At 65.5% G+C, this 112,401-nt stretch carries 103 protein-coding genes, 3 tRNA genes, 2 rRNA genes and 5 pseudogenes (2 of these 113 running past the window's edge); 62 read left to right on the forward strand and 51 right to left on the reverse strand.

What is annotated here, in order from left to right; all coding sequences use genetic code 11:
• From AC4PTB_RS04900 to AC4PTB_RS04920, 5 genes are all read left to right on the forward strand, one after another.
• Positions 1-1,158, forward strand: a 23S ribosomal RNA gene (locus tag AC4PTB_RS04900) (it extends 1,677 nt beyond the left edge of the window).
• 144 nt (positions 1,159-1,302) lie between these two features.
• Positions 1,303-1,417 (forward strand): 5S ribosomal RNA (rrf, locus tag AC4PTB_RS04905).
• A gap of 72 nt (positions 1,418-1,489) precedes the next feature.
• Positions 1,490-1,566, forward strand: a tRNA-Met gene (locus tag AC4PTB_RS04910).
• 280 nt (positions 1,567-1,846) lie between these two features.
• On the forward strand, positions 1,847-4,609 hold the full coding sequence (locus AC4PTB_RS04915) for a DUF8426 domain-containing protein (protein WP_492191971.1): 2,763 nt from the start codon (positions 1,847-1,849) through the stop codon (positions 4,607-4,609).
• Positions 4,609-5,922, forward strand: a complete 1,314-nt coding sequence (locus AC4PTB_RS04920; protein WP_492191972.1) for an McrC family protein — start codon at positions 4,609-4,611, stop codon at positions 5,920-5,922. The genes AC4PTB_RS04915 and AC4PTB_RS04920 overlap by 1 nt, the downstream gene beginning before the upstream one ends.
• A gap of 251 nt (positions 5,923-6,173) precedes the next feature.
• On the opposite strand, the pseudogene AC4PTB_RS04925 reads toward AC4PTB_RS04920, so the two are convergent.
• The 8 genes and pseudogenes from AC4PTB_RS04925 to AC4PTB_RS04960 form a co-directional block, all read right to left on the reverse strand.
• A pseudogene (locus AC4PTB_RS04925) lies at positions 6,174-6,728 on the reverse strand (DUF2793 domain-containing protein); the annotation flags it as partial.
• Positions 6,718-8,301, reverse strand: a pseudogene (locus AC4PTB_RS04930) (baseplate megatron protein TIM-barrel domain-containing protein); the annotation flags it as partial. The pseudogenes AC4PTB_RS04930 and AC4PTB_RS04925, both read right to left, overlap by 11 nt.
• Positions 8,298-8,621, reverse strand: a pseudogene (locus AC4PTB_RS04935) (lysozyme); the annotation flags it as partial. The pseudogenes AC4PTB_RS04930 and AC4PTB_RS04935, both read right to left, overlap by 4 nt.
• A 4-nt stretch (positions 8,622-8,625) precedes the next feature.
• Positions 8,626-8,757 carry a hypothetical protein gene (locus AC4PTB_RS04940; protein ID WP_492191973.1) on the reverse strand — a complete coding sequence of 44 codons (132 nt, stop codon included), beginning with the start codon at positions 8,755-8,757 and terminating at the stop codon, positions 8,626-8,628.
• Complete coding sequence (locus AC4PTB_RS04945; RefSeq protein ID WP_492191974.1) at positions 8,750-9,100, reverse strand: hypothetical protein; 351 nt, start codon at positions 9,098-9,100, stop codon at positions 8,750-8,752. The genes AC4PTB_RS04940 and AC4PTB_RS04945 overlap by 8 nt, the downstream gene beginning before the upstream one ends.
• Positions 9,097-9,723, reverse strand: a complete 627-nt coding sequence (locus tag AC4PTB_RS04950; RefSeq protein ID WP_492191975.1) for a phage distal tail protein, Rcc01695 family — start codon at positions 9,721-9,723, stop codon at positions 9,097-9,099. The genes AC4PTB_RS04945 and AC4PTB_RS04950 overlap by 4 nt, the downstream gene beginning before the upstream one ends.
• Positions 9,723-10,748: pseudogene (locus tag AC4PTB_RS04955) on the reverse strand (phage tail tape measure C-terminal domain-containing protein); the annotation flags it as partial. The pseudogene AC4PTB_RS04955 and the gene AC4PTB_RS04950, both read right to left, overlap by 1 nt.
• Positions 10,675-11,949: a site-specific DNA-methyltransferase gene (locus AC4PTB_RS04960; RefSeq protein WP_492191976.1), complete on the reverse strand. Its 1,275-nt coding sequence runs from the start codon at positions 11,947-11,949 to the stop codon at positions 10,675-10,677. The gene AC4PTB_RS04960 and the pseudogene AC4PTB_RS04955, both read right to left, overlap by 74 nt.
• Positions 11,950-12,616: 667 nt before the next feature.
• Here AC4PTB_RS04960 and AC4PTB_RS04965 point away from each other — a divergent pair.
• The 3 genes from AC4PTB_RS04965 to AC4PTB_RS04975 all read left to right on the forward strand — a co-directional run bounded on the left by AC4PTB_RS04965 (position 12,617) and on the right by AC4PTB_RS04975 (position 17,736).
• Positions 12,617-13,453, forward strand: coding sequence for a hypothetical protein (locus AC4PTB_RS04965; protein ID WP_492191977.1), 837 nt, complete (start codon positions 12,617-12,619; stop codon positions 13,451-13,453).
• On the forward strand, positions 13,387-14,364 hold the full coding sequence (locus AC4PTB_RS04970; RefSeq protein ID WP_492192582.1) for an ATP-dependent nuclease: 978 nt from the start codon (positions 13,387-13,389) through the stop codon (positions 14,362-14,364). Before AC4PTB_RS04965 ends, AC4PTB_RS04970 begins: the two co-directional genes overlap by 67 nt.
• Positions 14,365-14,919: 555 nt before the next feature.
• Complete coding sequence (locus AC4PTB_RS04975) at positions 14,920-17,736, forward strand: TrlF family AAA-like ATPase (protein WP_492191978.1); 2,817 nt, start codon at positions 14,920-14,922, stop codon at positions 17,734-17,736.
• A gap of 248 nt (positions 17,737-17,984) precedes the next feature.
• On the opposite strand, the gene AC4PTB_RS04980 is transcribed toward AC4PTB_RS04975, so the two are convergent.
• The 7 genes from AC4PTB_RS04980 to AC4PTB_RS05010 all read right to left on the reverse strand — a co-directional run bounded on the left by AC4PTB_RS04980 (position 17,985) and on the right by AC4PTB_RS05010 (position 23,278).
• Positions 17,985-18,989: a hypothetical protein gene (locus AC4PTB_RS04980; RefSeq protein WP_492191979.1), complete on the reverse strand. Its 1,005-nt coding sequence runs from the start codon at positions 18,987-18,989 to the stop codon at positions 17,985-17,987.
• A gap of 10 nt (positions 18,990-18,999) precedes the next feature.
• Positions 19,000-20,511: an N-6 DNA methylase gene (locus AC4PTB_RS04985; protein ID WP_492191980.1), complete on the reverse strand. Its 1,512-nt coding sequence runs from the start codon at positions 20,509-20,511 to the stop codon at positions 19,000-19,002.
• A gap of 206 nt (positions 20,512-20,717) precedes the next feature.
• Positions 20,718-21,389 carry a hypothetical protein gene (locus tag AC4PTB_RS04990; RefSeq protein ID WP_492191981.1) on the reverse strand — a complete coding sequence of 224 codons (672 nt, stop codon included), beginning with the start codon at positions 21,387-21,389 and terminating at the stop codon, positions 20,718-20,720.
• The gene (locus AC4PTB_RS04995; RefSeq protein ID WP_492191982.1) at positions 21,386-22,393 is read right to left on the reverse strand and encodes a helix-turn-helix domain-containing protein; all 1,008 of its coding nucleotides are present in this window, start codon (positions 22,391-22,393) and stop codon (positions 21,386-21,388) included. Before AC4PTB_RS04995 ends, AC4PTB_RS04990 begins: the two co-directional genes overlap by 4 nt.
• Entirely contained in the window at positions 22,390-22,785 is a 396-nt protein-coding gene (locus AC4PTB_RS05000) for a VRR-NUC domain-containing protein (protein ID WP_492191983.1), read from the reverse strand. Before AC4PTB_RS05000 ends, AC4PTB_RS04995 begins: the two co-directional genes overlap by 4 nt.
• Positions 22,782-23,021 carry a hypothetical protein gene (locus tag AC4PTB_RS05005; RefSeq protein WP_492191984.1) on the reverse strand — a complete coding sequence of 80 codons (240 nt, stop codon included), beginning with the start codon at positions 23,019-23,021 and terminating at the stop codon, positions 22,782-22,784. Before AC4PTB_RS05005 ends, AC4PTB_RS05000 begins: the two co-directional genes overlap by 4 nt.
• Positions 23,021-23,278 (reverse strand): helix-turn-helix transcriptional regulator, encoded by a 258-nt coding sequence (locus tag AC4PTB_RS05010; RefSeq protein WP_444452249.1) that lies wholly within the window; start codon positions 23,276-23,278, stop codon positions 23,021-23,023. The genes AC4PTB_RS05005 and AC4PTB_RS05010 overlap by 1 nt, the downstream gene beginning before the upstream one ends.
• Before the next feature lie 573 nt (positions 23,279-23,851).
• Between AC4PTB_RS05010 and AC4PTB_RS05015 the strand changes: the two genes are divergently transcribed.
• Positions 23,852-25,117, forward strand: coding sequence for a tyrosine-type recombinase/integrase (locus tag AC4PTB_RS05015; RefSeq protein ID WP_492191985.1), 1,266 nt, complete (start codon positions 23,852-23,854; stop codon positions 25,115-25,117).
• 22 nt (positions 25,118-25,139) lie between these two features.
• Here the strand turns inward: AC4PTB_RS05015 and AC4PTB_RS05020 are convergent, their stop codons facing one another.
• The gene (locus AC4PTB_RS05020) at positions 25,140-25,739 is read right to left on the reverse strand and encodes a hypothetical protein (RefSeq protein WP_492191986.1); all 600 of its coding nucleotides are present in this window, start codon (positions 25,737-25,739) and stop codon (positions 25,140-25,142) included.
• Between the two features lie 500 nt (positions 25,740-26,239).
• On the opposite strand from AC4PTB_RS05020, the gene AC4PTB_RS05025 reads away from it, so the two are divergent.
• Complete coding sequence (locus AC4PTB_RS05025) at positions 26,240-27,529, forward strand: ComEC/Rec2 family competence protein (RefSeq protein WP_492191987.1); 1,290 nt, start codon at positions 26,240-26,242, stop codon at positions 27,527-27,529.
• Between the two features lie 30 nt (positions 27,530-27,559).
• Here the strand turns inward: AC4PTB_RS05025 and AC4PTB_RS05030 are convergent, their stop codons facing one another.
• Positions 27,560-27,787 (reverse strand): hypothetical protein, encoded by a 228-nt coding sequence (locus AC4PTB_RS05030; RefSeq protein ID WP_492191988.1) that lies wholly within the window; start codon positions 27,785-27,787, stop codon positions 27,560-27,562.
• A gap of 173 nt (positions 27,788-27,960) precedes the next feature.
• On the opposite strand from AC4PTB_RS05030, the gene AC4PTB_RS05035 reads away from it, so the two are divergent.
• The gene (locus AC4PTB_RS05035; protein WP_492191989.1) at positions 27,961-28,167 is read left to right on the forward strand and encodes a hypothetical protein; all 207 of its coding nucleotides are present in this window, start codon (positions 27,961-27,963) and stop codon (positions 28,165-28,167) included.
• A gap of 146 nt (positions 28,168-28,313) precedes the next feature.
• On the opposite strand, the gene tnpC is transcribed toward AC4PTB_RS05035, so the two are convergent.
• From tnpC to AC4PTB_RS05050, 3 genes are read right to left on the reverse strand one after another with little or no spacing between them, the layout of a single operon-like run.
• Positions 28,314-29,897 carry an IS66 family transposase gene (gene tnpC, locus AC4PTB_RS05040; protein ID WP_492191248.1) on the reverse strand — a complete coding sequence of 528 codons (1,584 nt, stop codon included), beginning with the start codon at positions 29,895-29,897 and terminating at the stop codon, positions 28,314-28,316.
• A 54-nt stretch (positions 29,898-29,951) separates the two neighbouring features.
• Positions 29,952-30,284, reverse strand: coding sequence for an IS66 family insertion sequence element accessory protein TnpB (tnpB, locus tag AC4PTB_RS05045; RefSeq protein WP_492191247.1), 333 nt, complete (start codon positions 30,282-30,284; stop codon positions 29,952-29,954).
• 17 nt (positions 30,285-30,301) lie between these two features.
• Positions 30,302-30,703, reverse strand: a complete 402-nt coding sequence (locus AC4PTB_RS05050) for a transposase (RefSeq protein WP_492191246.1) — start codon at positions 30,701-30,703, stop codon at positions 30,302-30,304.
• A 201-nt stretch (positions 30,704-30,904) separates the two neighbouring features.
• Between AC4PTB_RS05050 and AC4PTB_RS05055 the strand changes: the two genes are divergently transcribed.
• Together AC4PTB_RS05055 and AC4PTB_RS05060 are read left to right on the forward strand one after the other, a co-directional pair.
• Entirely contained in the window at positions 30,905-31,303 is a 399-nt protein-coding gene (locus AC4PTB_RS05055) for a transposase (protein ID WP_492190504.1), read from the forward strand.
• A gap of 76 nt (positions 31,304-31,379) precedes the next feature.
• A pseudogene (locus AC4PTB_RS05060) lies at positions 31,380-31,652 on the forward strand (transposase domain-containing protein); the annotation flags it as partial.
• 158 nt (positions 31,653-31,810) lie between these two features.
• Here AC4PTB_RS05060 and AC4PTB_RS05065 read toward each other — a convergent pair.
• Entirely contained in the window at positions 31,811-32,122 is a 312-nt protein-coding gene (locus tag AC4PTB_RS05065) for a type II toxin-antitoxin system RelE/ParE family toxin (RefSeq protein ID WP_492191990.1), read from the reverse strand.
• 4 nt (positions 32,123-32,126) lie between these two features.
• Positions 32,127-32,381: a ribbon-helix-helix domain-containing protein gene (locus AC4PTB_RS05070; RefSeq protein WP_444461748.1), complete on the reverse strand. Its 255-nt coding sequence runs from the start codon at positions 32,379-32,381 to the stop codon at positions 32,127-32,129.
• 171 nt (positions 32,382-32,552) lie between these two features.
• Here AC4PTB_RS05070 and AC4PTB_RS05075 point away from each other — a divergent pair, with 171 nt between their 5' ends.
• A complete protein-coding gene (locus AC4PTB_RS05075; protein WP_492192583.1) occupies positions 32,553-33,275 on the forward strand; it encodes a hypothetical protein in 723 nt (240 codons plus the stop codon).
• A gap of 53 nt (positions 33,276-33,328) precedes the next feature.
• Here AC4PTB_RS05075 and AC4PTB_RS05080 read toward each other — a convergent pair whose 3' ends face one another.
• Positions 33,329-33,745, reverse strand: a complete 417-nt coding sequence (locus tag AC4PTB_RS05080; protein ID WP_492191991.1) for a DNA cytosine methyltransferase — start codon at positions 33,743-33,745, stop codon at positions 33,329-33,331.
• 874 nt (positions 33,746-34,619) lie between these two features.
• On the opposite strand from AC4PTB_RS05080, the gene AC4PTB_RS05085 reads away from it, so the two are divergent.
• Positions 34,620-34,781, forward strand: coding sequence for a hypothetical protein (locus AC4PTB_RS05085; RefSeq protein WP_492191992.1), 162 nt, complete (start codon positions 34,620-34,622; stop codon positions 34,779-34,781).
• Here AC4PTB_RS05085 and AC4PTB_RS05090 read toward each other — a convergent pair whose 3' ends face one another.
• Positions 34,782-35,729 (reverse strand): LysR substrate-binding domain-containing protein, encoded by a 948-nt coding sequence (locus tag AC4PTB_RS05090; protein WP_492191993.1) that lies wholly within the window; start codon positions 35,727-35,729, stop codon positions 34,782-34,784. It abuts the gene before it with no gap.
• A 95-nt stretch (positions 35,730-35,824) separates the two neighbouring features.
• Here AC4PTB_RS05090 and AC4PTB_RS05095 point away from each other — a divergent pair, with 95 nt between their 5' ends.
• A complete protein-coding gene (locus AC4PTB_RS05095) occupies positions 35,825-36,787 on the forward strand; it encodes a sodium-dependent bicarbonate transport family permease (RefSeq protein WP_492191994.1) in 963 nt (320 codons plus the stop codon).
• A 228-nt stretch (positions 36,788-37,015) separates the two neighbouring features.
• Here the strand turns inward: AC4PTB_RS05095 and AC4PTB_RS05100 are convergent, their stop codons facing one another.
• Complete coding sequence (locus AC4PTB_RS05100; protein ID WP_492191995.1) at positions 37,016-37,411, reverse strand: DUF6538 domain-containing protein; 396 nt, start codon at positions 37,409-37,411, stop codon at positions 37,016-37,018.
• A gap of 92 nt (positions 37,412-37,503) precedes the next feature.
• A tRNA-Thr gene (locus AC4PTB_RS05105) sits at positions 37,504-37,578 on the reverse strand.
• Between the two features lie 122 nt (positions 37,579-37,700).
• Here AC4PTB_RS05105 and AC4PTB_RS05110 point away from each other — a divergent pair.
• From AC4PTB_RS05110 to AC4PTB_RS05140, 7 genes are all read left to right on the forward strand, one after another.
• Positions 37,701-37,865, forward strand: coding sequence for a hypothetical protein (locus tag AC4PTB_RS05110; RefSeq protein WP_492191996.1), 165 nt, complete (start codon positions 37,701-37,703; stop codon positions 37,863-37,865).
• A gap of 4 nt (positions 37,866-37,869) precedes the next feature.
• Positions 37,870-39,138, forward strand: a complete 1,269-nt coding sequence (gene murA / locus AC4PTB_RS05115; protein ID WP_492191997.1) for a UDP-N-acetylglucosamine 1-carboxyvinyltransferase — start codon at positions 37,870-37,872, stop codon at positions 39,136-39,138.
• A complete protein-coding gene (locus AC4PTB_RS05120; RefSeq protein ID WP_492191998.1) occupies positions 39,135-39,614 on the forward strand; it encodes a DUF2948 family protein in 480 nt (159 codons plus the stop codon). Before murA ends, AC4PTB_RS05120 begins: the two co-directional genes overlap by 4 nt.
• Positions 39,615-39,627: 13 nt before the next feature.
• Entirely contained in the window at positions 39,628-40,098 is a 471-nt protein-coding gene (locus tag AC4PTB_RS05125) for a GNAT family N-acetyltransferase (protein ID WP_492191999.1), read from the forward strand.
• 171 nt (positions 40,099-40,269) lie between these two features.
• Positions 40,270-41,586: a histidinol dehydrogenase gene (gene hisD / locus AC4PTB_RS05130; protein ID WP_492192584.1), complete on the forward strand. Its 1,317-nt coding sequence runs from the start codon at positions 40,270-40,272 to the stop codon at positions 41,584-41,586.
• Positions 41,583-42,062, forward strand: a complete 480-nt coding sequence (locus AC4PTB_RS05135; RefSeq protein WP_492192000.1) for a UPF0262 family protein — start codon at positions 41,583-41,585, stop codon at positions 42,060-42,062. The genes hisD and AC4PTB_RS05135 overlap by 4 nt, the downstream gene beginning before the upstream one ends.
• The gene (locus AC4PTB_RS05140) at positions 42,062-42,514 is read left to right on the forward strand and encodes an arsenate-mycothiol transferase ArsC (RefSeq protein WP_492192001.1); all 453 of its coding nucleotides are present in this window, start codon (positions 42,062-42,064) and stop codon (positions 42,512-42,514) included. The genes AC4PTB_RS05135 and AC4PTB_RS05140 overlap by 1 nt, the downstream gene beginning before the upstream one ends.
• On the opposite strand, the gene AC4PTB_RS05145 is transcribed toward AC4PTB_RS05140, so the two are convergent.
• Positions 42,499-42,891 (reverse strand): winged helix-turn-helix transcriptional regulator, encoded by a 393-nt coding sequence (locus tag AC4PTB_RS05145; protein ID WP_492192002.1) that lies wholly within the window; start codon positions 42,889-42,891, stop codon positions 42,499-42,501. The two genes, AC4PTB_RS05140 and AC4PTB_RS05145, sit on opposite strands and share 16 nt — an antisense overlap.
• Before the next feature lie 86 nt (positions 42,892-42,977).
• Here AC4PTB_RS05145 and AC4PTB_RS05150 point away from each other — a divergent pair, with 86 nt between their 5' ends.
• The 9 genes from AC4PTB_RS05150 (at position 42,978) to AC4PTB_RS05190 (ending at position 48,840) form a co-directional block, all read left to right on the forward strand.
• Complete coding sequence (locus tag AC4PTB_RS05150) at positions 42,978-43,811, forward strand: NAD(P)H-binding protein (protein ID WP_492192003.1); 834 nt, start codon at positions 42,978-42,980, stop codon at positions 43,809-43,811.
• A gap of 280 nt (positions 43,812-44,091) precedes the next feature.
• Positions 44,092-44,511 (forward strand): ketosteroid isomerase-related protein, encoded by a 420-nt coding sequence (locus tag AC4PTB_RS05155; RefSeq protein ID WP_492192004.1) that lies wholly within the window; start codon positions 44,092-44,094, stop codon positions 44,509-44,511.
• Complete coding sequence (locus AC4PTB_RS05160) at positions 44,511-45,092, forward strand: GNAT family N-acetyltransferase (RefSeq protein WP_492192005.1); 582 nt, start codon at positions 44,511-44,513, stop codon at positions 45,090-45,092. Before AC4PTB_RS05155 ends, AC4PTB_RS05160 begins: the two co-directional genes overlap by 1 nt.
• Complete coding sequence (locus tag AC4PTB_RS05165; protein WP_492192006.1) at positions 45,089-45,991, forward strand: carbon-nitrogen hydrolase family protein; 903 nt, start codon at positions 45,089-45,091, stop codon at positions 45,989-45,991. The genes AC4PTB_RS05160 and AC4PTB_RS05165 overlap by 4 nt, the downstream gene beginning before the upstream one ends.
• Before the next feature lie 82 nt (positions 45,992-46,073).
• Positions 46,074-46,292, forward strand: a complete 219-nt coding sequence (gene infA, locus AC4PTB_RS05170; RefSeq protein WP_013068259.1) for a translation initiation factor IF-1 — start codon at positions 46,074-46,076, stop codon at positions 46,290-46,292.
• Complete coding sequence (locus AC4PTB_RS05175; protein WP_492192007.1) at positions 46,289-46,864, forward strand: Maf family protein; 576 nt, start codon at positions 46,289-46,291, stop codon at positions 46,862-46,864. Before infA ends, AC4PTB_RS05175 begins: the two co-directional genes overlap by 4 nt.
• Complete coding sequence (locus AC4PTB_RS05180; protein ID WP_492192008.1) at positions 46,861-47,901, forward strand: ribonuclease E/G; 1,041 nt, start codon at positions 46,861-46,863, stop codon at positions 47,899-47,901. Before AC4PTB_RS05175 ends, AC4PTB_RS05180 begins: the two co-directional genes overlap by 4 nt.
• Positions 47,898-48,071: a DNA gyrase inhibitor YacG gene (locus tag AC4PTB_RS05185; RefSeq protein ID WP_492192009.1), complete on the forward strand. Its 174-nt coding sequence runs from the start codon at positions 47,898-47,900 to the stop codon at positions 48,069-48,071. The genes AC4PTB_RS05180 and AC4PTB_RS05185 overlap by 4 nt, the downstream gene beginning before the upstream one ends.
• Before the next feature lie 61 nt (positions 48,072-48,132).
• A complete protein-coding gene (locus AC4PTB_RS05190) occupies positions 48,133-48,840 on the forward strand; it encodes a response regulator (protein ID WP_492192010.1) in 708 nt (235 codons plus the stop codon).
• Here AC4PTB_RS05190 and AC4PTB_RS05195 read toward each other — a convergent pair.
• Positions 48,807-51,485 (reverse strand): hybrid sensor histidine kinase/response regulator, encoded by a 2,679-nt coding sequence (locus tag AC4PTB_RS05195; RefSeq protein WP_492192011.1) that lies wholly within the window; start codon positions 51,483-51,485, stop codon positions 48,807-48,809. The two genes, AC4PTB_RS05190 and AC4PTB_RS05195, sit on opposite strands and share 34 nt — an antisense overlap.
• Positions 51,482-52,897: an ABC transporter substrate-binding protein gene (locus AC4PTB_RS05200; protein ID WP_492192012.1), complete on the reverse strand. Its 1,416-nt coding sequence runs from the start codon at positions 52,895-52,897 to the stop codon at positions 51,482-51,484. Before AC4PTB_RS05200 ends, AC4PTB_RS05195 begins: the two co-directional genes overlap by 4 nt.
• Positions 52,898-52,966: 69 nt before the next feature.
• Here AC4PTB_RS05200 and ptsP point away from each other — a divergent pair, with 69 nt between their 5' ends.
• The 10 genes from ptsP (at position 52,967) to AC4PTB_RS05250 (ending at position 68,390) form a co-directional block, all read left to right on the forward strand.
• Positions 52,967-55,450: a phosphoenolpyruvate--protein phosphotransferase gene (gene ptsP / locus AC4PTB_RS05205; protein WP_492192013.1), complete on the forward strand. Its 2,484-nt coding sequence runs from the start codon at positions 52,967-52,969 to the stop codon at positions 55,448-55,450.
• Positions 55,447-56,397 carry a 1-phosphofructokinase gene (pfkB, locus tag AC4PTB_RS05210; protein ID WP_492192014.1) on the forward strand — a complete coding sequence of 317 codons (951 nt, stop codon included), beginning with the start codon at positions 55,447-55,449 and terminating at the stop codon, positions 56,395-56,397. The genes ptsP and pfkB overlap by 4 nt, the downstream gene beginning before the upstream one ends.
• A gap of 18 nt (positions 56,398-56,415) precedes the next feature.
• On the forward strand, positions 56,416-58,152 hold the full coding sequence (locus AC4PTB_RS05215; protein WP_492192015.1) for a PTS fructose-like transporter subunit IIB: 1,737 nt from the start codon (positions 56,416-56,418) through the stop codon (positions 58,150-58,152).
• Positions 58,153-58,398: 246 nt separating this feature from the next.
• Positions 58,399-61,155: a sensor domain-containing protein gene (locus tag AC4PTB_RS05220; protein ID WP_492192016.1), complete on the forward strand. Its 2,757-nt coding sequence runs from the start codon at positions 58,399-58,401 to the stop codon at positions 61,153-61,155.
• Positions 61,156-61,280: 125 nt separating this feature from the next.
• Entirely contained in the window at positions 61,281-63,224 is a 1,944-nt protein-coding gene (locus AC4PTB_RS05225) for a putative bifunctional diguanylate cyclase/phosphodiesterase (protein ID WP_492192017.1), read from the forward strand.
• 102 nt (positions 63,225-63,326) lie between these two features.
• Positions 63,327-64,535 carry a tryptophan synthase subunit beta gene (trpB, locus tag AC4PTB_RS05230; protein ID WP_492192018.1) on the forward strand — a complete coding sequence of 403 codons (1,209 nt, stop codon included), beginning with the start codon at positions 63,327-63,329 and terminating at the stop codon, positions 64,533-64,535.
• A gap of 256 nt (positions 64,536-64,791) precedes the next feature.
• Positions 64,792-65,766 carry a cysteine synthase A gene (gene cysK, locus AC4PTB_RS05235; protein ID WP_492192019.1) on the forward strand — a complete coding sequence of 325 codons (975 nt, stop codon included), beginning with the start codon at positions 64,792-64,794 and terminating at the stop codon, positions 65,764-65,766.
• 203 nt (positions 65,767-65,969) lie between these two features.
• Entirely contained in the window at positions 65,970-66,806 is an 837-nt protein-coding gene (gene cysT, locus AC4PTB_RS05240) for a sulfate ABC transporter permease subunit CysT (protein WP_492192020.1), read from the forward strand.
• Positions 66,799-67,662 (forward strand): sulfate ABC transporter permease subunit CysW, encoded by an 864-nt coding sequence (gene cysW / locus AC4PTB_RS05245; RefSeq protein ID WP_492192021.1) that lies wholly within the window; start codon positions 66,799-66,801, stop codon positions 67,660-67,662. The genes cysT and cysW overlap by 8 nt, the downstream gene beginning before the upstream one ends.
• An 8-nt stretch (positions 67,663-67,670) precedes the next feature.
• Positions 67,671-68,390 carry a sulfate/molybdate ABC transporter ATP-binding protein gene (locus AC4PTB_RS05250; RefSeq protein WP_492192585.1) on the forward strand — a complete coding sequence of 240 codons (720 nt, stop codon included), beginning with the start codon at positions 67,671-67,673 and terminating at the stop codon, positions 68,388-68,390.
• A gap of 142 nt (positions 68,391-68,532) precedes the next feature.
• Here the strand turns inward: AC4PTB_RS05250 and AC4PTB_RS05255 are convergent, their stop codons facing one another.
• The 4 genes from AC4PTB_RS05255 to AC4PTB_RS05270 form a co-directional block, all read right to left on the reverse strand.
• Positions 68,533-69,231: a hypothetical protein gene (locus tag AC4PTB_RS05255; protein WP_492192022.1), complete on the reverse strand. Its 699-nt coding sequence runs from the start codon at positions 69,229-69,231 to the stop codon at positions 68,533-68,535.
• Positions 69,232-69,293: 62 nt separating this feature from the next.
• Positions 69,294-70,682, reverse strand: coding sequence for a light-harvesting complex assembly protein PucC (gene pucC / locus AC4PTB_RS05260; protein ID WP_492192023.1), 1,389 nt, complete (start codon positions 70,680-70,682; stop codon positions 69,294-69,296).
• A gap of 96 nt (positions 70,683-70,778) precedes the next feature.
• Positions 70,779-70,961 carry a light-harvesting protein gene (locus tag AC4PTB_RS05265; RefSeq protein ID WP_492192024.1) on the reverse strand — a complete coding sequence of 61 codons (183 nt, stop codon included), beginning with the start codon at positions 70,959-70,961 and terminating at the stop codon, positions 70,779-70,781.
• Positions 70,962-70,982: 21 nt separating this feature from the next.
• On the reverse strand, positions 70,983-71,132 hold the full coding sequence (locus AC4PTB_RS05270) for a light-harvesting protein (RefSeq protein WP_097068188.1): 150 nt from the start codon (positions 71,130-71,132) through the stop codon (positions 70,983-70,985).
• Positions 71,133-71,957: 825 nt separating this feature from the next.
• Here AC4PTB_RS05270 and AC4PTB_RS05275 point away from each other — a divergent pair.
• Both AC4PTB_RS05275 and preA read left to right on the forward strand, forming a co-directional pair.
• A complete protein-coding gene (locus tag AC4PTB_RS05275; protein ID WP_492192025.1) occupies positions 71,958-73,289 on the forward strand; it encodes an NAD(P)-dependent oxidoreductase in 1,332 nt (443 codons plus the stop codon).
• Position 73,290: 1 nt separating this feature from the next.
• Entirely contained in the window at positions 73,291-74,592 is a 1,302-nt protein-coding gene (gene preA, locus AC4PTB_RS05280) for an NAD-dependent dihydropyrimidine dehydrogenase subunit PreA (protein WP_492192026.1), read from the forward strand.
• Positions 74,593-74,854: 262 nt separating this feature from the next.
• On the opposite strand, the gene AC4PTB_RS05285 is transcribed toward preA, so the two are convergent.
• Positions 74,855-75,139 (reverse strand): helix-turn-helix domain-containing protein, encoded by a 285-nt coding sequence (locus tag AC4PTB_RS05285; RefSeq protein ID WP_492192027.1) that lies wholly within the window; start codon positions 75,137-75,139, stop codon positions 74,855-74,857.
• Between the two features lie 299 nt (positions 75,140-75,438).
• On the opposite strand from AC4PTB_RS05285, the gene AC4PTB_RS05290 reads away from it, so the two are divergent.
• The 7 genes from AC4PTB_RS05290 (at position 75,439) to AC4PTB_RS05320 (ending at position 84,293) form a co-directional block, all read left to right on the forward strand.
• Positions 75,439-76,689: a Zn-dependent hydrolase gene (locus AC4PTB_RS05290; protein ID WP_492192028.1), complete on the forward strand. Its 1,251-nt coding sequence runs from the start codon at positions 75,439-75,441 to the stop codon at positions 76,687-76,689.
• Between the two features lie 78 nt (positions 76,690-76,767).
• Positions 76,768-78,219 (forward strand): dihydropyrimidinase, encoded by a 1,452-nt coding sequence (hydA, locus tag AC4PTB_RS05295; RefSeq protein ID WP_492192029.1) that lies wholly within the window; start codon positions 76,768-76,770, stop codon positions 78,217-78,219.
• Between the two features lie 6 nt (positions 78,220-78,225).
• Positions 78,226-79,017 carry an ABC transporter ATP-binding protein gene (locus AC4PTB_RS05300; RefSeq protein ID WP_492192030.1) on the forward strand — a complete coding sequence of 264 codons (792 nt, stop codon included), beginning with the start codon at positions 78,226-78,228 and terminating at the stop codon, positions 79,015-79,017.
• 93 nt (positions 79,018-79,110) lie between these two features.
• Positions 79,111-79,974, forward strand: a complete 864-nt coding sequence (locus AC4PTB_RS05305) for an ABC transporter permease (protein WP_492192031.1) — start codon at positions 79,111-79,113, stop codon at positions 79,972-79,974.
• Positions 79,971-80,819, forward strand: a complete 849-nt coding sequence (locus AC4PTB_RS05310; protein WP_492192032.1) for an ABC transporter permease — start codon at positions 79,971-79,973, stop codon at positions 80,817-80,819. The genes AC4PTB_RS05305 and AC4PTB_RS05310 overlap by 4 nt, the downstream gene beginning before the upstream one ends.
• A 47-nt stretch (positions 80,820-80,866) precedes the next feature.
• A complete protein-coding gene (locus tag AC4PTB_RS05315) occupies positions 80,867-81,847 on the forward strand; it encodes an ABC transporter substrate-binding protein (RefSeq protein WP_492192033.1) in 981 nt (326 codons plus the stop codon).
• Positions 81,848-82,238: 391 nt separating this feature from the next.
• The gene (locus AC4PTB_RS05320; protein WP_492192034.1) at positions 82,239-84,293 is read left to right on the forward strand and encodes a putative bifunctional diguanylate cyclase/phosphodiesterase; all 2,055 of its coding nucleotides are present in this window, start codon (positions 82,239-82,241) and stop codon (positions 84,291-84,293) included.
• Positions 84,294-84,480: 187 nt separating this feature from the next.
• Here the strand turns inward: AC4PTB_RS05320 and AC4PTB_RS05325 are convergent.
• The 13 genes from AC4PTB_RS05325 to AC4PTB_RS05385 all read right to left on the reverse strand — a co-directional run bounded on the left by AC4PTB_RS05325 (position 84,481) and on the right by AC4PTB_RS05385 (position 96,580).
• Positions 84,481-84,556: transfer RNA gene (locus AC4PTB_RS05325), tRNA-Ala, on the reverse strand.
• A gap of 97 nt (positions 84,557-84,653) precedes the next feature.
• The gene (trxC, locus tag AC4PTB_RS05330) at positions 84,654-85,097 is read right to left on the reverse strand and encodes a thioredoxin TrxC (protein WP_492192035.1); all 444 of its coding nucleotides are present in this window, start codon (positions 85,095-85,097) and stop codon (positions 84,654-84,656) included.
• Between the two features lie 54 nt (positions 85,098-85,151).
• Positions 85,152-85,742 (reverse strand): thymidine kinase, encoded by a 591-nt coding sequence (locus AC4PTB_RS05335; protein WP_492192036.1) that lies wholly within the window; start codon positions 85,740-85,742, stop codon positions 85,152-85,154.
• Between the two features lie 69 nt (positions 85,743-85,811).
• Positions 85,812-87,158 carry a DEAD/DEAH box helicase gene (locus AC4PTB_RS05340; RefSeq protein ID WP_492192037.1) on the reverse strand — a complete coding sequence of 449 codons (1,347 nt, stop codon included), beginning with the start codon at positions 87,156-87,158 and terminating at the stop codon, positions 85,812-85,814.
• A 247-nt stretch (positions 87,159-87,405) separates the two neighbouring features.
• The gene (gene dtd, locus AC4PTB_RS05345; RefSeq protein WP_492192038.1) at positions 87,406-87,855 is read right to left on the reverse strand and encodes a D-aminoacyl-tRNA deacylase; all 450 of its coding nucleotides are present in this window, start codon (positions 87,853-87,855) and stop codon (positions 87,406-87,408) included.
• The gene (locus tag AC4PTB_RS05350; RefSeq protein ID WP_492192039.1) at positions 87,852-88,775 is read right to left on the reverse strand and encodes a carbohydrate kinase family protein; all 924 of its coding nucleotides are present in this window, start codon (positions 88,773-88,775) and stop codon (positions 87,852-87,854) included. Before AC4PTB_RS05350 ends, dtd begins: the two co-directional genes overlap by 4 nt.
• A gap of 60 nt (positions 88,776-88,835) precedes the next feature.
• A complete protein-coding gene (locus AC4PTB_RS05355) occupies positions 88,836-89,957 on the reverse strand; it encodes a TFIIB-type zinc ribbon-containing protein (protein WP_492192040.1) in 1,122 nt (373 codons plus the stop codon).
• 3 nt (positions 89,958-89,960) lie between these two features.
• Positions 89,961-91,061, reverse strand: coding sequence for an SPFH domain-containing protein (locus tag AC4PTB_RS05360; protein WP_492192041.1), 1,101 nt, complete (start codon positions 91,059-91,061; stop codon positions 89,961-89,963).
• Between the two features lie 9 nt (positions 91,062-91,070).
• Positions 91,071-92,018 carry a DUF2927 domain-containing protein gene (locus AC4PTB_RS05365; protein ID WP_492192042.1) on the reverse strand — a complete coding sequence of 316 codons (948 nt, stop codon included), beginning with the start codon at positions 92,016-92,018 and terminating at the stop codon, positions 91,071-91,073.
• The gene (locus AC4PTB_RS05370) at positions 92,015-93,181 is read right to left on the reverse strand and encodes a toxic anion resistance protein (RefSeq protein ID WP_492192043.1); all 1,167 of its coding nucleotides are present in this window, start codon (positions 93,179-93,181) and stop codon (positions 92,015-92,017) included. The genes AC4PTB_RS05365 and AC4PTB_RS05370 overlap by 4 nt, the downstream gene beginning before the upstream one ends.
• 21 nt (positions 93,182-93,202) lie before the next feature.
• Positions 93,203-93,700 carry a hypothetical protein gene (locus tag AC4PTB_RS05375; RefSeq protein WP_492192044.1) on the reverse strand — a complete coding sequence of 166 codons (498 nt, stop codon included), beginning with the start codon at positions 93,698-93,700 and terminating at the stop codon, positions 93,203-93,205.
• Between the two features lie 199 nt (positions 93,701-93,899).
• Entirely contained in the window at positions 93,900-94,823 is a 924-nt protein-coding gene (locus AC4PTB_RS05380) for a 5-bromo-4-chloroindolyl phosphate hydrolysis family protein (protein WP_492192045.1), read from the reverse strand.
• 161 nt (positions 94,824-94,984) lie between these two features.
• Positions 94,985-96,580 carry a pseudouridine synthase gene (locus AC4PTB_RS05385; protein WP_492192046.1) on the reverse strand — a complete coding sequence of 532 codons (1,596 nt, stop codon included), beginning with the start codon at positions 96,578-96,580 and terminating at the stop codon, positions 94,985-94,987.
• Positions 96,581-96,699: 119 nt separating this feature from the next.
• On the opposite strand from AC4PTB_RS05385, the gene AC4PTB_RS05390 reads away from it, so the two are divergent.
• The 3 genes from AC4PTB_RS05390 (at position 96,700) to AC4PTB_RS05400 (ending at position 99,058) form a co-directional block, all read left to right on the forward strand.
• The gene (locus tag AC4PTB_RS05390; RefSeq protein ID WP_492192047.1) at positions 96,700-97,149 is read left to right on the forward strand and encodes a nucleoside deaminase; all 450 of its coding nucleotides are present in this window, start codon (positions 96,700-96,702) and stop codon (positions 97,147-97,149) included.
• Positions 97,150-97,602: 453 nt separating this feature from the next.
• The gene (gene nudC / locus AC4PTB_RS05395) at positions 97,603-98,535 is read left to right on the forward strand and encodes an NAD(+) diphosphatase (protein ID WP_492192048.1); all 933 of its coding nucleotides are present in this window, start codon (positions 97,603-97,605) and stop codon (positions 98,533-98,535) included.
• 64 nt (positions 98,536-98,599) lie between these two features.
• Positions 98,600-99,058, forward strand: coding sequence for an SRPBCC family protein (locus AC4PTB_RS05400; RefSeq protein ID WP_492192049.1), 459 nt, complete (start codon positions 98,600-98,602; stop codon positions 99,056-99,058).
• Between the two features lie 166 nt (positions 99,059-99,224).
• Here AC4PTB_RS05400 and AC4PTB_RS05405 read toward each other — a convergent pair whose 3' ends face one another.
• Entirely contained in the window at positions 99,225-100,064 is an 840-nt protein-coding gene (locus AC4PTB_RS05405; protein ID WP_492192050.1) for a prephenate dehydratase, read from the reverse strand.
• A 200-nt stretch (positions 100,065-100,264) separates the two neighbouring features.
• Between AC4PTB_RS05405 and AC4PTB_RS05410 the strand changes: the two genes are divergently transcribed.
• The 6 genes from AC4PTB_RS05410 (at position 100,265) to AC4PTB_RS05435 (ending at position 107,999) form a co-directional block, all read left to right on the forward strand.
• Complete coding sequence (locus tag AC4PTB_RS05410; protein WP_492192051.1) at positions 100,265-100,864, forward strand: c-type cytochrome; 600 nt, start codon at positions 100,265-100,267, stop codon at positions 100,862-100,864.
• Between the two features lie 126 nt (positions 100,865-100,990).
• Complete coding sequence (locus AC4PTB_RS05415; RefSeq protein WP_492192052.1) at positions 100,991-102,883, forward strand: extracellular solute-binding protein; 1,893 nt, start codon at positions 100,991-100,993, stop codon at positions 102,881-102,883.
• A gap of 46 nt (positions 102,884-102,929) precedes the next feature.
• Entirely contained in the window at positions 102,930-104,081 is a 1,152-nt protein-coding gene (locus AC4PTB_RS05420) for a microcin C ABC transporter permease YejB (RefSeq protein ID WP_492192053.1), read from the forward strand.
• A complete protein-coding gene (locus AC4PTB_RS05425; protein ID WP_492192054.1) occupies positions 104,081-105,187 on the forward strand; it encodes an ABC transporter permease in 1,107 nt (368 codons plus the stop codon). The genes AC4PTB_RS05420 and AC4PTB_RS05425 overlap by 1 nt, the downstream gene beginning before the upstream one ends.
• Positions 105,184-106,776 (forward strand): ABC transporter ATP-binding protein, encoded by a 1,593-nt coding sequence (locus tag AC4PTB_RS05430; RefSeq protein ID WP_492192055.1) that lies wholly within the window; start codon positions 105,184-105,186, stop codon positions 106,774-106,776. The genes AC4PTB_RS05425 and AC4PTB_RS05430 overlap by 4 nt, the downstream gene beginning before the upstream one ends.
• Positions 106,773-107,999 carry a glycosyltransferase gene (locus AC4PTB_RS05435; protein ID WP_492192056.1) on the forward strand — a complete coding sequence of 409 codons (1,227 nt, stop codon included), beginning with the start codon at positions 106,773-106,775 and terminating at the stop codon, positions 107,997-107,999. The genes AC4PTB_RS05430 and AC4PTB_RS05435 overlap by 4 nt, the downstream gene beginning before the upstream one ends.
• Positions 108,000-108,086: 87 nt before the next feature.
• Here the strand turns inward: AC4PTB_RS05435 and rsgA are convergent, their stop codons facing one another.
• Together rsgA and hemN are read right to left on the reverse strand one after the other, a co-directional pair.
• On the reverse strand, positions 108,087-109,121 hold the full coding sequence (rsgA, locus tag AC4PTB_RS05440; RefSeq protein WP_492192057.1) for a ribosome small subunit-dependent GTPase A: 1,035 nt from the start codon (positions 109,119-109,121) through the stop codon (positions 108,087-108,089).
• 252 nt (positions 109,122-109,373) lie between these two features.
• Positions 109,374-110,729, reverse strand: a complete 1,356-nt coding sequence (hemN, locus tag AC4PTB_RS05445) for an oxygen-independent coproporphyrinogen III oxidase (RefSeq protein WP_492192058.1) — start codon at positions 110,727-110,729, stop codon at positions 109,374-109,376.
• Between the two features lie 57 nt (positions 110,730-110,786).
• Here hemN and fnrL point away from each other — a divergent pair, with 57 nt between their 5' ends.
• Together fnrL and AC4PTB_RS05455 are read left to right on the forward strand one after the other, a co-directional pair.
• On the forward strand, positions 110,787-111,533 hold the full coding sequence (gene fnrL, locus AC4PTB_RS05450) for a transcriptional regulator FnrL (RefSeq protein ID WP_055212649.1): 747 nt from the start codon (positions 110,787-110,789) through the stop codon (positions 111,531-111,533).
• Entirely contained in the window at positions 111,526-111,909 is a 384-nt protein-coding gene (locus AC4PTB_RS05455; RefSeq protein WP_492192059.1) for a DUF4087 domain-containing protein, read from the forward strand. Before fnrL ends, AC4PTB_RS05455 begins: the two co-directional genes overlap by 8 nt.
• A gap of 11 nt (positions 111,910-111,920) precedes the next feature.
• On the opposite strand, the gene AC4PTB_RS05460 is transcribed toward AC4PTB_RS05455, so the two are convergent.
• Positions 111,921-112,401, reverse strand: partial view of a FadR/GntR family transcriptional regulator gene (locus AC4PTB_RS05460; protein ID WP_492192060.1) — the 3' portion only. 293 nt of this gene lie beyond the right edge of the window; only the last 481 of its 774 coding nucleotides appear in the window; the start codon falls outside the window, past its right edge; the stop codon is at positions 111,921-111,923.

Consider the following 112,401-nt stretch of genomic DNA (forward strand, 5'->3'; position numbering starts at 1 on the left):
AGGCCCCATTGATAGGCAACTATCGGTGGGGGGCACAAACTAGGGGGTGGCGACTGTTTACTTAAAACACAGGGCTCTGCGAAGCCGTAAGGCGACGTATAGGGTCTGACGCCTGCCCGGTGCTGGAAGGTTAAAAGGAGGGGTGCAAGCTCCGAATTGAAGCCCCAGTAAACGGCGGCCGTAACTATAACGGTCCTAAGGTAGCGAAATTCCTTGTCGGGTAAGTTCCGACCTGCACGAATGGCGTAACGATCTCCCCGCTGTCTCAAACGTGGACTCAGCGAAATTGAACTGTGTGTCAAGATGCACACTACCCGCGGTTAGACGGAAAGACCCCATGAACCTTTACTCCAGCTTTGCACTGGCATCAGGATTGTGATGTGCAGGATAGGTGGTAGCCTTTGAAACCGAGACGCCAGTTTCGGTGGAGGCTCCCTTGAGATACCACCCTTCGCACTCTTGATGTCTAACCGCGGCCCGTTATCCGGGTCCGGGACCCTGCATGGTGGGGAGTTTGACTGGGGCGGTCGCCTCCCAAATCGTAACGGAGGCGCGCGAAGGTAGGCTCAGACCGGTCGGAAATCGGTCGTTGAGTGCAATGGCAAAAGCCTGCCTGACTGCAAGACTGACAAGTCGAGCAGAGACGAAAGTCGGTCATAGTGATCCGGTGGTCCCAAGTGGGAGGGCCATCGCTCAACGGATAAAAGGTACTCTGGGGATAACAGGCTGATGATGCCCAAGAGTCCATATCGACGGCATCGTTTGGCACCTCGATGTCGGCTCATCTCATCCTGGGGCTGGAGCAGGTCCCAAGGGTATGGCTGTTCGCCATTTAAAGAGGTACGTGAGCTGGGTTTAGAACGTCGTGAGACAGTTCGGTCCCTATCTGCCGTGGGTGTAGGATACTTGAGAGGAGTTGCCCCTAGTACGAGAGGACCGGGGTGAACGTTCCACTGGTGGACCAGTTATCGTGCCAACGGTAGTGCTGGGTAGCTATGAACGGACAGGATAAACGCTGAAGGCATCTAAGCGTGAAGCCCCCCTCAAAACAAGGTATCCCTTGAGGGCCGTGGAAGACCACCACGTCGATAGGCCGGAGATGTAAGTGCAGCAATGCATTCAGTTGACCGGTACTAATTGCCCGATTGGCTTGATTTGATCCAGTAGCAGCAAGGCTCATGATCAAAAGCAGGTGTACACAAGGTTAGAAAAGAACGCTCCGCGCAGGCGCAATGCCGGAGGCCGCATCCGCGGCACGCGAGCTTCTCCTGATACGCGACTTGGACATGGCTTCTTCCTCGGTTTGGTGGTCATAGCGTTGGCTAAACACCCGATCCCATCCCGAACTCGGCCGTTAAGGGCCAACACGCCGATGGTACTGCGTCTCAAGACGTGGGAGAGTAGGTCACCGCCAAACCTAGTAAGAAGCCAACGTTCTCTCAAAACGATACCAAATACCCCGATCGCAAAACAAAGCCCTCGGGACTAACGCGGGGTGGAGCAGCCCGGTAGCTCGTCAGGCTCATAACCTGAAGGCCGCAGGTTCAAATCCTGCCCCCGCAACCAATACTCTCAAATATATCAGACTCTTAGGACCCGACGCAAACCGTCGGGTTTTCCACGTTCCCACCTACATCAACGCCACATCAACACCAAGCCAGAAAAACCGCACCAGAACGCATAAGCGGGCAGGCGCAGGCAATGGCGAGCAACTCGCAGTTGCGCACCTCCCCGCTTCCGGCCATCATCGGCCCGTAGTTCCAGACGGTGAATTGACGACGACGGACTTTGCCTTCGGCTTCCTGACCTTGGAACGCGACCATTCGGCGGAGCGGGCGGCTATACGATGCAACAGGACGAATTCCGGAAGTGGCTTGTCGCTCAGGGCCAGACGGAGGCAACCGCCTCGTCGAGGGCGAGCAGCGCCAAGCGCGTGGAGCAGTATCTGGGTGATCTCGACCAGTTGTTCGCGCAGGAGGATCGGGACAGCATCCTGAACCGGTTTGCCTATTCGGCCGAGGATGAACGCGCTGAACGCCCGAACCCGTCGCCAGTCCCCATCGATGGTGTCTTGCGCACGGGGCTCGCCAGCCTCCAGCAGGCATTGAAGCTGTACCATTCCTTTCTCACAGAACAGTCCAATGTGCCCGACAAGGCAGAACATCAGGCATTGGTCGACCGCCTCACCCGCAAGGAAGTCGAGGCGGCGATGCAGGAATGTGATCAGTTAGGCCTGAAGGCGTTCCTGGACCGTGGTGGCTTTGCCAGCCCGCAGGTCTGGGTCAGCGATGAAGGCAAGGAGCAGTCGTATCCCGCGAAAGCCACCGTCGCAGCAGCCTTGGGGCATCTTCCCGATGGCCGCGCCCTCGCAGCGAAGGCATTCTTCAACGGCTTCGGAGAGGCGCAATCCTTCGCCAAACTTGAGGCTCTCGGGTACCAGATTGTGCGCAAGGGGGCCAACGGCAAGGATGACGCCTTCTCTCGCGACCGGATCGAAGGCGCGATGGACGCCTTCGAAAGGTTCCGCACGTCCGGTGCCCATGCTGATGCGTTCTCAAGCTTCGGCGCGCCATCAGAGTATTGGGTGCGGTCCAGCCGCCCGCGCGAGGACAAGCGCTTTCCGACGAAGCCGATTGTCGGGTACCTTTTGGGCAAGGCCGCCAGCACATTCAACGGCGGATGGAGCCAACCGACGGACGCGGCCGCAAGACTGCATGCTGCGGGCTACGTCATCGTCGACCAGCATGACGCGCCGTTGCCGCTACCCGACCAGCACACACATCTGATGCGCGGGGCGGAACGCGCGCGTCTTGTGGCTCTCAACTACTTCATCGAGCCCGCCCGAGAGGCCGGACTTACCTCGGTAACCATCCGCGCCGGTGACCTGCACGACATGTCGGGCCTTGTGAAGAACTGGGCGAATGTCTGTCAGGCTCTGGAAGGCGATATGTTCCAGAAGCTGGCCTCGGTCCCGGCGCCCACGCGATCCGGGCCAGAGCGCAGCACCACGACCGAGTATACCTTTGTCCTGACGCAGGACGGAAAGGCGAAGAATCCGTCCATGGCGCATGCCCCACAAATCGAGACGACCAACCTGATCCTTTACGGACCTCCCGGCACCGGCAAGACCTACCAGACGGCGTGGGAGGCGGTTCGTCTCTGCTTGGGCGATGCTGTTGCTGCCGAGCTTTCCGGCGCACAGAACCGGGATCGACTGATGGCGGAATACCGGCGCTTGATGTCCGAGGGCCGGATCGAGTTCGTCACCTTTCACCAGTCAATGTCCTATGAGGAATTTGTCGAGGGGCTGAGACCCGGTGTTGACCCTGAAATGTCAGCAGATGGAACGACGGGCTTTCGACTCGAACCCGTCGCTGGATTGTTTCAGCGAATCTCGCGTCGCGCAGAAACCAGCCGCGGGCATGTCGATGACGCGGAGGCGGTCAGACTGAGCGGTCGACAGGTTTTCAAAATGTCGTTGGGAAACGTGGGACTGCCTCAGGATGCACAGCTTTTCGGGCAGGCACTGTCGGGCGGATACGCTATCTTCGGGTTTGCCGATCAGGACTGGTCCGAGGCGAAGTACTCTGATCCCGCGCAAATCCTGAAAGCTATGCAGGCGTTGGGTGGAGACTGGGCGGATGTCAAAGCGTCATCTGCCAGTGTGCGGATGACGGATACTTTCCGCAACAGAATCAGGAAGGGTGATATTCTCGTTGTCAGCAAGGGAAACCTGCTGGTGCGCGCAATTGGCGAAGTGACCGGCGACTATGAGTTCCATCCGCGTTCCGAAGGCGATTTTGGACACCGACGCGCCGTGCGTTGGCTCTGGAGCGATCCAGAGGGCATTCCGGTTTCCGAGATCTACCGCCGCCAGTTCGTTCAGTTGACGCTGTATCCGCTGGTTCAGGACGATCTTCATCTGCCTGCGCTCGAACGCTACGTGAACAGCGGGTCGGCATCGGCGAATGCTGTCGCGGATCCCTTCGTGCTGATCATCGACGAGATCAACCGGGCCAACATCTCGAAGGTGTTCGGCGAACTGATCACGCTCCTGGAACCGGACAAGCGCCTCGGGCAGTGCGACGAAATCCAGCTGACCTTGCCCTACTCGAAGAAGCGCTTCGGGGTGCCGCAGAACCTCCACATCATCGGCACCATGAACACGGCCGACCGTTCGATTGCGCTCCTGGATACCGCCCTGCGCCGTCGGTTCACGTTCAAGGAACTGATGCCGAACCCCTCAGTCCTGTCCCCGAATGTCGGCGGGATCAACCTGCAGAAGCTGCTGGCCACGATCAACGACCGCATCGAGTATATCTTCGACCGCGAACACCAGATCGGGCACGCCTATTTCACCGGCTGCAAATCGCCCGGGGACGTCGAGGGCGTCATGCGGCACAAGGTCATTCCCCTCCTGTCCGAATATTTCTACGAGGATTGGTCGAAGGTTGCCGCCGTTCTGGGCGATGGCCCGCAGGGCCCGTCCCGGTTTCTGGAGGCGCGCCGCCTGACCACGCCGCCGGGAATTGCCGCCGACGATTTCAGTGGCGAGCGACTGCGCTGGCGGGTGAAGGACCAGTTCGACTTCTCCGAGTTCGCGGCCTGATGCCCGCCTACTCCGTTCGCGAATGGGAGGCCTTGCCCCATGGCGATGGGGAAGGGTGTATTCCGCCGCATCTGGCCCAGCGCCTTGTGGCACTGGCCAAGGCATCCCCCTTCGCCGGGCGTGGCGGCGGTGGCGTTTTGGAGGATCGCCGCGATGACCTGCGGGCGCGCGGGGTGGTCGGCGTTTTGGCGGTGCCCGGCTGCACCCTCGAAATCCTGCCGAAGATCGACGTCGGTGAAAAGGAAGGCTCGGCCCAAGAGACGCGCGAAATTCGCAAGCGCCTTGTCCACATGCTCGCGGTGGCGCTCGACCTGAAGATCCAGACCGGACGCATGACCGACCTCGACTGGCAGCGCGAAACGCTGCTGGAAATCCTGATCCGTGTCTTTTGCGACAAGCTGACCGAGGCGGTTCGCCGAGGCATGCCGCGGCGCTACACCCTCCAGGACGATGACCTGCCGACCTTGCGCGGGTCGCTCGACATTCCGCGCCAATTCACCCGCCATCTTGCAAACCCGGGCCGCTTGGCGTGCCGCTATGACGAGTTGTCCGAGGATATCGCCCTCAACCGCATCATCAAGGCGACCATCGCACATCTGGCGCGCATGTCGCGCAATGCGACGAACGTGCAGCGGCTGCGGGAACTGGCCTTCGTCTATGCCGAGGTGGCGGAGGTGCAGATCCCCGCCCTGCGGTGGGACGACGTCGTCATCGACCGCACGAACAACGCCTGGCAGGAACTCTTTGGAATGGCTCAGCTGTTCCTGCGCAACCGATGCCAGACGACAAGCGCCGGGCCAGGGCAGGGATCAGCCCTGCTGTTCGAGATGAACGCGCTCTTCGAGGAGTACATCGGCCGTCTGGTGACGCGGGCGCTGGCGGGTTCCGAATTCCGCGTGACGCTGCAGGGTGGCCGCTTGTTCTGCCTGACGTCACTTGATGACGATCGAGCGGTGTTCCAGACCAAGCCCGACATTCTGATCTGGCGCGCTGGTCAGGTTGCCCATGTGATCGACACCAAGTGGAAGCGGATTTCCGACCGGATCGACGATCCGAAGCAGGGCGTGTCCCAAGCGGATGTCTATCAGATGATGGCCTATGCCCACCTCTACAAGGCACCGCGGCTGACGCTGCTCTATCCCCACCATATGGCCCTCGGCGGCGCAGAGGGGATCCGCGCGCGGTTCCGGGTGACGGATCAGAAAACGGTTTTGGAAACGGCGAGCTTCGACATCTCCAACGGCGCCGAATTGGTGGATCGCATTCTGAGCCGGGTCCTGTGCCCGCTTGATGCAATGGCGTTGCCGAGTTGACGCGCCAACCTCAGAGATCATTGTTGCCTGGTCGTCGCAAGAACTTGGTTCCTTGGAAAAGCGAGACGAGTGCACATTTGTGCCCATTTCGGCGCGCGACAGCGGCGGTGGATCTGTGCCCCGTATCCGGGCAGCGATTCCCTGCAGCTCCTTGAAACCGTGAACCTGCGAGGCGGGCCGGGTGCGCCCGGCCGGTCGAGGCGTTGGCGCTTCCCGACCGGTGCTGCCCGGCCCGTTTTGCAAGATCGTCCTCAGTAATCCGTCTCGAGATAGACCCCGGCGCAGTCGTAGGCGACGGCGGCGGCCGTGGCGCCGGTGTTCAGGAAGAGCCGCGGCGAGAGGAACTGCGTGTTCGCGGGCAGATCGGCGGTGATCTCCTGCTCGAAGACCGCGCCTGACACTTCGTCGACCATGCGCACCCAGACGGAACTTCCGTTGGGCGGTGCCGCTATGAACAAGGTCAGCACGCCGCCGGTGGCGATGGCGAAGCTCGCGCCCATGTCGGTGAGCGTCGGTGCCCCCGAGGCATCATTCGTCACCATCTGCCAGCGGGTGTGCGTCCCGCGCTGGAAACCGATGCCGATGCAGGTGATGGCGGTGGCGAGCGTCAGCGTGGTTGCGAGCGCGGCCGTCGATCCGTAAAGGCCAAAGAACCCCATGCCCGTCGCCTGCAGGGTCGTGAGTGATATCCGCGTCACGAATGTCCAGCCGCCGAGGCCCGCCGCATTGCCGCGCCAGCAGGCCCAGCCTGCGGAGCGCTGGTCGGCGACCGAGTCTGCCACTGCGGCCGAGGTCAGCCTCCAGCGTCCCCGACAGCAGATCGATCACCAGCGCGTTGCCGAGATCAAAGCGCGAGGTTGGCCCCGGAAAGAAATCGAAGGCCAGCGTGCCGAGCCGGGCGCGGGTGCCGAAGGTCGTCAGGAGGTTGAACCCGTCGGTGGATGCACTGCGAAACACCGCGATCTCGCCCGGCCAGGGGCTGGCATGAGCGGCGATCCAGGGGCGATGCGCGGCCACATCCTCGCTGATCTGCGGCAGATCCAGCATCACCACTTCCGGTGTGCCAAAGACGACGGGGCTCGCAACATTCGCGGGCCGGGGATCGCCGGGCGGCAGGTCATAGGCGGCGCGGTCCTGGCGCACCGCCTCGATGCCGCGCGCTTCGGCATCGGCGATGGAGGTGAGGCGGAATTCTACCTCGCGGCCGTCGTGTGCGAGGCGGATCACGTCGGCCGGGTCCAGCGCCAGTCGCGAGGGTGGCAGGCGGAAGGTGGCGCTTTCCCGGCCGATCCATGCTTCCATCAGTGCGCGGCGACAGCGGCGTTCGGCCTCTTCGGGCGGGATTGCCATCGGGAAGCTTTCCGAGGCGATGCGTGTGGTGTCGACGGTGATGCGCCGGGCCTCGACCTGTGCCGCGTCGTAGTCCTCGTCGGCGCGGGCGACCTGCCACTTCAGGGCTTGGGGAAGTTCGGTCTCTTGGCCGCGTGTCAGCTCGAACGCCTCGCCCTCGCGGCTCGCGACCAGATCGTCGATGACGAGCGTGGCGACCGACGCGCGGCCGCGCATGACAAAGCGGATGACTCCCTCCGTCTCGATGGCATCGAAGCCGAAGTGGCGGGCCAGCGTGGAAATCGAGGCGCGCGGGCTTTCGAGGGCCCCGATCACATAGCCCTCCACCGCGCCCCAGAGGCCGGAGACATCGATCAGGCTTTCCGCGAGCCCAGCGCGCAGGCAGAGGTGGCGTACGAGGGCGGCGAGCGAGACGGCACCGAGCCGTCCGGTGAGCCAGTGACCAAGCCGCCAGTTCGCGCCATCGGTCCAGACGCCGGTCAGTTCGGGAAAGAACGGATAGGGTCGCGCATCCCAGGTCCAGGCGGCGCATTCCGGCACATGCACCATCGGGCCGTCGAAGACGGACGACGTCGGGTTATTGGCTGGGGTTCCCCACCAGAGATAGCTCGCTTCGAGATAGGCGCGCTGAAGCGCATCGTCGCGCCAGCCGCGGGAAAAATGCGGCGTGGCGCTCTCGGACGACTTCGGGTCGAAGAAGACGTTCGGCTGGTTCGTGCCGCGGTCGATAGCGGGGCAGCCGAGTTCGGTGAACCAGATCGGCTTCGATTGCGGCACCCATGCCGTGGGCGGGCCGCTCTCGACCCCTCCCGGGCGGTTGAAATGCGCATTCGACCACCAGGCGCGGAGATCCTTGAAGCGGAAGACCCACGGCTTGTCTGCGGCTCCGTCGGTGATGGGCGTGCGCAGTTGCGCCGAACGATCCGCGGCGCTGGCATAGAACCAGTCGAAGCCTTCGCCACCTGCGATGTTCGATTGAAGATATGTGCGGTCGTGGATCGCTGGCCAGCCTTCGGCTGCGTCCAGATGTTGGGCTTGGCGATGCCACCGGTGTTGTAGTGAAACGAGACCAGCGCATCGAACTCGTGCGGGGCAAGCGGCACCTGCACCGCGCGCAAGACCGCGGCCTCGTAGGCTGCGATGTCGGTGCGGAAAAGGCGGAAGGCCTCGCGGATCGCGGCGGTGACATCCGCAGGCAGGCCGCGCGGCATCTGTGCTGGGTCGGGCGGGCCCGCCGCGGCGGTGTGGCCGATGCCGAAGGTCCAGATCTTGCGGACATCGAGATAGGGCCCGGGCACGATGCCCTCGTGCCGGGCGAGGGCCAGAAGCCCCCGGTTCGTCATGTGCATGGGATCAACCGAATGTGGAGACGAGGACGATCAGCGCCGCGACGATCACGCCGATGCGCAGGCGATGGCGGAAGGCCTGGCCCGGATCGGCGGCATCGCAGCGAAGAACGCGGGCGCGGCGAAGGAGCTCATGCATCGGCGTCGTCTCCCTTCCGGGCGCGCAGCCGGGCGAGGGCGACCTCGATGAAGGCCGGGCCGAAGACGCCGACGAGATAGGCGGCCGAACCCGCCGCACCCCCGGCCGGGATTGCCTCGGGCGGCAGGGCAAGCCAGGCGGTGATGAGCGCCATCGAGAGGCTTCCCATCCCCGCGGCGATCAGCCCGCCCAGAAGGATGTGGCGCAGCGCATCGCGCAGGCGCATCTTGGTCGTCAGCGCGTTCGTTGCGCCGCCTAGCGCCCCCCAGGCGGCGAGGATCACCGCGGTCGAGGTGAGCAGATCGCGCAGCGCGGCGCTGACAAAGCTCGTGTCATCATTCATGGCCGGATCTCCGTGAGGGGGATGGAGGGGATCGAGCCGAGGCGTTCGAGATCGAGGGTGATGTCGAGCGTGTCGGTGTCGAAGCTGACGGGGACGTCGAAGTCGAAGCCCGCGGTGAGGGCGACGCCCGCGGCGGGCGCGCTGGCGAAAGTGATGAGGCCGGTTGCGGGCGAAACCGACCAGCCGGAGGGCTGCGGCACCCCATTCAGGGCAAGGGTGACCGACCCGGCGACGGGCTTGGTGATCGCGCGCGTCCAGCTCTGCGCGCCGGAGGTATAGCGCTTCGTCAGCTGAAACTGAGTCGTACTGCCATCGCCGGTGCCGATCAGTTGATCTGTCGGGCCCGGAGTTTGTGACGGCAGGCAGGATTTGAAATCGGCCCAGTCCTTGAAGCGGAAGCCATAAAGACGGCCGTTCCGCGCCTCAAAGAAGGCCACGACCGCCGCCAGATCATCGGCACGGCGAATGCCATAGGCCACATCATAACGGCGACGCGAATTGGCCCAGCTGGCATTGCGCTCCTCGGCGCCCGAGGCAAGTTCGACGATCTGGGTGCGCCGTTCCGGGCCGCCCCGCGCCCCGCGGCTGATCGCATCGGGGAAACGGATCTCGTGAAAAGCCATCACATCCCCCTTCGTCCGAGCGAGACGGCACGGGCGATATCGGCGGCGACCTGTGTGCGGGACTGGCGGAAGCTCTCCGCATCGCGCGCCATGATCGTGACGTTGACGGTTTGTGTGGCGGCGCTGTCGGTCGCCGCCGCCTCGCGCCGAGACAGCACCCGCTCGCCGCGCTGCAGGATGGCGGGCACCTCGTCGGGGCGCAGCCCGGCCCAGCCGCCGGAATGCATTCGGGGGGCATTGGCGAAGGCCAGCGCCGGAATCATCCGGCCCTGGCCCGCGGCACCGACCGTGCCGCCCGCGTGCAGGATGTTGGCGAAGATCCCACCGGCGCCGCCCAGCGCACCGGAAAGCACATTGGCGAGGGGGCCCAGAACAAAGCGCCGCGCCGCGAGTTTGGCGAGATCGGCGATCATCGAGGTGATCAGATCGCGGAAATCGAGCTTGCCGGTCTTCACGAAGCTGCCCACGGCTTCCTCGGCCGAGGAGAAGGCGCCGACGAGCGCGTTGCCGATATCGCCGCCGATGTCGCGCGCCTTGGCGGCATAATCGGCGAGCGCATCACTCGCGGCACGCCAGAGCGGCACCGCCCGTTCCGCCCCTTCAGCGGCGGCAGTGCCTGCCGCGCGCGCCGCGCCACCGGCGCCCCGCGCTGCCTCGGCGGTCTCGTCGAGGCCGGAAGTCAGCCCGTCGGCGGCGCCGGTTGCCCCGGTCAGCGCCGTTTCCGCATCGGTGCCGGTGCGCGTCACGGCATCCTTGAGCGCCTGCCAGGAGGCAAGCGGGCGCCCGGCCGCGTCAGAAAGCATGCCCGAGGCCTCGCGATAGGCCTCGGCGCGGGAGCGGGCCTCATCGGCCATGGTGCCAAGGCCCAGATCGGGCGGTTCGATGTAACTCCGCGCGTGCGCCGCCGAGAAGGCATCGGCGGCCGCCGTGCCCGCGGCGGAAGCCGCGCCCTCAAACGGATTGCCGATGCGCCCCAATTCCACCGGATCGAGCGTGCCGATCTTCACCCCGCCTTCGCCCACCGCCCTCCTGACCCGTGAAGGACTGCCAGCGCTCGATGGCGACATCGACATAGGCGGGGTTCAGTTCGACCCCGAAGCAGACCCGCCTCGTCGTCTCGGCCGCGATCAGAGTGGTGCCGGATCCCATGAAGGGCTCATACACCGCCTGACCGGGGCTGGAGTTGTTCAGGATCGGGCGGCGCATGCATTCCACCGGCTTCTGCGTGCCGTGCACGGTCTCGGCGTCCTGATCCCGGTTGGCGATCTGCCACAGCGTCGTCTGCTTGCGGTCCCCGGCCCAGTGGCCTTTGCCCTTGGCACGCACGGCATACCAGCAAGGTTCGTGCTGCCAGTGATAGTCGCCGCGGCTGAGGACCAGCCGGTCCTTGGCCCAGATGATCTGCGACCGGATGGCGAAACCCGCGGCCGCCAGGCTATCGGCCACTGTCGCCGCATGCAGCGCCCCGTGCCACACATAGGCGACGTCGCCCGGGAACAGTGCCCAAGCTTCGCGCCAGTCGGCCCGGTCGTCGTTCAGCACCTTGCCGGTGCGTTTCGTTTTGGCCGCGCCCGCCTGGTTGCGCCAGCTTGGATCGTACTCCACGCCATAAGGCGGATCGGTGACCATCAGCAGGGGGCGGACATCCCCGAGCAGGCGCCCAACGACATCGGCGGCGGTGCTGTCGCTACAGATCAGTCGGTGTGCGCCCAGTTGCCAGAGGTCGCCCGGCACCGACACCGGCGTGACCGGCAGTTCCGGCACATCGTCCTCGCCCTCGACAGGGCCATCGCCGCCCAGCGCCTCCGGATCTCGTAATAGCGCGTCGAGGTCATCGTCGCTGATGCCAAGCAGCGTCAGGTCGAAATCCTCGGCCAGCAGCCCCGCGATCTCGTCGCGCAGCACAGCCTCATCCCATTCGCCCAGTTCCGTCAGCTTGTTGTCGGCGATCCGGTAGGCCCGGCGCTCGGCCTCGTCGAGATGGCTGAGCCGGATCACAGGCACGTCGGTCAGCCCCAGCATGGTGGCGGCCAGCACCCGGCCGTGGCCCGCGATCAGTTCGCCGTCGTCGGCCACCATGCAGGGCACGGTCCAGCCGAACTTGGCCATGCTCGCGGCGATCTTCGCCACCTGGTCGTCGCCATGCATCTTGGCATTGCGGGCATATGGGCGCAGCCGGGCAATCGGCCAGGTTTCTATCTGGCTCGGCGCAAAGACGAGGTCCATGGGGCGGGGCTCGGGATGTGGGGGAGGGGAAATGACAAGCGCCCGCGAGGGGGGGCCTCCGGGCGCAATTCTTCGATGATCAAGGGGTAGGTCAATGGGGGCAGGTCTGTCAACTGAAAAAGTAAAGCGGATTCAACAGCTTCTAACGAATTGGCTTCCAGGGGTGGCTTCCCGCCATCTGGCTTCCCCGGAGGTGGCTTCCCTGGCTTCCCGCCGGGAATCCACCCCGGCCAGATCGTGATTTCGCAAGCCGCTGATCTGACTCACAAATTCCGGCGTCAGAGCGCGAGGTGGCTTCCGCCTGGCTTCCCCGGTGAAAATGCCTCACGCTAGCGAACCGCCGCGCTGCGCCCCCCCGCATACGTCCAGGGCTGAAGAGGAACCAGAGGAGGGGGCGCGAGTAAGGCCCTTGGCCGACACAGTCGGCCCTTAACCGGCGGTCGGCCCTCCCGGCGCATGCCGCGAAGCTGCCGTGTGAGCGTTGCGCAGCGTGAGGCGCGCGCCGTCCCATCGCCACCAGTCAAGCCAATGCACCTTTCGTGACGTATGTAACTGTTGTTTCTCGTACCGTACATCACCTAAAGAGTTCGCGGAACTCCTTCCTGATATGGTCTTTTTGCTTCAAGGTCGGCCAAGAAGGTGGCTGCGGCACATGGGAATATTCGTCATGCCTATCTATCTCAACGCGATAGCACTGCAATTTTACAAGGGCATCGGCCCTGAGACGCAATTTGTCGCTCCGTTCTCCGATGTGAATTTTTTCATAGGAGCCAACAACGCTGGCAAGTCCATCGTTTTAAACTTCCTCAGCGAACGTCTTCCCTTTCGCCAAGGCGACACGGCGTCGAGATCGCTGAACTCTAGTGTAGATGAATATCGAGGGTCGACCACGGGTAATTTTATGGCGGCTGTAGGTTTGCCTGCTACCGTCGCATTGTTGCGTCTCCAAGAAAAGTTGTCAAAAATCCCTATTGGCAGCACTAACCGCTTGGAAACTGCCAAACGGATTTTACATCATCTGATCGTCAATGACCATCTGTGGCTCAAACAGACAGGAAACGCCCAGATAGGTAGTTTTCTGCACTTGCCGGATATCAAGGAGGCAGCCACTTGGGTGAATGAAACCGCTTGGTATGATTTATGGAGCGCCCTTACTGGGAGCAACGGCGGCGGTTTAATGCAATATTGGGTTCCGGAAACATTGACCCAACTCGCAAAGTCTTCGCAAGTGAGGCTTCCTGAAAGTATGTTGATACCAGCGAAGCGACAACTTGGCCCGAGAGATGAGACCTTTGATGACCTTACTGGGAAAGGGCTCATCGACCATCTCGCAGAACTGCAAAACCCTGACCACCATGAAAGAGAAAGAAAAAAACCTTCGACCAGATCAATGAATTTTTGCGTGTGGTCACGGGCAAGGCGGACGCTGAACTGGAGGTGCCAAGCGGAAGACAGCACCTTTTGGTCCACATGGATGACAAGGTGCTTCCCCTTTCCTCGCTAGGAACGGGCATTCATGAGGTGATCTTGATCGCGGCATTTTGCACGATCCACCAGAACAGAATCATGTGCATCGAGGAACCGGAGATACATCTTCACCCAGTCCTGCAGCGCAAGCTGGTCAGGTATCTCCAAGAACACACGACCAACCAATACTTCATTGCGACGCACTCTGCGGCCTTTATCGACACACCAGGAGCGTCGGTGTTTCACGTACGCAACGATGGCAGCCAAACCTACATCAAAAGCGCCGTCCTTAAATCAGATCAGCGCCGCGTAGTTGATGAACTTGGATACCGCGCATCGGACATCGTTCAGGCCAACGCTGTCGTTTGGGTGGAGGGGCCATCAGATCGCATTTACATCCGCCATTGGCTGCAGGACATGGTGCCGGAAATGATCGAGGGCATACATTACAGTATTTTGTTTTATGGAGGCGGTTTGATCAGGCACCTCAGCGCAAATGACAATGCGCTGGAAGAGTTTATCAAGCTACGGCAACTGAACCGAAATCTAGCTATTGTGATCGATAGTGATAAGAGCAGCCCGCGAGCTGCGCTTAAGCCCGCTGCCCAGCGACTTCGAGAGGAAATGAAAGACAGCGAATGTGTTGTTTGGATAACCAAAGGACGGGAAATCGAAAACTACGTAGATGCCACTGTGCTGCAGGAAGCCCTCAAAGCCTGTCATCCTACAATCTATCAGAGACCGGACAAAGTCGGCCAGTTTGATCACGCATTCTACTTTGTCAGAAAAAAAGCGAAATCGGCTGGGGCTGAGGTTTACACCAAGGGGGACAAAGTCGGTGCGGCTTTGCACGTATGTAGGCAACCCGCTGATTTAGGCATTCTCGATTTGAGGGCCCGTATCGGAGAGTTGGCCGTGATGATCCGCCGCGCGAACGGCGTTACATGAATGAACTGCCCCGCCCAGTTAAAGGGCTCAGCGCATCGCAGGCGCCTCAGAGGCGGTCAAGAACGGCAACTGTCGCAGATTTCGTTCGGGTGCGATGCCGCGAACTTGCAGTCGGCTTCCCGTCCCTTGCGCAGGCGACGGCCCGATCCGCGCGCTCGGCCCTGAGCCGCCGGTCGTCCTCAAACTATGCGGTGTGGCCACGTCCACGCAAGCTGACGATCGCCTGGCACCGCAGCAGAGTTTGGGCCACGATGGCAGCAATGCAGGACGAAGCTTTTAAGCTTCGCCCGCAACCTCGCAGTCCTCACGTGAGGGGAAGGTGGTGAGGCGTGTGGCGAAGCGGCCTGACGGCAGCGCAACGTTGCAGCCTCAGCATCTTGCGAAGGCTTCATCGTCGAGCAAAGGCGGACGGTCGCCAGGATAACCTGCCTTGATTCAAAAACGCTACGCTGGCATTTAGTGGGTGGAGCTAAGAGTGCAGGGCGATGCCTGCAATTATTTCGATTGACCTTTTATTGCGTCGCCTAGCGACGAGGCTTTCAGAGGTGGGGAAACATGGGCGAGTTTACAAACAGCGCAGACAAGGGCGCGCACTTCTACCGCTGCGATTTTCAGGTTCATAGCCCGCGGGATCGCAATTGGACAGGTCAGACGCGCGTCAGTGCCGAAGACCGGGCCGAGTATGCCGCAGCCCTGATCGCGGCGTGCCGCGAGAAAGGTCTGGACGCCATTGCCATCACCGATCACCACGACATGGCCTTCATACCGTATGTCAGAGAGGCTGCCGCGCAGGAAACGGATATAAACGGTAACCCCTTGCAGGCGCGCGATCGTATTATTGTCTTTCCCGGAATCGAGCTGACACTTGCAGTACCGTGCCAGGCAATCCTGATTCTGGATGCCGAATTCGAGGATAATCGTTTTGATGCCGTTTTGACAGCATTGACAATCACGCCTGCTCCGGCAGGAGATGCAAAGACACTCCAGACGGAACGCCTCGAGCACATCGACTCGCTTAAGTCACTAAAGTCAAAATTGGACGAACACAACTGGCTCAGGGACCGCTATATCGTCCTTCCGAATGTGACCGGCGAAGGTCAGTTTTCTTTGCTTCGAAACGGCATGGCGCCGAAATACAAGGATATGCCCTTCGTGGGTGGATATCTGGACGGCTCAAAGGACAAGCTGAAGCCGGGTATAATCAGTATTCTCGCCGGGAGAGATAAGGCTTGGGGCCATAAGCGCATCGCCTGCATCCAAACTTCCGACAACCGCCGGGAAGATCACAATGACCTCGGCAAGCACACTTCCTGGATCAAATGGGCCAGTCCAACGGCAGAAGCGCTGCGGCAGGCATGCCTTGCGCAGGAATCGCGGATTTCCGACAAGGAGCCAAGCGTTCCTTCGGTAGTCATTACGTCGATCAGTGTACAGAATAGTTCGTTTCTTGGTCCCCTAGAGCTTTCATTCAATCCCCAGTACAATGCGCTGATCGGAGGGCGCGGCACTGGAAAGTCTACAATTCTTGAATATCTGCGGTGGGCACTGTGCGACCAGCCTCCGGCTGGAAGCGGCGATGACACTCCCGACTATCAGGCGCGTCGTGCGCGACTGATCGAGGGAACGCTCAAGCCTCTTGGCGCGACCGTTGATGTTGCTTTCATCGTTAACGGCGTACCGCATCTTGTGCGAAGGGCCAGTAAAGACGGCACCGTCCAGATCAAGGTCGGCGACGATGAATTGCGGCCCTGCACCGAGAATGAGGTGCGTACACTGCTGCCTGTGCAAGCCTACAGCCAGAAGCAACTCAGCAATGTCAGTGTTCGCTTGGACGAGCTTGCAAGGTTTATCACCGCCCCCATCCGAGCTGAACTCGGGCAGCTCGAACGGCAGATGGGGGAACAGAGCGAAAAGCTGCGCAAAAGTTATTCCACGAGGCAGCGCCAGAAAAATATCGAAAGGGATATTGGCCGGCTTGCTCTTGAGATCCGTTCCTACCAGGAGCAGGCGAACAGCATTCGCGCATCGCTCGGCGGCTTATCGGACGATGACCGGAGTCTTCTGAATCTTGGCTCGCATTATGACGGCGCCGACCAAGCGGTTGAAGCTCGCAAGCAACGCATGCAAGACGTCGGCGGTCGGATCGTTCAGCTGCTCGAACTACTCAGCGGCGAAACCCGCGGCGACCTCGCGGGGCTGCCCGACGAATTTCCCGAAAAGGCACTGCTCGCAGAGCTATTTGCCGAGTATGAAGCACGGACTACCGGAATCACGGAAGCTTTGCGCGAGGCATTGTCCGGCATCAATAATATTCTGGCAGAGCGTGATGACAGCAAATGGTCGCAATGGAGCGTCCAGCTTGAGGCATACCGCCGGGCCTACTCCTCCGCAGTCGGAAAATCATCCGCGCACCGTGACCGGATGGAGCAACTGAAGGCGCTGGAAGCAAAGGTCGCTTCTCTCCAGAAAGAAGATACCCGGCTGTCGGACGAATTTATTTCTCTCCAGAAAGCCGGGGAAACCTATCAGGCCGAGCAGAAAAAGCTGCATGAGCTTAGAGCCGAGCGCGACAACCTTATCCAGGGACAATGCGAGGCCCTGACTGAGCGATCCGGCGCCGCAATCCGCGCAATTGTTCGCAGGTATTCAAATGCAGATGCTTTTTCCGATTTGCTGAGAGAACGGCTAAGCGGGTCTGGAATCCGCAAGGATCGAATCGAACTAATCGCCGAAGCCATCCTTACGGCGGACGATCCTCACCGCTCATGGCTCGGCACACTTGAAGACCTTGAGACCTTGGCGAACTTTGATCCAGAAAAGGATTCAACCGAGCACCTTCCCGAAACCCCTTTTCTCACCGGCGCGGGCGCGACTAGAGGCGATTGCGACAAGCTTGCGCGCAAATTGAGCTCAGACGATTGGCTGGCGCTTTCCCTGACCGAAATCCAGAGCGAGCCTCATTTCGAGTACCGCTCACGCGAGGGAGAATACATCAATTTTCCCAATGCCTCGTCAGGACAACAGGCAACGGCGCTCTTGCGTACGCTACTGAACCAAGCAGGGCCACCCCTTCTGATTGACCAACCGGAAGAAGATCTCGACAATCCCGTCATGCAGGAAATCGTCGAACAAATATGGGCAGCCAAAAAGCGGCGACAGCTGATCTTTGTCAGCCACAACGCCAATTTGGTCGTCAATGGGGACGCAGAGCTAGTCGCTTGGTGCGAATACCGGAAGGCTGGAGATCAGTCCGGCGGCAAGATTGCCGGAGAGGGCGCCATTGACATTCCTGATGTCCGTGAGGCCATCAAGCGCATCATGGAAGGTGGCGCTGCAGCGTTCAATCTTCGCCGAGAGAAGTATGGCTTCTGATCCGTCGGAACAAGGCAGCGGTAGGAGACACACCGTTCCCCCATATCAAGCCGCTGCACCCGCCCAATCCAAGCATTTCCGCCCGCCAGGTGGTTTCAGCTTGGTTGGCGGCTCCGGTCAGCACCAGCGTCCGCTATCCCGGGTTAGCTGCGATTGCCGTGCCGCACCGACGTCCAACCGCTTTACGCCAATGGCAATCATAATTGCGGAGATGTTCAGAGACGGTCTTCGGCGCGCGTTCGATCCGGTCACTTTTCCGCTCGCAAACGCCTCGCTTTGACGTGCATGTTCACCGGGGTGTTGCTTAGAACATGCATCACCAGCTTGCTGAGAAACGCGGCGGGGTCAAGGTTATTTGGGACGCGGTCCCCGCATATCCTGACCTTCGGCAGGTTCGCGACCGCTTCCTCGACTGATCCGCTTTCGGCTTCAGGCAGCGCGTTATCGTCGTCCACGGGGCCCGGCTCTTCGATTTTGTCTTCGGGCTCGGAGCCGTTGTCAGTCGCGGCGACATCATCTCCGTACTCGATCAGAACGACGCAGGTCGAATGGTATGCGTCGTCCTCCCTTCCGAGCTTGCCGATCTGGTCAAATAGCCACTCTGCAGTATCCGGCTCTTCCTTAAGGATTGTAGAGCGCAGGCCGAACATGAAGCCGAGCGCGGCAATCGGATGCCTGAGGCGCAGGTTCTTCGCATCACCATAGGATTCTTCGATCCTGTTCGGCGCATTTTTTCCAAACGAAGAATCCATGCGCTTGGTCGAGATGAGCAGCTCTGGACCCGTCGCCCAATCCGTCATGATGACGTCGACTTGCTTGAGGTAGTTCTTTCCCAGGATGGATGCGCTGGCCGATGTGACGCCTGGGATCGCTCCGTTCTTCGCAATGCGTGCTTCAAGACTGGCTCGCTCACTTTTCGGAAGCGCTTCGAGAAGTTTCACCACCGACAGCGGCAGGATGCGCGGATGCTCCGGCCGTGGCCAGACCTGATCCGCGACGAAACCGGCTCGGCGAAGCTCATAACTAAGCCAGACATCGAGTGCGAGGGCGGGTATCCCGGACTGCGTGGTCGCGCTCAGGTGCAAAGGGACACCGAGCAGTTTCGTCAGGACGTCGTAATCTGGAGAGAAGATGAGCTGGCCATCTTCGCACCTATTCCATGGATTGCTATGTTCGCCCTCCGGTGCCGCAGCGGCGACGATATAGTCGAAGAGGGGCCACGCTTCAGCTTTCAGTGACTTGCTTGTCGCCATGATGAAGTTCTCAGCTCAGAGGTCGGCGCGGATCGGAGCCGTAGTGACGCCAGACCTGCAATTCGGTGACGGTTTCCTGCGCAAGGTCCGCATCGAGCTCCGCCAAGGCCGCTTCGTCCGGTATCGCGATGCGGGCGGCTTCTCGCGGCTCCAGCTTCAGCATTCCTCCGCCAAGGGGGTGTCCCTCGATTTCACAGGAGAGCTGGAAGAGGGGTGTCGCGCGCGCGGCGCTAATTGCCGCCATATCCTGCTGATCCCTAAGGGTCACGCAGTGCAACGTGTTTGGGCAAGTCGCGCGGGCATCGTTGCGTACGAGGCCTACCGATCTGCCCGACATGTAGCTTAGAAAATAGTGTGGCACCTTTACGTCCGGCACCACGTACCAAGGCTCGCGCGTGCGGCACTTGTAAGCCGTCCGGGCCTCTTGGCCCGCTGGACTGTCAAGGTAGCGAAGCACCTCAATAGGAAGGTCCTGACCTCGGTGCAGGCGCAAGAGATGAATAGGCGCATCAGCCCGAACAAGTCGGTTGAGAGTGGATCGGTTCAACACCTCTGCGGGCAGCATGCGGCCATTGCGGATTGCCGGTTGCAGCAGTGCAAGCGGAATGCGCCATTGCTCCACTTCCGAGGGACGCAGGTGGAAGAAATCGTTCGCACCGCTGACATAGCCGATTCCCACGGATCCTAGATCGCCAAGTCGGCGTGTGCCGGGGTGTTCCGTCAACTCAGTGTAGAGTTTGCGCGCTGCGGCCGAGAAGAGAAATGGGCGCAGTCGGAGGTTCCATTTCGTCCGCCACTCGACCAATGGCACTTGCACCGTCGCCGCGGGGGGGGCATTAGACGCGGCAAACCGCGGCATAACAGTCATTGCTATACGCTCGGTTCGTCCGCCTGCACCTTCCGCATACAGGAGCCAGCAGTCCTCCGATAGGTCGGGGAACAGCTTTTCGCGAACGGCGACCACCTGTACGTGGGCAAAACGCGTGCAGAGCCATTCGATCAACGGCGCGGCATAAGGAGCATGTCCGATTTCCGCCGGGACCACGAAGGCCATCCGTCCCCCCGGTTTCACCAGGCTGCCCGCGGCCACGAGGAATGGGGCCCAAGACGAGGTTAACCCACTGAAGCGCGCGCCAAGACGGACGCACAGATCAAGGGCTGCGCTGCGCGCGTCTCCTTTGAAATTCTGATACCGGATGAAGGGCGGGTTGCCAGCCGCGCATTCGAACCGAGCTTCGGTATGTGCGGCCCAGCGAAAAAAATCGCCTTCGTGCACGAGTGCGCCGGGTGCGTTTACCTTGGCAACGGCTGCAGAGTGCCGATCTTGCTCGACGCCGACAGCATTCACATGTCCCATCAGGAAGCGCCCATCTCCGCAGGATGGGTCGAGCATGCTGTCTGTTTCGTCTTTCACAGCCCAAGAAACAAGTGATCGCACCACTGCGTTCGGCGTGTAGAACGCGCCGTTGGCCTTGGCGTCGTGGGGGACGTAGACGGAGGGGTCGACGGAGGCAGAAGTCATTTGAGCACATTGTCAGGCAGGTGTCGAAATTGAAACTAGAACATATAGGGAACAAATCCTAGGGCAAAGCGGAAGATCCGGCTCGGAGGAGAATTGGTAACGGCACGGTTGGTCCTGAGTGGTGGAGATGCAGAGCCTATGTGCTTGACCGCGTCAACCAATTGCCGCGGATGCAAAGCGGCAATTGTGGCAGATAGTCATCCGCCTCAGCATCGATTTCCCCCCTTCTTCCAAGGCTGCGCCATCGGCATCACCGCCGTCACTTCTATCTCCCGCAGCATCCTGCCAACGATCAACCCCTCGCGCACCCAGCCCAGCGCCTGCCGCCAGTCCTCATAAGCCTGCCGCGCCGAAGCGATCTGCTGCGGGTGGGGCGAGAAGGTGACGGGGCAGGCCAGAACCTCGACAGTGCGCCATTTGCCGCGGGTCAGGATACGCTCAATGCCCACCACGATGGTCGTCGCCCGCTCGCCATGTTGGTTGCGCTTGACCTCAACCGGCACGCAACGCGGCACTGCGCCGGGCATCCAGTCGGGGGTCAACCCCGCGCGGGCCAGTTCGGCGACGCGGATTGCCATGCGCTTGCCGCCGAGCGTGTCGGGGATACCGGCGACGGTGGCGGCGATCACTTCGGCGTCCTCGTGGGTGTAGCCGCCGATCTTGTGCTGGCCGCCGTCGATCTTGCAGCCCAGAGCGGCGCGTTGAAGGAGGACGTATTCGAGGCCGCAGCCAAAGCCCTCCTCGGTGACGTCCTTGGGCAGGGGGAGCTCCAACTGGGCCTTCTCGATCCTGAATGCCCATTCCAGGGCGGGCTGCACGCCCAGCGCGCGTTTCGCGCGTTTGCCGCCTGTGTGGCCGACCGGTCGATGCAGGCTCATCGCACTCCTCGCTCGCGCAGGCGCTCGGCCGTGACGAGGCCCCTCGCCAGCATGGCGTCGCGCATGGTGTTGCTGATCGCGCTGATTGGAAGATAGCGGTCGGAGTTGATCAGATCGGCGTAGAAGGCGGCCGGGTCGGTGATCGGGGGCGCGGGCGGGGCAGGGGGCCGCTTGGGCTTGCCCCGCTGCCGACCAACATTCTCGGCCTTGCGCTGGGCGGCGCGCTGCATGGCGCGGTCGAGCGCCTTTGGGCCATCGGGCGGTTCGGGGTGTTCCTGGCGGGAGGCTTCGGCCGTGGCGATGATCTCGGCCTCGGTCAGCCCGAGCTCGTCGCGCCAGCGCTGGAAGTGCAGCCGCGGCGGCCAGCCTTGCCACCAGCCGGGCAGGGCGGCGCAGTCGAGGCCCAGCGCGTCGAGCAGTGCCCCGAAAACCTCATCGGAAATCGCCGCGCGCGCTTGCGCGCCCTCCTCCTCCTTTACTGGTTCTCTTAAAGGTTCTCTTACAGGGTTAGTGTCCGAATTTCGGACACGGCTTTCGGCATTTTCCGGACACGGGTTCCCCGGAAAATCGGACACGGTTTCCGCATCGATCCCGTGTCCGAAATCCGGACACGGCAGGGCATCGGCCGAGTCCTCCATGGCCGAAGCGTCTGTACCGTCGGGGCTTTCTGTGCCCGCGTTTTCACCGTGTCCGATTTCCGGACACGGCACCACAGCCGCAGGTGTGAAGCCCGGCTCGAACCCCAGAATGTAGCGGGTCGGCAGCTGGCGCTTGGTCACTGGATCCAGCCGCGGCACGCGCCGCAGCAGACCCACGGCTTCGAGCTGGCCAAGGTGATCGTTCAGCGTCGACCGGCTGATCTCGCAGTCATGCGCCAGCCGGTCCTGCGAGGGAAAGCAGCCGTAATCGGGGTTGAACCGGTCGCAAAGGTGCCAGAGCACGATCTTCGTCGTCGGCTTCAACCCGCGCTGCTTGATGGCCCAGTTGGTGGCCTCGTGGCTCATGGCGCGGGCCTCCGCTGGGTGGGGGCGATGCGCGTGGTGAAGCCGTGATCGGCCAGCGCGCCCAGCGCGTCGTCGAGACTGCGCACCAGCGCCCAGCCGAAACCCTGCGCCTGCACGGCGTCGCGGAACGCCTCCTGTTCCGGCCGCAGCCGACCCTTCGGTGCCTTCAGTTCGAGGAACAGGATGCGGCCGCCGGAAAGGACCATCAGATCGGCGAACCCGGTATGGACGCCCATACCGACGAGGATCGCCTGGCGCTTCGCACCGCGCGGCCCGGCCTCGGTCACCTCGTTGGCGCAGTGGTGGATGATGGCCGAGCGGGGCAGGGCGATGCGCAGCGCCTGCACGACGGCACGCTGCAGATCGGCCTCGGGGGTGCCTCGGCGTTTCATTGCGCGACCCTCCCCTGATCTTCGCGCTGGGCGCGGGTGATGGGGCGCCGCGCGTCGATCACCAGCTGGAGGCGCCGGGCGTCGGCCCGCTCGGCGGCGCTCTCGCCATGGGTGGCGAGGACATTGCAGGCGAGACAAAGCAACTGGTCGCTGTGATGCGCGGCATCGGCGATGACGGCACGCGCCTCGGCTACGCGATCGGCAGGCCAGGCGGCGTTGCGGGGGAGGGTGGTCATCACCGGCGCCCCCCGCTGCGACGGCGGCGCGGGGCAGCCTGTTCCTGCTCCTCCAGCCATTCCTCGACGGCGGCGCGGCGGTAATAGACCTTGCGCCCGGCGCGGACACAGGGCGGCCCCGTGCGCATCGCCTCCCAGCGGCGCAGGGTATCGACCGAAAGGCCGAGTTCCAGCGCGAGGTCGAGACGGCTGATCCAGCCGACCAGCAGCGTGCGGGGCTTTTCCTTCGGGTCTGGCATTGATCCGAGGTGCGACATCGGGCTCTCCCATTTCTGGCTCCCGGGGTGGGGGCCGGTTGCGAGAACCATCAGGGCAGAGCCGGAAGGGTGGCGCATAGGCGCTGAGCGGCGTTGAAACTGCCGCACGCGTGCCACCCCTTGTTTTATTGGCGGAAACGGGATTTTGCCGAAGAAGCGGCGGAGACCGGCGTAGAGACGCGCAAGGGGCCGAACGGTGTCGAAACGGCATCCGGCTGCGAACAGTCGGATTTACAGGTGATTTACCGGCATTGACGGGCAAAGAGGGGGCGGCACCCGGCATGAGCCCCTTGCCACCCTCTGATTTCCTTTGGGATTTACAGAATTGCGGCGGTGGGAATAGGCGTTGTTTCAGGTCGCCTCGGTCATTCCCGTGGAAATCGGGAGCATCAAGCGCCGGAGGTTATCCGCGCTGGGCGGAGAAGCGATGCGGAAACGCCAATAAAACAAGGGGTGGCACGCATCTGGCGATCTCTACGCCGGTCAGCGCCTATGCGCCGCCCCAGCCCGCATGCTTGGCTTGCAATTCAGGCGAAACCACGCCTCATGTCGGTGGCAATCAGGACGAGACGCATGCCGCAACGCATCAAGCTCACGGAAAAAGTCCTTCGAGAAGCCGAGCCCACGCCCGGCCGCGATTACCAGATCTTCGACACCGACCTGCGCGGTTTCGCCGTCTGCATCTACCGTGGTGGGGGGCGGGCCTTCACCATCGACTACCGCCATGCCGGGCGGCAACGGCGTATGACCTTTGGCCGCTGGCCGGAATGGTCGGTGGCCGCCGCCCGGGAGCGGGCCAAGGAACTACGACGTGAAATCGACGCCGGGGGCGATCCCTTGGGCCAGCGCGCGGCAAAGCGCGAAGCCCCGCGCGTGGCCGATCTGATCGAACGCTACTGCGCCGAGCATCTGCCGAAACTCTCGGCCCACAATGCGGCGGATCAGCGGTCGTCGCTGACGAAGTTGGTGGCACGGGTCTGGGCGCGCAAGCTTGTAACCGAAATCACGCCGAGCGACGTCGACAAGCTGCTGGCGCAAATTGCCGAAGGTCGTGCGCGCCCGCACAAGGAAAAGCCCAACAACCGGGCGCGCAAGTTGCAGGGCGCCAAACCCACCCCGGTGCGCGCCAACCGGGTCGGGGAGATGCTGCGCAAGATGTTCGCGCTGGCGGTCCAGTGGGGCTGGTGCGAGGACAATCCTGCCCAGCGCTTCTACCGCCGCACCGAAACCCCGCGCGAACGTTTTCTGTCGAAGGAAGAAATCGCGAGCCTCGCGGCTGCACTGGACGCCGCCGAGGATCGGCGCGCGGCTGACATCATCCGGATGTGCATGCTGACGGGCGCGCGGCTGGGGGAGGTGCGTCAGGCCCGGTTTGAACAGTTCAACCTCGAACACCTGAGCTGGTCTAAGCCCCCCACCATGACGAAACAGCGCCGCGCCCACCGCGTGCCGATTTCGGACGAGACCGCTGCGATCGTGCGCCAGCGGCTGCTTCTGGTGCCGAAGGGCTCGCCGTGGCTGTTCCCGGGCGACACGCCGGGCCAGCCCGTACAGGAGGTGCGCCGGTTCTGGGCGCGGGTGCAGAAGCAATGCGGGCTGCAGGACGTCCGGATACATGACCTGCGACACACCTTCGCCTCGCTCCTGGTCAGCGGCGGCGCCTCGCTCGAAATGATCGGCAAGCTCTTGGGCCACAGCCAGATGCAGACGACCTTGCGGTATGCCCACCTGATGGACTCGCCGCTGCGCGCCGGGGTCGATGCCGTGGCCAGCGCCTTCCGGCCGAAGCCTCGGCTGGTTCATGATGCCGAAGATCAGGCCGAGTGGAAATCGGCCTGACACCTCCCCGCGCGCAACGGGTTCAGGCCTCCTCCCGCCGCAGGGCCCGCCAGATCGGCGTGACCTTTCGACGAATGCTGCGCTCATCGGGCATCTTCTTGCCGTCCGACCGATCCGCGAACCAGTCCTGCATCTCGGCGACCAACTCGGCTTGCGTGGCGGGCAGGCCGCGATCATGGATGCGCACGATCAGGGCGATCGTCATGCCCTCCCAGTCGTAATTGGTCGAGGCGCCGGCAGTTGTTGCGACGCGCCGCACCATGTCGTTTTCTTCCTCGAAGGCGTGCACCTCCTCGGCGAGGATCATCATGTCGGCGATCGCGACCGGGATGCCACCGGCGGGATCAGTGATCAGCAGCCAATCGCTCTTTTCGAGGGGCAGAATGCGCCGGACAATGCCCTCTGTCGGCCCGGTCCCGCAGCGGCGAAACAGGGGGAGCAGGTCCATGGGCGACAGCGCGACCTTGCCCGCGATGATGTCCTGACCGCAGCGCACCGGGAAGATGCCTGTAAGAATCCGGAACCGGCCTGCGTCTGCCCAGCCTGCAATGTCCGCGATGTTGCAGCCCCAGCGGGCTGAAACTTCGTGCAGGGTAAAATAGACACGCGGCGGCAAGGCCATGATGCACCATCCTCGATCAGATCAAGGGAGGGGATCAGCTCCAAACCGTCTGGCAACCTTCGTTCTGGGCGAGAGGGTCACCAATACGGCGGACTCAAGCCGATCGTTCCCCTGCTGGGTGGTGTGTCATGAATGCCGTATCGATGGTTTCTTTTGCTTTTGGCTGAGGGCTGCTCACCTCGGACAGGAAAGCTGCATGGACTTCCGATTCGGCGCAAGAGGGGGGCGAGAAGGAAACTGTGGGCAAGTGAACGGCTATCTTCGGAGCAAGGGCTTCGTGCTTCTGCGGGTAAAGTGAAGTGCCGTGGTCGACAGGATGTGTGATCCAGAAATCTCGCTCTCCACCCGCGAGACTGAAGCCACTATGCTTTGTACGAGTTCTGTCGTACAGATTTGTGGAGTCGAACTGTCCTAAAAGTTCGAGAAGACGCAACAGGATATCTAAGAGCGTGCGTTGGTCGATTTGAACTTGGGCTCTTAGGGGATATTGGTGGCCACCTATGCTCTTTACTAAGCCCGTCGAGGCTACTGAAGGTCGAAAATTCGTTGGGCGCATTGAAAGCGTTGATAGGCATTTTGGTGGGTATTTGAGCCGCTACACCTTCATTATTGACGCTGTGGATGCGGGTTTGGATTTCGATAGCCTTGATAAGGATACTTTTCCGTGGAAAAGAAATTCATTGTCTCTAGTTCGCATCATGACAACTGCCAGGAAGTTTGCTGAGGTCGCAAATAGACCAGATTCTGCTGAGAATCCCGACGATCTCGTTGGTCAGTGGATTGCTCTCTACGTTGGCCCCAGACGGCGAGCAAGTGGCCCTTTGGCTCAGGTATGCCCCCTCGGCGAGCGTGGATACGATAGTATTGTGAATTATAGCGTTGAAGACATCGAGTTGTTCGAGGTGGACCCTGAGCTACCACGCTCGCTGGGGGCGGCGGGTAATAGGGGAAAGCAGTTGGCGGCCTCATTGTTTAAAGCGGGACAAAAATACAGTTCCCCCACTTCAGCGCATCAACTGAGCAGCTTACAGCACTCTCTTCGAAGAATTCAGCCTCAGCGTATTCGTGTAATGGACGTCGGTCACGCGAATTTCGTTTCCATAATCGATGATGGTAAGTCAACTGCCATTCATTTCGACGTGGGCTGGCCAATCTCTTACAATATGCACACAGCACCCTCCGTCCTTCCAGTACCAGATAAGGCGGGGATAGTTATTCTTTCGCACTGGGACTGGGACCACCTTCACGGCTATCACGTTTGGCCCATGCTAAAGAATTGCCTGTGGGTAACGCCCGTTCAGGATCTTGGGCCTGGAGCATTGTTTGTCGCAAGGCAATTAGCTGCGAGTGGAAAACTGATAAGTATTGGCCCCTTTTCTAGTTGGCCGAAACGTTTCTCCAGTGGTCACAATTTGGTTATAACTTATGGGGATCCGCGCCATTGCGTTAAGAAGTCAGAAATACGGAATAACTCAGGATTGGTGCTCACTGCGACGTTGTCTAATGGAAAGGTTGCCCTGCTTCCAGGCGATGCAGACTATAAAGGAGTGAAGTGGAATAACCCTACGAACCCTGATCTGCTGGTCATTCCACATCATGGCGCCGCAGTGCAGGGCGCCGTTCAGCAGCCCCGTGTTGTTGGTTCGCCGGCGGTGCTTTCTTTGGGCGCAGGCAACGTCTATCGTCATCCTTGCGCGACAAATCTTGCTCAGCATAGGGCTGCCGGGTGGGTTCTATCGAGCACCTGTGCTAGTTCGATACACCCGCGTGGCGACCGCTTCCTTGTCTAGCTTGCTGGAGGACCTCAAAATTTATTATCTTTAAGCTATTGTTTTCGTAAAATTATACAATTTTGTTAATGAGGCGATGCGGCCATTTTGGCTAAGTCGCTGCGGGTAAGAGAGCGTCGGTGGAGAATTGCTGAACGTAACGACATTTCCGGCCTTCGGGCCTGCATCGGCCGTTAAGGCGATTGGCGGGAACGGCTGCAAGATATGGTCGCCGAACACCTGATGCCCGCGTTGGAGGAGTTCGAGATCGATCTGCACGGCTTGGCCGATCCCTTGGGTGAGCGATGGTCAGGCGTGGTTCGAGGATGCGGGTTCGAGGACTTCCTGGACCAGCGCTACGAAGACAGCGACATCGTCGAGCTATATCTGAAACTGCGCGGCTGGAAGGAAACGGCGCTGAACCGGGCTAATATCGCGCTGCGGTGCGGGATGTGCCGGTCAGCCTCTGTAAGGTCACTGATGTGCCGCTCGGCACTTCGATGGTGCTGCGCAACCTGCTGTTGGATGGGTGCATGGTTTACATCAACGCCACATCAACCTGCGACTGCGGGCTTCTTGCCAGTTTTGTTTCTGAACCCGTGCGAACGCTGATGTTTGCGAAGGTCAAAATCGCGCCAGAACAAATGTTTGCCTCGTAAGTGGATGGTTTCGCAGATTATTCAGTTTGCTCTACCATTGGCTCATAACCTGAAGGCCGCAGGTTCAAATGTAAGCGATGGTTTTCCCCATTGAGATTGCGGCTTTTGAAGCCGTTCGGGTCGCCTGACAGGGCTTCGTTTGCGGCTTAAGCTGCAGTTTTGATTGCAGCCTTGGGGAAGTTCCACGGGAGCAGCGCGTCGATCTGGGAGTTCGGATGCCCGGCGGCAATCGCTTCGAGCGTGGATTTCAGCCAAGCATAAGGCTCTACACCGTTCAGCTTGCAGGTGCCGATGACCGAGGCGAAGCGCGCCCAGGACTGTCCGCCCTCGTCATGGCCGGCAAAGAGGGCGTTCTTGCGGCCAAGGGTCAGCGGCCGGATGCGGTTCTCGATGAGGTTCGAGTCCATCTCGATCCTGCCGTCTCCGGCGAAGAGGATGAGGCCGGGCCAGTGTTCGAGGACATAGGCAGCGGCCATCCCGAGGTTCGATTTTGCCGGGAGCCGGGCCGCCTGTTGCAACAACCAGGGGTGCATCGCCGTCAGCAGCGGCACCGAGCGTTCCTGCCGGGTCGCCAGGCGGGCCTCAGGGCTCTGGCCACGGACTTCCTTTTCGAGGACATAGAGTTCGGCGATCCGGTTCAGGGCCTCGTCGACGAAAGAGGATCCTGCGGCGGGGCGCGCGTCGATCAGCTTGCGCCTTGCGTGTGCCCAGCAGAAGGCGAGTTGCACCCGGCCCCCTTCAGCCCGTCGGCCATCGGCGAGGCGGTTGTACCCCGTGTATCCATCGACCTGCAGCACACCCTCGAAGCCCTTCAGCATCGTCTCGGCGTGAATGCCGGCCCGGCCGGGGGCATAGGTGAACACGACCCCCGGCGGGTCGGCGCCGCCCCATGGCCGATCGTCCCGCAACATCGCCCAGATAAAGCCTTTCTTCGTCTTGCCCGTGCTGGGCGCCAGAACCGGCATCGTGGTCTCGTCGGCAAAGAGCTTGCCCGAGCGTTTCAACTCCGCGGCCATCCTGTCGACGATCGGGGCGATGTGGAAACTGACCTTGCCCATCCAGTCGGCCAGGGTCGAACGGTCGATCTCGATCCCCTGCCGGGCCATGATCTGGCTTTGGCGGTATAGGGGCAGGTGATCGGCGAATTTGGCCACCGCCACATGCGCCAGGAGTGCCTCGGTGGCCAGACCACCTTCGATCAGGGCGGGGGCTGGCGGCGCCTGACGGATCCCGGCGCGCCCCTTCGGGCAGGCGTAGCGGGGGCGAATGGTGATGATCAGCCGGAATTGCGCGGGCGTCACGTCGAGCCGTTCCGACCGGTCTTCTCCGATCCGCACCATCTGCCCGCAGCCGCAAGGGCAGCTCAGATCCTTCGGCTCAAGCACCCGTTCTTCGCGCGGCAGATCCTTCGCCAGAGACCGCGGGCCACGCGGTGTCCGCGCCGGGCGTTCCCCGGTCCGGGTCGAGACGGCCGTGTCGTGCTCTTCTGTCGCCGTAGCCAGCGCCACTTCGATATCCTCGAATGCCAGTTCCATCTGCTCGGGATGCAGCTTCTCGGAACGCGGCCCGAAACGGGCGCGCTGAAGCTCCCGCACCAGATGTTCAAGCCGCGCGTTGCGGCTCTTCAATTCGGCATTCTCCAGCGCAAGCGCCTGAACCTGCGCCTCGAGCGCCGCGCGCAAGGCGGGCGGCAACTGGGCCAGAAGATCGGGGTCGAGCGCGGTGGACATGGACCGATTTTACCCGAGGAACCGCCCCGAACCCAGCAAAACAAGGGGATTGATTCAACACGCCGCAGTCGGCGGGGCAATGCGCTGCGCCATCATCCGGCGCCAATCCAGACCTTCGAAGAGCGCCTCGAACTGCGCCCGCGAGAGCCGCATCGCCCCGTCCTGCACCTTCGGCCAGACGAAGCTGCCGCTCTCCAGCCGCTTGTAGATCAGCACCAGGCCGCTGCCATCCCACACAAGGATCTTCAACCGGTCACCGCGCTTCGATCGGAACACCACCGTCAAACCGGAATGCGGATCGAGCTTCAGCTCGTTCTGGACCTTCGCCGCCAACCCGTCATGGCCACAGCGAAAGTCCACAGGCCGTGTCGCGATCACGATCGGCATCCTTTGGCCGGGGATGATCATCCGCGCCGCGCCCCAAGTGCCCCGGCGATCTCGGCCAGCTGTGCGGCCGACACCGTGGCAGGCAGGCGGATCGTCACTTCGCCGAACGCGATCTCGATCCGATCATCCCGGATCGCCTGAGGGGCCGCCGACCCGCCATCCAGCATCAGCGGCACGAAGGCGCCGACATCCGGAACGCCGGACACGTCCGGTGGCAGACCGAAACGCCCCTCGCGCGCCATCCGCCGCCAAGTGGTCAGTTGCGACGGAAGCAGGCGATACTTCCGCGCCACGTCACCGACCCGGGCGCCGGGAACGTAGCTCTCCATGACAATCCGCAGCTTCTCCTCGTCAGGCCACGTCCGCCGCCCCATCGTCTCGTCCAGGACCCGAAACGATCCCATGAACCCTTCGCCCATCTCTTGCCTCCGCACGCAGTCGCGCGAAGGATCAACCGCAAACGCTCAGGCGGAAAGCTTCGACCTCAATGGGGAAAACCATCGCTTACGTTCAAATCCTGCCCCCGCAACCATAATGTAAGCGCTGTTCTGCCCCCACCTTCCTGCTGAATCCGTAAGCTGCGATGCGGCCCTGTGGGTATATTTGCACGGGAGGTTTCAATGGGAGTCCATCAGGAGCGCCATATGGAGGCCGTTGGGTTTGTGGAGCTTTTGGCGGCTCCGACGGCCAAGCGGCGGTGGTCGGATGAGGCGAAGGGTCGGATCGTGGCGGAGACGCTTGTTGCGGGTGTCTCGGTAAACGAAGTGGCTCACCGCCATTCGCTGAAGGCGAACCACCTTTCGGCGTGGCGGACGCTGGCGCGGAATGGCAAGCTGGTGGTGCCCGAGATTGCGGGGGCAAAGTTCGCAGCGCCCGTGGCGTCGCCGATGGCAATCGCGACACCGGAAGCGACGGTGTCGATTGATCTGATCATTGGCCCTGTGACGGTGCGACTGGATGCTTCCACGCCTGCGGCACGGGTCGCGGAACTGGTGACGGCTCTGCAGGCCCGCCCGTGATCTTCCCGTCGAACCGGGTGCGTATCATGGTGGCCACGAAGCCCATCGACTTCCGCAAGGGTCACGACAGTCTGGCCGCTTCCTCACCGATGGCCGCGTCGAGATCGACAACAACACCGTCGAACGCACCATCCGCCCCATCGCCTTGAACCGCAAAAACGCCCTCTTCGCAGGACACGACGCCGGAGCAGAAAACTGGGCCGTCATCGCCTCGCTCATCGAGACCTGTAAAATGAATGGCGTCGATCCCCACGCATGGCTGTCAGCCACGCTCACAGCCATCGTCAAAGGCCACAAGCAGAGCCAGATCGACGATCTGCTTCCATGGAATTACCCCGTCACGGTGTGATCAGGACACCGCTTACACCATAATCTTGAAATAAATCAGAACGTTAGAGCTCGACGCAAAAAGTCGGGTTTTTGCTTTTGGAATTCTTGTCAACACCAGGTCAACGTTTACCGAGCCCCCCCATCAAGGGGAGGCATGATCGTGGCCGGAGCCATCCCTCACTTCGGAAGATCATCCCGAAACCGGTCAATCTGGTGCATGCGCTCGTGCAGGATGGTCACGATGCCGACGTCCCCGTTCGACAGTCGCCGCCAGTACACGAAATGATGCGCGTGCCGGAAGTAGAAGCCTTCGACCCCGAACTCGGCCGGGATGGGGCGTGACGCGACGCCATGGCTGACGATCTGGTCGAACGCCGCGAAGAGCTCGGTGATGTAGCGATCCGCCTGTTCGGCGCCCCAGCGGTCGCGCGTGTACCGGTAGATCTCGTCAAGCCGCAGCGATGCAGCCTCCTGGACGCGGACAGCCATGACGTCAGCCCCGGTTCCGGGCGATCACCTCGGCAGCGGTCAACGGGCGATAGCTTTCGTCAGGCGCTGCGAAGGCGCGCGTCAGCTCAGCCTTCAGGCGATCAAATGCCTCCCGCTCCACCCGTTCCTTGTCGCGCCGGATCAGGTCGCGGACGTATTCGCTGATGTTCTCGTAGGCCCCGTTCTCGCCCACGTTCGACGCCACGAACTCGCTCAGTGCGCCGCTGATGCGGACCGTCATCGTCGTGGTCTGGGACATGGGGACCTCCGTCTACTGTCTTCAAGATACGCAAAAATGAACGCGCGTGCAAGATTGGCTTCGCGTCGCGCGCAGCGTGAGGTCGAGTTGCACGCGGCCGCAGACAGCTTCCTCGCTTTCGGCGCCGTCTCGCATCTGGCCTCTGCTCCATGGCTGTGGCAGCATCGCCCCATGATCGAATTCCGCCCGCTGCCCGATGACCATCCCGACCTGGCGCATTCCCCCTTGCTGCGCGCGGCGTTGCTGACCTTGCGGTACGCGCAAGATCACGGCGCCATCGGTCTGACGAAATCGAATGCCTTCAAGCGGGTCTTTGTGCATTGGGCGGCCGAGGCCTTCAACTGGCCCGGAAAAAGCGCAGAAGAGATGTTCCGCTACAACAAGGTGATCAACGAATTCGAGTTCCCGCCGCTCGAAGTGCTGCACGTCCTGCTGACAAGCCTGCGCCTCGGTCGGCATTACAAGGGCGAATTCCGTGTGACCAAACGGGGCGCAGAGTTGGCGCAGGCCCCGGGGCAGCTCTTCGCCGCGCTGATCCCCCACTACCTCTTCGAGATCGACCATGCCTCCTACGCGCGTTTCGACGAGCGCCCTTTCGGCACATGGGACGTCTGGATGAATGTCATCAGTGTCGAGGCGAACCTTGGCACCACCGAGCGCAAGCTCTTTGCCGCCTTCTATGGCGAGGAGCAGGATTGGGACACGCCCGGTTGGCGCGACATGGCCGCCTTCTCCTCTTGCGTGCTGCGTCCGCTCGAATGGGCGGGTCTTCTGATGCAACCGCGTGATGTGCCCTACGGCAATACCGCCCGCGAGGTCTTCAAGACGCCGCTCTGGCGCGCCGCTCTGAAACTCGACACCGATCGGATGTTGCAGCCGGTTCTGGTGCAGTGACTTTTGCTTCGCCACGAGTGCAGGGGCCGCCGGTCGGACCTGCAAGACGGGCCTCAGTAATCGGTTTCCAGATAGACCCCGGCGCAGTCATAGGCGACGGCGGCGGCCGAGACGCCGGTGTTCAGGAATAGCCGCGGCGAGAGGAATTGCGTGTTCGCGGGCAGGTCGGCGGTGATCTCCTGCTCGAAGACCGCGCCTGACACGTCGTCGACCCGGGCGACGTCGGGCCAGAGGTGGCGGGGATCGTCGGCGCCGCCGCGCTTTCCGGCCGCGCTAAAGGGCTGGCAGGGATATCCGGCGAGGACGGCATCGAATGCGCCCCGGAAGGGGCGGGCGTCGAAGCTGCGCAGGTCGGTCCAGATCGGGGCCGGGGCGAAGTATCCCGCGCGCTGGGCAGCGATGAGGACGGCGCGCGGCCAGTCCTCCCATTCGACGAAGGCGCGGGTGTGATAGCCGGGTTCGGCGAGCATGAGGCCCAGATCAAGGCCTCCGCCGCCTGCGCAGAGGGACAATCCGTGCCGGGGACGTGACACCATGCCATTCACCGCACTCCTCGCTCACGCAGGCGCTCGGGCGTTACCAGGCCGCGGGCCAGCATGGCGTCGCGCATGGTGTTGCTGATCGCGCTGATCGGCAGATAGCGGGGCGAGCTTGCGGCAAACAGCGAGAGAGACCGCGCACATGAAATGAGATTTCGGCATGTTCTGGCCTTCCGGATTCGACGGCCGGGGTCCGACCGCCAATTGCGCAACCGGCTTTCGACAGATGCCCCGCTTGCGCATCGACGGGTTCCAAATAAATCCTGTCTAATTCAATCGTCTTTTTGAGGGCCGAACAGAACGATCCTTCCTTGCAGCGGCCCGGTGGGACGAGTTTCGTTCTACACCGCTCTCGGATTGCGGCGGCGTGAGGTGAAATCGGGGCCTGGCGGCAAGCTTCGTCATCAGGTTGGGGCTGCATGAGCGAACGCGATTCCGACTGGGACGAGAGCTCCAGCAGAGGGTCGCTTCCGCGCATGCTGCGAAGAGGTGCGAAAACAATCCTTCCCTTTCCACTGTCGGCAAGAAAACAAATCCCGCGCCGCGCCGGGCAACTTTGAAACAACGCGCTTCGCAATCTCGGCTATCAATAATCAATCAAATCCATCGAGCTTGTAACGAATTCCGAGGCAATGCCAGCACCGCAACGCGAGCGCGAAAAACAACGTCGTGTCGTCGTGTCAAAGCGTTGCGCACTGACTTGCGCACCCTCGTTGCGCGTCAGGATTCTGCAGATACCCGCCCCCCCCAAGGGCGACACTCCAAGAAGCGCCCGAACGGGGCACGAAAACAGGACCACACCGACATGACCACCGACAGCCTTCATCCCGAAACTCTGGCCCTGCATGGCGGCAGCTGGCGCGTCGATCCGGCAACCGGCTCGGTCGCCGTGCCGATCTACCAAAACACCTCGTTCCAGTTTCAGGATAGCGGCTGGGCGCCGGCGTCAGAACCGGCCTTGCCGTGATCACAGTCCCTTGCGGGCCGGGATCAGATCTGTCCCCGAAACCCCCAGCCCCAATCCCAGCGCCGCAACCGCAGCGCGCAGGGCGGTCTGAACCAGATCCGCTCCGACCTCCTCGCCCCCGATCGGCTGGATCAGCGCGATGTCGCGGCTCGCCCCCTCGACCTGCAAGAGCCGCAGCGCGACATCGCGGCGCAGCGCCGCCTGCTCGCGGGCGTAAAGCTCGGGCAGAACCGCGATCCCCGCCCCCGAAGCCGCCATCAGGCGCAGGGAATCAAGGCTGGTGCCCTCGTAATCATCCGACACGATCCCGTCGCAGCCAGAGGCCAGCGCATGCACGATCCGCGACAACCGATGCCCGCGATCCAGGGTCAGGAACACCCGCCGCTGCAGAGCCTCGCGCCGCACCGGCGCCTCTGAGGCCGCCAGCGGATCGTCGCGCGCCACCGCGATCCAGAGCCGCTCGCCGAACAGATGCACCTGGCGGGTGTTCGGGTGGTCCTCGGGCGTCGAGACGATCAGATCGAAGCGCCCCGCGCGCAGCCCCTGTTCCAGCAGCTGGGTGTTTTCCTCGCGCACCGCCACGCGCAGCCCGGGCTGGGCGCGGTGAATCGAGGCGATCGCCCCCGGCAGCAGATAAGGCCCGATCGAGGGCAGCACCCCCAGTCGCAGCCGCCCGCCGAAGGGCAGGCCATGGGTCACGCTGGCGCGCAGATCCTCGACTTCGCGCAGGATCTTCTGGGCGCGGCGGATCACCTCGGCGCCCGCGGCGGTGGGCCGCACCCCGGCGCGATCGCGCAGAAAGAGCCGGGTGCCCAGATCGGCCTCGACCTCGGCGATCTGCGCCGAGAGGCTTGGCTGGCTGACATTCAGCGCCGCCGCCGCAAGGCCGAAGCGGCCAAGGCGGGCAACGGCGACGATATATTCCAGCTGACGCAGGGTGGGGCGCATTGCATAGCCTCTGACTATGAAACCAGTAGAAACTAAGTATTTGGCTAATGCAAGCTCCGCATGCATCGCTGCGCGGACATGCAAAGGAGCCTGACATGACCGCCCCACTCGACCTTCTGGCGCAGAATCTGCTTGTGCCGACGATCCTGTTCTTCGCGCTTGGCCTGATCGCGGCCTTTGCGCGCTCTGACCTGTCGATCCCTGAGGGGGCGGCGAAGTTCATGTCGATCTATCTGCTGCTGGCGATCGGCTTCAAGGGCGGGGTGAGCCTGGCAGCGCATGGCATCAGCGCCGATCTGTTCGTGACGCTGCTGGCGGGGGTGGCGCTGTCGCTGGTGCTGCCGGTTCTGGCCTATGCGCTGCTGCGGGCGATGACCCGGCTTGACCGGCTGAATGCGGCGGCGGTTGCGGGACATTACGGCTCGATCTCGATCGTGACCTTCGTCACCGCGACCAGCCTGCTGGACAGCGCCGGGATCGCGCATGACGGCTACATGGTCGCGGTCGCCGCCGCTATGGAGGCCCCGGCCATCGTCTCGGCGCTGTGGCTGGCGCATCGTGGCGGCGGCGTGGCGGCAAAGCCGATCCGGCTTGGGCGCGAGGTGCTGGCCAATGGCTCGATCGTGCTTCTGGTCGGCGCCTTCGGCATCGGCGCGCTGACCGGCGACCGGGGGATGGCGATGATCGCGCCCTTCATCGTGACGCCCTTCACCGGCATCCTGTGCCTGTTCCTGCTCGACATGGGGGTGACGGCGGGGCGCAGCCTGATCGGCGCGCGGCATTTCCTGACGCCCGGATTGCTGGCGGCAGGGGTGCTGATCCCGCTCGCCGGGGCCGCTTTGGCGCTGGGGACCGGCACGCTGATCGGGCTTTCGGGCGGCAGCCTGTTCCTGCTTGTGGTGCTGGCGGCCTCGGCTTCCTATATCGCGGTGCCGGCGGCGATGCGGATGGCGCTGCCCGAGGCGGAGCCGGGGATCTCGCTGACGATGGCGCTGGGGGTGACCTTTCCCTTCAACCTGACCTTCGGCATGCCGCTTTATCTGTGGCTGACGCTCTGAGGCGGAGCGTTGCCCGCCAGTTGCGCCAGAAAGGCGGTGGCGATCCCAAGAGCGTGTCAGCGGTCAGACCCTGCCGACGCTCCATCGTCCCGCCACCACCGATGCCCCATTTGGGCAGCTGAAATGGCACCAGCGCCTTGAATTTGAGGGTTTGCTTTAAGATCAAGGGGATGGGATGGTGCTGCAAGAGAGGATTGAATCCGGCAATTTTCCTCGTTAAATATTGATTTATAAGGATAATTTGTCGCCTTTGTCAAGCGCGGTGTAGAACCTCGGTAGGGGCGCGACTGGGGCGGCAGCACGGTCCAGAAGCTTGAGCGTTTCGACCCAGACGCCCGGCTCGCCCGGCTCCAGTTCCAGCGCCGCCATGTGGTCGCGATAAAGCACCCCCGAGAGCGCGACGATCTGCTGATGCGGCAGCGGCTCCGGGCGCTTGCGCAGCCGGTCCCAGATCAGGGCCTGTTTGCGCACCGCATCGATGTTGCGGGCCTTGGTCTCGGTCGGGTCTTTTGTGCCGAGCGACCAGCTGACCTCCTTGCGGCCGAAGACCGCCACCAGATCGGCGGGCGTTTTCTGACGGAAATAATAGATGCCGGATTTCGGATTCTTCTGCGGGCGGGCCATCTGCAAGACCATGGTGTGGAACCCCGGTGTAGAACCGAAGTCAAACTAAGCCCTTGATAGCAGCCATCTTCTTGACATTTAGGCAGAAAAAATGGTGCTGCAAGAGAGGATTGAACTCTCGACCTCTCCCTTACCAAGGGAGTGCTCTACCACTGAGCTACTGCAGCATCCGGCGCTTTCACGCTGGTCGCTTCCGACCGTGGCGCGGATTTAGACGACTCGGGCGGGGTGCGCAAGCCAAATATTCACCCTCTCTCGACACATTTCTTCGGCCTCGCTAAAAGGGCCCATGACAAAAGACACCCCCAGCCGGAAAAACGCCCCTGAAACCACGCGCGAAGAGCGTCTGGCCGCTGCCCTGCGCGCCAATCTGACGCGGCGCAAGGCCCAGGCACGGGCGCGTTCCGCCGAGGACACCAACAACGAGACGGCCGAAACCGGCCCGGAGGACTAATCGAGTGGACAGTATCCTTGTGCGCGGCAACGGGCCGCTTTCCGGGCAGATCCCGATTGCGGGGGCCAAGAACGCCTGTCTGGCGCTGATGCCTGCGACGCTTCTGTCCGAGGAACCGCTGACGCTGACCAATGCGCCGCGGCTTTCCGACATCCGCACGATGACCCAGCTTCTGGCCAGCCTCGGCGCCGAGGTCACCGCGCTGCAAGACGGCAAGGTGCTCGCCACCTCCTGCCACGGCGAGATCAACCCGGTCGCCGATTATGACATCGTGCGCAAGATGCGGGCCTCGAATCTGGTGCTGGGCCCGCTGCTGGCGCGGCTGGGCCATGCGGTCGTCTCGCTGCCCGGCGGCTGCGCCATCGGCGCGCGGCCGATGGACATTCACATCGACGCGCTGACCGCGCTTGGCGCCGAGATCGAGCTGAAGGAAGGCTATCTGCACGCCCAGGCGCGCAGTGGGCTGAAGGGCGCGGTGCATGAGATGCGCTTTGCCTCCGTCGGCGCGACCGAAAATTTCCTGATGGCGGCGGTGCTGGCCAAGGGCAGCTCGGTGTTGAAAAACGCCGCGCGCGAGCCTGAAATCGTCGATCTTGCCCGATGCCTGCGGGCGATGGGGGCGCAGATCGCGGGCGAGGGCACGTCGGAAATCACCATTCAGGGCGTCGACCGGCTGCACGGGGCGACTCATCCCGTCGTCACCGACCGGATCGAGCTGGGCACTTACATGCTTGCCCCGGCGATCTGCGGCGGCGAGGTGGAGTGCCTCGGCGGCCGGATCGCGCTGGTCGAAAGCTTCTGCGAGAAACTCGATGCCGCGGGGATCTCGGTCGAGGAAACCGCGCGCGGCCTCAAGGTGAAACGCAAGAACTGCCGCATCCGCGCCGTCGATGTGGTGACCGAGCCTTTCCCCGGTTTCCCGACCGACCTGCAGGCGCAGATGATGGCTTTGCTCTGCACGGCCGAGGGGACTTCGGTGCTGGAAGAGCGGATTTTCGAGAATCGCTTCATGCATGCGCCCGAACTGGCGCGGATGGGCGCAAGGATCGAGGTGCATGGCGGCGTGGCAAAGGTGCATGGCGTCGCGCGTCTGAAAGGGGCGCGGGTCATGGCAACGGATTTGCGGGCCTCAGTGTCGCTGATTCTGGCCGGTCTGGCGGCCGAGGGCGAAACGGTGGTCAGCCGGGTCTACCACCTTGATCGCGGCTACGAACGGGTGGAAGAAAAACTGCGCGCGGTCGGGGCGCAGATCGAACGGGTGAAAGGCGAATGAGCCGGGATGCACGGTTTGACGACGGGGCCGAAGGGCCGCTGAGCCTGCGCGCCGAAAGCGCGGCGGATCTGGGTGTGATCGCGGCGCTGGTGCAGGATGCCGTGCTGCCGGCAAGCGAAATCCGCTACGAGCCGAAGGCGCGGCGGCTTTCGATGCTGCTCAACCGCTTCCGCTGGGAGGACAAGTCCGCGGCCGAGGCCGAGCGCCGCCCCTACGAGCGGGTGCAGGCGCTGCTGGTGATCTCGGATGTGATCCAGGTCGCCTCGCAGGGGTTTGACCGCAAGGATGCCGATCTGGTGCTCTCGCTGCTCGACATCGGCTTCGAGCCGGGGGCCGAGGGGGCAGGGCGCGTGGTGCTCACCCTTGCGGGGGATGGGGCGATTGCCGCCGGGGTCGAATGCCTGGCCGTTGATCTGCGCGATGTGACGCGGCCTTACCGGGCCGTTTCGGGCCAGGCGCCGCGCCACCCGGACTAGGCGGGCCGGGGGGATGATCCGTCCTGCAAGATCCGGGGAACTGCCCGTCCTCTCGGCGCTGATCGCGGCCTCGATCACCGCTCTGTGCCGGGCCGATCACCATGACGACCCGGAGCGCATCCGCCCCTGGGTCGCCTCGCACAGCCCGGTGGCGCTTGCTGCGATCCTGCGCGACCCCGAGCAGCGGCTGTTCGTCGCGGAACCGGACGGCATCGTCGCCGTGGGCGGGATCGATTGGCGCCACCAGCCCGACGGGCAGGGCCGGATCCGGCTGCTCTTTGCCGCCCCCGGGGCGCAGGGCAAGGGCTGTGGCCGCGCCCTTCTGGCGGCGCTGGAAGAGGAATTGCGCGCGCTGGGCCGCGTCGAGGCGCGGCTGACCGCCAGCAACACGGCGCTTGGCTTCTACCGCCGCCAGGGCTGGCAGACGGACGACCGCGGCGGCGGCTGGCTGCTGGGCCATCCGCTGCACAAGCGCCTGATCTGAAACGCCGCGCCCGGCCCGCAGGCAGAGGCGTATTTGGACCAAGAAAAAACCACATGCTTTTTCTTGGTCCAAATACGCCCTTTCGCGACGGATGCCGCAGGGCGCGGCCGCGCGCGAAGCTTGCCCCGCGTCCCGCTTCGCTCTATCCCCTTGGTCCAGAAGGAGCCCATGATGCCGCATTTCCTGACCACCGATGCCGATGATTTCGAGACCCGTTTCACCGCCCTGCTGGGGATGAAGCGCGAGGACAGCCCCGATGTCGATGCGACGGTGGCCGCGATCATTGCCGAGGTGCGCGACCGCGGCGATGCGGCGGTGATCGATTACACGTCGAAATTCGACCGGCTCGATCTGACGCCCGAGACGCTGGCCTTCACCAAGGCCGAGATCGCGGCGGAAGTGGCCAAGGTGCCCGCGGCCGAGCGCGCGGCGCTCGAACTCGCGGCGGAGCGCATCCGCGCCTATCACGCCCGGCAGATGCCGGTGAGGGAGGAACGCTGGACCGAAGCCACTGGGGCGGAGCTGGGCTGGCGCTGGTCGCCGGTCTCGGCGGCGGGGCTTTACGTGCCGGGGGGGCTTGCCTCCTATCCGTCCTCGGTGCTGATGAATGCGATCCCGGCCAAGGTGGCGGGGGTGGAGCGGCTCGTGGTCGTCTGTCCGACGCCCGGGGGCGCGGTCAATCCGCTGGTGCTGCTCGCCGCCGAGATCGCCGGGGTGGACACGGTCTACCGCATCGGCGGCGCGCAGGCGGTGGCGGCCTTGGCTTACGGCACGGCGACGATTGCGCCCGTGGACAAGATCACCGGGCCGGGCAACGCTTTCGTGGCCGCGGCGAAGCGGCGCGTCTTTGGCCGGGTCGGCATCGACATGATTGCCGGGCCCTCGGAAATTCTGGTGATCGCGGATGCGACGGCCAATCCCGACTGGGTGGCGCTCGATCTGCTGAGCCAGGCCGAACACGACCAGTCGGCGCAGGCGCTGATCCTGACCCCCGATGCCGGGTTCGCGAAGGCCGTGACGGCGGCGGTGGAAAAGCGGCTGGAGACGCTGGAGCGGCGCGCGATCGCAGGCGCCAGCTGGCGCGATTTCGGCGCGGTCATTGTCACCCGCGATCTGGCCGAGGCCGCGATGCTTTCGAACCGCGTTGCGCCGGAACACCTTGAGCTTTGCGTCGCCGACCCCGAGGCGCTCGCAGGTCAGATCACCCATGCGGGCGCGATCTTCCTGGGCCAATGGACGCCCGAGGCGATCGGTGATTATGTCGGCGGGCCGAACCACGTTCTGCCCACGGCGCGCTCGGCGCGGTTTTCCTCGGGCCTTTCGGTGATGGATTTCCTCAAGCGCACGACGCTGGCGAAAATGACGCCCGAGGCCCTGCGCGCCATCGGCCCCGCCGCCGAGACGCTGGCGATCTCGGAAAGCCTGCAGGCGCATGGGCTTTCGGTCCGCGCGCGTCTGGATGCATTGAACGAAAAGGCGACAGAATGAGCCGCATCACCCGCCTTGAGATCGACGATTCGGGCCTGCCCGCGCCGACGCCCGAAATCGAACAGGAACGCCGCGTCGCGGTCTTTGATCTGCTCGAGGACAACAGCTGGGTGATCCCCGGCAGGGACGGCGGCGCAGCGCCCGAGGGGCCGTTTGCGCTGACGCTCTCGGTGCGTGACGGGCGGCTGGTCTTCGATACCTGCCTTGAAAGCGGCGCCAAGGTGGCGGAATTCCACCTGAGTTTCGGCCCGTTCCGCCAGGTGGTGAAGGATTATTTCCAGATCTGCGAAAGCTATTTCGAGGCGGTGAAGAAACTTCCGCCCAGCCAGATCGAGGCGGTCGACATGGCCCGGCGCGGCATCCACAACGAGGGCGCTCGGGTGTTGCAGGAGCGCCTTTCGGGCAAGGCCGAGATCGACATCGACACCGCCCGGCGGCTCTTCACCCTTGTTTGCGTGCTGACCCCGGTGAGTTGATGGGCAAGCTTCCCAACGCCGTCCTGTTCTGCTGCGACCATAACGCGACGCGCTCGCCGATGGCCGAGGGGATGATGAAGCAGTTCTACGGCCGCGAGGTCTATGTGCAGTCGGTGGGGGTCAAGGCCGATCTGGACACTGATGGGTTCGCGATTGCCGTCTGTGCCGAAATCGGCGTGAACCTGGAGCGGCATCAGGCCAGAAGTTTCCATGAACTCAAGGAGATGGGCGACGATCTGGGGGCTTTTGATCTGGTCATCGCGCTCTCGCCCGCCTCTTACCATCAGGCGCTTGATCTGACGCGGTTTTACCACATCGAGGTCGCGCACTGGGCGATCATGGACCCGACCGGCCTTGGCGAGGGCCGCGAGGCGCGGCTGCATTACTACCGCCAGACCCGCGACCAGATCCGCGATCATATCCTCGCCCGCTTCGGTCAGCCCAAGGCCTGAGCCGTCTCCGCCCGCTGCGCCAGCAGATCGGGCAGATGCGTCTCGATCCAGTCGGTCAGCGCAAAGACCCGTGTGGCGATTTCCCAGCCCGCAGGCGTCAGGCGGTAATCGACGCGCGGCGGCACCTCGCCGTGATCGTGCCGCGCCACCAGCCCGTCGGCCTCCAGCACCTGCAGCGTCTGCGCCAGCATCCGTTCGGAAATCCCGCCGATCTTGCGGCGCAGCTGCGCGAATCGTAGCGTCTCGCGGCCAAGGGCGATCATCACAAGGCCCCCCCAGCGCGAGGTGACATGCTGCAGGATCTGCCGCGACGGGCAGTCGGCGGCCAGAACATCGCCACGCGGCAGCTCTGCAAGGACGGCGGGGGGGCTGTGCATGTTTTTCGGATACTTACATTCATGTTGGTACTTACGTTTTGATAGCACCTGTGGCCAGATCGGGCAAGTCAATGAAAGGAATGCCCATGACCATCGCCGTCTCTGCCGCCACCGGCCAACTTGGAACCCTTGTGCTTGCCGCGCTGAAAGCCCGCGGTGCAGCCCCCATCGCCCTTGCCCGCACGCCCGCGCGCATCGCGGGGTTCGAGGCCCGGGCCTTCGACTATACCGCCCCCGATGCGGCGGCGCTGGCCGGGGTTTCGGTGCTGGTGCTGATTTCCAGCAATGATTTCAACGACCGCGCCGGGCAGCACAGAAGCGCGATCGCGGCGGCCAAGGCCGCGGGGGTGGGGCGGATCGTCTATACCTCGGTGCTCAAGGGCGCGGCCTCGCCGATGACGCTGCTCGCCGCCGATCACATCGCGACCGAGGCCGCGCTGAAGGCCTCGGGCGTGGCGTATACGATCCTGCGCAACGGCTGGTATACGGAAAACCTGACCGGCAACCTTGGCGCGGCGCTGGACCACGGGGCGCTGATCGGGGCGGCGGGCGAGGGCAGATATGCCGCCGCGCCGCGCGCCGATTATGCCGAGGCCGCGGCTGTGGTGGCGCTGGAGCCGGGCCACGAGGGGCAGGTCTACGAGCTGGCCGGGGACAGCGCCTTCACCATGGCCGAGCTTGCGGCCGAGGTGTCCAGGCAAGCGGGCAAGCCGGTGGCCTATGTGAATATGACGCAGGCGGATTATGCCAGGGCGCTCGAAGGCTTCAGCCTGCCTGCCGCCTTTGCCGCGACGCTGGCGCAATCCGATGCGGCGGTGGGCACGGCGGCGGCGCTTTACGACGACAGCCGCACGCTGTCGCGGCTGATCGGGCGCCCGACGGTGCCGATGGCGGAAACCGTGCGGGCGGCGCTGGCATGAGCTGACCCGCGTTTCGGGCGGAGAAGGAAAGGCACCGCCTTTCCCCGCCCGCCGCGATCCCGGCGCAGCACGACCGTTTCCGCAAGCGCACCAGAGGCCGGCGCCCGCCGGGACGGGGCGGGCGCTGGCCGGGACGCTTTGGCGCCCCGGCGGTCGCGGGGCCGATGGTGCGCGTGACCTCGGCGATGGCCTCGGTCAGGGGCATGCCGCTTTTGCCCCATGCCCTGCCGGTTCCAAGGTTTGACCAAACCGGCAGCCCATGCCACAGATTGGGGATCAGATGGAGGACCCGATGCCCCGCGCCGCCGCCCTTGCCGTGATTTCCGCCTATTACGATGCTTTCAACCGCGGCGACACCTCGGCGATGGAGGCGCTTCTGACCGAGGATGTCGAGCATCACGTCAACGAGGGCGAGATCCGCCGCGGCATCGAAAAGTTCCGCGATTTCAACGCCCATATGTCCCGCTGCTACCGCGAGACGCTGACCGGCATCGTGGTGATGGCGAATGATGCGGGCAGCCGCGCGGCGGCGGAATTCACCGTGCACGGCAGCTACATCGCCACCGACGACGGCCTGCCCGAGGCGCGCGGCCAGACCTATGTCCTGCCCGCGGGCGCCTTTTTCACCCTGCGCGGCAACCGCATCCAGCGCGTCACCACCTGTTACAACCTTGCCGACTGGATCCGTCAGGTCAGCTGATGGAGGTGCGGGTTTTGACCGGCCCTGCGCTCGATGCGGCGCTGGACGATGTGGCGGCGCTGCGCATCGCCGTCTTCCGCGACTGGCCCTATCTTTATGACGGATCGCTTGAGTACGAACGCCGCTATCTCGACAGCTACCGGACCTCTCCGGGCGCCGTCGTCGTCGGCGCCTTTGACGGGCCGCGGCTTGTCGGCGCCGCCACCGGCACGCCGCTGGAAGATCATGCGGAGGATTTCGCCGCCGCCTTCGCCCCGACCGGCCTGCCGCTCGCGACGGTCTTTTACTGCGCCGAGTCGGTGCTTCTGCCCGGCTATCGCGGGCAGGGCCTTGGTCACGCCTTTTTCGACGCGCGCGAGGCCCATGCACGGGCGCTGGGCCGCCGCTTCAGCGCCTTTTGCGCGGTGATCCGCCCCAAGGATCATCCCCTGAAACCAGAGACTTACCGCCCGCTTGACGGATTCTGGGCCAAGCGCGGCTATGCGCCGCTGCCCGGTGTGATCGCGCATTTCCGCTGGACGGATGTCGGCGCCGCGGGCGAGACTGAAAAGCCGCTGCAATTCTGGGGGAGGCCGCTGTGAGACATGTCACCATCGCCGCCGCGGCCTATCCGCTTGACTGGGCGGAGGACTGGGCTGGCTATGAGGCGAAGACCCGCGCCTGGGTGCAGATGGCGGCCTTGAAGAAAGCCGATCTGCTGGTCTTTCCCGAATATGCGGCGATGGAGTTGGCGAGCCTTGGCGGGGCCGAGGTCGCCGCCGATCTGCGCCGCGCCGTGGCCGAGGTGCTGCACCACCGCGCCGCGATGGAGCGTCATTTCGAGGGCCTTGCGATCGAATTCGGCCTTTACATCCTGGCCCCCTCGGGTCCGGCGCAGGACGGCTATGATCTGCGCAACCGCGCCGTGTTGTTTGGCCCCGCCGGGCGGATCGGCCATCAGGACAAGGCGATCATGACCCGCTTCGAGCGCGAGGACTGGACCATCGGCCCGGGGCGGGGACTCACGCTGTTCGACACCGGCATCGGCAAGATCGGCATCGTGATCTGCTATGACAGCGAATTTCCCCTGTTGGCGCGGGCCTTGTGCGAAGCGGGGGCGGAGATCCTGCTGGTTCCCAGCTGCACCGATGCGGCACCAGGCTACAACCGGGTGCGGATCGGCGCCCAGGCGCGGGCCTTGGAAAACCAGTGCGTGACGGTGCAGGCGCCGGTCGTGGGGCTTTCGCCCTGGTGCCCCGCGGTCGATGAAAATCACGGCGCCGCAGCGATCTACGGCCCGCCCGATGCGGGCTGGCCCGACGATGGCGTGCTGGCGATGGGCGGCTATGACGAACCCGGCTGGGTCGTCGCCACGGTTGATCTGGACCGGGTCACGCACAGCCGCCGCGACGGGTCGGTGCTGCTCTTTCAGCACTGGTCAGAGCAACCCATGCAGGCGGTGCAAGTGCGAACTGTGGCTGAATTCCCCCGCAAATCTTGACATTGCCCTTGAATTCTGCCTTTAGCGGGCGCAAAGAAAGCGCGCCCGCCGCATCCTTGCGGGTATCCCCAATGGAGTGACCATGGCCAAGGAAGAAATGCTCGAATTCCCCGGCGTCGTGAAGGAACTCCTGCCGAATGCGACGTTCAAGGTCGAGCTGGAAAACGGCCATGAGATCATCGCGCATATGGCAGGCAAGATGCGGAAAAACCGCATCCGCGTTCTGGCAGGCGACCGGGTGCAGGTGGAAATGAACACCTATGACCTGTCCAAGGGTCGCATCAACTACCGCTTCAAGTGAAGCTTGTCCTCGGATCGGCCAGCCCGCGGCGACGCGAGCTTCTGGGTCAGCTGGGTCTGACCCCGGCCGAGGTGCGTATCCCCGACATCGACGAGACCCCGGAGCGCGGCGAGGATGCCCGTGCCTATGTCGCGCGCATGGCGCGCGAAAAGGCGGCGGTGCTGGAGTGTGCCGCCGATGAGGTGATCCTGACCGCCGATACCACCGTCACCTGCGGGCGCCGGATTCTGGGCAAGCCCGCCGATGAAAAGGAAGCGGCCGAATTCCTGTGGCTGCTGTCGGGCCGTCGCCATCATGTGCTGACCGCCGTGGCCGTGCGCACCAGTGCCGGTCTGCGTGAGCGGCTGGTGGATACGGTGGTGAAATTCCGCCCGCTGTCGAACACTGAGGTGAACGGCTACCTGGCCTCCGGTGAATGGCGGGGCAAGGCGGGCGGCTATGCGATTCAGGGCCTTGCCGGGGCCTTCGTGCCGTGGATTCAAGGCTCGTTCACCGGCGTCGTCGGCCTGCCGCTTGCCGAAACCGCCGTGCTGTTGCGCGCGGCGGGCGTTGCCGTGGGAGAGGGCGCATGAAGGGTCGTGTCGTGGTTCTGGGCGCGGTCGGCGGGCTTGAGGCCGCCGCGCTGATGGTCGATGGCCAGCTGGAAGACCTGCTTGTCGATGTCTCGGAGGCGATGGCGCTGGCGCCCGGCGCGATCTGCCGCGCGAAGATCGAGCGGCCGATGAAAGGGCAGGGCGGTCTGTTCGTCATGCTGCCGGGGGGCGAAAAGGGCTTCCTCAAGGACGCCAAGGGGCTGTCGCCGGGGCAATCGGTGCTGGTGCAGGTCTCGGGCGGGGCGGAACCGGGCAAGGCGATCCCGGTCACGCTGCGGCTTCTGTTCAAGGGCCGCTATGGCATCGTCACCCCGGGCGCGCCGGGGCTGAATGTCTCGCGCCGCATCCGCGACGAGGACATGCGCGAAGGTCTGCAGGCGCTCGCGGCCGTGGTGATGGAGGGCTCGGAGATGGGCCTCATTCTGCGCTCGGCCTGCGAGGGCGCCGAAGAGGGCGAGATCGTCGAGGATCTGGCGGGTCTGCGCGATCTGGCCGAGGCGGTGCTGGCCGATGTGGACGGCGCCCCCGAATTGCTGGTCGATGCGCCTTCCCCGCACGAGGAAGCTTGGCGCGAATGGGCCGATCCCGCCCCCGACGAGGTGGTGGAGGGCTTCGAGGAACACGGCGTTCTGGAGGCGATCGACGCGGTTCTGACCCCGCGCGTGGCGCTGCCGGGCGGCGGTCACCTGATGATCGAGCCGACGCGCGCGCTGGTGGCGGTTGATGTGAACACCGGCGCCGATACCTCGCCCGCCGCTGCACTGAAGGCGAATATCGCCGCCGCCCGCGATCTGCCGCGGCAGCTGCGGCTGCGCGGCCTGGGCGGTCAGGTGGTGGTCGATTTCGCGCCGATGCCGAAGAAAGACCGGCTGGTGCTGGAACAGCAGCTGCGCGCGGCTTTCAAGACCGAGGCGGCGGAGACCAGCCTTGCGGGCTGGACGCCGCTGGGGCTTTATGAACTGGTGCGCAAGCGCGACCGGGTGGCGCTGGCCGCGCTGCTGGCGGGGCGGACATGAGCTGCCCGATCTGCGGCAAGGACACGGCGGCGAAATACCGTCCGTTCTGCTCGAAACGCTGCGCCGATATCGATCTGGCGCGCTGGCTGAACGGCAGCTACGTCATCCCCGGCGATCTGGCCGAGGAAACCGACAGCCCGGCCGAAGACCCCGCAGGCCCGCAATCCTGACCGCCTTCAGGCTGGCGGGCGGGACGATCCCCTTTTATGCTGGGGTCGGGGGAGCTGCGGCATGGTGAGGATTCTGATCGTCGATGACGACCCGGATGTGCGCGAGCTGGTGCGCTACGAGCTGGAAACGCGCGACTGGGAGGTGACCGAGGCGGCGACGGCGGCCGAGGTTGCGCCCGCTCTGGCGGCGGCGCCCGATCTGATCCTGCTCGACCTGTGCCTGCCCGATCAGGACGGGCTGGCCCTGGCGGCGCGGCTGCGGGCGACCTCCGCGATCCCGATCATCATGCTGACCGGGCTTGGTGGCGATGTGGACCGGATCGTCGGCCTTGAGATGGGCGCCGATGATTATGTTGTCAAACCCTTCAACCCGCGCGAATTGGTGGCGCGGATCAAGGCGGTGCTGCGCCGCACCGGGGCGGCCGCGATGCCGGTCGAATGGGCCGGGCATGACCGGCGCAGCTTCGCGGGCTGGGTGATCGACCTGACGGCGCGCAGCCTGGAAACCCCCGCGGGGCAGGCGGTGGCGCTGACCAATGCCGAATTCCTGCTGCTGGAGGCCTTCGTGCGGGCGCCGCGCTGCGTGCTCAGCCGCGATCAGCTCTTGGAACGCACCCGGGCGGATGGCGGCGAGGTGTTCGACCGCACCATCGACGTGCTGATCTTGCGGCTGCGGCGCAAGATCGAGCCCAATCCGCGCGCGCCGCAGCTGATCCGCACCGAGCGCGGCATGGGCTATGTGCTTGATGCCGAGGTGCGGCGGCTCTGATCCGCCAGCATGGCGCGGATCGCGGCGGCCAGAACCTCTTCGGGGACGGGTTTGCGCAACAGGTTCGGCAGATCCGCCCCCGCCTTGCCCGGCGCGCCCGAGGTGAACAGCACCGGCAGATCCGGGCGCAGCGCCCGCGCCTTCTCGGCCAGCGCCCGGCCATCCAGACCGGGCATCGCCAGATCGGTGTAAAGCAGGTCGATTTCGGGAATTTCGCGCAGCATCTCCAGCGCGCTCGACCCGTCGGGCGCGGTGACGACGGCATGGCCCAGACGGCGCAACTGATCTGCGGTGATCTCCAGCAGGTCGGCATCGTCATCGACGGCCAGAATGCAGGCCTCGGCGCTGTCCAGCCCTTCGGGGCGCGCGGGGGCCTCGGGCGGGGCGCTCTCGGGCAGGCGCAGGCGGACGCGGGTGCCTTGGCCCGGGGCGCTCTCGATCGTCACCGTGCCGCCCGATTGCCGCACGAAACCATAGACCATCGACAGCCCCAGCCCGCTGCCTTTGCCCACGGGTTTCGTGGTGAAGAAGGGCTCGAAAACCTGCTCCAGAAGTTCGGGCGGGATGCCCGCGCCGGTGTCGGAAACGGCCAGCTCGACAAAGCCATCCGCGGCGCGCCGCGTGGTGACGGTGATCTCGCCCGCCCCCTCCATCGCGTCGCGGGCGTTCACCGCCAGGTTCATCAGCGCGTTTTCCAGCTGCCCCGGATCGACCCGCACCCGCGGCAGATCCGCGGCGAGATCCGGCGTGATCCGCACCCCCGACCCAAGGCTGGACTGCAACAGGTCCAGCATGCCGCGCACCAGACCGTTCAGATCGACATTCTCGGGCGCCAGGCGCTGGCGGCGCGAAAAGGTCAACAGCCGGTTGATCAGCCCGGCGGCGCGGCTGGCGGCGGCAAGGCCGCGCTCGGCACGCGCCTTCAGCGCCGGGCTCGCGGACAATTCGCGCGCGAGGATGTTCAGATTGCCGATGATCACCGCCAGGATGTTGTTGAAATCATGCGCGATCCCTCCGGTCAGCTGGCCCACCGTCTCCAGCTTTTGCGCATGCAGCAGCTGGCTTTGCGTCGCCTGTTGCTCGGTCACATCCATATGGATCGTCGTAAAACCGCCCATCGGGATCGGGTTCGAGCGCATCTCCAGCACCCGCCCCGAGGGAAAGCGCATCTCCACCCGCTGCGGTCCGGCCAGCCGGCGCGGCACCAGATCCTCCAGCGCGACCGGCGTGCCATCGGGCAGGTTGGCCTGCACCCCGCGCGCCGTCAGGATCCGGTTGATCCCGGTGATCGTGGGGTCGGTGGCAAGTTCTTCGGCGCTGACCTCATGCAGCGCCAGATATTGCGGATTGCAGGTCACCAGCCGCCGGTCGCCATCGTAGACGGAAAAGCCGTCCTTCATCGTCTCGAAGGTCGCCAGAAGCAGGCTGGAGCGTTCCGCCAGCGCGCGGTCCAGCTTTTCCACCTGCGCCGAGTTTTCGCGAAAGACGGCAAAAGCGCGGGCGAGATCGCCGATCTCGTCGGAGCGATCCGCCCCGGGCACGGTGGCGTCGCGCTCGCCCGCGGCCAGCCGCACCATCGCCGCCGTCACCCCGCGCAGATTGCGGGACAGCGGCCGGATCACCAGACCATAGGACAGCCCCCCGGCGATCAGGATGACGGCCAGACCGATCGCGGTGAATTGCGCCGAGCGTTCCAGAATCATCCGGCCCAGCTGTTCGGTCACCTCGGCGGTGCTGGTGCTTGCGGCGATCACCCGGGCATCGACCGCGGCCTTCAGATCCGCCGCCCGCGCCGCCGCGCCGCGCAGATCGGCCTCGGCCCGGCTGCGGGCGGTCATGTCCTCGGCCCGCAGATAGAAGATCCCGCCCGCCCCGGCCTGATCGTGAAAGGCGGCAAGGGCGCGGTGGAACTCGGCGCGCAAGCCCGCGGGCAGGGCCGCCCCGGTGGCATCGAGCTGCGCCAGCGTGCGCCGATAGGCGGCGAGGCCCCGTTGCAGCGCCTGCGGGTCGCGGGCGTCGCCCGCCAGCAGCAGCTCCGATATCGCCCGGTCGGTCAGCCGCTCGGCCGCCAGCAGCGGCGCCTGCGACTGCACGGCGGTGCGGTAGGCCTCGGGATCGGGCAGGATCTGCCCGCCCGCAATCGCTTCGACCGCAAGGATCGAGGGGCCCAGCAACTGGCGCAGATAATCCTGTTCCGCCAGCATCTTCGCCCGTTCTGCCGCGCGCAGCCGGGCAACGCCGCGCAGCCGGTCGAGATCGGTCGAAAGCGCGCGCAGCCGTGCCGCCAGATCGGCGGACAGGCTGGCGATCTGATCGGAATTCTGCGGTGCCGCGACCTCGCGCAGCGCCTGCGCCTGATCGGCAAAGGCGGCCAGATCGACATCGATGGCGCGTTTCGCCTCGCTCAGCGCCTCGGCGCTGCTGGCGGCCATCAGGCTGGCACCGCGGCTTTGCAGCCGGTCGCCGATCCGCGCCAGCCGCAAGGCCGCCGCCATCGCGGGCACGTCGCGGCCGGTGACGGTCTCTGCCGCCGCGGCGATCTGGTCAAACGCCCGGATCGCCGCGACGCCCGCCAGCGCCATCGCCAGGGTGGAGAGCGCGACGATCAGCAATAGCCGCCCCTGAATGCCGCGCAACAGGCTCATGGCGCCGCCCCCAGTCCCATTGCCTCGCGGTAGTGGCGGCGCTGGCTGGCCCGGCCGAGCCGGTCGGTGATCCGGTCCCAGTCCGTTGCCGCCGCCGCAAGCGCCGCTTCGGGCGTGATCTCGCCCGAAAGCACCCGGCCCAGCTGCGCATCCAGCGCCGCCATATAGGCGGCATAGCCCGGCAGACGCAGCGCCGGCGCGGCCTGCGGCGCCGACAGGCTTTCGCGCAGCAGCGCAAGATAATCCGCCGCAGCCTGCGGCCCCATCCGCTGCGCCCAGCCCGCGTCGTCCTCCAGCTGCGAGAGCCGGTAGGGGTTGAAGCCCGAGGCGCCCGACATCACGTCGCGCGCCGCCCGCGCCGGATCGGCCATGAAGGCGATGAAATCCCACGCGGTTTTCGGATCGGCGGCGCCGCGCGGCACGACCGCGATCCAGCCCCCAAAGGCGAGGAAAGGCACCGATCGCGGCGCAGCCTGGCTGTCCCAGCGTTTCGTGACCGGGTTCCAGACCTGATCGGCGCCCGGAAGCGCAAAGAACCCGACCCGGTCGCGGATTATCGAATGCGCCGGATCGGTCGCCACCGTGCCGATATCGGACCAATCCAGCGCCATCGCCGCCCGGCCCGCGGCGAAGTCGCGGCGCAGCTCATGGCTGGTCAGCGCCGTCCCGGGCGCGGTGGCCAGCGCCGCCAGATAGTCCCGCAGCGCCCGCCGCCAGGCCGGGTTGTCGATCTCGGGCGCCATCGTCTCGGGGTCGAAGAAGAAATGCCCCGGATGGTCGGGATGGGCGGTATAGGCGGCGGCATGCGACAACAGCGGCCAGAGCCGCTGGCCGTTCTCGGCCGAGGCTTCCAGCGTGCCGGGAATGCCGCGGGCCTGGAAAAAGGCGGCGATGCGGGCGTAATCCTCCCAGCTGCGCGGCGGCTCCAGCGCCCGGCCGGTCTGCGCCCGATAGGCCGCCCGCGTTGCCGGGTGCTCGAACAGGTCGCGGCGATAGGCGCCCATGTGCAGATCGCCATCCAGCGTCACCGCCAGCCACTGCCCCCGCCAGCGCATCTGCCGGTCGCGATAGGCGGGATGGATGCCCCGCACGAGCGGGCTGTGCACCAGCGCCTGCGGCACCGGCAGCAGATAGGGCGCGACATCGGGCAGCCAGTCGGCGGGCAGGATCAGCACATCGGCGGGCGGATGGCCGGTGACGAAGCCCATCATCACCGCGCCATAAAGCGCATCGAAGGGGCGGGGGCGGACATGCACCGCCACGCCGGTTTCAGCCGCGAATTGCGCCGCATGTGCGATCGCGGGCCCGGCAATCGGGCCGCCGTCGCGGGTCAGCACCTCCAGCGCCTCGGCCCGACACAGGCTCAGCGCCAGGATGACAATTGTTACAAGCCGGACCGTCACGCGCGACATACTCCGTTCATCTGCGGGGGCATTTCGTCCCGCCCGGAAGCATCGCACATCCGATGCCAAGGAGGAACCGTGATACCCCTGACCAGCGAGCTTGTGGCCATAGGCAAGACGGCCACCGACAAGGCTGATGCCATCGCGCAGGCCGTGGATCTTTTGACCGCGGCGGGCAAGATCGACCCGCGCTACGGCCAGAGCATGCTGGGCCGCGAGGCGGTTGCAAACACCTTTCTGGGCAATGGCATCGCGATACCCCATGGTCTGCCGCAGGATCGCGACCTGATCCATGACACGGCGATTGCCGTGGTGCAGCTGCCCGCGGGGGTCGAATGGGCGCCGGGCGACATCGCGCATCTGGTGGTGGCGATCGCGGCGAAATCGGATGAGCACCTGCAGGTGCTGAGCAATCTGACCGATGTTCTGGGCGATGCGGCCGAGGCCGGGCGGCTGGCAACGACGACGGATGCGGCGGAGATCGTGGCGCGGCTGACCGGCGCCGCGGCGCCCGTGGCGGCCCCGGCTGCGGCGCCCGCGGATTTTGCGCGCGGGATCGATGTCGTGGTGACGGGCGCGCATGGGCTGCATGCCCGGCCCGCGACCCGGCTTGTCGATCTGGCCAAGGGCTTTTCCGCCGAGATCCGGCTGCGCCACGGCGCCAGGGTCGCGAATGGCAAGAGCCTGATTTCGCTTCTCAATCTGGGGGCGGTGCAGGGGGCGGCCTTGCGCGTCAGCGCCGAAGGCCCGGATGCGCAAGCTGCTTTGGCGGCCATCGCCGCGGCCTTTGACGCCGGGCTTGAAGACGACGAAGACACCGGTGCGGCGGCCCCCGAAGCCGCGACGCCCGGTCGGACGGGGGCGGGGGCGTCGATGGCATCCTACGAGGGGCGCACCCTTGTCGGCATCTCCTCCTCGCCGGGCTACGCGCTTGCCCCCGTCTTCCGCTTTGCCCGCGACGAGGTGGTCTTCGACACCGATGCCGCGGATGCGACCGTCGAGACCGCGCGGCTGGAGACCGCCCTGCAGACCGCCTGGCACGAGCTCGAAGACCTCCATGACGGGATCTGGAAAAAATCCGGCCCCGCCCATGCCGCGATCTTCCGGGCGCATCAGGAGTTTTTGCACGACCCGGAACTGGTCTGCGCGGCGAAGGCGCTGATCGGGCAGGGCCGCTCGGCCGGGTTTGCCTGGCATCAGGTGTTCACCGACCGCGCCGACCGGCTGGAGGCGATGCCGGATGCGGTGCTGTCGGGCCGTGCCATCGATCTGCGCGATGCCGGGCAGCGGGTGTTGCAGCATCTGGGCCGGCGGCGGACGGGCGAGACGCATCTGCCCACCGCGCCTTGCATCCTTCTGGCCGATGACCTGACGCCCTCCGATACCGCGCGGCTCGATCCGGCACTGGTGCGGGGCCTTGCCACGGCGCAGGGCGGGCCAAGCTCGCATACCGCGATCATTGCGCGGGCGCTGGATATTCCGGCGGTGGCGGGGGTCGGACCGCGGCTGCTTGATCTGGCCAGCGGCACGCCGGTTTTGCTGGATGGCTGCGCGGGGGTGATCGTCGTCGCCCCGACCGGGGCCGACAAGGCCCGGGCCGGGACTGCGATGGCGGCGCTGAGGGCGCATCGCGAGGCCGAGGCGCGCGACCGCTACAAGCCCGCGCTGCTGCGGGATGGCGCGCGCGTCGAAGTGGTCGCGAATATCTCGGACCTGGCCGAGGCCACAGCTTCGGTCGAGGCGGGCGCCGAGGGCGTGGGGCTTTTGCGCACCGAATTCCTGTTTCTCAACCGCGAGACCCCGCCCGGCGAAGACGAACAGCTGGCGATCTATGCGGCGATGATCGAGGCGCTGAACGGGCTGCCGATGATCATTCGCACGCTGGATGTGGGCGGCGACAAGGACATCCCCTATCTGCGCATGCCCGTTGAACAAAACCCGTTTCTGGGCGAGCGCGGCATCCGCTTTTGCCTGTCGCATGAAGACCTGTTCCGCACCCAGCTGCGGGCGATCTACCGCGCCGCGGCCAGCGGGCCGGTGCGCATCATGTTCCCGATGATCGCGATGATCGAGGAGCTGGAGACCGCGCGGCGCATCGCCGAGGAGGTCCGGGCCGAGGTCGGCGCCGATCCGGTCGAGATCGGCATCATGATCGAGATCCCCTCCGCGGTGATGATGGCGCCGGAGCTGGCGAAACGGGTCGATTTCTTTTCCATCGGCACGAATGACCTGACGCAATATGCGCTCGCCATGGACCGGATGCATCCGGTGCTGGCGAAACAGGCCGACGGGCTGCATCCGGCGGTGCTGCGGCTGATCGACAGCACCCTGCGCGCGGCCGAGGCGGCGGGGATCTGGGTCGGCGCCTGTGGCGGCATCGCGGGCGATCCGATGGGGGCGGCGGTGCTCTCGGGGCTGGGGGTGCGGGAGTTGTCCGTGTCCATCCCGGCGGTGGCGGGGATCAAGGCGCAGCTGCGCCGGACGAGCCTGGCGGAAAACCGCGCTCTGGCGGCGCGCGCGCTGGCCTGCACGACGGCCGCCGAAGTGCGGGGGCTGAGATGACGCTGCGCATCGCCACGGTTTCGCTCAATTCCGCCGTCGATCAGACGGTGACCGTGCCGGGCTTCACCGCCGATGCGGTGAACCGGGTCGCCGCTTCGCGCATCGATGCGGGCGGCAAGGGGATCAATGTCGCCTCGTTCCTGGCCCATGCCGGGCACGGGGTCGCTGTGACCGGGCTTCTGGGCGCCGAGAATGCCGCGCTGTTCGCGCGTCATTTCGCGGCGACGGGGCTGGTCGATGCCTGCCAGCGCCTGCCCGGTGCGACGCGGACGAATGTGAAGATCGTCGATCCGCTGCAAAAGCAGATCACCGATCTGAACTTTCCGGGCCTCGCGGCGGGGCCTGCCGATCTTGACGCCGTGGCCGCGACCCTGACCGAACTTCTGGCGCAAGGCCTTGACTGGGTTGCCCTTTGCGGTAGCCTGCCCGCCGGGATCGGTGCCGAGGCCTATGCCGATCTGGCCCGCCTTGCCCGCAAGGGCGGCGCGCGGGTGGCGCTCGATACCTCGGGTCCGGCGCTCGGTCTGGCGCTGGCGGCGCGGCCCGACATCGTCAAGCCCAATGTCGCGGAACTGGGCGCGCATCTGGGCCGCAGCCTGACCGGGCTTGAGGCCGTCTGCACCGCCGCGCGCGATCTGGCGGCCTCGGGCGTCGGGCTGGTTGCCGTCTCGATGGGGGCGGGGGGCGCGGTGCTGGTGCGCGGCGCCGAGACGGTGCTGGCGATCCCGCCCGTGACCCGGATCGCCTCGACCGTCGGGGCGGGCGACGCGATGGTGGCGGGGCTGATCCATGCCGCCACCCTTGGTCTCGGCCTGCCCGAAACCGCTCGTCTGGCCACGGCCTTCTCGCTGGGTGCGCTGGGCGAGATCGGCCCGCAGCTGCCGCCGCTGGACAGCATCACCCGGTTGGCCCGCGCCGTCACCGTCAAAACGCTGCCGCCCGTCTGAGCCGCAGGGGAGGAACCCATGTCGAAAATCGTCGCCGTGACCGCCGGTGCCAGGGGCGTCGCCCATACCCATATGGCCGCCGAGGCGCTGAGCGCCACCGCGCAGGCGCTGGGCCATCAGATCCGCGTCGAACGCCGCGCCGCCGGGGGCGTCGAGGCGCCGCTGCAGGGGGCCGAGATCGCCGCCGCCGATGTGGTGCTGATTGCCGCCGATATCCGCGTCGAGGATGTCCGCTTCGTCACGAAACCCGTTTACCGGACCTCGACCGCCCACGCCATCACCCGGACGGCGGCGGTTCTGGCCGAGGCCCTTGCCCTGACCGGAGAGAAGACCCCGCAGATGACGACCGAAACAGACCAAAGACCGCTCAGGGTGGTGGCGATCACCGCCTGTCCGACCGGCATCGCCCATACGTTCATGGCGGCCGATGCGCTGAAAAAGACCGCCGCCGCCCGCGGCTGGGAGATCGCGGTCGAGACGCAGGGCTCGGTCGGGGCGCAAAATGCGCTCAGCCCGGCGCAGATCCAGGCCGCCGATCTGGTAGTGATCGCCGCCGATACCCATGTCGATGACAGCCGGTTCGCGGGCAAGAAGGTCTACAAGACCTCGGTCGGGACGGCGGTGAAGGGCGCGGCCAGGGTGCTGGATGCGGCGCTGGCCGAGGGCGCGGTGCCGGGCACGAACCTGGCCGACACGGTCGATGCGCTGAAGGCACAGCGGGCGGCGAACCGCTCGGGTCCCTACATGCATCTGCTGACGGGCGTGTCCTACATGCTGCCGCTGGTGGTGGCGGGCGGTCTTCTGATCGCGCTTTCGTTTGTCTTCGGGATCAAGGCTTTCGAGGTCGAGGGCACGTTGCCCGCGGCGCTGATGGCGATTGGGGGCGGCGCCGCCTTCAAGCTGATGGTGCCGGTTCTGGCGGGGTTCATCGCCTATTCGATCGCCGACCGCCCCGGCCTGACACCGGGTCTGATCGGCGGCATGCTCGCCGTGAACCTGAACGCCGGGTTCCTCGGCGGCATCGTCGCGGGCTTTCTGGCGGGCTATGTGGCGCGCTGGCTGCGCGATGCGATCCGGCTGCCGCGCGTGCTGGAAGGGCTCAAGCCGGTGCTGATCCTGCCGCTGCTGTCCACCGCGATCACCGGGCTGGTGATGGTCTATGTGGTGGGCGCGCCGGTGGCGGCGATCCTCGCCGCGATGACTGCTTTCCTGCAGGGGCTGGGCACCACCAATGCCGTCGTGCTGGGCCTGATCCTCGGTGGCATGATGGCCGTCGACATGGGCGGCCCGATCAACAAGGCCGCCTATACCTTCGCCGTCGGCCTCTTGACCTCGGGCACTTCTGCGCCGATGGCCGCGGTGATGGCGGCGGGGATGACGCCGCCGCTGGGTCTGGCGCTGGCGACGCTGGTGGCGAAGACCCGCTTCACCGCCGAAGAGCGCGAGGCGGGCGGGGCCGCCGCCGTGCTGGGCCTGTCCTTCATCACCGAAGGCGCGATCCCCTTTGCCGCGAAAGACCCGGCCCGGGTGATCCCCGCGATCATCGCCGGTTCGGCGGTCGCCGGGGCGCTGTCAATGGCGCTGGGCTGCCTGCTGGTGGCGCCGCATGGCGGGATCTTCGTGCTGGCGATCCCGCATGCGGTGACCCATCTTGGGCTTTATGCGCTCTCGATCGTGGTCGGGACACTGGTGACGACGGGCCTGCTGATCGTGCTGAAAAAGCCGATCCCGGAGGCGCAGAGCCCCCGCGCCTGATCGGGCAAGGCGGCGAAAACAGGGCCGACGCTTCGCGGAGCGTCGGCTTTGCCATGCCCGCCCGGTGCGAAAATCGTGAAAGTTTTTCAGAATTCGCCCGAAAGCCGCAAAATCGCAAGGATTGCTTCACCGCTTCGGGTGCAGGGTTCCGCTGGATGTCCGAGGCGGGCGTTCACGGCGATTGACACATCGTCCGCGTTCGTGTCCGACTTGCCAAGACCACGGAACACACGCGAAAAGTCCGCCATGCCTGCCAGACTGGTTCCTCCCCTCACTGCATTTCGGGTCGCTGCGGCCTATGCGCTGGTGGGTGTGCTTTATATCCAGACCAGCGACCGGCTGCTGGCGCTGCTGTCGCGGGATTATCAGCATTATCAATCCTATCAGACCTTCAAGGGCTGGGCCTTCATCGCGCTGACCGCGCTGGCGCTCTGGGCGCTTTTGCGCGGGGCGCTGGCGCAGCAGGAAAACGCGCTCAACGCGGTCTCGCAGGCCGAGGACCGGCTGCGCGGGGCGCTGGATGCGGCGGGGGGCTGCGACTGGGAAAGCTTCGCCGACCGCCACGGGGTCCTGTGGCTGCGCGCCTCAGGCCTGCTGGCGCGCCGGGTCGGCTGGCCCGAGGCGGAGGCGCGGCCGACAACCGAGCTGCGCGCGCTGATCCATCCCGACGACCTGGAAAGCTACGACGCCCATATGGCGCTGCACCGCGAGATTTTCGCCGGCAAGCGGGTGCCGGTGCCGCCGCATCTGCACCGGATCCGCTGTCTTGATGGCAGCTATCGCTGGATCAAGGTGGTGACCGATGTCGACAGCACCTTTCGCGACCCCGGCGGCAGGCTGTTCGGCTTTGCCCTTGATATGCACGACCAGCAGGAGGCGATCCGCGGCCTTGCCGATGTCATCGCCGGGGGGCAGGTCGGCACCTGGCGGCACGATCTGCGCACCAATGCGCTGGTGATCAACGACCGCTGGGCCGAGATCATCGGTCGCCGCCCCGAAGACCTGCCCAGCCCGATGACGATCGACGACTGGCGCGCGCTGGTCCATCCCGAGGACATGGCGCGGCTGAACACCACCCAGGCGCCGAAGTTCCGCAGTCGGGACTATTTCTGCACCGAAGAATTCCGCATGCGCCATGCCGACGGGCACTGGGTCTGGATCCTGTCGCGCGGCCGCGCCGTCGAGATGGCCGCCACCGGCGAGGCGCTGGTGCTCTCGGGGGTGCATCTCGACATCTCGCGCCGCAAGCAGCTTGAAGCCGAGCTGATCGCGAAGAACGACTTCCTGCAGCGGCTGACGGAAACCTCGGTCTCGGGCATCCTCGCCTTCGACCCTTCGGGGGTGATCGTCTTTGCGAATATGGAGGCGGAGCAGATCCTCGACACCGACGGGGCGGGGCTGGTCGGGCGCTCTCACGCGGCGCTGGGCTGGCTTCATGGCCACCACGACGGCGCCGGGGCGGGGCGGGGCTTTCCCTTCGGGCGCGTGGCGCAGGGCGGCGAGACGCTGCACGACCTGCGCCTGACCCTGCCGCGGCCGGACGGGACGGAGCGGGTGATCTCGGTCAATGCGGCGCCGATGGAAGCGCGCGGCGGGCCGGTGCAGGTGGTCTGCTCGGTCTCCGACATCACCCAGCGGCTGGCGGACGAACGGCGTCTGGCCCAGGCCGCCGAAGAGGCCAGCCATGCCGCGACGCATGACGCGCTGACCGGGTTGCCGAACCGCGAAGCCTTTCGCGCCCAGATCGGCCCGGCGCAGCTGCGCGCGCGTGCCGCGGGCGATCTGTTGCAGCAGGTCTTCCTGTCGATCGACCAGTTCCAGCAGATCAAGGACCGCTTCGGCCCGCAGCTGGGCGACCGGGTGATCTGCAAGGTCGCCGAACGGCTGGAGGCGCTGCGCGACCCCGATCAGCTGCTGGCCAGGGTCGGGGCCGAGGAATTCACCTTCCTCAGCCGCGGCCGCCGCGCCGAGGCCCCCGAGGCGGCCACCGCGGCGCTGGCGCAGGCCTTCGCGGAACCCTTCGAGATCGACGGTCAGCCGCTTTATCTCTCCGCCTCGATGGGGATGAGCCTGTTTCCGATGGATGCGCACAGCCCCGAGGAAATGTGGCTCAACGCCGATCTGGCGATGTACGAGGCCAAGGCGCTGGGCGGCAACCGCGCCGTGCCCTTCACGCCGAAGCTGCGCGACCGGCTGGCGCGGGAGGCGACGATCGGACAATCGCTGCAGCGCGCGATCCGTGACGGCGCCTTTGCGCTTTATCTGCAGCCGAAGATCAATCTGCTCGATCACGGCAGCCTGGCCGGGGCCGAGGCGCTGGTGCGCTGCACCGATCCGGCGCTGGCGGGGATCGGCCCCGACATCTTCATGCCGATCGCGGAAAAGACCGGCCTCGTGCGCGACATCGACCTTTTGATGATCGATCTGGTCGGTGCCTTTGTCGCGACGCTGCGCGGGCGCGGCCAGCAGCTGTGCATCTCGGTCAATCTCTCGCCCGAGAGCCTGCGCCGGGTCCGGTTCGGGCAGGCGGTGCTGGCGCATCTGCAGGCGGCGGGTCTTGGCCCCGAGGATGTGCTGTTCGAGATCACCGAGGGCGCGGTGGTCGATCTGAATTCGGAGGCGCGCGACAGTATCGAGGCGCTGCTGACCGCCGGGTTCGAGCTGTCGGCGGATGATTTCGGCACCGGCTATTCCTCGCTCAGCTATCTGCAGAAGCTGCAACTGAAAGAGCTGAAGATTGACCGCAGTTTCGTCTCGCGCATCGCGCTGGATGACGGGGCCTCCGATGCGATCGTGCGTGCGACCCTGGCGATGGCGGCGGCGCTGGGGCTGCGCACCGTCGCCGAGGGCATCGACACACCCGCGCAGGTGGTCTGGCTGCGCCAGCATGGCTGCGATCTGGGGCAGGGCTATCATTTCGCCAAACCCCTGCCCGCGATGGATTTTCTGGACAAATTTCTGCCGGTCGACGGGCTGCGGGCGGAAACGGCCGTCCTCGCCTGAGGGCGGCGGCCTTTCGCCCGGGGCGGGATTTTCGGATCGTCTTCAGGGGCTGGTTACCATTTGCCGCCATGATCGGGCGCGCGATTCCGATGAAAGACTGAACTTTGCCCCAGGTGTCTCTCCTGTTGAGCCGGATCCGGGCGGTGCTGACCAAGCATCCCAGCGCGGAAGACGTGGCCAGCGTCGTGCAGGGGACCTCGGTCGGGGTCGTGGTGACCGCGCTGAACGCGCTGATCTACGTGCTGGAATCGCTGCGCCATGACGACCGCAGTTTTGTCGTGGTCTGGCTGGGCGCGATCCTCGTGCTGGGCGCTGCGCTCAGCCGGATGTCGCGTCGTGCCGCCGGGCGCCAGATCCGGCGGGTCTCGGCCCGGGCGGCGCGGCGGATGATCCTGACCTCGGTGCTGTTCGCCACGCCCTGGGCGGTGCTGCCTTTGCATGTGATCGGGCTGCAGAAGACCGGCGACCCCTTGGTGGTGCTGCTCGTCAGCACTGGCATGCTGGCGGGGGGCATCTTCATGCTGCACCGCGCCTTCGTCGCCGCGCTGGCCTTTCAGTCGACGATCCTGGCCGCGGTGATCGTGTCGTTTCACCTGGGCGGCTGGCCGCAGGCCTGGCCGGTGACGCTTTACGCGCTGCTTTATGGCGGCTTTCTGGCCTATTTTTCCTATCGCACCGGCGAAACGGCCCGGCAGCGCGACGACTCTGTCGTGGCGCTTTCGCGGGCCGTCGACAGCCTGCGCCGGGCCCGCGACGAGAACTATCTTCTGGCCAATATCGACGACATCACCGGGCTTTTGAACCGCAAGGCCTTCAATGCCCGCCTGGCCGAAGCGGTGGCGCGGCAGCGCGGCAGCGGGCGGGGCTTTGCGCTGCTGCTGATGGATCTTGACCGGTTCAAGAATGTCAACGACCTGTTCGGCCATGGCGTCGGCGATGAACTGCTGGCCGAAATCGCCCGCCGCCTGCGCGCCAACCTGTCCGAGGGCGATGTGATCGCCCGGCTCGGCGGGGATGAATTCGCGGTGATCCTGGCCGAGGTGCGCGCGCCGGAGCAGATCCGCCCGATCGCCGATCGCCTGCTGACGGCTTTCGAACCGCCCGCGCTTCTGGCGGGGCGGCGGCTGCATCCGGGCGCCTCGATCGGCGCGGTGATCTGCCCCGAGGCGGGCGCCGATCCGGTCGAATTGCTGATCAAGGCCGATCTGGCGCTGAACCGGGCCAAGGAAAGCGGGCGCGGCCAATGCGTGCTGTTCAACGAACAGTTGCGCCGCCGGGTGATCGAAAGCGACCGGATCGAGGCCGGGCTGCGCGCGGCGCTGGAGGGCGGGCAGCTTTATGTGCAATATCAGCCGAAGATCGCGCTGAGCGATGGCAGCCTGCTGGGGGCGGAGGCGCTGGTGCGCTGGCGCAGGCCCGACGGCTCTGTTGTCGCCCCCGACAGTTTCCTGCCCATCGCCGCCGAGCGCGGCCTTTTGCCCAATCTGTCGCGCCGGATCGCCGAGACCGTGGCGGCCGATCTGCTGGGCTGGCGCGGCGCCGGGCTGGTGCCGGGCAAGATCGCGCTGAACATCCATCCTGACGATGTCAAATCGCCCGAATTGCTGCTGGAGACGATCGCGATGTTCGAGGCGGCGGGCATCGACGGCCGCGATCTTCTGCTCGAGATCACCGAGGGCTGCTTTGTCCGCCGCGGCACCGACATGACGATCAGCCTGCTCGATTCGCTGGCGGACCGCGGCTACGAACTGTCGCTGGACGATTTCGGCACCGGCCATGCCGCGCTTGCCGATCTGAAGAAGGTGCCGGTGGCGGAACTGAAGATCGACCGCAGTTTCATTGCCGGGCTTTGCTTTCGCCGCGCCGATCGTGCCATCGTCGCCGCGATCGCCGAAATCGCCCGCGGCATGGGCATCCGCTCGGTCGCCGAGGGGGTGGAGGACGCGGCGCAGCGCGCGATGCTGGTCGATCTGGGCGTCGATGTCGGGCAGGGCTTCCTGTGGTCGAGCCCGCTCGATGCCGCCGATTTCGCCGGTTTCCTGCGCGCCAGCGCCTGCCGCACCGGCTGAGGGCAGGAAAGCCGCGGAAATCGGCTGTGGCGCTTTCGCGTCTTGCCGAGCGGCCCGGTTCTGCGTCAAATCCCGCGCGGAAAGACCGTGGGAGGACCGAGGATGACATCCTATCTCAAGACGACGCCGGACAAGGACGGCTGGTTTGGCTCTTACGGCGGGGCGATGCTGCCGCCGCCGCTTGAGCCGCATTTCAAGGAGATCCGCGAAGCTTATGCGAAGATCTCGAAATCGGCCGAGTTCATCGCCGAGCTGCGTCAGATCCGCAAGCATTTCCAGGGCCGGCCCACGCCCGTTTCCTATCTGAAGAACCTCTCGGCGCTGTGCGGCGGCGCGCAGATCTATGCCAAGCGCGAGGATCTCAACCATACCGGCGCGCACAAGCTCAACCATTGCATGGCCGAGGGCCTGCTGGCGAAATTCATGGGCAAGACCAAGCTGATGGCCGAGACCGGGGCGGGGCAGCACGGGGTGGCGCTGGCCACGGCGGCGGCCTATTTCGGCATGGAATGCGAGATCCACATGGGCGAGATCGACATCGCCAAGGAAGCGCCGAACGTCACCCGGATGAAGCTTCTGGGCGCGACGGTGGTGCCGGTCTCCTTTGGCGGGCGCTCGCTGAAGGAGGCGGTGGACAGCTGCTTCCAGAGCTACATCGCCCAGGCCGATACGGCGCTTTTCGCCATCGGCTCGGTCGTGGGGCCGCACCCGTTCCCGCGGATGGTGCGCGACTTCCAGCATGTCATCGGCGTCGAGGCGCGCGAGCAATTCCTTGAAATGACGGGCGAATTGCCCGACATGGTGGCGGCTTGCGTCGGCGGCGGCTCGAATGCGATGGGGATCTTCTCGGGCTTCATCGACGATCCTTCGGTCGCGCTCTACGGCGTCGAGCCGCTGGGCACCTCCTCCAATCTCGGCGATCACGCGGCGACGATTTCCTTTGGCGAGGATGGCGACATTCACGGCTTCCGCACCCTGGTGCTCAAGGATGCGCAGGGCGAGCCCGCGCCGGTGCACACCGTCGCCTCGGGGCTGGATTATCCCGGCGTCGGCCCGGAGCATGCGCATCTGCACAAGATCGGCCGGGCGCAGTACACCACCGCCAATGACAAGGAGGCGCTGAAGGCCTTTTTCGCGCTGTCGCGGCACGAGGGGATCATTCCGGCGCTGGAAAGCGCGCATGCCGTGGCTTTCGCGATGCGCGAGGCGGCGGCCCATCCGGGCAAGTCGATCCTGATCAACCTGTCGGGCCGGGGCGACAAGGATATCGACTACGTCACCCAGACCTACGGTTTCGGTGGCGATCTGTAAGCGCAGCCGACGCGAATCCCTGCCCCCCACAGGGGGCCGAGTCGCGGATTTTGTTCTCTGAACGGGGGAGCGGGCCGGTTTTCGGCCCGCATTCCGGGCCTGATCCCGGCGCAGAGAGGAATTTTGTGCTTTCCCGGGCTGCGGCCAAAACACCATTCTCCCAAAGTTCGGCCGCTTTCAGAACGGCGTGTTTTCGCCCCTTTCCAACCGCCGCCGGGCATGCTCGATAAGGGCGAGACCATTCGGGGAGAAGCAGATGACGACGGTTTTCGAGGACAATTCGCGCTCGATCGGCGGCACGCCGCTGGTGAAACTGGGGCGGCTGGGGCAGGGGCTGGGCGCCACCGTTCTGGCCAAGATCGAGTCGCGCAACCCGGCGGGCTCGGTCAAGTGCCGGATCGGCGCGGCGCTGATCTGGGATGCCGAGGAACGCGGCCTGCTGGGCCCGGGCAAGGAAATCGTCGAGCCGACCTCGGGCAATACCGGCATTGCGCTGGCCTTCGTGGCGGCGGCGCGCGGCATTCCGATCACCCTCACGATGCCTGAAACGATGAGCCTGGAACGGCGCAAGCTGCTTTTGGCTTACGGTGCGAAACTGGTGCTGACCGAAGGCGCCAAGGGCATGGCGGGGGCGATCGCCAAGGCCGAGGAAATCGCCGCCTCGGACCCGAAATACGTGCTTTTGCAACAGTTCAGGAACCCGGCCAACCCGGCGATTCATGAACGCACCACCGGCCCCGAGATCGAGGCAGCCACCGGCGGCAAGATCGACATTTTCGTCGCGGGCGTCGGCACCGGCGGCACGATCACCGGCGTCAGCCGCTATTTCAAGAAAGGCTTGGGCAAACAGATCACCTCGGTCGCGGTCGAGCCCGCGGCCAGCCCGGTGCTCAGCCAGACCCGGGCGGGCGAGCCGGTGAAACCCGGTCCGCACAAGATCCAGGGCATCGGCGCCGGGTTTGTGCCCGAGGTGCTCGATCTGTCGCTGGTCGATGCGATCGAGCAGGTGACGAACGAAGAGGCGGTGGCGGTGGCGCTGCGGCTGGCGCGCGAGGAAGGCATTCTGGTCGGGATCTCCTGCGGGGCGGCCACGGCGGCGGCGCTGCGGCTGGCGGCGAAGCCCGAAAACGCGGGCAAGACCATCGTGGTGATCCTGCCCGATTCGGGGGAACGCTACCTGTCCTCGGTGCTGTTCGAGGGCGTCTTCGACGGCACCGGCGCCCCGGCCTGACGGCCCTTGCGGGGCAGATCCTTGCCACAGGCCCCGCCCCGGCGGGGCCTTTTCATCTGCCGACTCGGCGCGGCAGGGCGTGAAAAGGGTGGGGAATAAAATTCTATATTCACGACCAACAATGGCGTGATTTAACCCTTTCAATCGCGACTGGCACAGTGGATATTTCGGAAATGACGAGGCTCACGGAAAGGACCGCCAGCATGCCGCGCCCGCTGATCAATCGCTCGCCGATGCCGGGGCTGGGGCTGTCAATGGGGATCACGCTGACGATGCTGTCGCTGGTCGTGCTTTGCCCGATCGGCGCGCTTCTGGCGCAGGGCGCCAGCTACGGGCTGGACGGGATCTGGGCCACGGTGAACCGCGAAAGGGTCTGGGCGGCGCTGGAGCTGTCGTTCCGGCTTTCGTTCTTCGCGGCGCTGTTCAACCTGGTCTTCGGTGTCGCGCTGGCCTGGGTGCTGGTGCGCTATGACTTTCCCGGCCGCCGACTGATCGATGCCGCCGTCGATCTGCCCTTCGCCCTGCCCACCGCGGTTGCGGGCATCGCGCTGACCGCGCTTTACGCGCCCAACGGGGTCTTCGGCGCGCTGGCCAAGGATTTCGGGCTGAAGATCGCCTATACGCAAGCGGGGATTTTCATCGCGCTGGTCTTTGTTGGCCTGCCCTTCGTCACCCGCACCGTGCAGCCGGTGATCGAGGAAATCGACCGCGAGGTCGAGGAGGTCTCGGCAACGCTGGGCGCGACTCGTTTCACCACGCTGCGCCGGGTGATCGCGCCGATGCTGCTTCCTGCCGCGCTCACCGGCTTTGCGCTGTCGCTGGCGCGGGCGGTGGGTGAATACGGCTCGGTCATCTTCATTGCCGGGAACATCCCGCTCAAAACCGAGATCGCACCGCTTCTGATCGTGATTCAGCTGGAAGAATTCAACTATGACGGCGCCGCCGCCATCGGCATCGCCATGCTGGTGATCAGCTTCGCGATGCTGCTGTCGATCAACCTGATCCAGATCTGGAGCCGCCGGAGGATTGGCGATGTCTGACGCAGCCGAACGCAACTGGCGCTCTGCCACCGATGAAACGCCGCTGGTGCGGGGGCTTCTGATCCTGGCCGCCGTGGCCGGGATGGCGCTTCTGGTCGCGGCGCCGCTGCTGGCCGTCTTTGTCGAGGCGCTGGCGAAGGGCTGGTTTGCCGCGCTCAAAAGCCTTGGCAACCCCGATGCGCTTTCGGCGATCCGGCTGACGCTGACGATCGCCGCGCTGTCGGTGCCGCTCAATGCCGCTTTCGGCATTGCCGCGGCCTGGTTCATCACCCGCTTCGAGTTTCGCGGCAAGGCCTTCCTGATCACCCTGATCGACCTGCCGTTTTCCGTCTCCCCGGTCGTGGCGGGGCTGTGCATCGTGTTGATGTTCGGGGCGAATTCCGCGATCGGCGGCTGGCTTGTCGCGCAGGGCTACCCGATCGTCTTCGCCCTGCCGGGGATCGTTCTGGCGACGATGTTCGTCACCTTCCCCTTTGTCGCGCGCGAGCTGATCCCGGTGATGATCGAGCAGGGCTGTCAGGAAGAGGAGGCGGCGCTGACGCTGGGCGCCTCGGGCTGGCGGGTTTTCACCACGGTGACGCTGCCGAAGATCCGCTGGGCGCTGCTGTACGGCGTGCTTTTGTGCAACGCCCGCGCGATGGGGGAATTTGGCGCCGTCGCCGTGGTTTCGGGCAAGATCCGCGGCCAGACCGCGACCATGCCGATCACCATCGAGATGCTTTACAACGAATATCTCTCGGTCGCGGCGTTTTCGCTGGCGGGGCTTCTGACCGCGCTCGCGCTGGTCACGCTGCTGCTCAAGACCGTGCTGGAACTGCGCCACGCCGACGAAATCGCCGCCACCCACCGCCATTGAGGGACATGATGGATATCGACATTCAGGAAATCTCGAAGCTCTTCGGCACCACGGCGGCGCTGCATCCGGTGTCGCTTGCCGTTCCCTCAGGGGCGCTGGTGGCGCTTCTGGGCCCCTCTGGCTCGGGCAAGACGACGCTGTTGCGGATTCTGGGCGGGCTGGAATTCCCGACCTCGGGGCGGGTGCTGTTTGACGGCCATGACGCCACCAACCTGCGGGTGCAGGATCGCCGCGCGGGCTTCGTGTTTCAAAGCTATGCTTTGTTCCGGCACATGACGGTGTTTGAAAACATCGCCTATGGCCTGCGCGCCCGGCCGCGGGCGGAGCGGCCGCCGAAGCTGGAGATCGCGCGGCGGGTGGCGCGGCTTCTGGAGCTGATCCAGCTGCCCGACATCGGATCGCGCTATCCGAGCCAGCTTTCGGGCGGGCAGCGCCAGCGGGTGGCCCTCGCCCGGGCGCTGGCGATCGAGCCGCGGATGCTGCTTCTGGACGAGCCCTTCGGCGCGCTCGATGCCAAGGTCCGCAAGGAGCTGCGCCAGGGGCTGCGCGACATTCACGATGCGACCGGCCTGACCACGATTTTCGTCACCCATGATCAGGAAGAGGCGATGGCGCTGGCCGATATGGTGGTGGTGATGTCGATGGGCCGGATCGAGCAGATCGGCCGCCCGCAAGATATCCGCGCCCGCCCGGCCACCAGTTTCGTGCGCGATTTCATCACCGCGTGAGGGTCGGAGCGGCAGGCCAGACCTCGGCGGGGCAGGGGGGCAAATAAAAGGCGCCCGCCTGTTCGGACCTTCCGGGGAAGGGCGGACAGACGGGCGCAAACCCGAGGAGTGCGGGGGCGGTCAGCGCCGCCCCTCTTGGTGATCAGCGACGCTGAATGGTCGCCAGACCGAAGGTGTTCGAGAAGGGCAGGAAGTCGCCCGGGATCACGTTCGATTGACGCGGCGTGTCTTTCAGCAGCGGAGCTTTCCAGAACTTCGCCGATTGCGGCGGCGCGTCAGCCGGCAGCAGCTTGACCTTCGGCGCGGTGGTTTTCACCAGCGGCGTCGGCCAGAAGTCTTGCGACATGAACTTGGTGCCTTCGTAGACGTTCTTCTTGCGCGGGGTGTCGAGCAGAAGTTTCCAGCCAAAGCGCTCCGAGAAGGCGCCGGGCTTTTCGTCGGCCTTGCAGGGTTGCGGCAGGAAGATGTGCCGGTGGTCTTTCATGATGTTGTCAGTCATTTCAGATGCGTCCTCACAGGTGAACTCTTCGGTTGCGTTCTCGACCGCGACCACCGCTGCGCGAGCAGTGATGGCGCGCACGAGTTTCGCCGCGCCGAGCGGCTTGTAGTTGACTTTCGCCACGAGCGCGGCAGCGCCGCCGGCGACACGTTCGGCATAGCCCGCAGCCGCGCTGGGATGCACGCCGGCGGACTTGAGGGCTTCGGCCAAGGCGGCGCCCTTCTTGCCGTCGGCGACGACGACCGTCAGAGCGCGTTTCGGAATGCCTTCACTTTTCAGTTGTCTTGCGATGTCGCAAGCCGTTCTTTCATCGGCATAAAGCCGTGTGATCACCGTCGTCATGCGTCCTCCTCGGGTTCAAGGGCATTCTACAGTCACGTCCAGGTGTCCCGACCGGCCTCGGGTCATCGGCCTCCCCGCCTGATAAGCGGAACCGCAAAGGCGATGGCCACGATCAAGATCAACGCCTCGAGGGCGAACACCGTATTGTAAGGCCCCACCACACCGGACCCGAAAGTCCCCGGCAGGGCAACCAAACCGTCACGAACCACCCCCGCAAGCGCGACACCCAGGCCCGCGGCCGTCGCCTGCACAGCCCCCCAGGCGCCCAGCGCCAGCCCGATCCGATCGGCGGGCGCGGTGCGCATCGTCGCCGTCAGCGTGGCATGGCCGAACAGACCGATGCCAAGCCCGACAGCAAAGGTGCCCGCAAGGAACAGCCAGATACCGCCTTGGCTGATCAGCGAGGACAGAATGATGGCAGCAAACCCGGGAACCCCGATCAGTGCACCCAGCACCGCCAGCGGCATCGGCCTTGCCCCGTTCCCCAGCACACGGGACGCAGTGCCGAAACCGGCAAGCGTCCCCAGCGCAAAGAGCGCGGTCAGTTTCGTCGTCTCCCCGACAGTCAGGTGCAGCGCCTGACCGCCATAGGGCTCCAAAAGCACATCGGCCATACCGAAGCCGAAAGTCCCCAGCGCGATCACCGTCAGCAGGGCAAGCATCCCCGAACGGCCCATCAGCAGGCCAAAGGCCTCCTTGAAGGTCGGGTGCTCCGCGGCCTCCATCTGCCGGGCGCGTTCCCGGCTGATCGATTCCTGCTTCCACATCGCAGCCATGTTCAACACGACACTCATCAACGCCGTGCCCTGGATCACCTGGATCAGGCGCCCGGGCGTGTAATTCGCCAGCAACGCCCCGTAAACGAGCGCGCTGATCACCATGCCGAAGAGCAGCATCACATACATGAGGCCGACAACCTTCGGTTGATCTTCCTCCTCGACGAGGTCGGTGGCAAGGGCCAGACCGGCGGTCTGGACGATATGCACCCCGGCCCCCACGAGGAGGAAGGCAAGAGCTGCCGCGCTCATTCCGATCCAGCGCGGCGCATCCACGGATTCACCGAACCCCGACAGCACCAGAAGCGCGAAGGGCATGATGGCGAATCCGCCGAATTGATAAATCGTTCCCTTCCAGATCCAGGGCGCGCGACGCAGCCCGAGGGCCGACTTATGCGTGTCGGACTTGAAGCCGATCAGCGTGCGGAAGGGCGCAAACAGCATCGGCATCGCCAGCATTACCGAAACGAGCGAGGCCGGAACCGCCAGCTCGACGATCATCACCCGGTTCAGGGTGCCCGCGAGCAGGGTCAAGGTCATCCCGACGGTGATCTGAAAGAGCGACAGTCGCAGCAACCGCGAGAGCGGAACCTCTTCACTGGCCACGTCGGCGAATGGCAGGTACTTCGGAGCGTGCCGCGCCAGGTTCTTCAGAGCAAAAGCACGGTAGCCCATAGTCCAGCCGCCCGTCGGAGAGAGAAAGTGCGAGGGGCTCAGCCCCGGAGGGAATGGGCCCACCGACGGTCGCCGGTGGGCCCAAAGGTCAGCAGATTACTGAGCCGGCGCAACAGCGACGACGGTCGCCATCGGGTTGCCGTTCCAGTAGTTCGCGAACCAGGTGGTGTTGGTCAGCAGGCCGGCGTGCACGATCAGAGCGGCGACCGCAACGGCGCCGAGGATCAGCGGGATACCGGTCGAGGGTTTGACGACGGTCCAGAGTTTGGCGTTGTTCATCGTATATTCTCCTCTACCCGATTAACCGAGCCACGGCGTGGCGATGGCCGAGAGGATGTGCGCAACAAGCGCCATCGCCCCGAACACACGGGTGCCGTCGATCAGGTAGCTGTGGATTTCTTCAGCTTCTTTCAGCGTCAGGCCGCTCGGCCCAGCTTTATCGTCAGTCATTGTCCCGAATCCTCCAAAACTGGGATCATTGGGAACGTTGATGAGACTCTCTCGGTTAAGTTTGAGCCCCGTCTCAGCGCCCCCCCGCTGCCGGACCGTCTGTGATCCGACCTCGTGAGACGCACTATGGGAGCCCGAGGGGCGACGATCAAGTGTAAAGTCGGGCTGACACTGCGGCAAATTCGGCCACCCCCCGGGGGGCGCAAACCCCAGTGAAAACAGGTGTTCCGGAGGCATCTTTGGCTGATTCCGGGGGTGGGGAAAGGGCCCGCGCGGGGGCTGCGGCAGGGGGGTGCGACAGGGCGCAAGAGCCATGTGGCAAAGGGGGTTTGCGCCTTGCGGCCGCCGCGCCGCGGGCGCCTTGCAGGGGGCGCGAAACCAGCCTTCGGACGAAACTGTCATGGCAGATGTACATTAAACTGCGTTAGCCTGTCGCAGATCGGGCCGCTGCGCCCGCGTCCCGGGGGGAGACGGCCTGTCGCAGGCAACCGGAATTTTCAGGTCGAATTGTCGCGCCGATTTTTTTCGCGGCGAGGGGTTGAAACCATTCTGACGGCTTCCCACTTCGCGGGATTGACGTGATTGGCCTGCCTGCGGCTCTGATTCTGGCCGACTCTCTGGCTGATCTTGGCGAAATATTCGGCCTTCGCCGCCGTTATGCGCCGTCTTTCCGAATCTCTGACCGCAATCTGCCCCGCATCAGCCCATTCCTTGGGCAGATGCCCGGCGGCGATGCGCCAATCCCCTCCGCCAGTATTTTACCTATTGATAAAATTTCTGATCGTGGCAGCCTTTCGGGCAAGAACAAAAGCCAGGGAGGTCCAAGTGACCACAAGCCAATACCGGCCCGGGGTGCATCCCGGGCGTCTTCCGCCTGCGGACTATTGCACGGCCTTTGCCGATGTCGCGCCGCCCTTGAGCGCGCATCAGGCGCAGGTAGCCGCCGCGCGGTGCTATTTCTGCGCCGAGGCGCCCTGCACCACGGCCTGCCCCGCCGACATCGACGTGCCGCTGTTCATCCGGCAGATCCTGACCGGCACGCCCGAGGCGGCGGCAAAGACGATCCTGTCGCAGAATATCCTGGGCGGCATGTGCGCGCGGGTCTGTCCGACCGAAACCCTGTGCGAGGGCGCCTGCGTGCGCGAGGCGGCCGAGGGCAAGCCGGTCGAGATCGGCGCGCTGCAACGCTTTGCCACCGACACGCTGCAGGCCTCGGGCGCCCATCCCTTCACGCGCGCGCCGCGCACGGGGAAAGCCGTGGCCGTGGTGGGGGCGGGGCCTGCGGGTCTGGCCTGCGCGCATCGGCTGGCGATGCTGGGCCACGAGGTCACGGTTTATGACGCGCGGTTGAAACCGGGCGGGCTGAATGAATATGGCATTGCCGCCTACAAGGCGCCGGGCGGCTTTGCCGCGCGGGAAGTGGCCTGGCTGTTGCAGATCGGCGGCATCGCGGTGCTGGAGAACTGGCAGCTGGGCCGCAATGGCTCGGTGGCGGATCTGCTGGCCGATCATGACGCGGTGTTTCTGGGCATCGGGCTTGGCGGTGTGAATGCGCTGACGATCCCCGGGGCGGAATTTGCGACGCCTGCGACCGAGTTCATCGCGCAGCTGCGTCAGGCCGAGGATCTGGCCTTGGTTCCGGTGGGGCGGCGCGTCGTGGTGATTGGCGGCGGCATGACCGCCATCGATGCGGCGGTGCAGGCGAAACTGCTCGGCGCGGAAACCGCGAGCATCGTCTATCGCCGCTCGCAAGCCGAGATGCCCGCCTCGGGGCACGAACAGCAGCATGCGCAAAAGAACGGCGTGCAGATCGTGCCGAATGCGGCGCCTGTGGCGATCCGCAAGGACGATCAGGGCTATGAGGTCGAGTTTGCCCGCACCGAAACGCAGGGCGGCAAGCTGGTGCAGCTTGAGGACACTTTGCGCATCAAGGCCGATCAGATCTTCACCGCGATTGGCCAGACGCTTGGGCCGGTGCCCGAGGGGCTGACGATTTCGGGCGGCAAGATCGCGATCGACGCGCGCGGGCGCACCGGCATGGCGCATGTCTGGGCGGGGGGCGATTGCGCCTCGGGCGGCGAAGATCTGACGGTGACCGCCGTTGCGCAGGGCCGCGATGCGGCCGAGGACATCCACGCTTTTCTGATGGGGGCCTGAGATGGCGAACCTGACTTCGACATTCCTTGGCATCAAATCCCCCAATCCGTTCTGGCTCGCCTCGGCGCCGCCGACCGACAAGGAAGTGAACGTGCGCCGCGCCTTTGAGGCCGGTTGGGGCGGTGTCGTCTGGAAGACCTTGGGTCTTGACGGCCCGCCGGTGGTGAACGTCTCCGGCCCGCGCTATGGCGCGATTCACGGGCCCGATGGCACGCTTTTGGGGCTGAACAACATCGAGCTGATCACCGACCGGCCATTGGAGGTGAACCTGCGCGAGATCAAATCGGTGAAACGCGACTACCCGGACCGGGCGCTTGTCGTGTCGCTGATGGTGCCCTGCGACGAAGACAGCTGGAAAGCGATCCTGGCCCGGGTCGAGGAAACCGAGGCCGACGGGGTCGAGCTGAACTTCGGCTGTCCGCATGGCATGGCCGAACGCGGCATGGGCGCGGCGGTGGGGCAGGTGCCCGAATACGTCGAAATGGTGACGCGCTGGGTGAAGCAACATTCGCGCATGCCCTGCATCGTCAAGCTGACGCCCAATATCTCGGACATCCGCAAACCGGCGGAAGCCGCCAAACGCGGCGGCGCCGATGCAGTGAGCCTGATCAACACGATCAATTCGATCACCTCGGTCGATCTGGACCTGTTTGCGCCGGAACCCACCATCGACGGCTTTGGTACCCATGGCGGCTATTGCGGCCCGGCGGTGAAACCCATCGCGCTGAACATGGTGGCGGAAATCGCCCGCAACCCGGCCACGCGCGGCCTGCCGATTTCGGGCATCGGCGGCGTCACCACTTGGCGCGACGCGGCCGAGTTCATGGCCTTGGGCGCGCAGAATGTGCAGGTCTGCACCGCGGTGATGACCTATGGCTTCAGGATCGTCGAGGAGATGATCTCGGGCCTGTCGGACTACATGGACCGCAAGGGGCTGAGCGAGACGCGCGAGATCGTCGGCCGCGCCGTGCCGAAAGTGACCGACTGGCAGTATCTGAACCTGAACTACACCACCAAGGCCAGCATCGCGCAGGAGGATTGCATCAAATGCGGCCGCTGCCACCTCGTCTGCGAGGATACCTCGCATCAGGCGATCGCGATGGCGGCGGATCGCACGGTGACGGTGAAAGAGGAAGAGTGCGTCGCCTGCAACCTGTGTGTCGAGGTCTGCCCGACGAAGTGCATCACCATGCGCGAGCTCTCCGAGGGCGAGCCGGACCTGCGCACGGGCAAGCCGGTCGGCGCCTATCTGAACTGGACCGGGCATCCGAACAACCCGATGGCGAGCACCGGCGGGAAGTGAGGGGGGTTACCTGACCTCGGTTCGGGCGGATCAGGAAAGGCACCGCCTTTCCCCGCCCGCGCCGCCACGGTTCGTGCCAAGACCGTATCCCCAAGCGAGACAGAGGCCAGCGCCTGTGCCCTTCGGGCGAGAAGCGCCCGCCGAGGGCGGGGCGGGCGCTGGCCGAGTGCCTTTGGGCCCTCGGCGGTCATCGGATCAATGCTTCGCGTGACCTCGGCGATGGCCTCGGTCATGGATGCGTTTCAGGAAATCCTGCGCGGCCTTACGACGCCAGCGCCTGTTTCACCGCCTCGGGGGCGGTCTCGATCACCCGCAAGAGCACGGCGGCCGGGCCGCTGACCGCGCGCTGGCCCTGTTCCCATTTGCGATAGCCCGACAGGCTCATGCCCATCATCGGCGCCATCTGCGCCTGGGTCAGACCCATTTTGCGCCGCAATTCCACCGGGTTGATGCGTTCCTGCTGGATCGGTTCAAAGGCCGCGCCGCCCTCGTAAAAGGCCGCGCTGCGTTCAAGCGCCTGCCAAAGGCCGCTCTCCATCTCTTCCATGCCTGCCTCGTTCTCGACTGCTCTTGTTGCCGCCGCGGGATGTCCCTGTCAGCCGCCCCCGGGGCCTTTGGCACCTTCTGGGTGCTCAAAGGCTAGCCGCATCGGGCCCGTCGATCAAGCCGCCGCTTGGCCGCGCCCAAAATTCGGGCAATGGCTTGTGTCCCTGGCGCCCAGCCCCGCATCCGCCCCCCATTCCCCATTGACCGGGGCGGGGAAGCGTGGCCTGTTTCCTCTGACCAATCGGTCAGAAAACGAGTCGCAAGAGGGCAAAGCCCCGCAGACGACAGGGAGACAGCCAGATGCCATCACCCGGAGAAAACCTCCGTATCAATTCCGCGCGCCTGTGGGACAGCCTCATGCAGATGGCGCAGGTCGGGCCGGGGATCGCGGGGGGCAACAACCGCCAGACCGTGACCGATGCCGATGCCGAGGGCCGGGCGCTGTTCAAAAGCTGGTGCGATGCGGCGGGGCTGACGATGGGCCTTGACCGGATGGGCAACATGTTCATGCGCCGCGAGGGCACCGACGCGCAGGCGCTGCCCGTCTATATCGGCTCGCATCTGGATACTCAGCCCACCGGCGGGAAATACGATGGCGTTCTGGGGGTTCTGGGCGGGCTTGAGGTCATCCGCACGATGAACGACCGCGGCATCCGCACGAAACACCCGATCGTGGTGACGAACTGGACGAACGAGGAAGGCGCGCGGTTTGCGCCGGCCATGCTCGCCTCGGGCGTCTTTGCGGGCATTCACAGCCTGGATTACGCCTATGCGCGCAAGGATCCGGAGGGCAAGAGCTTCGGCGAAGAACTGGCGCGGATCGGCTGGGTCGGCGACGAAGAAGTGGGCGCGCGCAAGATGCATGCCTATTTCGAGCTGCATATCGAGCAGGGCCCGATCCTTGAGGCCGAGAAGAAGACGATCGGTGTGGTGACGCATTGCCAGGGGCTGTGGTGGCTCGAATTCACCCTGACCGGGAAAGAGGCGCATACCGGCTCGACGCCCATGGGGATGCGGGTCAATGCGGGCCTTGCGATGGCGCGGATCATCGAGATGGTACAGGAGGTCGCGATGGCCGCCCAGCCCGATGCGGTGGGGGGCGTGGGGCAGGTGAACTTCAGCCCCAATTCGCGCAACGTCCTGCCCGGAAAGGTGATTTTCACCGTCGACATCCGCAGCCCCGATCAGGCGAAGCTGGACGGGATGCGGGCCGAGATCGAGCGCCGCGCGGCACTGATCTGTGACGATCTGAAAGTCGGCTGCGCCATCGAGGCGGTCGGTCATTTCGACCCGGTCACCTTCACACCCGAACTGGTGGGGCGCGTCCGCGCCGCGGCCGGGAAGCTCGGCTACGCGCATCGCGACATCATTTCGGGTGCGGGGCATGACGCCTGCTGGACGGCGAAAGTCGCGCCGACGACGATGGTGATGTGCCCCTGCGTTGACGGGCTCTCGCATAACGAGGCCGAGGAGATTTCGCCCGAATGGGCGGCGGCGGGGGCGGATGTGCTTTTGCATGCGGTTCTGGAAACCGCCGTCGTCGTAGACTGACCGCGCGCCGGGGGCTCTGCCCCCGGACCCCCGAGATATTTAGGGCAAGATAAAAGCACGCGCTTGCAGGGAGTGCACATGACCACAGTCATCAGGAACGGAACCATCGTCACCGCCGATCTGACCTACAGGGCCGATGTGGCGATCGAGGGCGGGCAGATCATCGCGATCGGGCAGGGGCTGGTGGGCGAGACCGTGCTCGATGCCACCGGCTGCTATGTGATGCCGGGCGGGATCGACCCGCATACGCATCTGGAGATGCCCTTCATGGGCACCTATTCGAGCGATGATTTCGACTCTGGCACCCGTGCGGCGCTGGCGGGCGGCACGACGATGGTGATCGACTTCGCGCTGCCCAATCCGGGGCAGGGGCTGATGGATGCGCTGCAGCAATGGGACAACAAGTCCAAGCGCGCGCATTGCGACTATTCCTTCCACATGGCGGTGACCTGGTGGGGGCAGCAAGTCTTTGACGAGATGCCGAAAGTCGTTGAACGCGGCATCACCTCGTTCAAGCATTTCCTCGCCTACAAGGGCGCCTTGATGGTGAATGACGACGAGCTTTTCGCCAGTTTCAAGCGCTGCGCCGAGATCGGCGCGATCCCGATGGTACATGCGGAAAACGGCGATATTGTCGCGGAAATGTCAGCGAAACTGCTGGCCGAGGGCAATACCGGCCCCGAGGCGCATGCCTATTCCCGCCCCTCTCAGGTCGAGGGCGAGGCGACGAACCGCGCCATCATGATCGCCGACATGGCCGGCGTGCCGCTTTATGTCGTGCATACCTCTTGCGAGGAGGCGCATGAAGCGATCCGCCGCGCGCGGATGCAGGGCAAGCGGGTCTGGGGCGAGCCGCTCATTCAGCATCTGACGCTGGATGAAAGCGAATATTTCCACCCCGACTGGGACCATGCGGCGCGGCGCGTGATGTCGCCCCCGTTCCGGGCGAAGCACCATCAGGACAGCCTTTGGGCGGGCCTTGCTTCGGGGACGCTGTCTTGCGTTGCCACCGACCATTGCGCCTTTACCACGGAACAGAAGCGGTTCGGGGTCGGCAATTTCACCAAGATCCCGAACGGGACGGGGGGTCTGGAGGACCGGCTGCCGATGCTTTGGTCGGCGGGGGTGAACACGGGGCGGATCACGATGAACGAATTCGTTGCCGTGACCTCGACCAATATCGCCAAGATCATGGGCATGTATCCGAAGAAGGGCGCGGTTCTGGTGGGGGCGGACGCCGATCTGGTGGTCTGGGACCCGGAAGCGACAAAGACGATCTCTGCCAGCTACCAGCAATCTGCGATTGATTACAACGTCTTCGAGGGCAAGGAGGTGAAGGGCCTGCCGCGCTACACGCTCAGCCGCGGGATGGTTGCGGTTGCGGACGGAAAGGTGCAAAGCCGCGAGGGCCACGGGCAGTTCGTGGCGCGTGACCCGAACGGGTCGGTGAGCAAGGCGCTGAGCACCTGGAAGGACCTGACCGCCCCCCGCCCGGTGGTGCGCGCGGGCATTCCGGCCAGTGGCGTGTAAGCAAGGATGACCGAAGACGTGAAAGCCCCCGTGATATTTGCCAAGGATCTGAACCTTGTCTTTCAGACGAATGACGGTCCGGTTCAGGCGCTGAAAGACGTGAACCTGTCGATCGAGCGGGGCGATTTCGTCAGCTTCATCGGTCCCTCGGGTTGCGGAAAGACCACCTTCCTGCGCTGCATCGCGGCGCTGGAACATCCGACCAGCGGCACGCTGACGGTGAATTCGATCCCGCCCGAGGCGGCGCGCAAGGCCCGCAGCTATGGCTATGTGTTTCAGGCGGCGGGGCTTTACCCCTGGCGCACGATTGCGGGAAATGTGAAACTTCCGCTGGAAATCATGGGCTATACCAAGGCCGAACAGGACGCCCGTGTTGAAAAAGTGCTCTCGCTGGTCGATCTGCAGGGATTCGCGAAAAAGTTCCCCTGGCAGCTTTCGGGCGGGATGCAGCAGCGCGCCAGCATTGCCCGGGCGCTGGCGTTTGATGCGGATATCCTGCTGATGGACGAGCCCTTCGGCGCGCTCGATGAAATCGTGCGCGACCGGCTGAACGAGGAGCTTTTGAAGCTTTGGGCGCGGACCGGCAAGACCATCGGTTTCGTGACGCACTCGATCCCCGAGGCGGTGTATCTCTCGACGAAGATCGTGGTGATGTCGCCCCGTCCGGGGCGGATCACCGATGTGATCGAAAGCACCCTGCCGAAGGACCGGCCGCTGGATATCCGCGACAGCGCGGAATTCCTGAAGATCGCCCATCGCGTCCGCGAGGGGCTGCGCGCGGGGCATGCCTATGATTGAGCGCCGCGCATCGGGACTTCTGTCGGACGGGGGGCTGTCTGCCCCCCGCGCCCCCCGAGGATATTTGAGGCAAGATGAAGGGGGGGCGCAGGCATGAGGTCGATCCTTCCGATCCTGACGGTGCTGAGTGCCATTGTCGCGCTGTGGTATGGTGCGGCGGTGATGCTGAACAAGCAATGGACCTATGATCAGGCCGCGCGTGCCGGGATGACGGTGACCACGGCGCAGATGCTGGCCGATACGATGGCGCAGGAACGCCCCGTCCTGCCCGCGCCGCATCAGGTGGCCAAGGGGCTGTGGGACGGGTTCACCGGGCAGAAGATCACCTCGAAGAAAAGCTTGGTGCTGCATTCCTGGATCACCTTTTCGGCGACGATGCTGGGCTTTGGCCTCGGCACGGCGGCGGGGATCCTGCTCGCGGTCGGCATCGTGCATTCGCGCGCCATGGACATGAGCGTGATGCCCTGGGCGATTGCCAGCCAGACGATCCCGATCCTGGCGATTGCGCCGATGGTCATTGTCGTGCTGGCCTCGCTTGGCATCAAGGGCTTGATTCCAAAGGCGATCATTGCCGCTTACCTGTCGTTCTTCCCGGTGCTGGTGGGCATGGTCAAGGGGCTGCGGGCGCCCGATGGCATGCAGCTGGACCTGTTGCGCACCTATAATGCCAGCGGGGCGGAGACGTTCTGGAAGCTGCGGCTGCCCTCCTCGATGCCTTATCTTTTCGCCTCGCTGAAAGTGGGCGTGGCCGCGGCGCTTGTGGGCACGATCGTGGCCGAACTGCCCGCGGGCGCTTCGCAGGGCCTGGGCGCGCGGCTGCTTTCGGGCAGCTATTACGGCCAGACGATCCAGATCTGGTCGGCGCTTTTTGCCGCCGCGATCCTGGCGGCGGGGCTGGTGCTGATCGTCGGGCTGATCGAGGGACGGGTTCTCAAACGCATGGGGATGGTGCGATGAGCGCGATCGGCTGGGGAGCGATCCTGTTCTGGGCTTGCGCGATGGCGCTCAACTTCTTTCTCGCGGAGCGCTATCCGACGTCGCGCCCGGTGCGGGCGCTGGTGGCGACGCTGTTTGGTGTCACGCTGCTGGTGCTGTGGCAGGGGTTGGTGCGGGGGCTGAATGTCAGCCCCGTCATTCTGCCCGCGCCAAGCGACATTGCCGCCGCGATTGCCGCCAACTTGCCGCTGCTTTGGGGGGATTTCGTGCAGACGATCCTCAAGGGCGCGCTTTCGGGCTATCTGATCGGCTGCGGCGCGGCGGTGGTGGTGGCGATTGCGGTTGACCGCTCGCCCTTCTTGCAGCGGGGCCTGCTGCCGGTGGGCAATTTCGTCGCCGCCCTGCCCATCGTCGGCATCGCGCCGATTCTGGTGATGTGGTTCGGCTTTGACTGGCAGTCGAAGGCCGCCGTCGTCGTCGTGATGGTGTTCTTTCCGGTTCTGGTGAACATGGTCGCGGGGCTAGCCGCCACGGATGCGCTGAGCCGCGATCTGATGGCGACCTGGTCGGCCAGCTATACGCAAAGCCTGATCAAGATGCGCCTGCCCGCCGCTTTGCCCTTCCTCTTCAACGGCTTGAAGATCGCCACCACGCTGGCGCTGATCGGCGCGATCGTTGCCGAATTCTTCGGCTCGCCCACCCGCGGCATGGGGTTTCGCATCTCCACCTCGGTCGGGCAGCTTGATCTGGCGCTGGTCTGGGCCGAGATTGCGGTGGCGGCGCTGGCGGGATCTGGCCTTTACGGGCTGATCGCGATGATCGAGAAGGCGGCGACCTTCTGGCACCCGTCGCAACGGGGAAGATGAGTTCAACCAACCGGGCAGAAGTCCCGGACGCAACAGGAGAGACGATGATGAAAAAGGTGATGCTGGGGGTGGCGGCCCTTGCGCTGATGGCGGGCGCCGCCTCGGCCGAAGAGGTCAAGCTGCAGCTGAAATGGGTGACGCAGGCGCAATTCGCGGGCTACTATGTCGCTGCGGAAAAAGGCTATTTCGAGGAAGAGGGGCTGAATGTCACGATCCTGCCCGGCGGCCCCGATATCGCGCCTGAACAGGTGATCGCGGGGGGCGGCGCCGATGTCATCGTCGACTGGATGCCGCCTGCGCTGGCCGCGCGCGAAAAGGGGCTGAAGCTTGTCAACATCGCGCAGCCCTTCAAGCATTCGGGCATGATGCTGACCTGTCTGAAGGAATCGGGCGTTTCGACCACCGCCGATTTCAAGGGCAAGACGCTGGGCGTCTGGTTCTTTGGCAACGAATATCCGTTCCTGAACTGGATGTCGAAGCTGGGCATTCCGACGACGGGCGGCGCCGATGGGGTCGAGGTGCTGAAACAGGGCTTCAACGTCGATCCGCTGCTGCAAAAGCAGGCCGCCTGCATCTCGACGATGACCTACAACGAATATTGGCAGGTGATCGATGCGGGCATCAAGCCCGAGGATCTGGTGACCTTCAAATATGAGGACGAGGGCGTCGCGACGCTGGAAGACGGTCTTTACGTGATGGAGGACAAGCTCGCCGATCCCGCCTTCAAGGCGACGATGGTCAAGTTCGTCCGCGCCGCGATGAAGGGCTGGAAATATGCCGAGGCGAACCCGGATGAAGCCGCGATGATCGTTTTGGAAAACGACGAGACCGGGGCGCAGACCGAGACGCATCAGAAGCGGATGATGAGCGAGGTGGCGAAGCTGACGGCGGGCTCGAACGGGGCGCTCGATGTCGCCGATTACGAGCGCACCGTGGCGACGCTGATGGGCGGCGGCTCGGACCCGGTGATCACCAAGGCGCCCGAGGGGGCCTATACGCTCGAGATCACCAACGAAGCGCTGAAATAAGCGGCTCAAAGCGGGAAAGGGCGCCTTCGGGCGCCCTTTGTCGCTGACAGTGCCGGATTCGGGGTGTTGCGCCGCAGGGCGCCGCGCGCCGCACCGCGCGGGCGAAACACTGCGTCCCGACCCCGGCTGCGGCAAGGATATTTTAAGAAACTGCGGCAAGAGAGGGGGCAGGTGCGGGGCCGGGCAAGATCGGTCCTGTCTTGCACAATCCGGGGCTGCATCAAGGTTTTGGTGGCAACTCTGCTATAGTGAGGGGACGGGGCGGGATTTGCGCGCGCGCGCGCCCCCGCGCGGAGGACTGTCGCATGCCGCATTCTTGCATGCCGAAATTGCTTTTTGCCGATTCGGGCGCGGCAGGCGTCGGCTTCCGCTGCGGCGGGGGGGCTACGCGGTGACGGATGTTCCGCCCCTTGCGCAGGATGGATTCGGACCCGAGGCCGATTGGCTGCCCTGCGGGCTTCTGCTGACCGATCTTGACGGGCAGATCCTTGCCGCCAATGCGACGCTGCTGCGCTGGCTCGGGCAGCCCGCATCGGCGCTGATCGGACAGCGCCGCTTCCCGCAGCTGCTGGCGATGCCGGGGCAGATCTACTGGAAGACCGATCTGTGGCCGAAGCTGTGCGCGCAGGGCCATCTGGACGGGGTGACGCTGCCCCTGCCCGATGCGGCGGGGGGCGGGCTGCGCCATTGTCTGCTCAGCGCGCAGCTGTCGCGCGATGCGGGTCGCATCGGCTTTGTGCTCTTCGACGCGGCGCGGGCGCATCTGCGTGATCAGGACCAGGCGCGGGCGGGCGTGCTGGCGCAGCTGCGCATGCGCTGGCTGGCGCAGATCGAACGGATGGCCGGGGTCGGCGCCTTTGCGCTGGACCCCGAAACCGGCGAGATCGAGGCCTCGGACCGGGTGTTCGAGATGCTGGGCCTGCCCGCGGCGGCGGGGCTGACGCTGGAGCAGCTGCTGGCGCGGTTCGTGTCGGGCAAGGTGCGGGCGGCGATCCGGGACGATCTGGCGCAGCTCACGCATCTGCAGGCCACGGTCGAGCACGAGGCGGTGCTTTCGACGCCCGCGGGGGTGTTGCGCCGCGTGCAGCTGCAGGCCGAGGCGGAATGGCTGGGCGGGCAGATGACGCGCATCGCCGGGGTGCTGCACGACATCACCCGGATGCAGGAGGACCAGCAGCGGCTTTGGCAGGCGGCCAATATCGACGAGCTGACCGGCCTTGCCAATCGCCGCCTGTTCCACCGTCGACTGCAGGGGGCGCTTGGCGGCGGACCCTTCGCGCTGGTGCTGCTCGACATCGATGATTTCAACGCGGTGAACGATCTTCTGGGCGCCGATACGGCGGATGCGGCTTTGCGCGAGGTGGCGGTGCGGCTGGCGGGGCTTGTCGGCGCGGCCGGGCTGGCGGCGCGGCTGGGCGGCGACGAATTCGCCCTGCTGTTGCCCGCGGCCGATGCCGATGCGGCGGCCGAAGGGCTGGCGCAGGCGGTGCTGGCGGCGCTGGCGCAGCCGCTCGACGTGGCGGCGACGGTGCTGACCGCCTGCATCGGCATGGCCAGCTTTCCCGCCGATGCCGCCGATGCCGAGGGGCTGCTGCGGTGTGCCCGTCAGGCGCTGGCCGAGGTGAAAACGGTCCGCCCGGGGTCGGCCGCCTTCCTGCGCGGACCGCTGCGCGCCCGGTTCGAGGGGCGCCGCTCCGCCATCGCCTTCGTGCAGGAGGCCGCGCGCGAGGGCCGGATCCTGGCCTGGTATCAGCCCAAGGTGCGGCTCGACAGCCGCCGTATCGTCGGCTACGAGGCGCTGGCGCGGATCCGCGCCGCCGATGGCACGATCTGCGGCCCCGAAGTCTGGGGGGCGGCGCTGGACGATGTCGATTGCGCGCGGCTTGTCGATGGCAATGTGCTCGATGCGGTTCTGGCCGATCTGAAGCGGGATGCGGCGCGGCTGATGCGGGTGGGGGTCAATTTCTCCGAAGCCTCGTTGCGGGGCATGGATTTCGCCGAACAGATCCTGGCGCTGATCGAGGCGCGCGGGCTTTCGCCGGCGCTGATCGAGCTGGAGGTGGTCGAAACCGTGCTGCTCGGGCAGCGGTCCGAGGTGCTGGCGCGCGGCTTCGCGCGGCTGCGCGCGCAGGGGATGCGGATTGCGCTGGATGATTTCGGCACCGGCTTTGCCTCGCTCTCGCATCTGCGCGATCTGCCGATCGACCGTATCAAGCTCGACAAATCCTTCGTGATGGGGCTGGCGGGCGATCACCGCAACGCCCCGATCCTGCGGGCGATTCTGGATCTGGCGGCGGTGCTGGGCCTGGAGACCGTCGCCGAGGGGGTGGAGAGCGAAAAGGCCGCGGTCTATCTGCGCGGGCTGGGCTGCCTTGAGGGGCAGGGCTTCCGCTTCGGCCCCGCCCGCCCGCTCGAGATGCTGCCCGCCGCGGGCAGCCGACCCTAGCCGCCTCTCAGCCTCGCGCTGCCGCTGGCGGCGCTTCCGGTTCCATTGCCGCAGCTTCTCGCCGAAATCGGGCGGCCAGGACCTGAGCCGGTCGGCCCCAAACCTGGTCAGATGATGTGTCGGAAAGGCCCTAAAAACTTCAGTTAGCTGTCTGCTACTGCTTCTGTTTTCGTGGAAAGTCACGGCTTGGTGGAGCTGAGGGGGATCGAACCCCTGACCTCATCATTGCGAACGATGCGCTCTCCCAACTGAGCTACAGCCCCTCGCCGTGTGCGGGCTATTTCGCCCACGGCGCGGGGAATGTCAAGCGCCCCAAACCCCTCCCTGCACAAATTTTTTCATCTTCTCAGGCGCGTGTTCTCAGGCGCGGGCGCCCAGCTTGCCGCGGACGAAGCCGACAAGCTCGCTTGCGGGCCGGGCGCCCGCCGCGCGCGCCAGCTCGCGGCCCTTGCGAAACAGGATGAAGGCGGGGATGCCCTGGATGCGGTGGCGCTGCGCGGCCGCCGGATGGGCCTGGGTGTCAATTTTTGCCAGCCGCACCTGGCCCGCCAGCGTGGCCGCGGCGGATTGGAACTGTGGCGCCATCTGTCGGCAGGGGCCGCACCAGGGTGCCCAGAAATCGACCAGTAGCGGCAGGTCGTCACGCTCGGCCTGGGCCAGAATCGCCGGATCGATCTCGGCCACCTTGCCGGTGATCAGCGCCGCGCCGCAGATGCCGCATTTCGGCCCCGCCGCCAGCCGGTCCGACGGCAGCTTGTTCGCCTGCCCGCAGGCAAGGCAGGTCAGTCGCAGCGTGTCCGCCATTTTGGCCTCCATCATATTCCCGTTGTGGAATATATTGGGCGGCCACAGCGGAATTCAAGCCTGCGGAGCCTCGCCCATCGCCGCGCGCCAGTGGCGGCGGCACAGGGAGACATAGGTCTCGTTGCCGCCGATCTGCACCTGCGCGCCCTCGTGCAGGGGCTGGCCATCCGGCCCCATCCGCACCACCATCGTCGCCTTCTTGCCGCAATGGCAGATGGTGCGGACCTCGCGCATCTCGTCGGCCAGCGCCAGCAGCGCCGCCGAGCCCGGGAACAGCTGGCCGCGGAAATCGACGCGCAGCCCGTAGCACATCACCGGCAGCCCCAGATCGTCCACGACGCGGGCCAGCTGCCAGACCTGCGCCTCGGTCAGGAATTGTGATTCGTCGATGAAAACGCAGGCGCAGGGGCCCGAGACCAGCCGAGTCTTGCACAAATCGAACATGTCGGTTTCCGGGGTGAAGCAGGTTGCCGCGGCCGAGATGCCGATGCGGCTGCCGATCTTTCCCGGCCCGGCGCGGTCATCCAGACGCGCCGTGACCAGCAGGGTCTGCATGCCGCGTTCGATGTAGTTGTAGGAAGCCTGCAAAAGCGCGGTGCTCTTGCCGGCATTCATCGTCGAGTAATGGAAGTAAAGCTTGGCCATGCCGCCTTCTGCGTCAGCCGGGTCGGCCGCGCAAGAGGGCAGGCGGGGGCAGGGCCCCCGCGCCGGATCTCAGTGGCCGCGTTGCGCCCGGGCCGGACGCTTCGGCGCGGCCTGACCGCCCGTCGGGGCGTGGCCCTCGGCGCGGGCGCCCCGTTTCGCCGCCGGTTTCGCATCGGGCTTGCGGGCCGGTTTTGCCTCGCCCTCGCGGGCGGGTTTCGGACCCTGACCGCGGTGCGATTTCTTCGGCTGGCCGCTGCGCCCCGGCGCGGGCCGGCTGCCGCCCTCGGCATGGGGCTCGCCGCCGATGACCGGGATCTTCGCGCCCATCGCCGCCTCGATCGCGCGCAGATCGCTCATTTCAAGCGGGCCGCAGAAGGCCACGGCGCGGCCATCGCGCCCGGCCCGCGCGGTGCGGCCGATGCGGTGCACGTAATTCTCCGGCACGTTCGGCAGGTCGTAGTTGTAGACATGCGCCACCTGCGGAATATCAAGCCCGCGCGCCGCCACATCGGTTGCCACCAGCACCTGCACCTCGCTGGCGCGGAACGCCGAAAGCGCCCGTTCGCGTTGCCCCTGGCTTTTGTTGCCATGGATGGCGGTGACCGAAAAACCCCATTTTTCCAAAAGCTTGGTCAACTTGTCCGAGCCATGCTTGGTGCGGTTGAAGACCACCGCCAATTCGCCCGGATGGCGCGAGATATATTCGGCCAGAAGGGCCGCCTTCTCGCCCTGGGTGGTGAAATGCACGCCCTGATCGATCTTTTCGGCGGCCTTGCCGGGGGTGGCAACCTCGACCCGGATCGGGTCGGAGAGGTAGCTGGCCGCCAGCTCCTCCATCAGTTTCGGCATCGTCGCCGAGAACAGCAGCGTCTGCCGCTCCGCCGGAATCAGCTTGGCGATGCGGCGCAGCGCATGGATGAAGCCGATGTCGAGCATCTGGTCGGCCTCGTCGAGCACCAGATATTTCGTCTCGCTCAGCACCAGCGCGCGGCGTTCGATCAGGTCGATCAGGCGGCCCGGCGTGGCGATCAGCACGTCGCAGCCCTTCGACAGTTTTTCCGCCTGCACGTTCAGCGAGGCGCCGCCAACGACGCGCTGGATGCGCACCGGGGCGCCCTCGGCATAGGCGGCGAGGTTGTCGTGGATCTGCGTCGCAAGTTCCCGCGTCGGTGCCAGCACCAGCGCCCGCACGGTTTTCGGCGCCGGGCGTTTGCCATAGGCGAGGATGCGCGTCAGCATCGGCAGGCCGAAGGCGGCGGTCTTGCCGGTCCCGGTCTGGGCCAGGCCCAGAATGTCGCGGCCGCGCACGATCTGCGGGATGGCTTTCGCCTGGATCGGTGTCGGTTTGGTCAGGCCAAGACCGGCCAGGTTTTTCAGCAGCATCGGCGCAAGGCCGAGGTTTTCAAAGGTTTCCAAGAGGTTCGCTTTCGTGGCGCAGGAGCGCGCAAAGGGTCAGGCCCCCGGTCAGGGGCGGCGGCGGGCGGGCGGTGCAAGGCGTTGCACCCGGCCCCCCCGCGTGAATGTGAGGCCAATTGTCCCGGTCGTGCTTTCATGTCGAAAGCGGCTGCTCACGCGGCAGCGAGGGCGGGATGCCCAGCAGATGGGCGCGATGGCCCCGCATGTCAAGATGATCCGTAGAATCTTTCGTATTTCTGCCGGTCGGTCAGGCGCGGTCGGCACTGTCCATCCAGATCGTCACCGGCCCGTCATTGACCAGACTGACCGCCATGTCCGCCCCGAATTCCCCGGTCGCGACGCTCAGGCCAAGCCCGCGCAGATGGTCCGAGAACTGCTCATAAAGCCGCTTGCCCGCCTCCGGCGGGGCGGCGGTCGAAAAGCCCGGGCGGTTGCCGCGCGCGGTGTCGGCAGCGAGGGTGAACTGGCTCACCACCAGACAGGCGCCGCCGATATCGCTGACCGAGCGGTTCATCTTCCCGGCCTCGTCCTTGAAGATGCGCAGCTTTGCGATCCGGGCGGCCAGCTTCGCCGCCTCGGTTTCGGTATCGCCCTGCATGGCGCAGACAAGGATCAGCAGGCCCCGGCCAATCTCGCCGGTCACCCGTTCCCCGACGTCGACTTTTGCGCGGCTGACGCGCTGGATCAGGGCTCTCATGGCAACTCCTCTGCCCAGGGTGGATTGGCGCCCGCGCGGCTGACGGTGATGGCGGCGGCGGCAGTGCCCAGCTTCAGGCAGTCAGCGATCAGCCCCGCCCCGGCGGTGGCGAGGGCGGTTTTCGTCAGCTGGCCCGCCCGGTCAAGCGCCGCCAGCACGCCGGCGTTGAACGTGTCGCCCGCGCCGACGGTATCGGCCACCGTCACCCGCTGCGCCGGTTCGAACAGGGAAAGCCCGGCGCTGAAACCATGCGCCCCGGTGCTGCCCGCGGTGACGAAGACCAGCTTCGGCCCGCGCGCCAGAAGACCGCCCGCCAGCGCCGCGATCTCGCCCGGGCCTTCCAGCCAGCGCAGGTCTTCATCCGAGAGTTTCACGATATCGGCCCGTGCGATCATCCGGGTCAGCCGGGCGCGACAGGCGGCTTCGTCGCGGATGAAGCCGGGGCGGATGTTCGGGTCAAGCATGGTGACGCGGGTTGCGGCCTCGCGCGTCATCAGCGCTTCATAAGTGCTGCCGCAGGGCTCGGCCGGCAGCGAGATGCCGCCGAAGAAAAGCGCCCGCACCGAGGCCGGAAGGGCGGGGAAATCGGCGGGAAGGATCATCCGTCCGGCGGTATTTTCGTCGTAAAATGCGTAGCTTGCGTGACCATCCACAAGCTTCACAAAGGCCAGCGTCGTCGGCCTTTCCGAGCGGATCGAAAGCCCCGCATCGACGCCCGAGGCGGCCAGTGTGTCGATCAGCAGCTCCCCGAAAAGATCGGTCGAGATCCCCGAAAGGAACCCGGCCTGCACCCCCAGACGGCCCAGCGCGACCGCGGTGTTGAACACCGAGCCGCCCGCATGGGGCGCGAAACAGGCCTCGCCCGCCGGGTCTTGCCGCGGCAGCATGTCGATCAGCGCTTCGCCACAACTCAGGATCATCGGTCGCTTCCCGTTTGGCGCGGCATAGCGCCAGGCGGCGCGAAGGGCAATGCAACGGTCTTAGCGCGCATTGTAAAGCCAGAGGCCCAGGCCGAGGGCGATCGCCGCGAAGGCCACCGCAAAGGCGATCTTCCAGGCCGACCAGGGCCGGTCGCCGCGCACCTGTCCGGTCTGGGCGTTGACGACGAAGCGATAGGAGCGGTCGCGGTATCGGTAGGCGGCGGTCCAGATCGGCAACAGGATGTGCTTGAAAGTCTCCTGGGCGAAATCGGTGTCGATCGCGGCCACGCGCTGTTCGTCGCCGCCGATGTCGCGGCGCACATCCATGTCGATCACCCGCGCCATCTCGGTCCGGGCCTGATCGTGGCCGTCCGACAGCGCGACCGTATAGCCCTCGGCCTCGAATCCGGAAAGGTAATCAGGGTGATAGGGCGTCAGCGCCGACAGATCCCAGGGCTGCAGCGCCGCCATGTAGGCGGGCGGCAACGAGCGCGAGGCATAGATCACCACATCGTCGAAATCGCGCGCGACGCGGCCCGCGACCGGGGTCCAGTGGACCCGCCGCACCTGCTGGCTGCGGGTTTCCCAGCGGCCATTCACCTCGACCTGAACCTCTTCGGTCTCGTAATAGGCGTCGCCCCGCGCGCCGGTGTAGCGCGACCGGGTCTCGGCGTCGAAGGTCCAGAACGGCGCATAGACGCCGGTCATCTTGCGGCCCTTGCGGGCATATTGCCTCAGCCCCGAGGGCGCGAACCAGAGCCCGGACAGCCAGCTGTTCAGCGCCGCATGCGCCTGCGCCTCGGTCAGGGCGAAAGGCACCAGACCCTGCGGCTTGATCTGCCGCGTCAGCCCGGTGTCCAGCACCACCGGGGTCGCGCAAAACGGACATTGCCCCGCGTAATTGGCCCCGGATATCTCGATCAGCGCGGCACAATTCGAACAGGTCAGCGTCCGGTTGTCCTGCATCGCCCCGGCGGGCAGACGCGCCGCCAGACCGGCCGCCAGCGGCAGTTCCGCCAGCCCAGAGCGGCCCCGGCCCAGCGCGCGCGGGATCGCCTGGTCATGGCCGCAATGATCGCAGACCAGCTTCTCCTGACCCGGCGCAAAGCGCAGATCGGCGCCGCAGGCCTCGCAGGGGGTGTGATGCTCGGTTCTGTCGCGCGAGACCTTGGGCAGCGCCATGGCTTACACCCCGGGCGGTGGCGGGGGTGGGGTGGTGGCGAAAAGCGCGGCCAGATCCGGCACGTCAGCGGCGGCTTTCCAGCCCTCCTGACCCGGCGCCCAGACGAGGCTGGCGCGGGTGAACCCGCCCGCGGTGATCATCGCAGCCAGCTGCGCGCGGCCAAAGGGGCCGGTCGTCTGCCCGTTCGCCGCCAGATGCCAGACCGGTTCGACGGGCGGCGGCGGCGGAGGGGGCGGCGCAGCGGCGGCGGCAGGCGCGGCCCCCCAGGGCCCGGCGGCCATGCCCATCCCCATTCCGGCGCCCATCCCCATGCCCATCGCCGCGCCCATCGGGTTGCCCGGCTGCGCCACCGCCTGCGCGGCGTTGAATTGCATATAGCGGTTCAGATCGCCGACGATCCCCATCGAGGTGCGCTGATCCAGAACCTTCTCGACTTCCTCGGGCAAGCTGATGTTTTCGATGTAGAATTCCGGGATCGACAGGCCATAGGCCGCGACCACCGGATCGATCGCCCCCGCCACCAGCTTGCCCATGTCGGCGGTGTTCGCCGCCATGTCGAGCACCGGGATCTTCGCCCCCGCGACGACGCGGGAAAATTCCTGCACGATCACGTTGCGGATCTGGAAACTGATCTCGTCGGCGGTGAATTCGCCATCGGTGCCGACGATTTCCCGCAGGAAAACAGCAGGATCGACGATGCGCATCGCATAGGTGCCAAAGGCGCGCAGCCGCACCGGGCCGAATTCCGGGTCGCGGCAGGTCACCGGGTTCTTCGTGCCCCATTTCAGATCGGTGAAGCGGGTGGTGTTGAGGAAATAGATCTCGGATTTGAAGGGCGAGCGGAAGCCGTGATCCCAATGCTGCAGCGTCGTCAGGATCGGCATGTTGTTGGTTTCAAGCTGATAAAGCCCCGGCCCGAAGACATCGGCCAGCTGGCCTTCATGCACGAAAACCGCCGCCTGCCCCTCGCGCACGGTCAGTTTCGCACCGTATTTGATCGCATGGCCCTCGCGTTCAAAGCGCCAGACCATGGTGTCGCGCGTGTCATCGACCCAATGGATCACGTCGATGAATTCGCCGGTCAGGAAATCGAGAATGCCCATGGGGTCCCCCTAGCTGCCGCCGGTCAGTTCGGTGGCGATGTCGGTGATGATCGGGCGCGCTTCGGCCTCGGTCATGCCGGGGCGCAGGCGCGGGTCATAAAGCATCCGCAGCAACAGTTCGTCATGGCGGGTCAGCAGCGCGAATTCCTCGTCGTCGTTGAAGACCGAGGGCCGCGCATGCGGATAATCATTCGCCAATCCAAGACCTTGCGCCAGCTCCTCATGGACGCAGGAGCGGCGCAGAAGCTCTGGATGTTCGGCGCGGATCACCGCGACGGCGTGGTTGTAGGCGGGGGCGTCGCCCTTGGAAAAGGCGAAGACGACGCAGAAAGTCGAGGGCGAGAGATTGGTGATCGCGGTGACCGAGGCGGCGTCGATGCCCGGCACCATCTGCATCAGCCGCGGCCCGAGCGCGCGGCGTTCGTCCTCGTTCACCACCAGCACGTCGAAATTCGCCGCCTCATCCGCCACCGAAACCGGGTGCCCGCTGGCTCTGGCCAGCTGCCCCGCATAGGCGGTGATCATCGCCTTGTCATGGGCGCGCTGCGCCAACGGCACCGAATCGCCGAAACTGACCGACATCCGCACCGGACCCTCCCAGCGCCGCAGCCGCGAGGCGCGGGTCTGGGCGATATAGGTGCCGCCGAAGGCCGCATATTCGTCGTAAAGCGCGATATGGATGAAATTCTCGATCAGCTGATGCGTGGCAAAGGGCGCATCGCGCGGCGCGACATCGACGCGCATCAGCCCGCGGCTGCGCAGTGTCGCCTCGACCTGACGGTAATAGGTCTCGACGGCCAGGCTTTCGGCACTGCGCGGGCTGACCGAAACCGGCGCGGGCGGCGCGGGCGGGGGCCGCGGAGAGCGGTCAAGCCCGCCCTTGTCGGTCTCAAAAAGGCAGCCCGACAGCGCCGTGGTCAGCGCCAGAAGCGCCGCAAGCCTTTGACCTTTCGTCATTCCTTGCCCTGCACCGGCTTGGCCCGGGCGGAAGCCAGCGTCTCGCGCAGCGTGGCTTCCAGCGTGACCAGCTCCGCCTCGGCCTCGGCGCGGTGCCGCTTGCCCTCGTCGGCGATGCGCAAACTGTCCTCGATCGTGGCGATCAGCTCGGCATTGGCACCGCGGATCGCTGCAATGTCGAACACGCCGCGCTCCATTTCCGTGCGCACCGCCGCATTGGCCTCGCGCAGGGTTTTCGCATTCGCCGCCAGCAATTCGTTCGTCAGATCGGCCGCCTGTTTCACCGCTTTCGCCGCATCGGCCGAGCGTTGGATCGTCACCGCCTGCGCCAGCTGCGTTTCCCACAGCGGCACGGTGTTGACGAGCGTCGAATTGATCTTGGTGATCAGGCTCTTGTCGTTTTCCTGCACCAGCCGGATCGAGGGCAGCGACTGCATCGTCACCTGCCGCGTCAGCTTCAGATCATGCACGCGCCGTTCCAGATCGTCGCGCGCCGCGCGCAGATCGCGCAGCTCCTGGGCGCGCAGCATCTTGTCGGCCTCGGGGGCGGCGGCCAGCGCGGCTTCCCGGGCGGGGATGTCGGCGCGGTCGGTCTCGGCGATCTTCGCCTCGCCCGCGGCGATGTAAAGCGCCAGTTCGTCGTAGAAGTTCAAGGTCTTCTCATAAAGCCGGTCGAGCGCCTTGATATCGATCAGAAGCCGCTGTTCGTGGCCCAGAAGCGCATCGGTGATGCTGTCGATCTGGCCCTGCACCTCTTCATAGCGGGCGACGAATTTCGCAAACGGCGCGGCGCGGCCAGTCAGCCGGTCCCAGAGCGAGCGTTCGCGGCGCACATCCAGTTCCTCCTCGGAGAAACCGCGGATCGTCGTCACCAGCGCCGAAAGGCTGTCGCCCGCCGCGCCCAGATCCTTGGCGCGGACATCGGCCAGCATCTCCTGCGAGATCGCCTGCAGTTCCAGCTGCGCCCTTGTGCCGAACTGGGTGATCGAGCCGCTGTCGCGCAGGTCGATCTCGGCCATGCGGGCGCGGATCGCCTCGGCCACGGCGGGCGGCGCCTCGGCCAGCGGCGCCGGCGGCGGGGCGGGCGCGGCCAAAGGCGTCGCGGTCACGGTTTCAATCTCTGCAAGCGCCTTCGCGGCTTCGGCGCGGACGGTCTCGGTCATGTTCCCCCCCTTGGGGCGGTGTCAGGCCGGATCGACCTCGCCCCCGATCTGCACCCCGCGCGGAGCGCCCCTGGTCCGGGCACGCAGCGCAATCAGGCAATCCAGCGTCTCGCCCGTGACTTTTTCGAGCGTGTCGGCGTAGCTGCCAAGGGCATATTCCTTCGTCGTCCCGGGAAGGACAACCGAAAGTTTGCGCGTCGCCGCCTCGATCTGCGCCAGCGCGTCAAGCAGGGCGGTTTCGGCCGCGCGCCGGTCCTCGGCGGGGCGGGGGCGCAGATCCCGCAGAAGGCGCAGCTGCGCAGCGCGGCAGTCGGCGAAAACCGGCAGCAGTTCCGGCGCAAGGCGGCGCAGCTGCCGGTGTACCGCGGTCATCCGCAGCTTCACCGCCTCGGCCAGATCGTCGCCCGCGGCCAGAGGCCCGCCGGGGGCGAGCGGCGCCGGTGGCCCGGGCTTTTGGCGCCACGCCGCGGCGCGGATCGACAGCCACACCGTCGCCGCCTGCAAATGGTCCAGCAGCACGCGGGGACATCGCGCCATCAACCCGAGCGCGGCGGCAAGGGGGCGGGGCCTTGGGGCGGTCTGGACCATGGAACACCTGTGTCGCAAGGTGCCCAGACTCGCCCTCCGGTGCGGCCAATTTGTGGCCAAGCCGCGAAAACGGCGGGGAAAACAGACGGTTTGCAAGAACGGCGCGTTTTCCGGTGGGAAACGCTGCCGCTCAGCGGGGGGAGTCGGGGGCGTCTGGCGGGGCGCTGATCACGCCGTCGCGGGCCAGCCGGTCGCGCAGCACCTCGATTTCGATCCCGAGCCCCTCGCGGTCGTTGTCCAGAAGCGCCCGGGTGCGGGCGGTGAAATTCGCCTCCAGATCATCGAGCAGCGATTCGAAGGCGGCCCGGGCGGTTTCGTCGCGGCGGCTGGTCCAGAGATCGGCGCATGTCTCCGCGGCTGCGCGGGCGCCCTGCAGATAGACGGTCATGTAGCGTCGCGCCGCGGTCAGATCGGCCGGGTCGTCCTCGACGGCGCGGAAAAGGCCGCGTGCCGAACTGGCAAAGGCCTCGGTCCGGGCGGTCAGCCGGGCGTCGTCGATCCGCGCGATTGCCGCGCGCAGGGCGGTCAGCTGATTTTCGCCCTCGGCCACCACCTTGGCGACGCGGTCTTGCTGAAACGTGTCGACCCCCGCCATCCCCTTGTCCTGCATCGGATCAAGCCCGAAGGCGATCAGGCCAAGCGCCACGCCGACCGCGGCCACGACAGCCGTGCCGATCAGGCCAAGCTCCGGCGCCTGCGCCCCCGCGGCCAGCCCCGCCCCCAGCAGGACCGCCCCCAGAGCCTTGCGCGGCAGGGCCGGGCGGCGGGCGGTCTTGCGCGCCGCAAAGGCGGCTTCGGCCTTCAGCCCCTCGCGCAGCAGAAAGGCGGCAAGGCCGATTGTGGCAAAGGCGCCAAGACTGCGCACCAGAGCCACGGGGCCATCTCCGAAAGCATTGAAAAGAAAGGGGAAGGCGGCAAAGACCAGCCAGGCGGGGCGGCCCGCCAGCGGGTGGCGCGGCGCGGTCTCGGGCAGCCGGTCGGGGGCGATGCCGGGAAAGCCCCTGGCGGGCGGCATCGGTCGGGGCGAGTATTTGCCGCCGAAACGCCGGGCCATCTCAGACCGTGCCTTTCAGCGCGACCGAGAAGATCAGCGCCAGAAGCAGTCCGAAAGCGATGGTTTGCATGGTTTTGCGCGACATGGGCCCTCCGCGGGTGGTCGGTTGCGCTCAAGGTAGGCGCAACCGGGCCAGGTTTGAAGGGGCTTGCCGCGCGGGATCAGCCGCGTTTCGGGCCGGGCTTGCCGCCGAAGGGCCGTTTGTCGCCGCCCGAATGGCTCTTGAACCCTTCCGAGCGCGGCTTTCCGCCCGGTTTGCCGCCATGGCTCTTGAAGCCCGCAGATTTGAAGCCGGGCTTGCCGCCACGCGGGCCGAAGGATTTGGCCCCCTCGCCATCGCGGGGCGCATAGGGCTTGCGGTCGCCATCGTCGCGGCGGGCATAGGGCTTCTTCTCGCCATCGCGCGGGGCGTAGGGCTTGCGGTCGCCATCCTCGCGGCGGGCATAGGGCTTCTTCTCGCCATCGCGCGGAGCGTAGGGCTTGCGGTCGCCCTCTTCGCGGCGGGCATAGGGCTTCTTCTCGCCATCGCGCGGAGCGTAGGGCTTGCGGTCCCCGTCTTCGCGGCGGGCGAAGGGTTTCTTCTCGCCATCGCGCGGAGCGTAGGGCTTGCGGTCGCCATCGTCACGACGGGCGTAGGGTTTCTTCTCGCCGTCGCGGGGCGCGTAGGGCTTGCGGTCGCCATCCTCGCGGCGGGCATAGGGTTTCTTCTCGCCGTCGCGCGGACCAAAGGACTTGCGCTCGCCGTCTTCGCGACGGGCAGCGAAAGGTTTGCGCTCGCCATCTTCACGACGACCAAAGGGCTTGCGATCCCCATCCTCGCGATGCGATTTCATCCCGAAGGATTTCGGCTTGCGATCACCCTCTGCTCCGGCGAAATCGCGCTGACGGCCAAAGCCCTTGCGCGCCTCGCCCTCGCCGCCTTCGGGGCGCGGCCTGCGGGCCCCGGGCTTCGGCGCCATCCGCTCCGAGCGCGGCGGCTTGCCGTCCTCGACCCCCAGCAAAAGCCGGTCGCCCAGCTGGTCGCGCAGCATCTTGCGCTTCACCTCGACCACGTCGCCGGGCTGCATGTCATTGAGCCGGAACGGCCCGTAGCTGACCCGGATCAGCCGGTTCACCGTCATGCCCACTTCGCCCATGGCGCGGCGGATCTCGCGGTTCTTGCCCTCGCGGATGCCCACGGTCAGCCAGGCATTCGCGCCCTGCTGACGGTCCAGCGACACCTCCATCGGCTGGAAATCCTCGCCGTCGATGGTGATGCCGCGGCGCAAGGGATCAAAGGTCTCGGTCGTCGGGCGGCCGTTCACCCGCACGCGGTATTTGCGCAGCCAGCCGGTTTCCGGCAGCTCGAGCCGCCGTTTCAGCCCGCCGTCATTGGTCAAAAGCAGCAGGCCCTCGGAATTGAGGTCAAGCCGGCCGACATTCAGCACCCGCGGCATTTCCTCGGGCATCTCGTCGAAAATCGTGCGCCGGCCCTGTTCGTCCTTCTCGGTCGTCACGAGGCCGAGCGGTTTGTAATAAAGCCAAAGCCGGGTTTCCTGCGGCGCGTCGATCGGCTTGCCGTCAATCGCCACCTTGTCGGCGGGCTTCACATCCAGCGCCGGGCTGTCGACCTTCTTGCCATTCACCGTCACCCGGCCCGCGAGGATCATCTTTTCCGCATCGCGGCGCGAGGCGACGCCCGAGCGCGCAATCACCTTGGCGATGCGTTCGGCAGCAGCAGCCGGAGTCGGGGCGGGGGTTTCATTCGTATCTGTCATGACCGATCCTTCAGGGGGAGGGGGCGCGCGACCATCGCGGGCGGAGGTGCCTTCCTACACCTCTTGCGCCGGTTTGGAAAGCGGCTTGATCGGGCAGGCGTTGCGGGCGATGAAGGGCGATGCAGTTCAAAAGCCACATGCAGGCCGCGCTTGCCGAGGCCGAGGCCGCCGCGAGGCGCGGCGAAGTTCCGGTGGGGGCGGTGATCGTCGCCCCCGATGGTCGCGTCGTGGCGCGGGCGGGCAACCGCACCCGCGAGCTGAACGATCCCACAGCGCATGCGGAAATCCTTGCCATTCGCGCGGCTTGCGCGGCTTCGGGCTCCGAGCGGCTGGTGGGCCATGATCTTTATGTCACGCTCGAACCCTGTCCGATGTGTGCCGCGGCGCTGTCGGCGGCGCGGATTGCGCGGCTTTATTACGGTGCGGGCGATCCGAAATCGGGCGGCGTGGCGCAGGGGCCGCGGATCTTCGCGCATCCGCAATGCCACCATGTCCCCGAGGTCTATGACGGCATCGCCGCCGAGCCCGCGGAACGGCTGCTGAAGACCTTCTTCGCGTCCCGACGCTGAGGGTCGTCGGGGCGACATGGCCGGGAGGAGGAGGCCACGTCGCCCCAAGGCCGCCGCGCGCGGCCGAACGGGTCTGCACCTTGCGGTGCCTCGTCGCTTTTGCACCTTGCGGTGCGGTCTTGGTTTTGCACCTTGCGTTGCGGGTCCCCTGTCGGACTTTTCTTCTTTTCCTGATCCTGCCGCGGCGCGGCGCCAAGGGGAACCGGCAAGGGCATGACCGGGGCGCGACGGTGGCGCAAAATCCGGCGATGATCCGAAACGAAGCCCGTTTTCGGGGGCGGTGCCGCAAATTTCAGCGCCGCCGCAACAAGGGGGACATCGGGCACCTGAGTCACCCCCGCAAGGGGCCGGAGGCGCGGGAGTCACCCCCGCAAGGGGCCGGAGGCGCGGGGCGGGACTGGTCAAGCGACCCCGCCCATGCCACAACCGCCGCGACAGCGGCGAAATGGGGCGATGACGGCTGTGAACTTGCAGGAATTTCTGGGTTTTACCGGGCCCGAGGCGGGGCCCGCGCTTGACCGCGCGGCGAAGCTGCGCGCCGATCCCGCGGCGCAGGCGGCGCTTTGGGCCGATCCGGCGGCGCGCTGCATCGGCTTTGTCGCAGGCGATGTGCTGATGGCGCCCGAGGGCACGGCCGCCGATCCGGTCACCGGGCTTGGCCTTTGGTCGGTGCCGAGCGCGGGATACGACGCTGTGCCGCGGCTGTTTCTGGGCCTGATCGGCACGGCGCCGGTCTTCGCGCTCGATCTGCCCGAGACGGCGGCGCCCGCGGGGGCCGACCGCGCCGATCTGCGTTGGATGCTGCCGCGGCTTTGTCCGCGCGCGGCGGAACTGGCGGCGACCGCGCGCGGGCTTTTTGTCTGGCACCGGTTCCACGGCTTCTGCCCGGCCTGCGGCACCGCCACGAATATCCGCGAGGCCGGGTGGCAGCGCGCTTGCCCGGCCTGCGGCCGGGTCCACTTCCCGCGCATCGATCCGGTGGTGATCATGCGGATCACCCGCGTGGATCAGGTGCTTCTGGCACGCAGCCCGGGCTGGCCCGAGGGGCTGCATTCCTGTCCGGCGGGCTTCATGGAACCGGGAGAGACCCCGGCGGCGGCGGTCCGGCGCGAGGTCTTCGAGGAAACCGGGATCCGCGTCGGCGCGGTGCGGTTTCTGGTCGCGCAGCCCTGGCCGTTTCCGGGCTCGCTGATGCTTGGCTGCGCGGGCGAGGCGGCCGCCGGGGCGATCACCCTTGATCCGGTGGAAATCGAGGCGGCGCTCTGGGTCGGCCGGGGGCGGCTTGCGGCGATTCTGGCGGGCCAGGACCCCGCTATCCGCCCGCCGCGGCCCGGCACTGTGGCGCGCTGGATGTTGCACGATTGGCTGGCCACTCAGGCCGATTGACAGCCGCGGGGGCTTTCGGCAAGGGAATCGGGTGACCGAAGCGGTCACCTCATGGGAGGCAGGCATGAAATTCAGCAACCGCGTCGACGTGGCCCTGCCCGCCGACAGGCTTTTCGCACAGCTCACCGACATTCCCGCGCTGGAACGCGCCGCGCTGAAAAAAGGCGTGGTGATGCGCAGGCTCGATTCGCTGACCGACAAGGGCGCGGGCCTGTCCTGGGAGGTGGGGTTCCGGCTGCGCGGCAAGCCGCGGCAGATGGCTGTCGAGGTCACCCGCTACGAGGCGCCGGTGCGGATCGATTACTGCGGCCTCTCGGCGGGGTTCGAGGTGCGGCTGGTGCTGGAATTCACCGCGCTGGCGCCGCGCCGCAGCCGGATGTCGACGCTGCTCGAGATCAAGCCGCGCACGCTGGGCGGGCGGCTATTGCTGCAATCGGCGCGGCTTGGCCGGGCCAAGCTTGACCGCCGCTATGACGAACGGATCAAGAGCTTCCTGCGCGATCTGGAAAGCCGCGCCGCCTGAGCGGCGGGGCAGGGGCAAGGCAAGGCTAGGGGGGGCTGCGCGCCCCCCTCTTGGCCTGGGCCAATCCACCCCCGCGGCGTGGTTCTTCCAAAAACAAACGGCGGTTTTTTCTTGGCAAAAATACGCTGGGGGGAGTCCGAAGGACGGGGGGCAAGGCCCCCCTTCGTCATTCGTGACGGCGCGGATCGGCCGGATAGGTGCCCAGGATGTGCAGATAAGAGGTGAAATAGCGCAGCTCGTCCAGCGCGAGGCGGACGTTGTCATCCTCGGGGTGGCCCTCGATATCGGCGTAGAACTGCGTCGCGGTGAAGGAGCCGTCGAGCATGTAGCTTTCCAGCTTGGTCATGTTCACGCCATTCGTCGCAAAGCCGCCCATCGCCTTGTAAAGCGCGGCCGGAATGTTGCGCACCTCGAAGACGAAGGTGGTCATCATCCGGTCGGCGCGGCGGCGCGCGTCGGGCTCGCGGCCCATGACCAGGAAGCGGGTGGTGTTGTGGCCGTGATCCTCGATGTTGCGGGCGAGCACCTCGAGCCCGTAGATCGAGGCGGCCAGTTCCGAGGCCAGAACCCCCTCGGCCGGGGTCTGCGCGCGCGTCAGTTCCGCCGCGGCGCCCGCGCTGTCGGCGGCGGCATGACCGGCGATGCCATGCGTGCGCAGGAACCGGGCCGATTGCGGCAAAAGCACCAGATGTGCCCGCACAAGCTTGATATCGCTCAGCGTTCTGCCCGGCAGGCTCATCAGCGCGATGCGCACGCGCAGGAAATGCTCGTCCAGGATATGCAGCCCCGATTCCGGCAGCAGCCGGTGAATGTCGGCGACCCGGCCATAGGTCGAGTTTTCGACCGGCAGCATCGCCAGCTCGGCCCGGCCTTCGCGCACGGCATCGATCACCTCCTCGAAGGTGGCGCAGGGCAGCGGCGCCATCCCCGGTCGCGCCCGGTTTGCCGCCTCATGCGAATAGGCCCCCAACTCCCCCTGAAAGGCGATCACGCCATTTCCCGCCATGCCTGCATTCCCCTCACAGTCGATCCGCCCCCTTGATGTCGCAAAGACCGGGCCAAGAAAAGCGCCGATCTGCCGTCAAGCCCCTGATCCGCGCCTTTTTATCGCGCCCCAAACGCAATTTGGAGCGCGAATGAACCTTGAAATGTGATGGTCGAAGCGCGTAGATGCGCCAACCGCACATGCCAACCGCCGGGGGAGCCATGCTCGTCAAGACGCACGTCACGAAGATTGGGGTCACGCTGTTCGCCGTGGCTCTGTTCTACGGGTTCATCTACATGCTTTCCAACTCGCTCTTCGCGACGCGGCCTGCCACCGCCGTTGCGGTCGGTGCGGACGGAAGAGCCCTGCTGCCCTCGGTCGACGAGGCCGCGATGCCCGCCAAGGCGCCCGCCGCTGCCGCCCCCGCCGCCGAGACCACCGAGGCTGCCGCCCCGGCCGAGCCCGCCGCGCCGCCGCCGCCCGCCTATGTCGAGGTCGATCCGGCCCTGATCACCGGCGATGCGAAAGCCGGCGAAGAGAAGTTCAGCAAGACCTGCAAGGCCTGCCACAAGATCGATGGCAAGAACGCCGTCGGCCCGCATCTGAACGGGGTTGTCGGCCGCGCCACCGCCACCGTCGAAGGCTTCAAATATTCGACCGCGATGAAGAACCATGTCGGCAACTGGACGCCCGAGCGTCTCGACATCTATCTGGTCAGCCCGAAAGCCGAAGTCCCCGGCACCAAGATGTCCTTCATCGGTCTGCCCGAAGCTGCCGACCGCGCCAATGTCATCGCCTATCTGTATTCGCTGCCGCGCTGAGCGCCGCGCCGTCGCAGATGTCCGGGGCCGTGCCGCAAGGTGCGGCCCTTTCCTTTTGCCCTCACATCTTTGCAACTTGCCCCGGCGCCGCCTTCGCCCTTTAGTGGGACAAAAGGGGAGAGAGCGATGGCGAAAACGGCAGGTCTGGTGGCGGTGCGGGATCGGCGGGGGGAGATGCTCCGGGCGCTGGGGGGCGGGCTTCTGGCTTTATGTCTGGCCTCGGGTCTTGCCGGTCCGCTGCGCGCGGGCGACACGATCACCGCAGCGGCGATCGCCACCCTTGGCACGGTGAAATATCCGGCCGATTTCAAGCATCTGGACTATGTTAACCCGAAGGCGCCGAAGGGCGGCGAGATTTCCGAATGGACGCCCTACGGTTTTGACAACTTCAACCCCTACACGATCGAGGGCCGGGCCGCGCCCTTGTCCAGCGCGCCGCAGGAAAGCATGCTGACCGGCACCGCGGATACGGTGGGTGAGGCCTATTGCCTGCTGTGCGAAAGTTTCGAATATCCGCCCTCGCGCGATTGGGTGATCTTCACCCTGCGCCCCGGCATCACCTTTTCCGACGGCACGCCGCTGGCGATCGAAGACGTGCTGTTTTCCTATGAAACGATGCGCGACAAGGGCTTGTCGAGCTTCCGCGCCGTCGTTGCGCAGCAGATCGCCGCGGTCGAGGTGCTGGACGCGCGCCGGATCAAGTTCACCTTCAAATCCGATTATCCGAAGCGCGACATCATCCAGTCGGCGGGCAGCTTCCCGGTGTTTTCGAAGGCGCAGTTCACCCGCGACAAGATCGATCTCGCCAAGCCGGTGCCGGTGGCGCTGATCGGCTCGGGGCCCTACATGCTTGACAGTTTCAAGATGGGCCAGACCGTGGTCTGGAAGCGCAACCCCGCCTATTGGGGGGAAAAGCTGCCGATCAATCTCGGACGCGCCAATTTCGACCGCATCCGCGTCGAATATTACGGCGATTACCAATCCGCCTTCGAGGGGTTCAAGGCGGGCAGCTACACCTTCCGCAACGAGGCCAGCTCGATCATCTGGGCGACGCAATATGCGTTCCCGGCGGTGCAGGCGGGGCATGTGGTCAAGGCGCAGCTGAAGGATGGCAGCGTGGCGAACGGGCAGGGCTGGGCGATCAACCTGCGGCGCGAGAAGTTTCAGGATATCCGGGTGCGGCAGGCGCTGGGGCTGATGTTCAACTTCGACTGGTCGAACGAGACGCTGTTTTACGGGCTTTATGCGCGGATCAATTCGCCCTGGGAAAACTCGGATCTGGCGGCGACGGGCACGCCCTCGGCCGAGGAGCTGGCGCTGCTGACCCCCCTTGCCAAGGACCTGCCCGAGGGCGTTCTGACCGATCCGGCGGTGATGGCGCCGGTGTCGGGCAAGCGCCAGCTGGATCGGGGCAACATGCGCAAGGCGGCGGCGCTGCTGGATGCGGCGGGCTGGGTCGTGGGCGCGGACGGGATGCGGCGCAACGCCAAGGGCGAGCTGTTGCATGTCGAATTCATTAACGACAGCCAGACTTTTGATCGGGTGATCAATCCTTATGTTGAAAACCTGCGCGCGCTGGGGGTGGATGCGGTGCATCTGCGCGTCGATGATGCGCAGCATCAGGAACGCAAGGCGCGGCATGATTTCGACCTGATCACCGGCCATTTCGGCCAGGAGCTGTTGCCCGGCGCCGGTCTGCAGCAATATTTCGGCTCGGCCGCGACGGCGGATGCCTTCAACCTGGCGGGCATCGCCAATCCGGCCATCGATGCGCTGATCCGCAAGGTCGAGGAGGCGACCAGCCGGGAAGAGCTGATCCCCCGGGTCCATGCGCTTGACCGGGCGTTGCGGGCGCTGCAATTCTGGGTGCCGCAATGGTACAAGGACAGCCACACCGTCGCCTATTACGACATCTACGACCACCCCGAGACGCTGCCGCCCTATGCGCTGGGAGAGCTGGACTTCTGGTGGTATAACGCCGAGAAGGCTGCAAAACTGAAAGCGGCAGGGGCGCTCTAAGGCTTTTGCACGCGGAAAAGTTGCAAGACTGCAAGGCAAGGGAACGATGGGCGCCTATATCCTGCGGCGGTTGATGCTGGTTGTGCCGACGCTTTTCGGCATCATGCTGATCAATTTCGCGCTGACGCAATTCGTGCCCGGGGGGCCGATCGAAAGCATCATCGCCCGGGTGCAGGGCGAGTCCGATGCGACGCGCAACCTGACCGGCGGCGCCGATGCGGGGCAGCAACAATCGGCCGAGGACATGGGCTATCAGGGTGCAAGGGGAATTTCCCCCGACCTGCTGGCACAGCTCGAGGTGCAGATGGGCTTTTCGCGCATCACCTGCGCCGAGGGCTTCACCGGCACGCCGAACCTGAAGGACCCGGCCTGCACGCGCGAAAAGATCCCGGCATATGAACGCTTTTTCAAGATGATCGGCGATTATCTTGTCTTCGATTTCGGCGACAGTTTCTTCAAGAACAAGTCGGTGGTCGATCTGGTGATCGAGAAGCTGCCGGTCTCGATCTCGCTCGGCCTGTGGTCGACGCTGCTGGCCTATCTGATCTCGATCCCGCTTGGCATCCGCAAGGCGGTGAAGGACGGCACCAGCTTCGACACCTGGACTTCGGCGGCGATCATCGTTGCCTATGCCATTCCGACGCTTGTGTTTTCCGTTCTGCTGATGGTGCTCTTCGCGGGCGGCAGCTACTGGAAGATCTTCCCGCTGCGCGGGCTGACCTCGGATGATTTCGACACGCTTTCGCTGGGCGGCAAGGTGCTCGATTACCTCTGGCACATCTGCCTGCCCACCATCGCGATCACGCTCTCAAGCTTCGTCACGCTGACGCTTCTGACGAAGAATTCCTTCCTGGACGAGATCAACAAGCAATATGTGATGACCGCCCGCGCCAAGGGGCTGACGGAATCCCGCGTGCTTTACGGCCATGTCTTCCGCAACGCCATGCTGATCGTCATTGCGGGGTTCCCGGGTCTGTTCCTGTCGGTCCTCTTCTCCGGCTCTCTGATCATCGAGACGATGTTCTCGCTCGACGGGCTGGGCCTGCTGGGCTATCAGGCCGCGGTTGAGCGTGACTATCCCGTTGTTTTTGGATCGCTTTACGCCTTCGGGCTGATTTCGCTGGTGATCGGGATCCTCTCCGACATCACCTATACCCTTGTCGATCCGCGCATCGACTTCGAGCGGAGGGCCGGTTGATGCCCCTGTCCCCCCTTGCGCAGCGCCGGTGGCGCAACTTCCGCGCCAACCGTCGTGCCTTCTGGTCGCTGATCGTCTTTTCGACGCTGTTCCTCCTGTCGCTCTTTGCCGAACTCATTGCCAATGATCACCCGATCGTGGTGCGGTATCGGGGCGAATTTTTCTTTCCGGTCTATCAGTTCTACCCCGAAACCGCCTTTGGCGGCGATTTCCGCACCGAGGCGATCTATACCGACCCCGCCGTGCAATGCCTGATCGTCACCGGCGGGCGGCAGGAGTGCTGGGATACCCCCGAGGAGACCCGGAAAGAGGCCGAGACGAGCGGCACCGTCGGCGGCGAAGCCATTGAAAAAGGCTGGATGATCTGGCCGGTCATTCCCTATCACTACCGCACGATCAACGATGTCGGCACCGCGCCCTCGGCCCCCGACCGCGACCATTGGCTGGGCACCGACGACACGGCGCGCGATGTGGCGGCGCGGGTGATCTATGGCTTCCGCATCTCGGTCGCCTTTGCGCTGATCGTCGCCTCGGTCTCCTCGGTCCTTGGCATCGCGGCCGGGGCGGTGCAGGGCTATTTCGGCGGCAAGGTCGATCTGATCTTCCAGCGGCTCTTGGAAATCTGGTCCTCCACCCCCTCGCTTTACGTCATCATCATCCTGTTTGCGATCCTTGGCCGCTCGTTCTGGCTGCTGGTCGGCGTGACGATCCTCTTTGGCTGGCCCGCGCTGACCGGCGTTGTCCGGGCCGAGTTCCTGCGCGCGCGCAATTTCGAATATGTCCGCGCCGCCCGCGCCTTGGGGGTTTCCGATCGCGTCATCATGGTCCGCCACATCCTGCCCAATGCGATGGTCGCCACCATCACCATGCTGCCCTTTGTCATCACCGGGGCGATCTCGGGGCTGGCGACGCTCGATTATCTTGGCTACGGGCTGCCCTCCTCGGCGCCCTCGCTTGGGGAACTGGCGCTGCAGGCGAAACAGCATCTGCAGGCGCCCTGGCTCGCCTTCACCGCCTTTTTCACCTTCGCCACCATGCTCTCGCTGCTCGTCTTCGTCTTCGAGGGCCTGCGCGACGCCTTTGACCCGCGCAAGGTGTTCAAATGACTGCCGTTCTTTCCGTCGAAAATCTGCGCGTCAGCTTCCGTCAGGAGGGGCGCGAGATCCCCGCCGTCAAGGGCGTCAGCTTCACCGTGGCCAAGGGCGAGACCGTGGCGCTGGTGGGGGAATCCGGCTCGGGCAAGTCGGTCACGGCGCTGTCCACGGTGTCGCTTCTGGGGCCGAATGCGCGGGTTCAGGGTTCGGTCCGCTATCTGGGCCGCGAGATGGTGGGGGCGGAGGAACCCGCCCTGCGCGCGGTGCGCGGCAATGACATCAGCTTCATTTTCCAGGAGCCGATGACCTCGCTCAACCCCTTGCATTCGATCGAAAAACAGATCGGCGAGAGCTTGGCGCTGCATCAGGGGCTGAGCGGTGCCGCGGCGCGGGCGCGGATCATCGAGCTTCTGACCCGGGTCGGCATTTCGACCCCGGAAAGCCGTCTGGGCGATCTGCCGCATCAGCTCTCGGGCGGGCAGCGCCAGCGGGTGATGATCGCGATGGCGCTGGCGAACGGGCCGGAGCTGCTGGTGGCGGACGAGCCGACCACCGCGCTGGATGTGACGATTCAGGCGCAGATCCTCGAGCTTCTGGCGGAACTGAAGCGCGATCTGGGGATGAGCCTTCTGTTCATCAGCCATGATCTGGGGGTGGTGCGCCGCATCGCCGACCGGGTCTGCGTGATGCGCCAGGGCGAGATTGTCGAACAGGGTCCGACCGAGGAGATTTTCGCCAATCCGCAGCATGCTTACACGAAAAAGCTGCTGGCGGCGGAGCCGGTGGGCCGGGCCGAGCCGGTGCCGGAGGGCGCGGAAACCCTGCTGTCGACCGAGGCGCTGAAGGTCTGGTTTCCGATCAAGCGCGGGCTGTTGCGCCGCACCATTGGCCATGTGAAGGCGGTCAAGGACGCAAGCCTGACGGTGCGGGCGGGGGAAACCCTTGGCATCGTGGGGGAATCCGGCTCAGGCAAAACCACGCTCGCGCTCGCCCTGATGCGGCTGATCGAGAGCGAAGGCCCGATCCGCTTCGCCGGGCAGGACATTTCGCGCTGGCAGTCAAAGCAGCTGCGGCCCCTGCGCCGCGACATGCAGATCGTGTTTCAGGACCCGTTCGGCAGTCTGAGCCCCCGCATGACGATCGAGCAGATCATCGCCGAGGGGCTGAGCGTGCATGGCGTCGAACCGGGGCGCAACCGGCGCGAGATGGTGGCGGAGATCATGGCCGAGGTCGGGCTCGATCCCGCGGCGATGGCGCGCTACCCGCATGAGTTCAGCGGCGGTCAGCGCCAGCGCATCGCGATTGCCCGGGCGATGATCCTGCGGCCGCGCGTCGTCGTGCTGGACGAGCCGACCTCGGCGCTCGACATGACGGTGCAGGTGCAGATCGTCGATTTGTTGCGCGATCTGCAGCGCCGGCACGGGCTGGCTTATCTGTTCATCAGCCACGATCTGCGGGTGGTGCGGGCGATGGCCCACAAGATCATGGTGATGAAGGAAGGCGATGTGGTCGAGGCCGGTCCCGCGGCGCAGATTTTCGAAACCCCCGTGACCGGGTATACCCGCGCGCTGATCGCCGCGGCTTTGGGAAAACCTGCATGAAGATCCTGTTCGTCCATCAGAATTTTCCCGGCCAGTTTCCCCATCTTGCCCCCGCGCTGGCGGCCCGCGGCCACGAGGTTCTGGCGCTGACTGCGGAAACAAACTCCCGCCCCGCGCCGGTGAAGGTGGTGAAATACCGCAAGCCCGCCGCGGTGAAGCTGGAGCCGCGGCTGACGAAAATGTATGCCGAGGTGAGCGAGCGCGGCCTGCGCGCGGCCCTTGCGGCGCGGCAGTTGCGCACGCGCCACGATTATGTGCCCGATGTGATCTTCGGCCATCCGGGCTGGGGCGAGACGCTGTTCCTGCGCGAGGTCTGGCCCGAGGCGAAGCTGCTGATCTATGCCGAGCTGATGTATCAGACCACCGGGCTCGATACCGATTTCGACCCGGAATTCGCCAGACCCGGGCTGGAAAACCGGATGTCCACCACGGCGCGCTCGGCGCATCTGATCCAGTCGATCGTGCAGGCGGATGCCGCGCTCTCGCCCACGGAATTTCAGGCCTCGACCTTTCCGCCCGAGCTGCGCGCCAAGATCACCGTCTGCCATGACGGGGTGAACACGGCGCGTCTGACGCCCAACCCCGCGGCGCGCTATACCGTACCGGGCACCAGCCTGACGCTCTGCGCGGGCGACGAGGTGGTGACCTTCATCAACCGCTCGCTTGAACCCTATCGCGGCTATCACACCTTCATGCGCGCGCTGCCCGATGTGCTGGCGGCGCGGCCCGGGGCGCAGGTGCTGATCATCGGCGAGGAGGGGCAAAGCTATGGCGCCGCCCCGCCCGAGGGCTCGTGGAAGCAGAAATTCCTTGATGAGGTCAAGGATCGGCTGGATCTGAGCCGGGTGCATTTTCTGGGCCGGGTGCCCTATGCCGATTTCATCACGATCATGCAGATCGGCCGGGTGCATGCCTATCTGACCTATCCCTTTGTGCTCAGCTGGTCCTTGATGGAGGCGATGTCGGCGGGGGCGATGGTGGTGGGTTCGGACACGGCGCCGCTGCGCGAGGTGATCGAGGACGGGGTGAACGGGCGGCTGGTCGATTTCTTCGACATCAAGGGCTGGTCGGCGGCGCTGATCGATGCGCTGGCGCGGCCCGAGGCCTATCTGGAAATGCGCCGGGCGGCGCGGGCCTCGGTGGTGGCGAAATATGATCTGGAACGCCAGTGCCTGCCGCGGCTGATCCGCTTTGTCGAAACCGCGGGCGGCACGTTGAGCTGAGATCCGGGGGCGCCCGCCTTGGGCGGGCAAGCCCGCCGCGCGTCGGGCGCGGTGGGGGCGATGCCCCCACCGGCCCCCGAACCGGCGTCAGTCGCCGCGCAGACGGGATTTGTCGCGCAGCGCGGCCCGGGTTATCTTGCCGAAGGCACGGTCGCGGGCATGGGCCTCGGCCAGGGTCTCGGAGTTGATCCGATCCTCGCGGCGCAGCTTTTGCCAACGCGCCAGCCGCGCCGGATCGACCGTCCCCGTGGCGATCGCCGCCTGCACCGCGCAGCCCGGTTCGGTCTGATGGCGGCAATCGGCAAAGCGGCACGCCCCCGCCAGCGCGTCGAGATCGTCGAAGGTCGCGGCGATCCCCGCCCCGGCATCGCTGAGCCGCAATTCCCGCATGCCGGGCGTGTCGATCAGCCAGCCGCCCCGCGCAAGCCGGTGCAGATGCCGCCCGGTGGTGGTGTGGCGGCCCTTCGCATCGTCTTCGCGGATTGCCGCCGTCGCCTGATCCGCGCCGGTCAAGGCATTGGCAAGCGTGGTCTTTCCGACCCCCGAAGAGCCGAGCAGCGCCACCGTCTGCCCGGGTCGGCACCAGTCCGACAGCCGATCCCCCGGGGCGCGGGCGTCCAGCGGCACGACCGGCACGCGGCGGTCGATCACTGCTGCGCGGTCCTGCCAGACCACGGGATCGGGGATGGTGTCGGCCTTGGTCAGCACCAGCACCGGGGCGACCGCGGCGGCGCGGGCGAGTGCCAGATAGCGCTCGATCCGGGCCGGGTTGAAATCGGCGTTGCAGGAGGTGACGATGAAGAGCGTGTCGACATTGGCGGCGATCAGCTGCCGGTCCGCCCCGGTGCCCGCGGCGCGGCGGGCCAGCGTGCTGCGCCGCGTGAGCAGGCGCCAAAGCCGGGTCCCGTCGCACAAGCCCCAATCGCCGACGGCAATTTCGGCGGTGGAGAGCTCCGCGGGCGGGAGAAGCGAGAGCGGCCCGGTGGCGCAGAGCGCCGCGATCCGGGTGCGATGCACCGCGCTGATGCGGCAGGGGGTGAGGGTGGCAAGTTCGTCAAGCGTGAGTTGACGCAGGAAATCGGACGCCCAGCCGAGATCGGCGAGCGGGAAAGTGTCGGTCATGAAGGTGTTCCTCGCAGGACACTGAAAGACAGGCGCCAGGGCGCCGGTGACATTCAGGGGGCACGAGGCTTCGGCGGTCAGACCGCCCGGCAAACCCCGGCCCGGAGGCGCGCAAGATCCGACAAACATCCCTCCTGTGCTGGTTTCGGCCAGTCTACGCCCTTTGCGCGAAAAAGCCAGCCCGAAGCGGTCGGAAAAGAAATGGGCGCCTTGCGGCGCCCAGTCTGCCCTTCCCTTGTTATGGAAGTGCCCTCAGATCGCCGAGCTGTGCCCGGCTTTCGAGAGGTCATAGGCATCGAAGTGACGCGCGATCATCCGCGTCAGCGGGCGGCCGTGCTCGGGGATTTCCAGCCCCGCCTCGGTCACCACCACCATGTCTTCGAATTTCGCGACGCAAGAGGCAAATTCGGCATCCAGAACCGCCGGATCGGCGCCCCATTGGTCGACCAGCTCGGCCTTGTCGGCCTTGAAGTCGCACATCAGCATCTCGATCAGACGGCCGCGCATCAGGTCTTCTTTCGAGAACACAAAACCGCGGTGGGTCGAGAATTTGCCCTCGCGGATCGCCGCCGTATAGGTGCCGGTCGGGCTTTCGTTCTGCGCAAAGCCTTGCGGGAAGCGCGAGATCGACGAGGCGCCCAGCCCCACCAGAGCCTCGGCCTGATCGTCGGTGTAGCCCTGGAAGTTGCGGCGCAGCTTGCCCGCCTTGAGCGCGGTGGCCAGACCGTCATGCGGCAGCGCGAAGTGGTCGATGCCGATCACGTCATAGCCCGCCTTGGTGAAAAGCTCGCGCGAGAGGTGGAACAGCTCCAGCCGCTCGGGCGGGGTGGGCAGGTTTTCTGACGGAATGAGCGACTGACGGCGCGACATCCACGGCACATGCGCATAGCCGTAAAACGCCACCCGGTCGGGCTTCAGCGACAGCACCTTTTCGACGCTTTCGGTCATCTTCTGCGGCGTCTGATGCGGCAGCCCGTAAAGGATGTCGGCGTTCAGGCTGTTGATGCCACGGTCGCGGATCATGTCGACGACCATCTTCGTCACTTCGAAGGTCTGCTCGCGACCGATCACCGACTGGATGAAGGGGTCGAAATCCTGAATGCCGACCGAGGCCCGGTTCATCCCCGATTGCGCCAGCGCATCCATGCGTTCGTCGTCGATCTCGTTCGGGTCGATCTCGACCGAGAATTCGCCGTTCTCGCCCAGCGGCACGGCTTCGAACACGGCTTCGGCGATCTTGCGCATCGAGTCGGCCGGCAGCAGCGTCGCGGTGCCGCCGCCCCAATGCAGACGCGAGAGCTTCACCCCCGGCGCGAGGTGCGATTTCAGCATCGCCACCTCTTTGATCAGCGTCTCGGCATAGGTCTTCACCGGCGCATCGGTCTGCGTGCCCTGGGTGCGGCAGGCGCAGAACCAGCACAGCCGCCGACAGAAGGGCACGTGCATGTAAAGCGAGATCGACGCCCCCGCCGGAATCGCCTCGATCCACTCGATGAACTGCGAGGGGCCGATATCCTTGGAAAAATGGGGTGCGGTCGGGTAGCTGGTGTAGCGGGGCACCTTGGCGTCGAAGAGGCCGAGCCGGGCGAGTTGCGATTCATGTTTCATGGGCGTATTGTATCCTTCACGACGCGCACAAAGTATTGACCCAAATCAAGCAAGGCAATGTCTCACGACGACGCTCATCCGGTCTCGCTGCAGTGCGGAGATTGCCCGATCAGACACCGGGCCGTCTGCGCCAGATGCGAGAGTTCCGAACTCGATGAACTCGAGGGCGCGAAGTATTACCGGAGCTTCGAAGCGGGTCAGACGGTGATCTGGTCGGGCGACAAGATGGACTTCGTCGCCTCGGTCGTGTCGGGGATCGCGACCCTGACCCAGACCCTCGAAGATGGCCGCACGCAGATGGTGGGATTGCTCTTACCCTCTGATTTCGTTGGAAGACCTGGCCGCGACCGCGCCGCTTACAACGTCACCGCGACGACCGATATCCTGATGTGCTGCTTCCGCCGCAAGCCCTTCGAGGAGATGATGGAGCGCACGCCGCATATCGCGCAGCGGCTGTTGCAGATGACTTTGGACGAGCTGGATGCGGCGCGCGAATGGATGCTTTTGCTCGGTCGCAAGACCGCGCGCGAGAAGATCGCCTCGCTTCTGTCGATCGTCGCGCGCCGCGATGCGTCGATTCGTCACCGCAAGATGCGCGGCCGTCTGACCTTCGATCTGCCGCTGACGCGCGAGGCGATGGCGGATTATCTGGGGCTGACGCTCGAAACCGTCAGCCGGCAGATGTCGGCGCTCAAACGCGACGGGGTGATCGAGCTGGAGGGGAAGCGTCATGTCACCGTGCCCGACATGGAGCGGCTGCTGGTCGAGGCGGGCGATGACAATGACGGAGGTCTGATTGCGTAGAACCCTGGTGCTGGCGGGGCTGCTGGTGCTGAGCGCCGGGGCGGCTTGCGCCGAGGCCCGGTCGGAAACCCGCTGCGGCTGGTTCGTCAATCCGACGCCGGGGAATTTCTACCTGACCGACGCCGAGGGGGACTGGTGGTTCGCCTCGCAGGGGTCGCTTGAGGTCGGCGGCTGGGAAGAGCTTGACTGGTCAGAGGCCGAATTCGGCGATGAATGGGTCGCGACGAATGGGTCTTACGGCTATGGCTGCGCCTGTGCCGCGGGCGATTATGGCCGCGCCGCCGAGGGCGAGGTGCTGTCGATCGCCAGCCTGAAAGCGCTGCCGCTGGCGAAATGCCTGCGCGATCCGGCCCTGCCGCCGCCGCCGCGGGACTGAGCGCGCCGCGGTTACGGCGCTTTCGCGCTTTGATGATTCAACCGCAGCCGGGCCAGGGCCTCGTGGCGTTCGGCCTTGCGCAATTCGGTCAGCGCCAGTTCGACGAAATCCATATGCACCGCCACCGCCGCCCGCGCCGCAAGGCCGTCGCGCGCCTGAATCGCCGCGTTGATCGCCCGGTGCTGGTCCAGCAGCGCCTCGCGGGTGGAGCGGTTGCGGAACATGATCTGGCGGTTGTAAAACACGCCTTCGGACAACAGGTCGAACATCGCCCGCATCATGTGCAGCATGATGATGTTGTGGCTCGCCTCGACGATCGCCATGTGGAACTGTGCATCCAGCGCCGCCTCGTCGGCCGGGTTGCGCTTGCCATGCGCCGCCTCCATCCGCGTCAGGATCGCGTCGATCACCTTCAGATCGGTGTCCGAGCCCATCTTCGCGGCGCGTTCCGCCGCCATCCCCTCAAGGTCGCGCCGGAAGGCGAGATAGTCG

This window comes from Rhodobacter sp. 4.3.4, from assembly GCF_058724655.1.

Coding starts and splice junctions, on each gene's coding strand:
- AC4PTB_RS04915 (WP_492191971.1), top strand. CDS start 1,847: ATGCAACAGGACGAATTCCGGAAGTGGCTTGTCGCTCAGGGCCAGACG.
- AC4PTB_RS04920 (WP_492191972.1), top strand. CDS start 4,609: ATGCCCGCCTACTCCGTTCGCGAATGGGAGGCCTTGCCCCATGGCGAT.
- AC4PTB_RS04940 (WP_492191973.1), bottom strand. CDS start 8,757: ATGCATGAGCTCCTTCGCCGCGCCCGCGTTCTTCGCTGCGATGCCGCC.
- AC4PTB_RS04945 (WP_492191974.1), bottom strand. CDS start 9,100: ATGAATGATGACACGAGCTTTGTCAGCGCCGCGCTGCGCGATCTGCTC.
- AC4PTB_RS04950 (WP_492191975.1), bottom strand. CDS start 9,723: ATGGCTTTTCACGAGATCCGTTTCCCCGATGCGATCAGCCGCGGGGCG.
- AC4PTB_RS04960 (WP_492191976.1), bottom strand. CDS start 11,949: ATGGACCTCGTCTTTGCGCCGAGCCAGATAGAAACCTGGCCGATTGCC.
- AC4PTB_RS04965 (WP_492191977.1), top strand. CDS start 12,617: ATGCCTATCTATCTCAACGCGATAGCACTGCAATTTTACAAGGGCATC.
- AC4PTB_RS04975 (WP_492191978.1), top strand. CDS start 14,920: ATGGGCGAGTTTACAAACAGCGCAGACAAGGGCGCGCACTTCTACCGC.
- AC4PTB_RS04980 (WP_492191979.1), bottom strand. CDS start 18,989: ATGGCGACAAGCAAGTCACTGAAAGCTGAAGCGTGGCCCCTCTTCGAC.
- AC4PTB_RS04985 (WP_492191980.1), bottom strand. CDS start 20,511: ATGACTTCTGCCTCCGTCGACCCCTCCGTCTACGTCCCCCACGACGCC.
- AC4PTB_RS04990 (WP_492191981.1), bottom strand. CDS start 21,389: ATGAGCCTGCATCGACCGGTCGGCCACACAGGCGGCAAACGCGCGAAA.
- AC4PTB_RS04995 (WP_492191982.1), bottom strand. CDS start 22,393: ATGAGCCACGAGGCCACCAACTGGGCCATCAAGCAGCGCGGGTTGAAG.
- AC4PTB_RS05000 (WP_492191983.1), bottom strand. CDS start 22,785: ATGAAACGCCGAGGCACCCCCGAGGCCGATCTGCAGCGTGCCGTCGTG.
- AC4PTB_RS05005 (WP_492191984.1), bottom strand. CDS start 23,021: ATGACCACCCTCCCCCGCAACGCCGCCTGGCCTGCCGATCGCGTAGCC.
- AC4PTB_RS05010 (WP_444452249.1), bottom strand. CDS start 23,278: ATGTCGCACCTCGGATCAATGCCAGACCCGAAGGAAAAGCCCCGCACG.
- AC4PTB_RS05015 (WP_492191985.1), top strand. CDS start 23,852: ATGCCGCAACGCATCAAGCTCACGGAAAAAGTCCTTCGAGAAGCCGAG.
- AC4PTB_RS05020 (WP_492191986.1), bottom strand. CDS start 25,739: ATGGCCTTGCCGCCGCGTGTCTATTTTACCCTGCACGAAGTTTCAGCC.
- AC4PTB_RS05025 (WP_492191987.1), top strand. CDS start 26,240: ATGCTCTTTACTAAGCCCGTCGAGGCTACTGAAGGTCGAAAATTCGTT.
- tnpC (WP_492191248.1), bottom strand. CDS start 29,897: ATGTCCACCGCGCTCGACCCCGATCTTCTGGCCCAGTTGCCGCCCGCC.
- tnpB (WP_492191247.1), bottom strand. CDS start 30,284: ATGCCGATCGTGATCGCGACACGGCCTGTGGACTTTCGCTGTGGCCAT.
- AC4PTB_RS05050 (WP_492191246.1), bottom strand. CDS start 30,703: ATGGGCGAAGGGTTCATGGGATCGTTTCGGGTCCTGGACGAGACGATG.
- AC4PTB_RS05055 (WP_492190504.1), top strand. CDS start 30,905: ATGGGAGTCCATCAGGAGCGCCATATGGAGGCCGTTGGGTTTGTGGAG.
- AC4PTB_RS05065 (WP_492191990.1), bottom strand. CDS start 32,122: ATGGCTGTCCGCGTCCAGGAGGCTGCATCGCTGCGGCTTGACGAGATC.
- AC4PTB_RS05070 (WP_444461748.1), bottom strand. CDS start 32,381: ATGTCCCAGACCACGACGATGACGGTCCGCATCAGCGGCGCACTGAGC.
- AC4PTB_RS05075 (WP_492192583.1), top strand. CDS start 32,553: ATGATCGAATTCCGCCCGCTGCCCGATGACCATCCCGACCTGGCGCAT.
- AC4PTB_RS05080 (WP_492191991.1), bottom strand. CDS start 33,745: ATGCTCGCCGAACCCGGCTATCACACCCGCGCCTTCGTCGAATGGGAG.
- AC4PTB_RS05085 (WP_492191992.1), top strand. CDS start 34,620: ATGACCACCGACAGCCTTCATCCCGAAACTCTGGCCCTGCATGGCGGC.
- AC4PTB_RS05090 (WP_492191993.1), bottom strand. CDS start 35,729: ATGCGCCCCACCCTGCGTCAGCTGGAATATATCGTCGCCGTTGCCCGC.
- AC4PTB_RS05095 (WP_492191994.1), top strand. CDS start 35,825: ATGACCGCCCCACTCGACCTTCTGGCGCAGAATCTGCTTGTGCCGACG.
- AC4PTB_RS05100 (WP_492191995.1), bottom strand. CDS start 37,411: ATGGCCCGCCCGCAGAAGAATCCGAAATCCGGCATCTATTATTTCCGT.
- AC4PTB_RS05110 (WP_492191996.1), top strand. CDS start 37,701: ATGACAAAAGACACCCCCAGCCGGAAAAACGCCCCTGAAACCACGCGC.
- AC4PTB_RS05120 (WP_492191998.1), top strand. CDS start 39,135: ATGAGCCGGGATGCACGGTTTGACGACGGGGCCGAAGGGCCGCTGAGC.
- AC4PTB_RS05125 (WP_492191999.1), top strand. CDS start 39,628: ATGATCCGTCCTGCAAGATCCGGGGAACTGCCCGTCCTCTCGGCGCTG.
- hisD (WP_492192584.1), top strand. CDS start 40,270: ATGCCGCATTTCCTGACCACCGATGCCGATGATTTCGAGACCCGTTTC.
- AC4PTB_RS05135 (WP_492192000.1), top strand. CDS start 41,583: ATGAGCCGCATCACCCGCCTTGAGATCGACGATTCGGGCCTGCCCGCG.
- AC4PTB_RS05140 (WP_492192001.1), top strand. CDS start 42,062: ATGGGCAAGCTTCCCAACGCCGTCCTGTTCTGCTGCGACCATAACGCG.
- AC4PTB_RS05145 (WP_492192002.1), bottom strand. CDS start 42,891: ATGCACAGCCCCCCCGCCGTCCTTGCAGAGCTGCCGCGTGGCGATGTT.
- AC4PTB_RS05150 (WP_492192003.1), top strand. CDS start 42,978: ATGACCATCGCCGTCTCTGCCGCCACCGGCCAACTTGGAACCCTTGTG.
- AC4PTB_RS05155 (WP_492192004.1), top strand. CDS start 44,092: ATGGAGGACCCGATGCCCCGCGCCGCCGCCCTTGCCGTGATTTCCGCC.
- AC4PTB_RS05160 (WP_492192005.1), top strand. CDS start 44,511: ATGGAGGTGCGGGTTTTGACCGGCCCTGCGCTCGATGCGGCGCTGGAC.
- infA (WP_013068259.1), top strand. CDS start 46,074: ATGGCCAAGGAAGAAATGCTCGAATTCCCCGGCGTCGTGAAGGAACTC.
- AC4PTB_RS05180 (WP_492192008.1), top strand. CDS start 46,861: ATGAAGGGTCGTGTCGTGGTTCTGGGCGCGGTCGGCGGGCTTGAGGCC.
- AC4PTB_RS05185 (WP_492192009.1), top strand. CDS start 47,898: ATGAGCTGCCCGATCTGCGGCAAGGACACGGCGGCGAAATACCGTCCG.
- AC4PTB_RS05190 (WP_492192010.1), top strand. CDS start 48,133: ATGGTGAGGATTCTGATCGTCGATGACGACCCGGATGTGCGCGAGCTG.
- AC4PTB_RS05195 (WP_492192011.1), bottom strand. CDS start 51,485: ATGAGCCTGTTGCGCGGCATTCAGGGGCGGCTATTGCTGATCGTCGCG.
- AC4PTB_RS05200 (WP_492192012.1), bottom strand. CDS start 52,897: ATGTCGCGCGTGACGGTCCGGCTTGTAACAATTGTCATCCTGGCGCTG.
- pfkB (WP_492192014.1), top strand. CDS start 55,447: ATGACGCTGCGCATCGCCACGGTTTCGCTCAATTCCGCCGTCGATCAG.
- AC4PTB_RS05215 (WP_492192015.1), top strand. CDS start 56,416: ATGTCGAAAATCGTCGCCGTGACCGCCGGTGCCAGGGGCGTCGCCCAT.
- AC4PTB_RS05220 (WP_492192016.1), top strand. CDS start 58,399: ATGCCTGCCAGACTGGTTCCTCCCCTCACTGCATTTCGGGTCGCTGCG.
- trpB (WP_492192018.1), top strand. CDS start 63,327: ATGACATCCTATCTCAAGACGACGCCGGACAAGGACGGCTGGTTTGGC.
- cysK (WP_492192019.1), top strand. CDS start 64,792: ATGACGACGGTTTTCGAGGACAATTCGCGCTCGATCGGCGGCACGCCG.
- cysT (WP_492192020.1), top strand. CDS start 65,970: ATGCCGCGCCCGCTGATCAATCGCTCGCCGATGCCGGGGCTGGGGCTG.
- cysW (WP_492192021.1), top strand. CDS start 66,799: ATGTCTGACGCAGCCGAACGCAACTGGCGCTCTGCCACCGATGAAACG.
- AC4PTB_RS05250 (WP_492192585.1), top strand. CDS start 67,671: ATGGATATCGACATTCAGGAAATCTCGAAGCTCTTCGGCACCACGGCG.
- AC4PTB_RS05255 (WP_492192022.1), bottom strand. CDS start 69,231: ATGACGACGGTGATCACACGGCTTTATGCCGATGAAAGAACGGCTTGC.
- pucC (WP_492192023.1), bottom strand. CDS start 70,682: ATGGGCTACCGTGCTTTTGCTCTGAAGAACCTGGCGCGGCACGCTCCG.
- AC4PTB_RS05265 (WP_492192024.1), bottom strand. CDS start 70,961: ATGAACAACGCCAAACTCTGGACCGTCGTCAAACCCTCGACCGGTATC.
- AC4PTB_RS05270 (WP_097068188.1), bottom strand. CDS start 71,132: ATGACTGACGATAAAGCTGGGCCGAGCGGCCTGACGCTGAAAGAAGCT.
- preA (WP_492192026.1), top strand. CDS start 73,291: ATGGCGAACCTGACTTCGACATTCCTTGGCATCAAATCCCCCAATCCG.
- AC4PTB_RS05285 (WP_492192027.1), bottom strand. CDS start 75,139: ATGGAAGAGATGGAGAGCGGCCTTTGGCAGGCGCTTGAACGCAGCGCG.
- AC4PTB_RS05290 (WP_492192028.1), top strand. CDS start 75,439: ATGCCATCACCCGGAGAAAACCTCCGTATCAATTCCGCGCGCCTGTGG.
- hydA (WP_492192029.1), top strand. CDS start 76,768: ATGACCACAGTCATCAGGAACGGAACCATCGTCACCGCCGATCTGACC.
- AC4PTB_RS05300 (WP_492192030.1), top strand. CDS start 78,226: ATGACCGAAGACGTGAAAGCCCCCGTGATATTTGCCAAGGATCTGAAC.
- AC4PTB_RS05305 (WP_492192031.1), top strand. CDS start 79,111: ATGAGGTCGATCCTTCCGATCCTGACGGTGCTGAGTGCCATTGTCGCG.
- AC4PTB_RS05310 (WP_492192032.1), top strand. CDS start 79,971: ATGAGCGCGATCGGCTGGGGAGCGATCCTGTTCTGGGCTTGCGCGATG.
- AC4PTB_RS05315 (WP_492192033.1), top strand. CDS start 80,867: ATGAAAAAGGTGATGCTGGGGGTGGCGGCCCTTGCGCTGATGGCGGGC.
- trxC (WP_492192035.1), bottom strand. CDS start 85,097: ATGGCGGACACGCTGCGACTGACCTGCCTTGCCTGCGGGCAGGCGAAC.
- AC4PTB_RS05335 (WP_492192036.1), bottom strand. CDS start 85,742: ATGGCCAAGCTTTACTTCCATTACTCGACGATGAATGCCGGCAAGAGC.
- dtd (WP_492192038.1), bottom strand. CDS start 87,855: ATGAGAGCCCTGATCCAGCGCGTCAGCCGCGCAAAAGTCGACGTCGGG.
- AC4PTB_RS05350 (WP_492192039.1), bottom strand. CDS start 88,775: ATGATCCTGAGTTGTGGCGAAGCGCTGATCGACATGCTGCCGCGGCAA.
- AC4PTB_RS05355 (WP_492192040.1), bottom strand. CDS start 89,957: ATGGCGCTGCCCAAGGTCTCGCGCGACAGAACCGAGCATCACACCCCC.
- AC4PTB_RS05360 (WP_492192041.1), bottom strand. CDS start 91,061: ATGGGCATTCTCGATTTCCTGACCGGCGAATTCATCGACGTGATCCAT.
- AC4PTB_RS05365 (WP_492192042.1), bottom strand. CDS start 92,018: ATGACGAAAGGTCAAAGGCTTGCGGCGCTTCTGGCGCTGACCACGGCG.
- AC4PTB_RS05370 (WP_492192043.1), bottom strand. CDS start 93,181: ATGACCGAGACCGTCCGCGCCGAAGCCGCGAAGGCGCTTGCAGAGATT.
- AC4PTB_RS05380 (WP_492192045.1), bottom strand. CDS start 94,823: ATGGCCCGGCGTTTCGGCGGCAAATACTCGCCCCGACCGATGCCGCCC.
- AC4PTB_RS05385 (WP_492192046.1), bottom strand. CDS start 96,580: ATGACAGATACGAATGAAACCCCCGCCCCGACTCCGGCTGCTGCTGCC.
- AC4PTB_RS05390 (WP_492192047.1), top strand. CDS start 96,700: ATGCAGTTCAAAAGCCACATGCAGGCCGCGCTTGCCGAGGCCGAGGCC.
- nudC (WP_492192048.1), top strand. CDS start 97,603: ATGACGGCTGTGAACTTGCAGGAATTTCTGGGTTTTACCGGGCCCGAG.
- AC4PTB_RS05400 (WP_492192049.1), top strand. CDS start 98,600: ATGAAATTCAGCAACCGCGTCGACGTGGCCCTGCCCGCCGACAGGCTT.
- AC4PTB_RS05405 (WP_492192050.1), bottom strand. CDS start 100,064: ATGGCGGGAAATGGCGTGATCGCCTTTCAGGGGGAGTTGGGGGCCTAT.
- AC4PTB_RS05410 (WP_492192051.1), top strand. CDS start 100,265: ATGCTCGTCAAGACGCACGTCACGAAGATTGGGGTCACGCTGTTCGCC.
- AC4PTB_RS05415 (WP_492192052.1), top strand. CDS start 100,991: ATGGCGAAAACGGCAGGTCTGGTGGCGGTGCGGGATCGGCGGGGGGAG.
- AC4PTB_RS05420 (WP_492192053.1), top strand. CDS start 102,930: ATGGGCGCCTATATCCTGCGGCGGTTGATGCTGGTTGTGCCGACGCTT.
- AC4PTB_RS05425 (WP_492192054.1), top strand. CDS start 104,081: ATGCCCCTGTCCCCCCTTGCGCAGCGCCGGTGGCGCAACTTCCGCGCC.
- AC4PTB_RS05430 (WP_492192055.1), top strand. CDS start 105,184: ATGACTGCCGTTCTTTCCGTCGAAAATCTGCGCGTCAGCTTCCGTCAG.
- AC4PTB_RS05435 (WP_492192056.1), top strand. CDS start 106,773: ATGAAGATCCTGTTCGTCCATCAGAATTTTCCCGGCCAGTTTCCCCAT.
- rsgA (WP_492192057.1), bottom strand. CDS start 109,121: ATGACCGACACTTTCCCGCTCGCCGATCTCGGCTGGGCGTCCGATTTC.
- hemN (WP_492192058.1), bottom strand. CDS start 110,729: ATGAAACATGAATCGCAACTCGCCCGGCTCGGCCTCTTCGACGCCAAG.
- fnrL (WP_055212649.1), top strand. CDS start 110,787: ATGTCTCACGACGACGCTCATCCGGTCTCGCTGCAGTGCGGAGATTGC.